Raw genomic sequence first — 112993 nt, 5'->3', positions numbered from 1 at the left:
CACGGGACCGGCGCCGGTGGTGGGCTGCGCGATCACACCGACTGCGCTGGTCGGCGCCAGCGCGGCGGCGCGGATCTATACCGTGGACTGCTCGGGCAAGCCGCTGGTCAATGCCCCGCGCTGGGTGGTCAATGCCGGCTATGACCACACGTTCGACCTGGGCGGCTCGGGCCGGATCATCGCGGCGGCCGACACGCGCATCGAAAGCTCCCGCTATCTGTCGATCGACTATCTCGATCTTGGGCGGCAGGGCAGCTACATGATGTCGAACGCGCGCCTCACCTGGGAAAATGCGCCGGGCTCGCTGGCCATCACCGGCTTCGTCAACAACCTGGAAAACGCGCTGGTCTTTGCCAATTCCACGCAAAGCCCGGGCAAGCCCGGCGTGATCTACAACCAGTTGCGCCCGCCACGCACTTATGGCGTACGTGGTACGCTCAAGTTCTGAACAGGATCAGGGGGCCGGTGCCAGCACCGGCCCCAATATGTAGGCAATGGCCGCGTCGACCGTGGCTTCCTCGCCGGTATCGCATCCGGCCAGGCGCAGGATCAGGTCGCGATTGCCAAAGGTGATCAGCGCCGCGCCGACGAGGTTGAAATAGGCCACCGCCGGCGGCGCGCCCGAAAGGCGGCCGTGCGCGCGCAAGGCCGCGAACAGCGGTTCCAGCAAGCGCCACACCGGGGCGCCGAACGTATCCACCACCCATTGGTGGCGCGGCGAATGCACGGAAAATTCCTGAAGCATCAGCCGCGTGAGCCGCGGATTGCGGGCGAACACGCGCAGCAGGCCGGGCAGGACGCGAGCCGCGGTCTGTTCAGGCCGAGACAGGTCGTCCCCTTCCAGCGCCGCGCGCAGCAGGTCTTCCCCTTCGCGGGCAAAGGCCTCCACCACTTGTTGCCAGAGGGCGGCCTTGGACGGAAAGTAGTAGGCGAGATGGCCTTGCTCCAGCCCGGCGGCAGCAGCGATGGCGCGGGTGCTGGCCGCTTCGAAACCCAGATCGGCAAACACCGTCAGCGCCGCATCGAGCACGGCGCGGCGATTGTCGGCACCATCATAGCGTTGCGGACGGCGCGCCTTGGCCGATTTGGTGGTGGAGACAGTCATGCCAAGCGTCATGCCCGGCGGACCCGACTTGGTCAATTGACAAACTCGATTTTGTCGTGCGACAAACATGGCGCAGAACAATTTCGGGAGATCGGGCCATGGCCCATGCCAGCTATCCATTGACCACCGAGCAACCCTATCCGCGCCGCCAGTGGTGGGCGGCAGCCACCGCTACGGAAGTCAGCCGCAACCTGGTGGCGCGCGACATCCTGGGCGAGCGCGTGCTGCTCTACCGCAAGGAAGACGGCACGGCCGTGGCCGTCTCGGGCATTTGCCCGCACCGGGCGTTTCCCCTGGAAAAGGGGCGTCTGGTGGGCGACAGTGTGCAGTGCGGCTATCACGGCTTCACTTTCGGGCCGGATGGCGCATGCCAGCGCGTACCGAGCCAGAACGGCGTGCCGCAGCATGCCACCCTGCGCCGCTATCCGGTGGTGGAGCGCGGTGGCGTGGTGTGGATCTGGACCGGCGAGGAGAGCGCCGCCGATCCTGCCCTGCTGCCCGACCTTGCGGCGATCGGGCTGGATGCGCCAGGCTGGACAGTGGAAATCCACCCCGTGGCCACGGTGGAAGCGCGCTATACCCTGCTCATCGAAAACCTGCTCGACCTGAGCCATGTGACTTTCATCCACGCGACCACCATTCCCTCGGGCGAAAAGGTGGCGGCTCTACCGGTGACGGTGGAAGCGCGCAGCGGTGGGCTGACCGTGGCGCGCAAGGCCGTGGGCATTCCACCCAATCCCTTGATCAAGGCGCAATTTCCCGATCAGGACGCGCTGGTGGACCAGGAATTCGACGCGCAATACATGGGGCCGTGCCTGATCCGCACCGGCGGCACGATCAGCGACCATGCTAGCGGGAAAGCGCTGGGCACGCAGAACTTCATTCACATGATCACCCCTGCCGCGCCCGGCCGCCTGCACTACTTCGTGGCGACGGCGCGCGATTTCGGGCACGACAACCCGGCGCTGGGCGCGATGAACCTGGCCATGGGCACGCGCATCCAGCCCGAGGACGTGGACGCGATCAGCGCGATCGAGACCGTTCTGCGCGGCGACGCGCCCCTGCCCCGCGAAGTGAGCGCGCGGGTGGACAATGGCGCGCTACAGGTGCGGCGTCTGCTGGAGGCGCAGATCCGCGCCGAGGCACTGGCTGCCTGATGCCCAAGAAAAAGGGGCCGTGTCCTTGCCGGACCGGCCCCTTTTCCCGTCCATCCGATGGGATGATCAGAACACGATGACGCTGCGGATCGACTTGCCGGCGTGCATCAGATCGAACGCGGTGTTGATCTCTTCCAGGCCCATGACGTGGGTGATCATCGGATCGATCTCGATCTTGCCCTGCATGTACCAGTCGACGATCTTGGGCACGTCGGTGCGGCCCTTGGCGCCGCCGAAGGCCGTGCCGCGCCAGTTGCGCCCTGTCACGAGTTGGAACGGACGGGTGGCGATTTCCTTGCCCGCTTCGGCCACGCCGATGATGATGCTGGTGCCCCAGCCACGGTGGCAGGCTTCCAGCGCGGTGCGCATGACTTCGGTGTTGCCGGTGGCGTCGAACGTGTAGTCCGCGCCGCCGTCGGTCATTTCCACCACCTTGGCGACGGTTTCCTCGCGGCTCAGGCCCTTGGAATTGAGGAAGTCGGTCATGCCGAAGCGGCGGCCCCATTCCTCGCGATCGGGGTTGATGTCCACGCCGATGATCTTGCCGGCACCGGCAAGGCGCGCGCCCTGGATCACGTTGAGACCGATGCCGCCCAGGCCGAACACCACGACATTGTCACCCACCTGGACCTTGGCGGTGTTGACCACCGCGCCCACGCCCGTGGTCACGCCGCAGCCGATGTAGCAGCTCGTCTGGAACGGGGCGTCTTCGCGGATCTTGGCCACCGCGATTTCGGGCAGCGCGGTGAAGTTGGAGAACGTGGAGCAGCCCATGTAGTGATAGATCGGCTGGCCCTTGTAGGAAAAACGCGTGGTGCCATCGGGCATCAGGCCCTTGCCCTGGGTGGCGCGGATCGCGGTGCACAGGTTGGTCTTGCCCGAAAGGCACGATTTGCACTGGCGGCATTCGGGGGTGTAAAGCGGGATCACGTGGTCGCCCGGCTTCACGCTGGTAACGCCCGGCCCCACTTCGCGCACGATGCCGGCGCCTTCATGGCCGAGCACCGAGGGGAAGATGCCTTCGCTGTCGAAACCGTCGAGCGTGTAGGCATCGGTGTGGCACACGCCGGTGGCCATGATTTCCACCAGCACCTCGCCCGCCTTGGGGCCTTCGAGATCGAGTTCGACGATCTCAAGCGGTTTCTTGGCCTCAAAGGCCACGGCGGCACGGGTCTTCATGAAGGTGTCCTCCTTATCGATCGCGTTGGCCTACATCATTGCATGGCAGGCACAAAGAGCGCATTTGCGCAAAAGTTTATTGCCTGTGCGGGATAATGCCATGTCGGACTGGACCGGTCTGGAAGAACTTGTCGCCATTGCCGAAAACGGCACTTTCGCGGCGGCGGCGCGCAAGTTGCGCCGCTCCACCTCGCACGTCAGCCGGGCTATCGCGCAGCTTGAGCACCGCACCGGGGCCACGCTGCTCCACCGCACCACGCGGCAGGTCTCGCTGACGGCGGCGGGGCGCGAACTGTCCGAGCGCGGACGGCGGATCATCGACGAGCGCGACGCCGCGCTGGCCGTGGCCAGCGGCGATACCGGGCTGCGCGGATCGTTGCGCATCACCTGCCCCGTGGCGCTGGGGGAATACTTCATCGCGCCGCTGGCGCTGCGCCATGCCATGGCCAACCCCTCGCTCGACGTGACGCTGGATTTCAGCAATCGCGTGGTCGATATCGTTGCCGAAGGGTTCGACGTGGCGATCCGCACAGGCCCGCAGGGAGACCTGCGCCTCGCCGCGCACCGGCTGGGCGGGCGCAACCTGGTGACCTGCGCTGCCCCGGAATATCTCGCGCGGCGCGGGCGCCCGCAGGAGATCGAGGATCTGGATGCGCACGATTGCCTGGTGGGATCGGCCGAGGTCTGGCATTTCCGGCGCAACCGCGCGGAAACGACCTATCAGCCGCAGGGGCGCTGGCGCTGCAACAACGGGCCGGCAGTGACGGCAGCGGCGGTGGCGGGCCTGGGCATCTGCCAGGTGCCCGATTTCTATGCCGCGCAGGCCCTGGCGCAAGGGCGGCTGGAACCGGTGCTGAACCCTTTTCGTGCCACCGAGGAAGCCGTCTGGGCGATGCACCCGCGCCGCCGCCTGGTGCCGCGCAAGGTCACCGATTTCATCGCCTTGCTGGCCGCCGAACTGCCGGTTGCCATGGCGCGGGGCCTCACCCCAGCGGATCATCCCGCCGCGTGTCCTTCAGCATGAGACCCGCGACCAGCGACACGGCGGCAAGCGCGGTGACATACCAATAGAACCCGCTTTCGTGGCCGGCCTGCTTGAACGCCAGGGCGACGTTCTCGGCCGTGCCGCCAAACAGCGCATTGCCCACGCCATAGGCCAGGCCGACGCCCAGCGCGCGCACATGGACGGGGAACAGCTCGGCCTTGAACAGCCCGCTGACCGAGGTGTAGAAACTGTTGATCACCAGGCCCGCCAACACCAGGGCGGCTGCCGCCCACACGCCGGGCGCGCTGGCCAATGCCGTGAAGATCGGCACGGTCAGCGTCATCGACAGCGCGGCGAACACCAGGATGTTGGCGCGCCGCCCGATCCGATCGGACAAGGCGCCCATCATTGGCTGGATCAGCATGAACACGACCAGCACGCCGGTCATCAGCAGGGTGGCATCGGGTTTGGTCATGCCCACTGTAAGCACAAGGTACTTCTGCATGTAGGTGGTGAACGTGTAGAACGAGAGGCTACCCCCGGCCGTGAGCGCCATGACCAGCAGGAACGGCCGCGTGTGGTGGGCGAACAGTTCGCGCAGCGAGCCCGCCTCTGCCCGGCCCTGCGCCGCCTGCCCGGTTTCGTGCATGTGCCGCGAGAGCAGCAGGATCAGCGCTGCCCCGCCTGCGCCGAGGACAAAGCCGATGCGCCAGCCATAGGCCTTCATCGCCGCTTCGCCCAGGCCGTGTTGCAGCGCCAGGATCACCAGCGTGGCCAGCAACTGCCCGCCGATCAGCGTGACATACTGGAACGAAGACCAGAACCCGCGCCGCCCGCGCCCGGCAATCTCGCTGAGATAGGTGGCGGCGGTGCCATATTGGCCGCCGGTGGAAAAGCCCTGGATCATCCGGCCCAGCAGCAGCAGCGCCGGCGCCACCACGCCCACCTGGCGATAAGTGGGAAGCGCCGCGATCAGCAGTGCGCCCAGCCCCATCATCAATACCGAGACGACCATCGCCCGTTGCCGCCCGTGGCGATCGGCAAAGCGGCCGAAATACCAGCCGCCGATGGGCCGCAGCAGGAAGCCCACGGCAAAGATGCCGCTGGTGGCCATGACCTGCACCAGCGCATCGCTTTCCGGGAAGAATTCCGCCGAAAAATAGAGCGAGGTGAAGGCGTAGATGTAGAAATCGTACCACTCGATCAGGTTTCCGGCCGATCCGGCCAGGATCGCGCGCAGGCGCTGCCCGTCGGTGAGCGCCTGCGCCTGGTTGGCAGAGGATGGGTTGGCCATATGCAAGGAATTCCCCGGAAACGTTGGGCAGTGGTATGGCCGCCCAGCCCGCGCCCCGCAACCACATTGCACTTGCGATCTCAGTTGGCGCGGCGCTATGCCCAGCAGCGACAGGCAGCAGCGGGGTATTGCGTGACGGACGGGCCACCACAGTTTCCCCTTGGCATGGTGCAGGATCGGGTGCTGGCGGAATGGGGCCTGCGCGGCGACTGGCGCCCGCTGCGATCGGAGCGGGACCAGACCTGGCATCTCACCACGGGCGATGGACCCGGCGTGATCGTCAAACTGTCTCACCGCGACGAGGCAGTGGGCACGGTGGATTTTCAGATCGGCGCGCTGGGCCATATCGCGCGGGTCGATCCCGCGCTGCCCGTGCCGCGCATGGTGGAGACACGCGGCGGGGCATTGCGCAGCATGATCCGGGGCGAAGACGGCACGGACCATATCCTGCGCCTCCTGACCTATGTGGATGGCGCCATCGCGCAGGACGTGTTTGCCGCCTGCGCCGATCCGGCCGGGCTGCGGCGGGCGATCGGCGGGTTCGTGGCGCGGCTGAGCCTGGCGCTGCGCGGCTTTTTCCACCCGCACGCGGGCAGCAATCGCCACGACTGGGATCTTGCCCGCGTGACGGCGCTGGCCCCTGCCCTGCCCCGCATTGCCGACAACGCCTTGCGCGCGCAATGCGCGCAGGTGCTGGCCGAGGCGGACGCGCGCATCTATCCGGCCCTGGCGCGCACCCGCCACCAGGTGGTCCATCAGGACGCACACATGGGCAACTTGCTGGTCGATCCCGCCGAGCCGACGCGCGTGGTGGGCGTGATCGACTTTGGCGACATGCTGCACGGCCCGCTGCTGGCCGATCTGGCGACGGCGGCCGATTGCTTTCCCGATGCGCAGGCCGATCCCCTGGCGATCCTGGCAGACGTGACGCAAGGCTTTGACGCGGTGTGCCCGCTGGAAGAGGCGGAAATCGACCTGGTGTTCGATCTGTGCTGCCTGCGCCTGGTCAATACCGTGCTGGTCGCGGCAGCGCGCCATGATCCGGCCGACACGGCGCCGGATCTGCACCTGGGCGGCGGGCACAAGCATGGCGCCATGCTGGGCAAGCTGCTGGCCGTGGGGCGCACGGAAGCGACCCGCATGCTGCGCCGTGCCTGCGGCTTTCCGGTGCCAGCGCTCATGCCCGATCCGGCAGCGACCCAGGCGGCACTGATCGCCCAGCGCGAGGCAGCGATGGGCAAAGTCTGGCATTTCTATCAGAGCCCGCTGCACCTGACGCGCGGCGAAGGGGCCTGGCTGATCGGGGCAGATGGCGCGCGCTATCTCGATGCCTACAACAACGTGCCGCAAGTGGGCCATTCGCATCCCGCCGTGGTGCGCGCCATCGCCCGCCAGGCCGCCGCGCTCAACGCCAACACGCGCTATCTGGCCGACAGTACCGGCGCCTATGCGCAAGCCCTGCTGGCGCAGGCGCCGGCGGGGTTCGACGTTTGCGCCTTCGTCAATTCCGGCAGCGAGGCCAACGACCTGGCTGCGCAGATCGCCCGCTTTGCCACCGGGCGGCACGGCGCCGTGGTGATGGAAGGGGCCTATCACGGGATCACGGCGGCCACCGTGGAACTGTCACCGCTGACCAAGGCGCCGCCGCCCCATGTCGCCTGCCTGCCCGCCCCCGATCTCTATCGCGGGTTCGCGCCCGATCCCGCGACCAGTTGGGCCGAAGCCACGGCGCACCTGGCCAGCGCCGGCCATGCCCCGGCCTTCCTGATGGTGGACACGGCGCTGACCAGCAATGGCGTGCCCGACCAGCCGCCCGGCTACATGGCAGGACTGGCCAAGGCGGCCCGCGCGAGCGAAGCCCTGGTGATTGCCGATGAAGTGCAGGCGGGCCTTGGCCGGCTCGGGCAGTTCTGGGGCTTTGCCGTGCAAGGGCTGGAGCATGTGGACCTGATCACCCTGGGCAAGCCGGTGGGCAATGGCCATCCGTTGGGCGTGGTCCTCACCCGCCGCGCGCTGTGGCAGGCGTTTTACGCGCAGTGCGAGGTGTTCAGCACGTTTGGCGGCAACAGCGTGGCCTGTGCCGCCGGGCAGGCGGTGCTCGACGTGATCGCGCGGGAGGACCTGCTGACGCGGGCCAACCGCATCGGCGATCTGCTGCGCGCGCAGTTGCGCGATCTGGCGCAGGCCTTTCCGCTGATCGGTGATGTGCGCGGGCGCGGCATGCTGACCGGGCTGGAATTCACCAGTGATCCTGCCGCACGCACCCCGGCCACCGCGCAGGCCGCGCGCCTGGTGGAGGCGATGCGCGAAAACGGCGTGCTGGTGGGCACGGCCGGCCCACACCGTTCGGCATTCAAGCTGCGGCCTGCGCTCACCTGGACGGAAAGCGAAGTCGCGTTCTTTGTCGAGGCGCTGCGCAAAAGCCTCAAGACCCTGTAGCATCCAGCCGTGAAAGGCCTTTCCTTGCCCAAGCCCCTGCTCATCATCCAGCCCGCCACATCCTATGACGACATGCCCGCCACTTGCGCCGTGCATGGCGACGAACTGGCCTGGTTCGGCGCAGGCTGCGGCGTGGCGCGCGAGGATATCCTGGCGGTCAAAGTCTATCGCGACGAGCCGCTGCCCGATCCGGCAGACGTACGCGCCACGATCATCACTGGGGCGATCGACATGGTGACCGACGGCCACCCATGGATCGAGCGCACCGCCGCCTGGGCGCGCGCGGCCATGGCGCAGGGCGCGCCGATCCTGGGCGTGTGCTTTGGCCACCAGTTGCTGGCCCATGCCCTGGGCGGCACGGTGGCCGACAATCCGCGCGGGGCGATGTTTGGCGGGGTGGACGTGGCCCGCACCGCAGCGGGCGCGGAGGACGCGCTGTTTTCCGCGCTGCCCCCGGTGGCGCGGATGATGGTGTTCCATTTCCAGTCGGTCCTGGCCCTGCCCGAAGGCGCGCAAGTGCTGGCCACCAGCGGGCACGATCCGCACCATGCGGTGCGCTATGCCCCGCGCGCCTGGGGCGTGCAGTTCCATCCCGAATTCGACGCCGCGATCATGGCCGGCAGCTATGACGTCTATGCCGAGGCGATCACCCGCGCCGGCTTTTCGGTGCCCGCGCTGCGCGCCGCCAATGCCGACACGCCCGATGGCCAGACCCTGCTGCGCGCGTTCCTGGCCCAGGCCTAGCCATCGGGCGCGATCAAGACTTTGCACTGGTGGGTGCGGTGGCGCAGGCTTTCAAACACATCCGGCGTCTGCGCCAGCGCGATGGTATCGGTGACCAGAAGGCGCGGTTCGGTTAGGCCGCGATCGAGCGCGTCGAGCGCAGCGGCGTATTCCCCGGTGGTAAAGAACGCGGACGTGACGAGGCGCACTTCCTTGGACAGCATGGCAAAGGTGTTGAGCGTATCGGGCCGGGTGCACAGGCCAAGCAGCACCACCGTGCCGCGATTGCGCAACTGCTCGACGGCTTGCGCGATCAGGCCGGGGACGCCGACGCACTCGAACACCAGATCAGCCGGGCCACCCAGCGCGCGCTGCGCCGTGCCGACTGGATCGTCGGGCGCCACCACGAAATCGTGCGCGCCCATGGCCAGGGCGCGATCGCGTTGCCATTGGGCGATATCCTGCACCACCACCCGGCCCGCCCCATGCTGGCGCGCCCAGAAAGCCACGGCCAGCCCGATCGGCCCGGCGCCGAGCACCAGCACCTTGTCGCCCCGGCGCAGGCCAGACAGGCCGATACCGTGCAAGGCCACGGCCAGCGGCTCGATGATGGCGCCATCGGCCAGGCTCGCGCTGTGCGGCAGGCGGACGCACTGGTTGGGCCGGGTCAGGGCATATTCGGCATAGCCACCGCCCTGGAGGCCGAAAGCGGCGCACCATTGCACTTCGCCCGCGCGGCAGGCCGGGCAGGCCCCGCAACTCTTGAGTGGGCTGACCGCCACGCGATCGCCCACGCGCCAGCCTTCGACGCCCTGCCCCAGCGCGACCACTTCTCCGGCGAATTCATGGCCGAGAATCGAGCCCGCGCCCTGGCCATAGGCGGCATCCTCGGTCATGTGCAGATCAGACCCGCAGATACCGCAGCGGCCCACGCGCACCACCATGTCGCCCGCGCCGGGCGTGGGATCGGGCACGGTTTCCAGCGCCAGGGGCCGGTGCAGCCCCTGCATCACCACGGCGCGCATTACTGGTACTTGCCCAGCATCATGCCGCCGTCGATCACCACGTGACTGCCGGTCATGTAATCGGACGCATCGGAGGCCAGCAGCAGGGCGAGCGGCTTGATCTGCTCGGTTTCGGCCAGTTTGCCCAGCGGCACGATCGCGTCCCAGGCGGCGCGGGCCACCGGGTCTTTCTTGAGCCAGCCGCCGCCGATGTTGGTCACGAAAGGGCCGGGCGCGATGGCGTTCACGCGGATGCGGAATTCGGCCAGTTCCAGGCCCAGCGCACGGACCATGTGCAGCACCCCGGCCTTGGCGGGCATATAGGGCAGGCCCACGATCGGCTCTGTCACCAGCCCAGCGTTGGACGCGGTGCAGATGATCGAGCCGCCGCTGCGGCCATTGGCGCGGCCGGGTTGCTTCATGATCCGCACCGCGTTGGACACGGTGTAGAACACGCCATTGAGATTGACCGCGATCGAGCGATCCCAGCGCGCGGGATCATAAGTATCGACCTGGCCATCGGGATTGCGATGACCGGCAGGATTCCAGAAGCCCGCGCCGGCATCGATCCCGGCGTTGGCAAAGCAGATGTCGAGCCCGCCATAGGCCTGCGCGTGATCGTCGAACGTGGCGGCCACGGCGGTGAAGCTGGATACGTCGCAGTGCGCCGCGCGCGCCTCGTGCCCGGCCTCGCGCAGCAGCGCGGCTTCGCGCTCGGCCCCGGCGTGGTCGACATCGGCGAGAGTGACGGCCGCGCCGCCTTCGGCCATGGCCTGGGCATAGGCGAGGCCGATGCCACTGGCGGCGCCGGTGACAAAGGCACTGCGCCCGGCGATGCTGAAACGATCGAGAATGGCCATGGTGTTCCTCTCCAGGAATGCCGCGCTCAGGCGTCGGCTTCGTTGTCTTGGGGCAGCGCGGCGCCCTGCTCGCGCGCGATCAGGCGTTGCAGCAGGCGGCGCGCGCGGATGCCGCCACCATCGCCGCCCAGCACCAGCGGCTTGAGCGACCAGAAATCCGCCCCGCGCATAAGACGGTGGCTGTCGCGGATGATCGGCATGTCCTCCCGTTCAAAGGCATGTTCCAGCGCGGCCTGCATGGCTTGCGAAAAGGCAGCATCGCCCAGCGCGAAATCGCGCCCGGTGGCCCAGACATAGTGCGTGGTGTCGGGCGTTTCGGGGGTGAAGGCATGAAGCGAGGGCAGCAGGGTGCAAGCGTCTCGCGGCGTGCCCGGCGGCCCTGCGACATAGTCGAAGCGCAGCACGGCCGGCGCATGCCAGGTCACTTCGCCATAGAAATCCTGCGGCTGCCCGACGCGGCCGAGCATCGCGCCGATGCCGTTGGACAGGGTATCGTCCAGGCGGACATATTCGGCGTGGACCGTCTCGCCATCCTGCCAGAAGCGCCGCTCGCCTTCGGTGAAGGCGCGGGCGACAAGGGCCGGATGCACGAAGTTGGCATGGCTGAGATCGAGGATGTTGTCGCTGTAGAGTTCATAGTGTCCTTCGGCCCGCGTGGCGCCGCGCACCACGGCCCAGGCCGGATCGGTGAGCCAGGCAAAGTCCGGGATCAGCGCGGGATCGGCTACCTCGGCCTCTCCCATCCAGATCCACAGCAGACCGTGCCGCTCGACCAGCGGATAGACCGGCAGGCGCGCGGCTGGAAGCTGGCCGCCGGGATGGGGATTGTGAACGCAGGCGCCCTGCGCATCAAAGCGCAGTCCGTGATAAGGGCAGGCCAGGGCGCCCCCCAGCACCCTGCCCTGCCCCAGCGGCGCGAAGCGATGCGGACAGCGCCCGCCCACGGCATGGGCCACCCCCGCCTCGTCGCGAAACAGGGCGACCGGTTCCTCCAGGAAAATCCGGTCCTGCGGGCTCTCGCCAAGGGCGTCGGCCCAGCCCACGACATACCAGCACCGCCGCAGATAAGTGCCGCGTGGCGGGCCGGCCAGAACCGGGATGGCCAGAACCGGATTGGAAAGCACGGGCGCCTGCATCACACGGCTCGGCCGTTCAGAGGTAGAGCTGCTTGTTGATGGGAATGCCGTGCTCGCGGCAATGGCTTTCGTAGTGGTTCATGAACCACCACACGTCGAGCGTTTCCACGTGGTTGCCCTGGGCATCGAAGAACTCGTTGGCGCCCTGCATGTGGAACAGGGCCTTCATGCCCTGGGGATCGTCGGTCACCAGGGTATGCGCGGTGCCGGGGGTCTCGGTGATGAATTCGCCCGGCCGGCACACCCAGTCGTATTCCAGGTAGCGGAACGAGCCTTCCAGCCCGATCGCCCAAACTTTGCCCCGGTGCTTGTGCGTGCCGATCACGCCGGGGCCTTTGATCCACAGGATGTTGACGTAGATGTTCTCGCGCACGTCGAACGCCAGGTGGCGGATGGCGGCGTTGTCGCCGAACGGCACCCACGGGCTTTCCGCCTCCCCGGCGCCGACATAGGTGCCTTCCACCCCGCGCGCGCGGATCAGATCGCCATAGAGTTCGGGAACCTGGACGATTTCATAGGCCGAGGACGGCGGTGCTTTCATCGATGCCATGGCGCGCGCCTTACAGATAGAGCTTGGGATTGATCGCGATGCCGTGCTCGCGGCAGTGCGTTTCGTAGTGGTTGATGAACCACCACACGTCAGTGGTATCGACCAGGTTGGCATCGGCATCGTAGAAGTCGATCGGCCCCTGCATCCAGCCGAACAGCTTGCAGCCCTGCGGATGATCGGTGACCAGGGTGTGGCTTTCGCCCGGCGTTTCTAGGATCAGGCCGCCCGGCGTTGCCACCCAATCGTATTCCAGATAGCGGACCGACCCTTCCAGGCAGACCATGGTGATCGTGCCGCGGTGGAAATGCGTGCCGATCACGCCGGGCCCCTTGACCCACAGGATGTTGGAAAACAGGTTCTGCCGCACATCGAAGGCGAGGTGCTTGATCGCCGCGCCATCGCCGAACGGCACCCAGGGGCTGTCCACGTCGGTGGCGGCATCGATATAGCGGCCGCCGGGGCTGAGGCGCTCGACCAGCGCCTTGTGCGGGAATTTCACGTCGACAATCGCGGCCTTGTCAGACGGCGGGGCGGTCATCACGGTCATGGGGGGATGCTCCGTTCGTTCAGCGGATCAGGGTGTCGACGTAATCGGCGCCGATACCCACAGCGGCATAGTGCGCGCGGGCGGCGGCCATGTAGTCGAACACGTCGTAATGGCCGATGGTGTTGCCGGCCTCGTCCAGCCACATCAGCGGGCCGGACACCACGAAGAACACTTTCATCGGGTCTTCGTGTTCATAGCAGACCAGCGTGTGGCTCTCGCCAGGCGTTTCATAGATGAAGTCACCGGCGGTGGCCGTCCACGAATGTTCGAGATAGGCCCACTTGCCGCTGATCGTGTAGGCCCAGATCGGGTGCGGGTGGTAGTGGCGGTTGACCAGGCCGGCCTGCTTGCTCATCAGCACGTCGGCCCACATGTTCTTGGCCGGGCTGATCCACACGGGCTTGGAAAACACCGTCTCGCTGATCGGCACCCAATAGCGTTCGTCGCCTTCGGCGATCTTGGGCATGTAGACTTCGGGCAAGCCACCGTCGCGGAAGACTTTCTCCACCGGCTTGATGTCTTTCCAGAATTCGGTGTGGGCGGCTTCGGGCATGGGCACTCTCCAAGGGGGGGAGACTTCAAGGGAGGAAACCGGGCGGCGGACAGGCCACCGCCCGGTCGCTTGCATCAGAACTTCACGCCAACGCGGGCATACCATTCGGCCGGGCGGCTGTAGGTGCCGTAGATCTGGCCGCCGGCAAGCTGCGCCTGGCCGGTGGTGAGATAGCGCTCGTTGGTCAGGTTGGTGCCGCCGGCGGTCAGTTCCCAGTTCCCGCCGGGCGCGCGATAGGTGATCGAGCCGTTGAGCACGGTGGTGCTCGGACGATCGAGCAGGAACGTGCCTTCGGTGTCGTTCTTCATCGTGCTGGTGAACGTGACGTCGGCCAGGAACACCAGGCTGCCGTGGCTGCCCAGATCGGCCTGGTAGCGCGGCGAGACGTTGAACTTCCACTTGGGCGTCTTGGGCAGCGTGGCACCGGCAAAGACCCCGGCCTGGAGCGTGGAGGTTGCCACCTGCGCGGGGCCATCGACGCTGGTATACTTGGCGTCGGTATAGCCGAGCGAGCCGGTCACCGTCAGGCCGCGCACCGGGGCGGCCACCACTTCCACTTCAAAGCCCTTGATCCGCGCATCGCCGGCGTTCTGGATGGTGGGCGAGACACCCTGCTGGAAGTTGAGCTGGATGCCCTTGTAATCGGTGAGGAACACCGCGCCGTTGATCTGGAGATGGCGATCGAGCAGTTCCGACTTGATCCCCGCTTCCCAGGTCGTGGCCTTTTCCGGGCCGAAGCCGGGGGCATAGGGCAGCGGGTTGGACAAGCGCGTGGTCCAGCCGCCGGTCTTGTAGCCCTTGGACCAGCTCGCATAGACCATCACGTCCTGGTTGGGATGAAGCTGCACGCCAACCTTGGGCGAGAAGTTCGAGAACGTCTTGTGCTGCACGCCCGCCACGTAATAGCGCAGCGGCTGGCCGGCATTGGGGAAGCCGTTGTCGATCCGGCAGGCATCGCTGATCGGGTTGAGCGAGGCGCAGTTGGGATCACCGAAATAGTTCGCGAGCTTGTAGTTCAGGCCGTTGGCGTCGGACTGGAAGCCTTCAAATTCCTTGCTTTCGTGGGTGTAGCGACCGCCGACGGTGAACGCGAGGAGATCGGACAGGGCATAGTCCACCTGGCCGTAGAACGCATAGTTCTTGGTCGAGAGGTTGTTCGGCCCATCGACCTGGAGCAGCCCTTCGGCGAACGTGACATAGTCGTGCAGGTCGCCGCTTTCGGTGAAGTAATAGGCGCCGAGCACGTACTTCAGCTTCTTTTCCAGCGCGGTGCCGGTGAGTTGCAGTTCCTGGCTGAACTGCTTCTGGTTCATCGAGAAGCTGGTGTGGAGGAAATTGAGCGGGGAGTTGTCGAGGTCCATCCCCACCACCCAGTGCAGCTCGCGATAGGCGGTGATCGACTTGACCGAGGCGGTGTCGGACAGATCGAAGTCCAGCGTCAGCGCCGCGCCGCCCTGCTTCAACTTGTTGAAGTTGTTGCCGTTGGCATAGGACGTATCGATGTTGTTGGTGACAAACCGGTTGTCATAGGGCAGCCGGTTGTTGTCCGGGTTGTTGTCGGCATTGACGCCATAGATCGCGGGCAGATCGAGGATCGAATTGAGACCGCCACGGCGATAGAGGAACGCGGCCGACGGTGGCCCGCCGATGAAGCTGTCGCACGGGCCGCTCACCCCGCCCACGGTCACCGTCGGATTGCCGGCAATCGCGCAGTTGTAGGTGCCGGCAAAGACCGACGGGAACGTGGTGATCACCTTGTTGGCGATCTGCGAGGTATCGGTCTTGCTGTAGTCGCCGGTCAGCGTGGCGCGGAATCCGACGCCGTTGTAGCGCAGCTTGCCGCGCAGGTTCCAGGTATTGTCTCCGCCTTCGGTGCCATAGCCCTGGTTGCCATAGCCGGCCGCCTTGAGCGAAGTGATCGGATCGAACGCATAGTTGCTCGCGCCCGGATAGGGGATGCGGTGCAGATAGCCATCGCGCTTGGTGATCGCAAAGCTGACCGAGGACGACAGCTTGTCGGCCAACGGCATGTCCACCGTGCCCTTGGCGCTGAACAGGCTGTAGCTGCCGGTCATCGCTGAACCGACGAAGCGGAAGGTGTCGCCCGGATCGTGCGTGACGATCGAGATCGCGCCGCCGATGGTGTTGCGGCCAAACAGCGTGCCCTGCGGCCCCTTGAGCACCTCGACACGGTCAACGTCGGGCAGATCCTGGTTGGCGCCGACCGAGCGGGCGAGATAGACGCCGTCGAGATAGATGCCCACGCCCGGGTCGATGTTGAAGGCAAAGTCATTGGCGCCGATGCCGCGGATGTAGGCGGCCAGCACCTGGCTCGATCCCGAGAACGGCGTGCCCGCATCGAGCGTGACGTTGGGCGCGATGTTGGAGAGAGACGAGACGCTGGTCACCGCGCGTTCCTGCAAGGCCGAAGCGGTGAAAGCGCTGATCGCGATCGGCACGTCCTGCACGTTTTCCGCGCGCTTCTGCGCGGTGACGACGATTTCCTGGATGCCCCCGTTGCCGCCCGTCTCCGCGCCACCTTGGGCTGTGGCGTTGGCCTGCGGCGCTTGCTGCGGCGCTTCCTGGGCCAGGGCCGGGCTGGCCAGCGCAATGGCCAGCGCGCCCACCGATACCGGTGCGAACTTCATGGTCTCTCTCCCTTTTTTCGGTGCGGGTTGTCCACAGATGCCCCTGACAATCTGTTCCGCTGTCGATGATGCTAAACCGGGCCGGGCGGTGGCGCTTGCATTGGCGCGCAAGCCGATCAGGACTCTGGCGCAATGCCCGGCGAGAAATCCGCCTGAAAACTCAGGCGCGCGTGCGCCATTCGCGCGGCGCCACGCCAAAACGCTGGCGGAAGCAACGCGCGAAATAAGCGCTGTCGTTGAAGCCCATCTCGAACGCCACTTCGGTGATGCTGGCACCCGGGGTGGCCGCGAGGCGCTCGGCCGCGCGGGCCAGGCGCCTTTCGAGGATGTAGCCGCTGGGCGTGGTGCCCATCATGGCAAAGACGTTCTGGATCGTGCGCACCGAAGCGTGGCAGGCATCGGCCAGCGTCAGGGTGCGCAGCGCCGGATCGCCCAGGTGCGCATCGACCAGCGCCAGTACCTTGTCGCGCAAGGCATGGTCGGTGGCACGCTCTTCCGGCCGGGTAGACCCGCGCATGGCCAATGCGACGAGATCATAGAACACCGCGCTCACGCCCTGCTGCCACTGCCGATCCTGGCCGCTCAGGTCTCCCTGATGCCACAGCGAGCGCAGGAAATCGTGGAACACCCGGCCACCGGGGCTCGCCCCGCACAAGCGGCGGCTGAGCATGTCATCCAGCCCCGGCACGCGCTCGGCCAGCGGCGCGCGCGGGAACTCCACCACCAGCAGTTCGTGCGCGGAAAGATCGAGCGTGTAGGACTGGTGCGGCGAGCCGATCACGAAATCGCCCGCTTCGAGCAGGCTTTCGGCCTGTCCCTGGCGATGCAGGCTGCGGCCCCGGCATTGCAGGTGCAGGATCAGGCGTTCCTCGGGCGCATCGTGACCCTGGCGACCGACAAACGAAGCGGTGGATCGTGGGCGGATCATGGCGAGGTCACCCACGGTCCACGACCACATCTCGCCCACGAAATCGCGGCCGCCGGTCTTCACATACGTGCCGGTGTAGATGCGATCGACCAGGTCGTTCCAATAGGTCAGGCGCTGGTCGGGCGCGACGGCATCGGTGGCGTAGCGTTGCACGGCATTCATCGGCGTGAGCTCCCCCAACGAAAACAACGATCAGGATCAGACGGTCGGCACGATCTCCGGCGAGTGCGCGGCAAGGCTGGCGCGGCCACGGCGGGCCACCACGCTGGGGGCGCTTTCCACCAGGCCGAGCGCCAGCACGCCCGCGACGAGACACAGCACCAGCATCAGCCAGATCGGCGCGGCCAGGCCATAGGCATCGGCCAGGAACCCGGCGAGGAAAGGGCTGAGCACCCCGCCGAGCACTTCGCCGATGCCCATCACCACACCCGTGAGCGTGGCAGTCAGGCGCGGGTCGACGCTTTCGGCCGGGATGGTTGCCATGAACATCGGAAACAGCCCGTTGAGCGCCCAGCCGAAGAAGAAGATGGCGCCCAGCATCCAGGCCGATCCGCCGTAATAGAGCGCGCCGAGCGGCAGGATCGCGCCCAGGAACGAAAAACCGATCATCACCGGGCGCCGGCCGATCGCATCTGACAGGGCCGGCACGGCAAAGCTGCCGATCCCCGCCGAAAGGCCGAGCGTGGCCATCAGCCAGCCCATCGTGCCCGGATCGAAACCGCGCCCCTTGGTGAGGAACAACGGCATGAACGCCCAGCACACCACCAGATAGGACACCAGCAGGATCGCGATCAGCGCGCAGAGCACGACATTGCGATGGCCGAACGCCTCGCGCAGCGTGACTTTGGGCGCGTTGCCCTCGTGCGCGACAGCAGGCGGCTCGCGCAGGGTGAACCAGATCAGCGCGGCAGTGATCACGCCGGGCGCAGCGGCCAGATAGAACCCCTCGCGCCAGCCATAGGCCACCGCTAGCGGCACCAGCAGGATCGGCGCCAGCCCGGAACCCAGCAGGTTGGAACCCAGATTCTGCGCCACCCCCATTGCCAGGCCGCGTCGTTCGGGCGCGACTTCGCCCACGATCATGGCATGGCTGACTGGCATGACCCCGCCTTCGGCCGCGCCCATCAACAGGCGCGCGCCTAGCAGCATCAGGAACGAAGTGGCAAAGCCCGAGACCACCGAGCACAGGCAGAACGCCAGCGTGGCGACGACGACCACGGCCTTTTGCGCGCCCAGCCGGTCTGACACGCGGCCGACGACGAAGCCGGACAAGGCCCAGGTGAGCGAAAGCGCGGACGAGAACAGCCCGACTTGCGTGTTGGTGAGCCCAAGATCGGGCTGCACGAAGGGCATGAGGAAATTGAGCGCGTTGCGATCGAAGAACAGGATGCCGAAGTTGAGGCTGAGCAGCCCGGTAACCCACACCTGATAGCCGCGCCCGGCGCGCGCCGTGTCCACCGCCCCGCTCACAGGAACGGCCTCACAGGATCACTGCCATCCCAATCGCGGGACGCCTGCCACATCGCGGTGAAATGGCGGTCCATGCCTGGCGTGGCGGGGATCAGCTCGACGAAGCCCGGCGCGGCATCGTGCCCGCCTTCGAGATAGGCAACCGATCCGCCCGTCGGCACCGGCGCGCGGAAAGCCAAGGTATAGCCCCGCGCCAGATAGCCCGGCAGCATCGCGTCCACATCCAGACAGGCGATGCCGACATGGTGGAAGCCATGGCCGCGCGCCTCGATGGTCTCGCGATAGACCGATGGGTTGTCGTCCAGTGGCTGGATCAGTTCTATCTGCATGTGCCCGGCAAAGCCCATGGCGATGGCCACGTCCGCCATGGACGGCGTGCCGCGATAGACCTGCCCCTCGGTGAGGAAGTGGGGCAGCAGGAAAAACGGTCCCGCGCCGCAATCGCGGATGAAATGGTCGATCGCGGCGTTGATGTCTCGCACCACGAACGCCGTCTGGCAGATGCCGCCGATGGGCTGTCCATAGCCCAGCGTGGCGGCGGGGCCGATGGCCGGCATGACCTGGTCCAACGCTTGTGTCCTTTCCCTTGCGCGCGCAGGATCGCCGCCGGAAACCGGCGTCGGGCCATACCCCGCGTCATCCTCTTCCCGTTGCGCGCGGGCCGCTGCCGGGCCTCGTCGCGCGTGATGCTAGCGGCCGCAGCCGGTCACACCGTGATCACCACTTTGCCGAACAGGCCGGCCGAGGCCTGGTAGCGCCAGGCGTCCACCGCCTGGTCCATCGCAAAGGTCCGATCTACCACCGGCTTGATGCCATGCTGGTCGACGAAATCGTTGAGCCGCCGCGCCATCCCGGCCGAGCCGACGAAAATGCCGCGCAAGGTAGCGCCCTTGATCATCAGGCCATGCGGGCTGGTATCTCCGCTGCGGGTCAGCACTCCGATCAGGGCGATCTCACCCCCGAAGCCGACCGCCTGGATGCTCTGGGCCAGCGTTCCCGCGCCGCCCACTTCCACAACGTGATCCACCCCGCCCCCGGCCAGTTCGGCCGCGCGCGTGCCCCATTCCGGCGTGGTGCGGTAATTGATCGTGTCCTGCACGCCCAGCGCCCGCACACGCTCCAGCTTCTCGTCGGAGGAAGACGTGGCAATCACCCGTGCGCCGGCTGCCAGCGCAATCTGCGCGGCCAGCAGCGAGACGCCGCCCGTGCCGAGCACGAGCACGGATTGCCCCGGCCCGACCGGGCGCGGCCCTTCCATCAGCGCATTCCACGCGGTGACACCGGCACAGGGCAGGCATGCGGCCTGTTCGAACGACAGGCTTTGCGCGCAGGGCACCACGCCATGTGCGGGCAGGATCACCAAGTCCTGCAACATGCCGGTGGCCGGCGGTGCGCCCAGCGCCGGCCCGGCACCGGGATTGGGCGGCCCATCCTGCCAGTTCTGGAAAAACAGCCCGGCGACCCGGTCCCCCACTGCGTGGCTGGCAACGCCTTCCCCCACCGCAACGATTTCACCCGCGCCGTCTGACAGCGGCACCGTGTCCCGATCCACCGTGCCGCCGAAATAGTGGCCGAGCGGAATGAGCTGGTCACGATAGTTGAGCGAGCAGGCCCGCACCCGGACCGCCACTTCGCCAGGCCCGGGCGCAGGCTGTGGCACCTCCACCAGCGCCATGTCGTCGAGCGATTGCGCGCCCTTGCGGATAAGCCATTGCCGCATACAGCCCTCGATCTCCCCCAGGGCGAGCGCGGCACCTTGTGGCGGGCCGCGTCCTACGCCGTGTTTCGGATCATGACATAGCCGCAGCGCAATTTAATCAGTTAGACTAACAATTTTCACCAGGTGAAACGCTTTGTGGCGTGGGCCCGGCAAACTGGGCCAAAACCGCGCCGGCCGGCGCCCGCCCTTCCGCCGTCAGCGCGGCGCGTTCGATCGCCATCGCGATCTCGCGCGCGGTGTGCTTGAGCGCGCCGAGATGGCGCAGCATGACCGCATCATCGGTGCCGCGCTTGGCCGGCCAGGTGATGTTGATCGAAGCGACCGGCGCACCATCGAGCAGGATCGGCACGGCCATGGAGCGGCGCCCGTCGCGCAGCACGAGCTGTTTGGAGCGGTCGGGCCAGGGGTGCAGCGGTTCGCGCGCCGCATAGCCCCGCGCGCGCGTTTCCGCCAGGATCGCGCGCAGGTCGGCCTCGCTGCCTTCTTGCGGATGGCGCGGGCGCAGGCGGGCGATGATCGCGTCGCGCTCGTCCTCGCGGCAGGCGGCGAGATAGGCGCGGCCCGTGGCGGTGTGGATATACGAGAGTTTCACGCCCACCGGCCCGAGCGTGGCCGAGTCGAGGCGGAACAGCGGGCTGTTGGTCTCGACGATCTCCATGTGATCGAGGCGGGGCATCGCCAGCACCGATGGCCAGGATACCCGCGTCGACAGCGCCTTGAGCCAGGGTGAGGCGACTTCGGCGACATGCTCCAGCGTGAGTGCCTGAGAGCGGGCGCGCGCGTCCACGTGCGGCAGATAGGCTCCATCGGCAAGCCGCTGCCAGATCAGGCCTTTCTGCCCCAATGTCTGCAACATGCGCAGCAAGGTGGCCTTGGGCAAACCCAGCGCCACGTGCATTTCGTGCAGGCTGGCCGCGCGGCGCGCCTGCACTTGCAGCAAGACATCCAGTCCACGCTCCAGCGCGCGGACAGTCTTCACTTTCCGGTCCTGCATCCTGTCCCCCGGCCGCTGCGGCGGCTCGTTATGGTTTCATCTTGTGAAACGGAAGAATGGCGCAGCCGGTGGCAAAGTCAAATCCCTTGGCGCAACATCAGGACCGAGGGAGAGAACCGACCATGACCGAAAGGGAAAGCACGCGGGCGCCCAGCGTCCTGCTGGTGATCACGCAGGATACCAAGGAAGAGGAAGCGCGCTTTGCCCGCGCCGCGCTGGAAGCGGCCGGGGTGCGCGTGGTTCACCTCGATCCCAGCGTGCGGCGCACGGTGGGCGGTGCCGAGATCAGCCCCGAAGACGTGGCGGCGGCGGCGGGCATGACGATCGAGGAGGTGCGCGCGCTGGGCCACGAGGGCAAGTGCCAGGCCGCGATGATCCAGGGCGCGATCGCCGCCGCCCATGCCTGGGACGCGCGCGAGCCGATCTCGGGCATTCTCGCGATCGGCGGCTCGATGGGGTCGGCCCTGGCCGGCGCCCTGATGCAGAGCTTTCCCTATGGCCTGCCCAAGCTGATCGTCTCGACCATGGCCTCGGGCTTCACCAAGCCCTACATGGGGATCAAGGACATCGCGATGATGAACGCGGTGACCGATATCTCGGGCCTCAACACCATCAGCCGCGACGTGTTCGGCAATGCCGCCCGCGCCGTGGCCGGCATGGCCCATGGCTATGACCACAACGCGCCGGCGGAAAAGCCGCTGGTGCTGATCACCACGCTCGGGACGACCGAAGCCTCGGTGCGCCGCGTGCGCCAGGCGCTGGAAAGCGACGGGTGCGAAGTCATGGTGTTCCATTCCTCCGGCGCGGGCGGCCCCACGCTCGACGGGCTGGCCCAGGCCAAGGACGTCGCGCTGGTGCTGGACCTGTCGCAGACGGAAATTCTCGATCACCTGATGGGCGGGCTGGCCGACAGTGGCCCCGATCGCGGCAAGGCGGCGCTGGCGCGCGGCATTCCCACGGTGCTGGCGCCGGGCAATGCCGATTTCATCATCGCCGGCCCGATCGACGTGGCGCGCGCGCAGTTCCCGGGCCGCCGCTATCATGAGCACAATCCGCAGCTTACCGCCGTGCGCACCACGATCGACGACCTGAAACGGCTGGCCGATCACCTCGCGGCCAACGTGGCCGCCGCGCGGGGCCCGGTGCACGTGATCACGCCGCTGCATGGCTTTTCCAGCCACGACAGCCCGCAAGGCCATATCATGGACCGCGCCGTGCCCGCGCCGTTCGCCGACTATCTGCGCCAGGCGATGCCCGCGCATGTGCCGGTGCAGGTGGTCGACGCCCATTTCAACGACCCGGCCTTTTCCGATGCCGTAATCGCCACCGCGCGAGCCTTGCTGGCCGAGCGCACCGCGCGCGCGGCCTGAGCCCGCCCCGAAGGGACCGCCATGATTCCAGACCTTCCACTCACCGCCGAAGACGTGGCCGAGATTGCCGAGATCCTCGCCCAATCCGGCTATCGCGAACTTGACCTGGCCACCCGGCGCTTCCGCCTGCGCGTGGCCCGCGCCGGAGACGGCAGCGCCGAGGGGACAACGCAGGAATGGCAATGGGCCGGTGATGCGCCCGCGGTGGCCGAGGCGGCCGGTGCGGAAGCGGTTGCCGATCCCGACGTGATCGCCAGCCCCCTGCCCGGCACCTTCTACCATGCCCCGCAACCCGGCGCGCCGCCGTTCGTGGCGGTGGGAGACGCAGTGACGGCGGACACCGTGGTGGGCATTGTCGAAACCATGAAACTGATGAACCCGGTCCATGCCGGGCGCGCCGGGACGGTGGCCGCCGTTCTCGCGGCCAATGGTGCCCTGGTGGCCAAGGGCGCACCGCTCGTGCGCCTGTCCTGAAAGCATAGCTCCATGACAATCCAGCGCCTGTTCATCGCCAATCGCGGCGAGATTGCCCTGCGCGTGCTGCGCACCGCCCACAAGATGGGGATCGAAACCGTCCTGGGCGTTTCGGAAGCGGACGCCGCGTCGCTGCCTGCGCGCCTGGCCGGCCGCGCCGTGGTGCTTGGCCCCGGCCCTTCGGCGCAGAGCTATCTGGCCATCGACCGGGTGGTCGCCGCCGCGCACGAGACGGGCTGCGATGCCGTGCATCCCGGCTATGGCTTCCTGTCAGAAAATGCCGCCTTCGCCCGCGCCGTAGCAGCGGCGGGCATGGTCTTCGTCGGCCCGGCGGTGACCACGCTGGAGGGCATGGGCGACAAGCTGGCCGCGCGGGCCCTGGCGCTGGCTGCGGGCCTGCCGGTGCTGCCTGGCGGCGAGGCGGAAACCGCCGCCGCCGTGGCCGAGCGCGTGCGGCAGACCGGCTATCCCCTGTTGCTCAAGGCTGTGGCGGGCGGTGGCGGCAAGGGCATGCGCCGGGTCGACCGCGCGCAAGACCTTGACGCCGCGCTGGCCATGGCCCGCGCCGAAGCGCAGGCCGCGTTCGGCAACCCGGCGGTCTATGTCGAACGCTTCGTGGCGCGCGGGCGCCATGTCGAAGTGCAGATCCTGGGCGATGGGCAGACTGCGCTGCACCTGGGCACGCGCGATTGCTCGATCCAGCGCCGGTTCCAGAAGCTGGTCGAGGAAGCGCCCGCTCCGGCCATGCCGGACGACGCCCGCGCCGCGATCGAGCAGGCCGCCGTGCGCCTGGCGCAGCACATCGGCTATCGCGGCGCGGGCACGGCCGAATTCCTGGTCGATGCCGAGGATTTCTCGTTCTATTTCCTCGAACTCAACGCGCGCATCCAGGTGGAGCACCCGGTCACCGAGGCGATCACCGGGGTCGATCTGGTGGAACAGCAATTGCTGGTGGCGATGGGGCACCCGCTTTCGCTGACCCAGGCCATGGTGCGCCCGCATGGGCACGCCATCGAGGTGCGGATCAATGCCGAAGACCCCGACGCCGATTTCCGCCCCGCGCCCGGCACCGTGCGCCGCGCGGCCTGGCCGGCCGGACCGGGCATTCGCGTGGACAGCCACATTGCCGATGGCGGCGAAGTGCCGCCGTTCTATGATTCGCTGCTGGGCAAGCTGATCGTCCATGGCGCGACGCGCGCCGAAGCGGTGGCGCGCATGGAAGCGGCGCTACGCCACCTGGCGATCGATGGCCTGCCCACCACGGCGCCGCTCCACCGCCGCATCCTTGCCGATCCCCGCTTCATCGCAGGCGGGGTGGACACCGGCTTCCTGGCCGGCCTCAACCCCACGGAGCCCCAGCCATGACCGCGATCCGCCTCGTCGATGTTACCATGCGCGATGGCAACCAGAGCCTGTGGGGCGCCACCGGCCTCCACACCGCCCACATGCTCCAGGCCGCCGCGTTGACCCAGGCCTGCGGCTTTGCCGCGATCGACTTCACCTCGTCGAGCCACATGGCCGTGGCCGTCCGCTATTTCCGCAACAACCCGTGGGAACGCCTGCGCCGCATGGCCGCCGCCATGCCCACCACGCCGTTGCAGTTCATCACCACGGGCCTGCGCTTCATCGCCTGGCAACAGGCCGATCCCGAATTCATGCGCCTGGTCTATCGCACGCTGCAAACCAACGGCGTGGGCCGCTTCGTACTGCTCGATCCGATGCACGAAGTGCCAGCCGTGATCGAGGCGGCGCGGCTGGTGAAACAGGAAGGCGGTGCGCAGGTCATGGCCGCGCTCACCTTCACGCTGTCGGCCATCCACACCGATGGCTTCTATGCCGATTTCGCCCGCGCCCTGGCGCAGTGCCCCGACATAGACCTGTTCTATATCAAGGATCCGGGCGGGCTGCTGTCGGTGGACCGGGTGCGCACCCTGGTGCCGGCGGTCAAGGCGGTGATCGGGGCCAAGCCGCTGGAAATCCACGCCCACACCACCATCGGCCAGGGCATGCTGACCAGCCTGGAAGCGGCGCGGCTGGGCATTTCGGCCATCCATGTCGGCGTTGGCCCCGGTGGCGACGGCTCTTCCCTGCCAGAGGCGAACCGCATGGTCGCCAACCTGGAAGAGGCCGGGCACACGGTGGACATCGACAAGGCGGCGCTGGCGCGGCTCACCGCCTATTGGCAGCGGGTCGCGCGGGCCGAAGGGCTGCCGCCCGGCGCACCGCAGAATTTCGATGCCAGCTTCCTGCGCCACCAGATCGCCGGCGGGGTCATGACCACCACCGCGCGCCAACTTGCCGAACTGGGCCTGGCCGACCGGCTCGACGCGGTGATCGCCGAAACCGGCCAGGTCCGCGCCGAGCTTGGCTATCCGATCATGGTCACGCCGTTTCCGCAGATGGTCATGAGCCAGGCGCTGTTCAACGTGATCGGCACGCGCCGTTATGCGCAAGTGTCGGATCAGGTCATCCGCTATTGCCTGGGCAAGTTCGGCAAGCCAACATCGCCCATCGATCCGGCGGTGCTGGCCACGATCATGGATCGCCCACGCGCCCGCGAGCTGGAGGCCGAGCCGACCTTCCCCGCCCTGGCCGACTTGCGCCGCCAGTTCGGGCATGGCCTGCCCGACGAGGAATTCCTGCTGCGCGCGGTGATGCCAGGCGACCAGGTCGATGCCATGCTCGCTGCCGGCCCCTCGCGCGCCACCTATACGCCCGAAGCGGCGCCGCTGCTTGCCCTGTTCCGCCGGCTGGCCGCGCAGCCCGACGCCCGCGACCTGGTGGTCGAACGCCCGGGCTTTCGCCTTGCCCTTCATGCCGGAGCCAGCCTGTGACGATCATCTCCCCCGACCATGCCGCGCGGCTGCGCGATGCCGCCGGTTTCGTGTTCGACATGGACGGCACGATTGCCCTGGGCGATGCCAAGAGCGGCGGCCACAAGGCCCTGCCCCATGCCGTGGCCCTGCTGGAAACGCTGGAGCGGCGCGGCATCCCCTTCGTGGTTTTCACCAATGGCACGGCCAAGGCACCGGCTGACTATGCTGCCTCGCTGCGCGCCGCCGGGTTTCCCGTCAGCGATGCGCAGATGCTGACCCCGTCTGCCAGCGCGGCCGCCTGGTTCGTTGCGCAAGGCATGCGCCGCGTGCGCGTCCTCGGCAATGCCGGGTGTGCTGCTCCGCTGCGCGCGGCCGGGCTGGAGGTGATCGATCCAACCGCGCCGGCGCAGGACGTGGAAGCGGTCTACACCGGATGGTTTCGCGAGTTCGATTTTGCCGCGCTGGAAGCCGCCTGCGACTCGCTGTGGCACGGCGCGCGGCTGTTCACCGCCAGCAACGTGCCGTTCTTTGCCACCGCCACCGGCCGCGCGATCGGATCGAGCTTTGCCATCAATGCCATGCTCACCGCGATGACCGGCAAGCGCGCCCGCATCCTCGGCAAGCCGTCGCGCGTGGCGCTTGACGTCGCGCGCCAGGTCATGGGCCTGCCCCGCAGCGCTGTGCGGCAGATGGTCGTGGTGGGCGACGATCCGGCCTTGGAAATGCGCATGGCCAATGCCGCCGGCGCGCTCGCCGTGGGGCTGACCACCGGCCTGATGCAATCGACCACCGATCTTCCCGCGCGCGATACCCCGGCTGTGCTGCTCACGGGGCTGGAGCCGGTACTGGCGGCGCTGGGTTAGGCCGCTTTTGGAACGGCCGGCCAACCAGTCACTTGCACTTGCACGCCGGCTTTTTCGTCTTCTGCTTGGTCGTGGCGAATTCCGGCCGCGTCAGCGCACCATCGCCGTTGGCGTCGGCAGCCTTGAACTTGTTGTCGGTGCTGACGGCCCATTCGTCGAAACTGAGCAGGTTGTTGCCGTCGGTGTCCAGCTTGCGGAAATCCTTGGCGCGGGGGGCGAGCATCTCGGCGCGCGTGATGCGGCCGTCGCGGTCCTTGTCGAACCGGTCGAACCGGCGCTGCTCGCGCGTGGCCTCGCTGGCATGGGGCAAGGCCGGGCCTTGCAGGCCATCGCCGTCGGCAGTGGGCAGACCTTCATCCTCACCGGCTTCGGAAGGGACGCCACTGGGCATGGTGGCCACAGCGGGCATGCTCTGCACGGCCGCGTGCCCCTGCCACCAGAACACGCCCGCCGCCACCAGCATCAGCGCACCCAGCGCACCCACCAACGTCCTGTTCATGCCGCCCCCTTGCCGCTTTACGTAATTTTACGTTGCAGCCGGGGCATTCCATAGAGGGAAGCGATACCGATTTGGCAGGATCAACGGCCGATCAGGCCCAACCGCAGTGCACGCAGGAACCGGCCCAGCGGCGTGCCATTCTCGCCGTGCAAGGCCATGCCACGCAACACGGCCAGCGGCCGCATGGCGCGTGGCAGGCGTGGGGCCGGGGCGGCGAGCGGTGCCAGAGCACGCCACTCGCGTGCGGCCCGTTCAACGGTGGGCATATCGGAAACATGGGAAAGCCGCGCCAGGGCGGCCATCACGCCGACGCGGGCTTCATCGAGCGGCGCTGCGCCCTCCTCGCCCACGTGCAGCGCTTCATAGCCATCGACCAGCGCCGACAGCGCGGCGCGCTCGGCATTCCAGGGGCCAAGGGCCGCCAGCAAAGGCTCGCCCTTGGGCCACCGGGTGGCGTCTTCGGCCAGGCGATCACGCCACCAGGCGAGGCGCAACTGGATCATGATCGCATCGCGCCCGTCGCGCGCGGCATCGGCCAGGCGCTGCTCCAGCGCGAAATAGCCGATCCACAGCGGGCGCGTGGCCGCCGGGGCATAGCTTGCCGCCAACCGTTCCAGTGGCGGCAAGCTATCGATCAGATCCTGCATCAAGAACGATCAGCCACCGCGTTTCAGCGGTAGCAGACCTTCTTCACGGCCGCGACGATCTTGCCCGCGTCGATCAACGCAGCCTTTTCGAGATTCGCGGCATAGGGCATCGGCACGTCTTCATTGCACACGCGCAGGACCGGGGCATCGAGGCTGTCGAACCCTTCTTCCATGGCGATGGCAATGATTTCCGACGCGACGGAGCAGATCGGGAAGCCTTCCTCGGCCACAACCATGCGGTTGGTCTTGGCCAGGCTGGCCAGCACGGTTTCCTTGTCGAGCGGGCGCAGCGTGCGCAAGTCGATCACTTCGGCCTCGATGCCTTCCGCGGCAAGCTGCTGCGCGGCATCGAGCGCAAAGCCCACGCCGATCGAGTACGACACGATCGTCACGTCCTTGCCTTCGCGCACCACGCGGGCCTTGCCGATCGGCAGCACGAAATCGTCAAGCTGCGGCACATCGAAGGTGCGGCCATAGACGAGTTCGTTTTCCAGGAAGACCACCGGGTCCTGGCTGCGGATCGCGGCCTTGAGCAGGCCCTTGGCATCGGCGCTGTCATAGGGCGCGATGACCACCAGGCCGGGGACCGAGGCATACCACGGGCCATAGTTCTGGCTGTGCTGAGCGCCGACGCGGGCCGCCGCGCCGTTGGGGCCACGGAACACGATCGGGCAGCGCATCTGGCCGCCGGACATGTAGTTGGTCTTGGCCGCCGAGTTGATGATGTGGTCGATCGCCTGCATGGCGAAGTTGAACGTCATGAACTCGATCACGGGCTTGAGACCGCCCATCGCCGCGCCGGCGCCGATGCCGGCAAAGCCGTATTCGGTGATCGGGGTGTCGATCACGCGCTTGGCACCGAATTCGTCGAGCAGGCCCTGGGTCACCTTGTAGGCTCCCTGGTACTCGGCGACTTCCTCGCCCATCACGAACACGCCGGGGTCGGCGCGCATTTCCTCGGCCATGGCGTCGCGCAGGGCTTCGCGCACGGTGGTGGGGACCATCGTGGTGCCGGCCGGGATTTCCGGATCGGCAGCGGGCTTGGCGTCATGACGCGGCGCGATTGCCGCGACGGCCTGGGCCTTGGGATCGGCAGCCGGTTCGGCGGCGGGAGCGGGCGCCGCTTCGGGCGACGCAGCCGGGGCAGCAGGCTCGTCCTCGCCCTGGAGCGTGGCGATCACGGTGCCGACCTTCACGCCTTCGGTGCCTTCGGTCACCAGCAGTTCGCCGATGGTACCTTCGTCGATGGATTCGAATTCCATCGTCGCCTTGTCGGTTTCGATCTCGGCGAGGATATCGCCGGACTTGACCGTGTCGCCGGGCTTCACCAGCCACTTGGCCAGCGTGCCCTCTTCCATCGTCGGGGAGAGGGCGGGCATCTTCAGTTCAATTGCCATCTCAGTACGTCTCCACCAGCACGTCGGTATAGAGCTCTGCCATGTCCGGCTCGGGCGAGCTTTCGGCAAAGTCGGCGGCCTGGGCCACCTGCTGGCGAATCTTCTTGTCGATGTCCTTGATCGCGTCTTCGCTCACGCCGCGCTTGAGCAGTTCCTGCTTGGCGCCTTCGATCGGATCGTGCTTGTCGCGCATTTCCTGCACTTCTTCACGGCTGCGATACTTGGCCGGGTCAGACATCGAGTGACCGCGATAGCGATAGGTGTTGAGTTCCATCAGCACCGGGCCATTGCCGCCGCGCACATATTCCAGCGCCACTTCGGCCGCCTGGCGCACTTCCAGCACGTCCATGCCGTTGACCGGCATGCCGGGGATGCGGAAGGCGGTGCCGCGACGGTAGAAATGGGTTTCGGCCGAGCCGCGCTTGACCGCCGTGCCCATGGCATAGCCGTTGTTTTCCACCACGAACACGATCGGCAGCTTCCACAGCGCGGCCATGTTGAAGGTTTCGTAGACCTGGCCCTGGTTGGCCGCGCCGTCGCCGAAATAGGCCATGCACACGCCGCCGTCTTCACGGTACTTGTGGGCAAAGGCCAGGCCCGCGCCAAGCGAGACCTGCGCGCCGACGATGCCGTGGCCGCCATAGAACTTGTGCTCGGTCGAGAACATGTGCATCGACCCGCCCTTGCCGCGCGAGATACCCGCACCGCGACCGGTCAGTTCGGCCATGATCACCTTGGGATCGATGCCATAGGCCAGCATGTGGCCATGGTCGCGATAGCCGGTAATGACGCTGTCGTGCCCTTCGTTGAGTGCCGACTGCAAGCCCACCGCCACGGCTTCCTGGCCGATGTAGAGGTGGCAGAAGCCGCCGATCAGGCCCAGGCCATAGAGCTGGCCCGCCTTTTCCTCGAAGCGGCGGATCAGCACCATCTGCTCATAGAACTTGAGCAGTTCAGCGTCCGACGCATCATAGCGCTTGTTGTTCGCGTGCGCCTGCTGAAGGCTGCGCAGGGCGAAAGTGGCGTCATCCTCGACCGGGCTGCTCAGCGCGGCCGACACGTCGGGAACCGACGCGGCCACAGCAGCAGGCTTGGGGGCGGAGGAGCGGGGATTGGCGGCGCGCGGCCTGGCGGACTTGGCCAAGTCTCAATATCCTTATTCTGGCTGCCTCTAGGCTCTGCGGTTTCGCAAAACCGGCTTTCCCATTGGACCATCATCGCGGCTTTCGCAACGCCCAACGCACGGCAAGATGATAATTGATGCGGCGAAAATGGCGCCGCTCCGCGTTTATACTAGTATAACGCGAAAGTGCTGCAACGCGGCATTGCAGTGCACACTTGATCGCAGCCGCACGAAGCCCTGCCCAAGCGCGCCGGCGCGGCATCGTGGCAGGCGACGCGGGACGGCAAATGGCAAAGCGACCGGCCGCCCCAAACGGACGCCGGTTCGCGGCATGATTGCCGCAGTACATGATGATGAAAGGGGGTGGCGCACCCGGAACGATTCGAACGTCCGACCCTCAGATTCGTAGTCTGATGCTCTATCCAGCTGAGCTACGGGTGCCTGCCGATGTCTGCCCGCAAGGGCGCTTCCCGAAGGAAGGAATGGCGCACCCGGAACGATTCGAACGTCCGACCCTCAGATTCGTAGTCTGATGCTCTATCCAGCTGAGCTACGGGTGCCTGCCATGTATGGCCCATCAGGGCCTTTCCCCTGCCCCATGCTCCACGAGAGAGAATGGCGCACCCGGAACGATTCGAACGTCCGACCCTCAGATTCGTAGTCTGATGCTCTATCCAGCTGAGCTACGGGTGCCGGGGAGCCGCGCCTCTATGTCAGACCGGCCAGGTTGGCAAGCACCTTGTTCAGGCCTCAAGCAATTTTTGTGCAGTTATGCACAGTGCAATGTCGAGCGGCGGCATTGTCGCCTCCACTGCCAGCGCACGCAGGCCCGCGCCATCGACCCATTGCAGGGCCGCGCCGGGTTCGGCCACGGGCGTGCCCTGCCAGGCGGCACAGCGATAGAGCAGCAGGACCAGATCGCGCCCCGCCGCCAGCCCTTCGTGGGCACTGCGCACCGCAAAGGTGAGCGGCACGCAGTCGGCCGGATCGACCGCGATCCCCAGCTCCTCCGCCAGTTCACGGACCAGCGCCTCGGCCGGCGTCTCGCCCGGCTCCACCTTGCCGCCGGGAAACTCCCACAGGCCGCCATGGTGCTTGCCCAGGGGCCGTTGCTGAAGCAGCAGGCGCGCCTCGGCGCTTTCCCCGCGCACAAGCGCCCCTGCGACCACGAGGAGCGGCAATGCGGCGCTGGCAGGCACCACGGGCGAGAGAGTGGACGACATCGGTTAATCCTATCGCGAACAGGCTAGGGACAAGACCACGGGGCCTCTGCAACGCTTTCTTAGGCGGCGCTCCGTTATGCGGATCGATGCATAGGTGGATGGGGCCCAACGATGAAGAACTTCTTGCGCAAGATCGCGCGCGAACGCGACGCGGTGACGCTGGTGGAATACGGCCTGCTGGTGGGCGTGCTGGGCCTGTCGATCGTTTTCGGGCTGAATGCGTTTACCAATCAACTCTACCGTCTTTGGCACATTGTCGATGATCACACGACCGCAGCGGCCAATTCCCATTAAGTGCATCTTAGGTTTTCCTGCCTAGAGACGGCCTTGTCCGCAGCGACGCGAAAGACCGATGCGGGCCGGGAAAAAGAAGACCTCTTCAGGAGAAGAATTATGAAGCTGATCCGCGACCTGTTCCGCAACGAAGACGGCGCCACCGCCATCGAATACGGCCTGATCGCCGCTCTGATCGCCGTTGCCGCCATCACCGCCATGGGCGCGCTGGGCAACTCGCTGGGCAACACGTTCAACCTCGTGTCGAACGACATGAACAACGCTTCGGACGGCAAGCTCTAAGAGCGGGCTGCCGCAAGGCGCCGAACCGGAAGGGCGGAAGAAGGCGGGGGCCTTTTTCCGCCCTTTTTCGTGCGCCGGCCCAAGTGGCTCCAGGCGCGAGCAAGAAAAAGGCCGCCGGACGTGCTTGTCCGGCGGCCTTTTTCGCGCAAGGAGAAAACAATCAGGCGCCGATGCGCAGGAACCGTTCGGCGCGCAGGGCGCGCAGGGCATCGGCGTTCTTGCCGGCCAGGTGATCCAGTTCCTCGCCAATCGCCGCCGCCAATGCCGTGCAGGTGGCAGCCGGATCGCGATGAGCGCCGCCGACCGGTTCGGGCACGATGCGGTCGATGACGCCGAGCGCGAGCAGATCCTGCGCCGTCACTTTCATCGCCTCGGCCGCTTCGGGGGCCTTTTCGGCTGTGCGCCAAAGGATCGAGGCGCAGCCTTCGGGCGAGATCACCGAATAGACCGCGTGTTCCAGCATCAGCACGCGCTCGGCGCTGGCCAGGGCCACGGCGCCGCCCGAGCCACCCTCGCCCACGATCGTGGCGACCATCGGCACGCCCAGCGCCAGGCAGGCCTCGGTCGAGCGGGCGATGGCTTCGGCCTGGCCGCGCTCTTCGGCTTCCACGCCGGGAAACGCGCCAGAGGTATCCACCAGCGTCACCACCGGCAGCCCGAATCGGCTGGCCATTTCCATCAGGCGCACCGCCTTGCGATAGCCTTCGGGCTTGCCCATGCCGAAGTTGTGGCGGATGCGGCTTTGCGTGTCGTTGCCCTTTTCGTGGCCGATCAGCATCACACGACGGTTGCCGAGCCGGGCAAAACCGCCGATGATCGCCTGATCCTCGCCGAACAGGCGATCCCCGCCCAGCGGCATAAACCCGGTGAACATCCGCTCCACATAGTCGCGGAAATGCGGCCGCGCGGGATGGCGGGCCACCTGGGTCTTTTGCCACGGCGAAAGCGCACGATAGGTATTGGCCAGAAGCTCGGCCGACTTGGTTTCAAGACGACGGATCTCGGCGGCGATATCCAGTTCCCCGCTGGCGGCGGCGGTATCGCGCAGTTCGGCGATACGGGCTTCCAGGGCGGCGACGGGCTTTTCGAATTCGAGGTACGAAATCATGGCGCCTGCGCTAGGGACACGCGGGCATTTGGTCAATGGGGGCACGTGGCCTGTCAGGCCGATCAGCGATGGCGCAGCGGGTGCTTTTCGTTGACCAACGCCACCAGTCGCGCGGAATCGACGTGCGTGTAGATTTCGGTGGTGGCAATGTCGGCATGGCCGAGCAGCGTCTGCAAGACGCGCAAGTCTGCCCCGCCTTCCAGCAGATGCGTGGCAAAGGCGTGGCGCAGCACGTGGGGGCTGACCTTTTCCGGATCGATCCCGGCGCGCAGGGCCAGATCACGCACAAGCTGGAACAGACGCACGCGCGAGAGGTGCCCGCCGCGCGGACTGGGAAAGAGGTGGCGCGAACCACCGGGGCGCACCGCCAGCCAACGGCGCAGCGCGGCCAGCGCGCGCGTGGAAACCGGCACCAGCCGCTGTTGCCCGCCCTTGCCGGTTATCGCCAGGAACGGCACGTCCCGCGGCAGCGCGGTGAGCGGCAGCGAGACCAGTTCGGTGGCGCGCAGGCCCGAGCCATAGAGCAGTTCCACCAGCGCCAGCAGCCGCACGCCTTCGGGCGTGCCGGCGGCGGCATCGGCCTCGGCCGTTTCCAGGAACCGCGCGATTTCGGCATGATCGAGCAGGCGCGGCAAAGGCCGCCGCGCGCGCGGCCGCACCAGCGCGACGGAAGGATCGTCTTCGCGCAAGCCCTCGTCCTGGGCAAAGGCCATGAACTGGCGCAGCGCCGAAATCTTGCGCGCTTGGCTGGCCGGGGCAAGATCGGCCCAGCTCTGTGCCAGGCCGGTCAGCGCCTGGGCATCGGCTTCCACCAGATTGCCGACAACGCTTTCCGCGCCGGCCAGATCGCGCGCATAGGCGGCCAGCGTATTGGCCGCCGCGCCACGTTCGGCCGCCATCATTTCCAGAAACGCGGTGACGGCCGGAGAGGCAGGGCCAGCGGCACGCTTGCCGCGTGTCACACCCGCGCCACCGCTTCGGCCGCGATCATCCGCGCTTCGCCATCCAGGCCCACGCGGCGCAGCGCCGAAACCATGTGATAGAGATGCACCGCCGTCATCTTGTCCCAGCTTTGCGCCTGCATGCCAAAGCCGGCGAGCAGCGCGACCAGCGCCGGATTGTTCGATTCGGCCGCATCGTCGATGGCGCGGGTCCAGCGCGTCTGGCGGTTCATGTCGACCTTGAGCTTGCCGGCAAAGGCATTGGCGGTGTTGCCGTCGATCCGGCCCAGCCCCATCAGCCCGGCAAGCAGGAACTGCGAGCGCAAGGCGCCACTGCTTTCATCGCCGCTCTGGAACGTATCGAGGGCATCGTTGCCGATGGCCGTGGCCTTGGCCGGCGCGGACAGGGCAATAAGGCCCCAGGGCTCGCTGCCCACGGCGACCACGCCGCTCCAGCGCGCCGCGTTGGCATCGAGCCCGGCAGTCAGCATAGAGGCGATCAGCCCGCCGGCATCCCCGGCCAGATCGGGGCTCGGCACCATGCGCGCGGCGGCATAGGCGGTCAGCACCAGGCGCGAATAGGCGCGATCGGGATCATCGGCATTGCCCCACAGTGTCTTGATCGCGGCCAGACGGTCGCTCGCTTCGGGCGCGGTATAGGCCGTGCGCAACTGGTCGGCCAGCGGGCCCCAGGTCTTGTCCTGATCGGCGCCGTCCTGCGCGTTGATTTCGGCCAACTGGCTGTAGAGATCAACCATCGCCGCGCTCGACAGGATGCCGCGCCCGGCGGCGACATCGGCCGCTGCGCAGCGCGAAGGCAGCGGCAGCATCGGGGCGCGGACGGCCATAACGGCATAGTCGGCCCAGGCCTGCTCGCGCAGCGACTGCGGCGGCTCAATCCCCACGGCAAAGGCCAGGCCGGTGCGCCACGGGGTGAGCTGGTCGACATCCTTCCATTCGATATTGACCGCGCGCCGCGTGGCCGAGGTGGCCCCGGCCAGCTTCTGCGCCAGCAGGATATCGATCTTGTCAGGCCCGCCCCGGCGCAGCAGCCGGTCAAGCTGGGCCATGGCCGGCGGGCCATCGCCGGTAAAGCCGGAGCAGATCGCGCGGGTCAGATCCCAATTCGCGCCCTGACGCCCGGCGGCGGTGAGCGCGGTGATCGGGCACAGCCCCACCGGATCGGCCGTTGCCAGGAATGCGTTCATCGCCGCATCTTCCAGGCCCGGCGTGAAAAAGCCGCTGTCGACCGACTGCACCATGGCGCGCGCGGCATCGGCTTCGCCCATGCGCAGCAGCAGCCCGGCGCGCAGTGCGGCCCAATCGGCGCCGTTCATGCCCACCGGCGTGTCCATGCGGCTGGCCAGCGCCCGGCGCACCAGGATGTGGCCCCAGCGCGACACCATCGGCCCGCGCATGCGGCCCAGCAGCTCCTGCACGAAGGCGCCATTGAGATAGTGCGTGGAAGTGGCCGGAAAACCGCCATCGACCTGGTCGATCACGCCAACCCGCGCCAGGCTGCGCTGCGCGCTGGGCGGAATGTCATACTTGGGCTGCGCCTTGGCGATCAGCGCGTCGAGCGTGGCCGGATCGATCGAATCCAGCGGATCGGCCGGACCGGCGGCGCTGGCGCTGACATCGGCATTGTCATCGAGCGGCAGCGGCTGGATCACTGGAGAGGCCACGGCAGCCGGTGCCGCAGCCGGTTTCGCGGCCGACGCCGCGACCGGGGCAGCCGGTTTGGCGGCGGCCGGCTTGGGCTTGGCCTGAGGCGCCTTGGCAGGCTGGGCCACAGGCTTGTCGAAGCCGGGCGGCAACAGCGATTCCTGGGCGAGCAGGGCACCGGTCATGCCGGCGAGCGCCGCGCAGCCGAGCAAGGCGTGACGCAACCGGACAGGACGAATAAAGCGCGGCATCATGGCTTGCTTCCCAAAGTCGTGGTGGCGGCGGCATTTGGCGCTGCAATCGGCTGTTCGATCCAGTCGGCGCGGCGCGGACCGCCCAGCGCCCAAGCGAGCATGATCAACCCGACAGCAATGGCGGCAACCAGGCCGCCGCCGATCGCCGGCCATGGCAGGTGCCGGAGCGCGTTCTGGCGCAAGCCCTCGCCCGCTCCCTCATTCTTGCCTGTCTGCATCGAACTCTCGGTGTTCACGTTGCCTCGCTGCCACGGCGCTTGCGCTTGGCCCTAGCGCAAGTATAGGCGGCGCGGCAATGGACCACGACAGCGCTCCTCTCTCCATGGCGGAAATAGCCCGCATCGCCCGGCGGCTCGATCGGCCCGTCGTGCTGGTGGGCATGATGGGCGTGGGCAAGACCACGGTGGGCCGCAAGCTGGCCAGCCTGCTGGATGTGCCGTTCATCGATGCCGACGAAGAGATCGAGCGCGCGGCGCAGATGCCGATCCCGGAAATCTTCGCCACGTATGGCGAGCCCTATTTCCGCAGCGGCGAGCGCCGGGTGATCGCCCGCCTGCTTGACGGCGCCACGCCCGCCCGGCGCAAGGTGCTGGCCACCGGCGGCGGCGCTTTCGTCGATGCCGAAACGCGGGCGCTGATTCTCGACAAGGCGGTGTCGGTGTGGCTCGACAGCGATATCGATACTCTGGTCGAGCGTGTAGGCCGCAAGGACAACCGCCCCTTGCTGCGCGGCGGCAACCCGCGCGAGATTCTCGCCCGCCTGCGCGACGAACGGCGCCCGGCCTATCAACAGGCCGCGATCCACATCACCAGCGGCAACCTGCCCCACGGGGTCACGGCCAGCCGCATCCTGAAAGCGATTGACGCATGGCTGTAATCCCCGTCGCCATTGCTGGCGCCCCCTATGACGTGGTGATCGAGGAAGGCGCCCTCGCCCGCGCCGGCGCCCTGTGCCGCCCGTTCCTGCGCAAGGACACCGTGGCCGTGGTGACGGACGAAAACGTCGCCGGCGCCTGGCGCGAGACCGTGGCAGCCAGCTTTGCCGCTCAGGGCATTGCCAGCCACTGGCTGGTGCTGCCCGCCGGGGAAGCGACCAAATCGTGGGAAAACCTCGCCCGCGTGGTCGATTGGCTGCTGCATCTGGAAGTGGAGCGCAAGGACAACATCGTCGCGCTGGGCGGCGGCGTGATCGGCGATCTCACCGGCTTTGCCGCCTCGATGGTCAAGCGTGGCTGCGGCTTCATCCAGATGCCCACGACGCTGCTGGCGCAGGTCGATTCGAGCGTGGGCGGCAAGACCGCGATCAACACGCCCGTGGGCAAGAACCTGGTCGGCGCGTTCCACCAGCCCAGCCTGGTGCTGGCCGATCCGCTCAGCCTCGATACGCTGCCCCTGCGCGATGTGCGCGCCGGCTATGCCGAAGTGGTGAAGTATGGCCTGATCGACGATCCGGAATTCTTCTTCTGGTGCGAAGCCAACGCGCAGTGCCTGCTCGCCGGAGAGGCAGATGCGCGCGAACATGCCATCGCCCGCAGCGTGGCGGCCAAGGCGCGGATCGTCGCGGCGGACGAGAAGGAAACCACCGGCGTTCGCGCGCTGCTCAACCTGGGGCACACCTTCGGCCACGCGCTGGAAGCGCAGTGCGGCTTTTCCGACCGCCTGCTGCATGGCGAAGGCGTGGCGCTGGGCATGATCCTGGCGGCGCGCTATTCCGCGCGCCTCGGCCTGATGCACGGCCAGGACGCCGAGCGTGTCGCTGCTCATATCGCGGCTGTCGGCCTGCCCGCCTCGCTCAAGGCTTTGGACATAGATTGCGATGGGCAGACGCTCAAGAACCACATGCTCCACGACAAAAAGATGGACGCGGGCACCCTGCCCTTCCTGCTGATGCGTGGACTCGGGCAGACGTTCCTGGCCAAGGACGTGGACCTGGCCGACGTGGCCGCGTTCCTCGACGAGGAACTGGCGCGGTAGCGGCCATTTACATTCCAAGATTGATCCTCTTTGCATGTGGTGTGGAGGGAACACCTGGCCGCAGGCGTTTCAAAACGCTGCTTCGGCTGCTCGGATTCTCGGAATTGTTTTTTCCACCTCTTTGTGGGAAAGCGTCCGGGGTGAGCGTAGGGGGTATTGACATGAGGGCCATTGCAGAGTCGGGCCGTCGCAAGCATATTGCTCATCGTTCGTCTAACGCTTTGGGAACCCTTTGGGGGCTAATCAGTCGTCTCGGTCGAGGCGGGCTACGGAGCGTTTCACCCATGAAGAATGTCATCGAGCTCAAGGTTCATATCGCGGAAGACGAAGAGTCCGGCCGCTGGTATGTTGCCGAGTCCGACATTCCTGGCCTGCGGTTGGAAGCAGATGATGCATTGACCCTCATCGAGAGGCTGCGCGAAGCGGCCCCTGAACTGATCGAGATGAACAAGGACGAGATCATTGCAGCTCATCTGGGCGAGCCGGAGGCAGAACCTTGGGCAACACGACGCCCATCGATAAAACCGATCTTCGATACGCCCTTGTCGCTTGCCTGTGCGTGAATGGCTGTGGCCGATTACTACCGTGACATCATTGCCCTGCTACGAGACGCAGGCTGCCATTTTGTCCGGAACGGCAAAGGCGATCATGAAATCTGGTACAGCCCCATTTCAAACAGAAATTTCACCGTCGATAAAAAGGTCAAGGTGCGGCACACCGCCAACGGCACGCTGCAAGATGCCGGTCTCGACAAAGCGTTTTGAAAATACTGAACGTCACTCGTAAAAATCTTCAGGCAGCGGAAGAGCTAGAGCGTTATGACGTTTCAATGAAACGTCATAACGCTCTAAATATTTGTGATCGTGCAATTTTTTACAAAAACCGGTTCTCACTTTTTGTCATCGCACTCTAATGCGGGTGTTGACAAATGCGCACATACAGGCGCGTCAGCGGGATTGGATTGACGCGAGACCGACGCAGCGCACTCACAGCAAGCGGGCGCCGTTGGGCACCGGGCGTTCGGGGCCGGCGAGGACCACGCGGCCCTCTTCGTCGGCAAAGCCGAGCGTCAGCACTTCGGAAATCGCCTTGCCAACCTGACGCGGCGGGAAGTTGACCACGGCGGCGACCTGACGGCCGACCAGTTCCGTGGGATCATAAAGCGCGGCGACCTGGGCGCAGCTCTTCTTGTGGCCCACGCCGGGGCCGAAATCGATCACCAGCTTGATCGAGGGCTTGCGCGCGCCGACCAGTTCCTCAGCCGACAGCACCGTGCCGATGCGGATGTCCACCTTCAGGAAATCGCTGAAGGCAATCGTTTCTTCCGCTTCGCTGGCGGGATCGTGGATCACGTGCATGGGAAGCAATGTGGCCCTGCCGCCCCGCTTGCGCAAGGCGGCAGGGCCAAGCCATCAGTCCTTGTTGGCCTGGGCAAAGGCCGCCGCCGCGCCAAACAGGCCAGGCTGCGGGTGGGTGATCAGCTTCACCGGCATCTGCGCCATGATCTGCTCGAACCGGCCCTTGGCGCGGAAGCGTTCGGCAAAGCCCGAGCGCACCAGGCAATCCTTGATGCGCAGGCCGAGGCCACCGGCCATGACCACCGCCTGCGCGCCGTGGGCCAGCGCAAGGTCGCCCGCCACGCTGCCCAGCGAAAGGCAGAAGCGGTCGATCGCGGCGGCGGCCAGGCTGTCTTCGCCGCTGCTGCCCAGCGTCCAGATCGCCTTGTCATCGCGCGGGATGAACGGCGTGCCTTCGATCAGGGCCAGCGTTTCATAGATATCGACAATACCCGGCCCGGCGACCACGCGCTCCGCCGAGACGCGGCGATGGCGCTTGCGCAGGCGGGCCAGGATCGCGTCCTCGATGCCGTCGAGCGGGGCATAGTCGATATGCCCGCCTTCGGTCGGCTGCACCTGGTACCCGGCCGAATGGCGCCAGAGCTGCGCCACGCCAAGCCCGGTGCCGGGGCCAACCACGCTGAGCACGCCTTCTTCGGGCAAAGGCACGTCCGGCCCGGAAAGGTGGATGAAGTGCTCGGCATCGGCCTGGGCCACGGCATGGGCCACGGCGGCAAAGTCGTTGACCACGACATAGCGATCGGCGCCCAGCTTTTCCGGGATCAGCGCAGGGCGGATGATCCACGGGTTGTTGGTGAACTTGATCACTTCGCCGCCCACCGGCCCGGCGACGGCAATGGCGCACGCCGGCGGCACGGAGCCGCCGTTCTGGCGCTCGAATTCCTTCCACGCCAGTTGGAAGCTGGCGTGTTCGGCCGTCTTGAGCGTGACCGCTTCGCCCAGATGGGTAACCCGGCCGCCTTCCACGGTGGCCAGGGCAAAGCGCGCGTGTGTTCCGCCGATATCGACGGCTACGAGTTCCATGATGTTCCTCTCCCCCAAGTGCCGAGGCGTTACAGGCCTGCCGCAGCCAGCATCGCCGATCCGCCGCGTTCGGCCGGATCGGAATGGTGGCGCATCAGGGCAAACAGTTCGCGGCCAACGCCCATGGCTTCGGCCGGGGCGACCACGTCTTCGCGCGCGGCCCATTCCTCGGCATCGACCAGGGCAACCAGCTCGCCGGTCTGCGCGCAGACGCGCACGATGTCACCATCGCGCAGCTTGGCCAGCGGCCCGCCCAGCTTGGCTTCAGGCGAAACGTGGATGGCGGCCGGCACTTTGCCCGAGGCTCCCGACATGCGCCCGTCGGTGACCAAGGCGACGCGGAAACCGCGATCCTGGAGCACGCCGAGCGGCGGGGTCAGCTTGTGCAGTTCGGGCATGCCGTTGGCGGCCGGGCCCTGGAACCGCACCACGACGATCACGTCGCGTTCCAGTTCACCCGCCTTGAACGCCTTGAGCACGTCGTTCTGGTCGGCAAAGACGCGCGCGGGCGCCTCGATCGTCCAGCGCGAGGGATCGACCGCACTGACCTTGATCGTGCCCCGGCCGAGGTTGCCCTGAAGCAGGCGCAGGCCGCCTTCGGACTGGAACGGCGCGGTTACGGGGCGCAGCATGCTGTCATCGCCGCTCTTTACCGGCGCGGGGTTCCAGGTCAGCGTATCGCCGTCCATCACCGGCTCCTGCGCGCCTTCGGCCAGCGAGGCGCCATAAACGGTACGGATGTCGGCATGGGCCAGCCCGTTGTCGAGCAGTTCGCGGATGACATAGGGCATGCCGCCGGCGGCGTGGAAATAGTTCACGTCACCCGCGCCGTTGGGATAGACGCTGGCGATCAGCGGCACCACGCGCGAAAGCTCGTCCATGTCGTCCCAGTCGATCTGCACGCCCGCCGCGCGCGCCATCGCCGGCAGGTGGATCACGTGGTTGGTCGAACCACCCGTGGCGAGCAGGCCGACGATCGCGTTGACGATGGCCTTTTCATCCACGCAGTGGCCGAGCGGGCGATAGTCGTCGCCGTTCCAGCTGATCTGCGCGGCGCGGTGCACGGCGGCGCGGGTCAGTTCCTGGCGCAGCTTGGTGCCGGGCAGAACGAAGCTGGAGCCGGGCATGTGCAGGCCCATCATTTCCATCATCATCTGGTTGGAATTGGCCGTGCCATAGAACGTGCAGGTGCCCGCCGAGTGATAGCTGGCGCTTTCGGATTCGAGCAGTTCCGCGCGCCCCACCTTGCCTTCGGCATAGAGTTGGCGGATGCGCACCTTTTCCTTGTTGGCCAGGCCCGTGGGCATCGGGCCCGACGGCACCAGGATCGTGGGCAGATGGCCAAAGCGCAGGCCGCCGATGATCAGGCCCGGCACGATCTTGTCGCAAATCCCCAGAAACAGCGCGGATTCAAACATGCCGTGCGACAGGCCCACGGCCGTGCTCATGGCAATGGTGTCGCGGCTGAACAGCGACAGTTCCATCGAATCCTGGCCCTGCGTCACGCCGTCGCACATCGCCGGAACGCCACCGGCGACTTGCGCCGTGGCGCCCACTTCGCGGGCGAAGACCTTGATCTGTTCCGGATAGCGGCCATAGGGCTGGTGCGCCGAAAGCATGTCGTTGAACGCGGTGATGATGCCGATGTTCAGCGCCTTGCCATCGCGCAGCGCGGGCTTGTCGTCACCGGCGGCGGCAAAGCCGTGCGCCAGGTTGCCGCAGGTCAGCTTTGGCCGGTTGACGCCGGCTTCGCGCGCGCGGTCGATCAGGTCGAGATAGGCGGCGCGGGTGTCGCGGCTGCGCGCGATGATACGGTCGGTGACCTTGGCCACGGTGGGATGAAGGGCCATCATTCGCTCCAGTAGATGGTAACCGGCGGGCCATCGGCGCCGCGCAGGAAATCGGAAACAGGGTAATCGGCGTTGCCGGCCAGCACGTCTTCGATCAGCGCCTTCTTTGACGCGCCGGTGACGACGAGGATCACTTCCTTGGTGGCCTTGAGCGCGCGCGCCGTCAGGGTCAGGCGATCGAATGGCGCCTCGGGCGGCAGCGGGATCGGCGTGGTGGCGATCACCGTGGCGCCGGGGCGGACCAGCGCCTGCATCGTGGGAAACAGCGAGGCGACGTGGCCATCCTCGCCCATGCCCAGCCACACCAGATCGAACGGCGCCACGGGTGCGCCTTCTTCCAGGCGCTCGAATTTGGCACCGCTGTCACCCAACGCCGCGAACAGCTTGCCAAAGTTGCTGGCGGGGTGATCGTCGGGCACGCGGCGGTCGTCGGTCAGCGCCAGCGTGGCGCCCCTCCAGTCGAGGCCGCGATCCTTGAGCAGGGCAAAGACCTTGAGCGGGGTGGAACCGCCGGTCATGGCCAGGCGCTTTTCGCCCGGCTTGGCCAGTTCGGCCGCAATGCGATCGGCCACGGCGGCCGCATCGCCGGGCGTGGCCCAGCGCACGCGGGGGGTATTGGCCTCAGTCATTCCAGCTTCTCCCGTCGCGTTCGGTCAGGGCGATGGCGGCATTCGGCCCCCAGCTACCGGCGGCATAGGGCTTGCACTCCATGTCCTCGCTCTTCCACACGGCGCGGATCGCATCGACCCAGCGCCACTGCGCTTCCACTTCGTCGCGGCGCACGAACAGCGTCTGCTCGCCCTCGATCAGGTCGAGCAGCAGGCGTTCATAGGCGATACGGCGGCGCGCCTTGGCAAAGGCCTGGGTCAGCGACAGGTCGAGGTTCACTTCGCGCAGCACCACGCCGCCGCGATCGAGGCCCGGCTCCTTGGCCATGACCTGAAGCCGCACGTACTCCTCGGGCTGGAGACGGATGACCATGCGGTTGGCCTGCAACTTGCCGCCGCGTTCGGAAAAGATGTTGTGCGGCACCTGCTTGAACTGCACGACGATTTCGGAGCGACGCTCCGCCAGGCGCTTGCCGGTGCGCAGGTAGAACGGCACGCCCTGCCAGCGCCAGTTGTCGACATGGGCCTTGATCGCCACGAAGGTCTCGGTGTCGGACGGTTCGCCCAGGTCTTCCTGGTAGCCAGCCACGCCGCCGCCCTTCACCGCCCCGGCGCGATACTGGCCGCGCACCATTTCCTCGGCCTTGACCGTGCGCAGCGCGCGCAAGACCTTGACCTTCTCGTCGCGGATCGAGGTCGCGTCGAAATCGCGGGGCGGCTCCATCGCGATCAGCGCGAGCAACTGGAGCATGTGGTTCTGCACCATGTCGCGCAGGGCGCCGGTATCGTCGTAGAATCCCTTGCGCCCTTCCAGGCCCACGGTTTCGCTGACGGTGATCTGCACGTGGTCGATATTGCCTGCGTTCCACTGCGGCTCGAACATCATGTTGGCAAAGCGCAGCGCCATCAGGTTCTGCACGGTTTCCTTGCCCAGATAATGGTCGATGCGGAATATCTGGTCCTCGGCAAAGCCGGCCGCCACGGCGTCGTTGATCCGGCGGCTGGAGGCCAGATCGTTGCCCAGCGGCTTTTCCAGGCCGATGCGCACGTTCTCGTGCGCCAGGCCGGCGCGGCGCAGGCCTTCGATGGTCGGCTCGAACAGCGCCGGCGCAGTCGAGAGGAAGATCGACAGGCCGCAGCTCGTATCGCCCAGTTTCTTGGCGAGATCGGCAAAGCCGTCGATGTTGGAGGCATCGAGCGTCTGGTATTCCAGCCGCGCGAGGAAGCTGGCCAGCTTGGTTTCATCCTTGCGGTCGGCGGGCAGGAACTCGTCGAGCGCGGCATGGGCGAATTCGCGGAAATCCTCGTCCTGATGCTCGGACCGGGCGGTGCCGACGATGCGCAGGCCGGGATCGATCAGGCCGTCTTCATGCAGGGCATAAAGCGAGGGCAACAGCATCCGGCGGGAAAGGTCGCCGGTAGCGCCAAAAAGCAAAAGCGCAGAACAACTGCTGTCGGCCATCGGCGGATCTCCTTGTCTTTCGCAGCGCCCGTGCCCTGCCATCATGCAAGACAACGTGCGAGCCGTTTGGATGGGTCCCTGAAACGGGCCCTGTCGATGCATGCCCTAGTCGCTCATGCGCGCCGATGCACGTTGCATAAGTATGCAAGCGCAAGGGCGGCTGCAAAGCATCTTTCCGTCGCAGGGCATGGTAGCGCGCGCAATTTCCGGCGCCACACCGCTTCTCGCCATTTTCGTGATAATTCGATTGCAAAGAGGTTGACCATGCTGGCATCTCGCTTTCAAGGACAGGTGCGTTTGTGCGCTTTCAAGGGAGAAATGATGCCTGCTGCCTCGCCCAACGGTGCCCCTCTGATCGGTGCGATCGAGGCAGGCGGAACCAAGTTCATCGCTGCGCTGGCCACCCCGGAGGGTGAGATCCTGGCGCGCACGCGCATCCCCACGCAAACGCCCGAAACCTGCTTCCCGGCGCTGGCGGCTTTCTTTGCAGAAGCGCAGCAGGAGCATGGCCCGGTCGCCGCCTTCGGCGTCGCCAGCTTCGGCCCGATCGATATCGACCCCGCCTCGCCCGCCTATGGCACGTTCACCACCACGCCCAAGCCGGGCTGGCAGGGCGCCCGCTTCCACGATGTGCTGGGCCAGTTCGGCGCGCCGATCGTGGTCGATACCGACGTCAACGGCGCTTGCCTTGGCGAATGGATGAAAGGCGCCGGGCAAGGCTGCCGCACGCTGGCCTATACCACCATCGGCACGGGCGTGGGTACCGGCGTGGTCAGCAACGGCCGCTCGCTGATGGGCATTTCCCACTTTGAAAGCGGCCATATCCTGCCGCCGCATGATCGCGTGGCCGATCCTTTCGCCGGGTCGTGCCCCTATCATGGCGATTGCCTGGAAGGTCTGGCGTCTGGCCCGGCCATCGAAAAGCGCTGGGGCAAGAGCCTGGACCAGCTTGCCGGCGATCAGACTGCGATCGACCTGATCGGCGGCTATATCGCGCACCTCGCCGCCACCCTGGTGCTGCTGCACATGCCCGATCGCCTGATCTTCGGCGGCGGGGTGATGAAGGCGCCCGGCCTGGTGGAATCGGTCCGTCGGCAGACTGAGGCCAAGCTCAATGGCTATGTCAGCCATCCGCGCCTCGACAAGGGCCTGGAAACCTACATCGTCACGCCCGGCCTGGGCGATGATGCCGGCATCACCGGGGCGATCGCGCTGGGTTGCCAGGCGCTGGACGTGTCGCTGCCCGGCTGACGCAGCGCCGCACGCAAGACAAAAAAAACCCGGCAAGGTCAGCAACCTTGCCGGGTTTTTTGCGACCCGATCGGAAGGGCATGGCCGGGATTGGCCCCGACCATGCCCATGCCGTCAGAACTTGTAGCGCACCGAGGCGGTCATCGTCCGGCCCAGCATGGCGCTGTTGTCGAAGATCGCCTGGTTGGCGGCCAGGCCACCGGTGCCGGCTGCCACGGCGATCGAGCCGTTGTTGGCGCGATAGCCCAGCGTGTTGAACAGGTTGTTGACGTTGAAGCTCACTTCCAGCTTGTCGGCCGGACGCACCTTGACGAAGCCGTTCACGAACGTGCGGCCCGGCGCGGTGTAGCCGCCGGAAACCAGGAAGTTGGACTGACCGCTGGCCGAGAAGCCGAGCGCGGCAACGCCGGCATCATAAGTTGGCGAAACCAGCCAGGTCCACTTCGGCATGGCCACCGGGGTGGTGTCGGTGCCGACGTTCTTGGCATGGGTATAGACCACATAGCCATCGAGCGAGAAATTGCCCGCCGACAGCCCGGCCGAGGCTTCCACGCCATAGGAGTGGTAGACCGCGTCGATGAACGGGCTTTCCCCACGCGAAGGCGCGGTGAAGTCGTAATTGCTTTCCTTCACCTGCGCCCGATACAGCGTCACTTCGGCGTGATAGCGGCCGCCCGCCACGTTGCCGCGCTGCTTGAGGCCCAGTTCCTGCTGGCTGACATAGTTGACCGAGAGGTGGTCGCCACCGGCGGTCAGCTTGCCATCGGCGGTGAAGTTGTTGTTGTTGTAGAGCAGACGGTCGGCGTTGAAGCGGCCACCACGGCTGACGCGGACAAACACGCTGGTGTCGTTGCTCACTTCATAAAGCGCGCCGAACGACCAGCTTGCGTAGCTCTTGGTGTAGTTGAGCACGTTGGCCGGCGTGGAGCTGGTGTTGTAGGCCGGGATCGAGGCCGAACCGAGCGCGTCGGTCACGGTCACGTTGGCGACCTGCTCGGGCGCATAGGCCACGCCCGAGGCCTTGACGCTGTCATAGCGCACGCTGGCGTCAAGGTTGAGGCGACCGAGCTGGCCTTCCAACTGCCCATAGAGCGCGTCGTCGGTATAGCTGACGTCATACGAACGCCCGCCGCAGCAACCGCCCCACTGGTTGTTGAAACCGGTCAGGCCGTTGGCAGTAAGCTGGTTGCCCGATGCATCGAACAGGTCGAGCGGCACCGGGTTGCTCGAACCGTTGAGAGTCTGGGTGACGTTGTTGATGCGCCAGTCCATCGCGATCGTCTGGCGCATGTGGAACCAGCCAGCATTGGCCTTGATCTTGGCGCCATCGCCCACGTCGAACTTGCCGCTGAACGTCAGGTCGTTCACCAGGCTGCCGACATCCTTCATGTCGACATAGGCCTGCGCGCTGTTGCTGACGAAACGGCCGTTGTAGACTTGGCCCGCATTGGGACCGGCGGCATAGCGCAGCGTGCCGTCGCCGGCGATCGAAGCGGTGGTGGCTTCGCCGGTCCACTGGTTGGCGAACGTGCCGCTCATCGAGGTCCAGCGGGCCTTGTCGGTCACGGTGAAGGCGGGGGTGAATTCATAGTGGAATTCGCCACCCAGCGCGGTGGCGACCGGGTGAATGCCTTCCATCGCCACGGTGCGCACGTTGCCGTTGGCATCGAGGATCTGGAACGTCTGGTTGTAGATGCCGGTCGAGGCATACTTGCGCGCGTCGACGCCGTCGAACGTGCTGTAACCGGTGATCTTGTTGCCCGAGAGCGTCACCAGGCTGGGCATCGACGTGAAGGTCGGCTCCTTGTCGTCCAACCGCTTGAAGTTGAAGCGGATGTAGCCCTTGCCGTCGTCAAAGTCCTTGGTGATGTTGCCCTTGATCTGATAGCCGCTCTGCGCCTTGTACGGCAGGTGCGTGGGGCCGTTGCCGTCGATGGCATAGCCACCGAGGTGGAAGCGCACGCTGTCCGACAGGTGGCCGCCGTAATCGAAATCGACGCGCGTTTCGCGATAGTTGAGCGCCTGGCTCAGGCCGATTTCGCCGCCGTCACGCTCGCCGGTCTTGGACACATAGTTGATCACCGCGCCCGGCGCCTGGCTCGAGAAGGTGGAGGCCGAACCACCGCGCACCGCTTCCACGCGGTTCACGCTGTTGTCGAACCGCACCCAGTAGTCGTTGTTGCCGAACTGGATATCGCCGAACAGGGTGACCGGCAGGCCATCTTCCTGAAGGCCGACATATTCCGAACCGCCGGTCGAAACCGGGATGCCGCGCACGCCGATGTTGGCGTTGCCGCCGGGGCCGGCGGTGTCCTGCACGTTGAGGCCGGGGATCGTGCGCAGCACTTCGGCCTGCGAACGCGGGGTGAAGTTGGTCACGGCTTCCTGGTTGATCTGCGAAACCGAGATCGACGAAAGCTGGGCGGACTTGCCACCGGCAGCGGCGGTCACCACGATCGGGGCGACATCGGCGGCGTCATCGGCGGGGGCGGCGGCCGGTTGGGCATCCTGCGCCAGGGCGGGCGTGGCGATCATCGCACCGGCAAGGGCGGCAGCGGACGCGCACGACAGAAAAGCGGACGGCTTCATCAGGTACTCTCCCATGAACACGTTCCCGCATGCGGAGCGGGAATCGATGGATTGTGTGATACGCACGACTACAATCGTTTGCAATGCGGATTTGCGCTATCTGCAATGGATTGCATCAGCGCCTGTCACTTTGCCTCGGGCTGTGGCAGACTTGCATCACCTGGCGACCGAGCCCACCCGGCCGCCCACCTTGCGGAAAAGTGTCCGCCACCTTGCTTTCAAGGTTCCCCAAGTTAAAAGCGTGACCATGACCGAAACGTCCAACGACAAGACCGCAAGAGAGGGAAGCAAACCCCGGATCCGCAACATTGCGGAACTGGCGCGCATGGCCGGCGTTTCGGCGGGCACGGTATCGCGCGCGCTCGCGGGCAAGAGCCTGGTCAACGCCGAAACGCGCGAACGCATCCAGGCCATCGCCCGCGAACACGGCTTTCGCCCCAACCAGATGGCGCGGCGGCTGCGCACCCAGCGCACCGGCGTGATCGGCGTGGTCATCCCGCTCGGCCACGAGCGGCGCCAGCACATCTCCGACCCATTCTTCATGACCCTGTTCGGCCACCTGGCGGACGCGCTCACCGAAAGCGGGCACGATCTGATGCTCTCGCGCGTGATTCCGGGCGATGACGAATGGCTCGATCGCATCGTCGATTCCGGCATGCTCGATGGCGCCCTGGTCATCGGCCAGTCCAACCAGATGGACGCGATCGAGCGCGTCGCTGAGCGCTACCTGCCGATGGTGGTGTGGGGCAGCCACCGCGCTGGCCAGATCCATTGCACGGTGGGCACCGACAACCGCCTCGGTGGCCGCCTCGCGGCGCAGCGCCTGCTGGACCAGGGCAAGCGCAGGCTAGTGTTCTTCGGCGATACCGGGGCTCCGGAAATCGCCGACCGCCTGGCCGGCGCGCAGGAAGCCGTCGCCGCCTGCCCCGGCGCAGCGGAGATCGTCGCCTGCTCCACCCACCTCTCGAACGAGGAAATTCCCGAGCAAGTGGCCGGGCACCTTAATGCCCTCGGCCAGCAACTCGATGGCATCGTCTGCGCGTCAGACGTGATCGCCATGACCACGCTGCGCCTGCTGCACGAACGCGGCGTGCGCGTGCCGCAGGATGTGGCGGTCACCGGGTTCGACGATGTGCCGATCGCCACACAGACCGTCCCGCGCCTCACCACCGTGCGGCAGGACATTGCCGGCGGCGCCCGCGCGATGGTCGATCTGCTCACCCAGCGCATCGCCGGGGTGGAAACCGCCTCCACGATCATGGCGCCGGAACTGGTGGTGCGCGAAAGCGCCTGATCAGAAGAACCAAGTGCTTTGCGGAGAGCGAGGGGGCATTGCCCCCCGCTCTCCCTCGGCCTCAACCGGCAACCGTGACGCGGTCGCCGTCGAACGCCAGGCTGAACACCGGCGCCGGCGTGCCGCCGAACTGGGCACGCAGCAGCTCGGGGTGATCGGCCAGCTTGCGCCCGTTCATGCCCCAATAGTCGATGAAGCTCCAAACGGTGCGTTCGCCCGTCACCCACCAGCTATAAGTCTGGCCCGGCTCTCCCGCCGGATTGGGAGCCACCAGCGCACTGCCGTTGATCGGGCGCCAGGGCCCGGTCAGGCTTTCGGCCACCATGCCGTAAAGCCCGTTCGGCCCGGCCACTGCGCCCGGCGCAAAGGTATGGCGCTGGGTGGACCAGAACAGGTAATAGCGGCCGTCGCGCCACACCACGCAGGGGCGCTCCATTTCGTTGTTCGTGCCGATCGCCTCGACCAGCGGATCTTCCAGCACCCAGCCCGCGTCGGTCAGCGTGGCGAGGCCCACCAGGCCATTGTGCGGATTGTCGCTCCACGCCGCGCTGGCGGTGAACACCACATGGGCCTTCCCCGTGGCCGGATCGCGGAACCAGGCCGGATCGCGGAAGCCCTTGATCGAGCCCGGCGCCGGGTTGGTGATTTCCTGCCGATCGGCGATGTAGCGCACGCCATCGGCAGCCACGATCTCGACAGGTTCCTGCCACTGTCCGGGACCATCGGCATCGAGCGTGCCGGGCACGGCGAACAGGCGCTGTTCATAGGAGAACGCGCCACCGCGCCGGCCGGCCACGGTGTAGAACAGCGTGACGGACACGCCATCATCCATCACCACGGCACACCCGGCCCATTCGCGCGTGCCGGGATTGAGCCCGTCGGGCAAGGCATTGCCATGATCGCGCCAGCCATCCTCGCCATGCGACAACAGGCGGATGCGCGCCACGTCATGCCGCTGCACCGGATCGGGGAAACACGGCGCGCTGAGGAAAAACCACCAGGTCCGCCCGGCGTGAACCGCGGTGCGGCCATCTTCGTGCGCCAGCGGCCAGCAGTCCCACAAGTCCAGCCCCGGCATGATGGGCGCAACATCGGCGGCGGTCACCAGCGGAATCTCGGGCAGCGGGTCATAGCCCTGCGGCTCCCAGCGGCTCGGCGGACGGCTGACCGGCTCAGCAATCGTTTGCGCAACGGCGGGTGAAGAGAGGTTATCGGCGGACATGCGACCTCGTGCAGGTTGGCGCGTCAGGCGCGCAAGGCGGGGTGGAACAGGCGGTGGGGGGTGGGCCGGATCATCTATCCGGCCTCGACATGAAAGATCGCCACGGTCTGGGCATTCATCGGCGGCAGCGGCAGGCCGGCCTCGGCCAGCCAACCGCCGGAAACGATCAGCGGCGTGGCCCCCATGGCCTGATGCAGCGCAGTGGTTGGCGCGGCATGGCCATCCGCTCCGCCGGCAAGGCGCAGCAGGCGCACGGTGCAAGAACCTTGGCCAGCCAGATGCGGCAGGCGCAGCGGCTGCGGGCGACGATCCTGCGCGGGATCGCGGCGGATCACGAACAGCAGGTGATTTTCGGGCGTTCCCTGCGCCTGCCACACCAGGCCGTCGGGCGCCTCGCCCAGCCAAACCTGGCCGCCATGCAGCCGATCGCGCCACTGGCGATGGAATGCGATCCATCCGGCCAGATCCTCGCGTTCGGCCGGGGTGAGCGTGCGCGGATCCATCTCCACGCCAAAGTGCCCCGGCATCGCCACGGCGGCGCGGAACGGCAGCGCCTGCGCCCGGCCGGTGGCATGCGCCGGGCTGGCGCCGACATGGCTGCCCATCATTTCGGGCGGCAGGAAGGCCAGGAAACCGCGCTGGATGCTCACCCGGCTGACCGCGTCGATATTGTCGCTGGTCCAATAGCGGTGCACGAAGGGCGCCATCCCGGCGTCGCTGCGCCCGCCGCCCCCGGCGCAAGCCTCGATCTCCACGCCCGGATGGGCCGCGCGCAGGCGGGCGAGCAGGTCATAAAGCCCGCGCACCTGTGCCGCGCCGCCAGCCGGGGCCAGGTCGCGATTGTGGTCCCACTTCAGGTAGCCGATCGGAACTTCGCGCAGCAGGCGGTCGAGACAGGCAAACAGGTAATCGCGCACAGCCGCCTGCGACAGGTCGAGCACCAACTGGTGGCGCGCGGTGGGGCGGTCCCGGCCCGGTGTCGCCAGCGCCCAATCGGGATGCGCGCGATAGAGATCGCTATCCGGGTTGATCATTTCCGGTTCGACCCACAGGCCGAATTCCATGCCCATGGCGGTGATCTTGCGGGCCAGCGGCGCCAGGCCATGCGGATACTTGGCGGGATCGGGCGTCCAGTCCCCCAACCCGGCGGTGTCGTCGTTACGGCCCACAAACCAGCCATCGTCGAGCACGAAGCGCTCGATACCGATCTGTGCCGCCGCCTCGGCCAAGGCCAGGATGCGCGCTTCGTCGTGATCGAAGTAGCAGGCTTCCCAGGAATTGAGATGCACCTTGCGGATGGGCATGGCCCCACCCGGCCAGCGCACCATGGCGCGCACGGCGGCGTGGAACACGCGCGTCGCGCCATTGCGCCCCGTGCTGGAAAAGGCCGCGATCGCTTCGGGCGCGGCCCAGCTCTCGCCTGGCGACAGGGTGACTTCGCCGGGTTGCAGGTGCGCCCCGGCCATCAGGGTGAAGAACCCCTCGTCGTCGCGCTCCACGCGGATCAGGCTGTCGCCTGACCAGCACAGTTGCAGCGCGTGAACGCGGCCCTGCGCATGGCCGGCGCCCTCGCCCAGCACGAACACGCCCGGCGGACCGCCGTGCCCGGCCAGCCCGCGCCGCCCTTCGCGCAGCCAGGCATGGGCCGGCATCGGCTCGTTCTGCTCGACCAGTTCGGCATTGTGCCGCCCGCGCCACGACACCAGCCGCGCCGCGTCTGCCGGCAGGGGCAAGGCGGCACTGGCCAGCCAATCGAGCGAGACCGCCGCCGGGCCGTTGTTGGTCAGCGTCGCGCCGATGCGGAAGCCGCCCTGCCCGTCTGCCAGGATGGTCTGCACCAGGCGCAGACCGCGCAGCCCGTCTTCCAGGCGGATCATCACGCCATCGCCGGTGCGCGCCCAGTCGCAATCGGTCCATGACACATCGAGCGCCGCGCCCGTCGCATCGCGCAGCGCCAGCGCCGCCGGGCCGAACCAGCCCAGCCCGCCGACCGGCGCGGTGTCGAACGGCACATCCTGATCGAACGAAAACGAGGCAGGCCCGCGCGCCTGCGCCAGCGGCGGCAAGCCGGCCAGGTCCGCCGCCGCGCCCCAATGGCGCCAGGCCGGCGCGCGGCCGGCGCGCGGCTCCAGCACGATCATCGCGCCGCCGCTTGCCAGGTCGAGCATGCCGTTGCTCATCGCGGTCATGCCCCGGCCGCCGCTTCGGCCAGGCGCAGGGCCTGCGGCCGCCCTTCGCGCACCCACAGCACCGACAGCGCCGCCGCGATCAGCAGCCCCCCGCACAGCGACAGCATGTTGCCCGGATCGCTGTGCAGCACATGGGCATAGACTCCCAGGCCCAGCTTGATGAAGCCCAGGTCCAGCTCGCTCATCACCACCGCGAACAGCAGCATGGGAATCACGATCATCATGTTGAAAATGCCCATGTAGACCCCGGTGCGGGCGGGCGGGATGGAATTGGTGAGAATGGCATAGGGATTGCCCATGATGCTGCCCCAGGCCAGGCCCACGCCAACCGCCGGCACAAACAGCAGCGCCTTGTCCGCAATGTGCGGCAGGGCCAGCATGCCCAGGCCCCCGGCCATCAGGCACAGCGCGTGCAGCGGCCCCGGCCCGATGCGCCGCACCAGCGGCACCATGGCAAAGGCGGTTACGAACGAAATGCCGTTATAGAATGCGGCCATCTCGCCATTGGTCAGCACCGCGCTGTGAAACGCGGAACTGTGCGCATCGGCGGTGTGATAGACCGTGCGCGCGATCGAATAGGTCACGTAGAGCCAATAGCCGGACATCGCCGACCACTGGAACAGGCTCATCAGCCCCAGCTTGCGCATGGCCACCGGCATCGTGCGGATGGCATCGGCAATCTCGGCCAGCGCAGCGCCAAAACCCTTGGGCGCGGCCTCGATATGCGCGCGCTCCTGCGCGGTGAGCGGCAGTTCGGGCACGCGCCACACCGACCACAGGATCGTGGCGAGCGAAAGCACCGCGCCCAGCGTGAACACCACGCGCACCGTATAGGGAATGCCATGGGCATCGACCCAATCCTGGTTCATGCCCACGCCAACGAGGATCGACGGGGTCAGGAACGCCAGCATCTGCGCAAGCCCGGTGAACGCGCTCTGCGACAGGAAGCCGGTCTGCCGCTGGTTGGGATTCAGCCGATCCGAGACATAGGCGCGGTATGGTTCCATGGTGATGTTGTTGCCCGCATCGAGCAGCCATAGCAGCGACGCGGCCATCAGCACCGAGGATGACAGCGGCATCAGGAACAGCCCCAGCGCGCACAGCACCGCACCAACCAGGAAGTAAGGGGTGCGTCGGCCCCAGCGGCCGGCGGTGCGATCGGAAAGCGCCCCGATCAACGGCTGCACCAGCAGCCCGGTGATCGGCCCGGCCAGGCTGAGCAGCGGCAATTGCGCCTCGTTCGCCCCCAGATAGCTGTAGATCGGCCCCATGTTGCCCTGCTGCAAGCCAAAGCTGAATTGCAGGCCAAGGAACCCGAGATTCATTTCGAGAATGCGCGCGAGCGAGAGATGCGGCCGCACCGGACCCGGGCCAACGGCCCCTGCCTGATCCTGGCTCGGCCCGATTTCGGCCGGGTTGCGGGCAATTTCCATCACGCTCTCCCAACGGGCTTCATCGGCCCTTCCTTGCGCACCATGGCACAGAGTGCGGGACGTTACAACAATCGATTGCATTCACCGGTGGTACATCTTTGGCAGGAAAGACCCGCGAACCGCAAGAAAAAGAAATTTCCCGCGAAGGGTTTTCCGGACGGCCCCGTTTAGCGGGTGTCCCTCATCCCTCCCCTCCCACTGATGGACCCTGACGAATGGCCCTTGCACACTCCGAACTCCGCCCCAACCCGACCACCAATCATCCCGGTGCCCTGCGCTTTGCCCGCAACGATGCGATGATCGCCGCTCCCGCCAACGGGTATGAACAGGCCCCGCGCCGCACCCACGATGCGCGCATCGCCGTGCTCGACGAAGACCAGCAGACCCGCGACATGCTGCGCGAATACCTGGAAGGCCAGGGCATGCACGTGATCGCAGTCGCGAACGGCACCGAACTGCGCCAGCTTGTCGCCCAGGAGCCGATCGATGCCGTGATCCTCGATGTGATGGCCCGTGGCGAAGATTCGCTCGGCCTGCTGCGCGAAATGGCCGAACAGCCCGGCACGCCGCCGGTCATGCTGCTCTCGGCCGTGGCCAGCGACATCGACCGCATCGTCGGCCTGGAACTGGGTGCCGACGATTACTTGGCCAAGCCGTTCAACCCGCGCGAGTTGCTGGCCCGCCTGCGCGTCGTGCTGCGCCGTGGCCATGCCGCCAGCGCGCGCGCTGCCGCCACCCCGGTGCTGACTTTCGCCGGGTGGGTGCTCGATCCCACGTTCTACGTGGTGCGCGATGCCGCTGGCCGTGACGTCGATCTGACCAGCGGCGAATTCAAGCTGCTGCACGCGCTGGCCGCCCACGCCGGCCAGGTCGTCAGCCGTGAAGCCCTGCTGCGCCTGGTGCACGGCGATGAAGCCGAAGCGTTCGACCGCGCCATCGACGTGGCCGTATCGCGCCTGCGCGCCAAGCTCGTGCGCCATGGTGGCGGCGCGCTGATCCGCACCGTGCGCGGCGAAGGCTATCTTTTCGCGGCCCGCATCTGATTGCCACGCATTTGATTGCCACGCACCCAGGCGCTTCCCTCAGCGCCGCGGTGCGGTCCGGGCGTGGAAATCGGGCGGCTTGTTCGCGATCCACCCCAAAAACCGGTTCAGGGCTGCGTCCTGCGACAACGCAGCCCGATCCCACCCGATCCGTGCCAGCCTGGCATTGTCGAAACAGGCGTGGATCGTGCGATGACAGATGGGGTGCAACGGCACCACATCGCGTCCGCCCCGGCTTTTCGGCACCGGATGGTGCCATTCCCGCTTGCGCCCCAGCGGCCGGCCGCACAGCCAGCAGGCCGGCTCGGCGCCATCGTCGCGCGGCATGCCTGCATCGCCCTTCTTTGCTATCCGCGCTGCCATAGTGCCTGACCATGACGCGATGCCATGGCAGCGGCAAGGCCCTCGCCGCGCTGCGTGGAACTGCGATGCTGCCATGCACCATGCTTTTACGTCCGTTTGCGCGGTTTTAGGAAATCCTGAAGGTTTCCCCCTTATTCACTACGTGCACAAAGCCGTTCCTGCCGCCGGGCAGGCGATGGCGGCTGGGAACGAGTTGACAGGAAAAGACGCATGAGCGCTTTTGGCCGGAAAACAGGTTTGGGTGGAGCCGCCCCCGCGCGCCCCTCGTTCGGCGTGGCGCGTCCCATGAAGGCGGGCGAGATGGCGGCGGCCGTGCCTTCCGGCATTCCCGAACCGAGCCCGCTGCCCGGCGCCAACGACGACATGGGCGGAAAGCACGCCGATGCGATGAGCCGCCTGGCCGAGCGCGTCAACGGCGTCGTCGATGGCACCTATCAGGCCGAAGGTTTCGAAGCCTCGGTCCACAAGATCAAGGAACAGGTGCTGCCGCGCCTGCTCGAACGAGTCGATCCCGAAGCCGCCGCCACGCTGACCAAGGATGAACTGTCGGAGGAATTCCGCCCGATCATCATGGAAGTGCTGGCCGAACTGAAAGTCACGCTGAACCGGCGCGAGCAATTCGCGCTGGAAAAGGTGCTGATCGACGAACTGCTCGGCTTTGGCCCGCTGGAAGAGCTGCTCAACGATCCCGACGTGTCGGACATCATGGTCAACGGGCCGGAGCAGACTTACATCGAAAAGAAGGGCAAGCTGCAACTCGCCCCGATCCGTTTCCGCGACGAAAGCCACCTGTTCCAGATCGCCCAGCGCATCGTCAACCAGGTCGGCCGCCGCGTTGACCAGACCACGCCGCTGGCCGACGCGCGCCTCAAGGACGGCAGCCGCGTCAATGTGATCGTGCCGCCGCTATCCTTGCGCGGCACCGCGATCTCGATCCGCAAATTCTCCGAGAAGCCGATCACGCTCGACATGCTGCGCGATTTCGGCTCGATGAGCGACAAGATGTGCACCGCGCTGAAAATCGCCGGCGCGTGCCGCATGAACATCGTCATTTCGGGCGGCACCGGCTCGGGCAAGACGACGATGCTCAACGCCCTGTCAAAGATGATCGATCCGGGCGAGCGCGTGCTCACAATCGAAGACGCGGCCGAACTGCGCCTGCAACAGCCGCATTGGCTGCCGCTCGAAACCCGCCCGCCCAACCTGGAAGGCCAGGGTGCGATCACCATCGGCGATCTCGTCAAGAACGCGCTGCGCATGCGGCCCGACCGCATCATCCTGGGGGAAATCCGTGGCGCGGAATGCTTCGACCTGCTCGCCGCGATGAACACCGGCCACGATGGCTCGATGTGCACGCTTCACGCCAACAGCCCGCGCGAATGCCTGGGCCGTATGGAAAACATGATCCTGATGGGTGACATCAAGATTCCCAAGGAAGCGATCAGCCGCCAGATTGCCGAAAGCGTCGACCTGATCGTGCAGGTCAAGCGCCTGCGCGACGGTTCGCGCCGCACCACCAACATCACCGAAGTGATCGGGATGGAAGGCGATGTGATCGTGACGCAGGAACTGTTCAAATTCGAATACCTGGACGAGACCGACGACGGCAAGATCATCGGAGAGTTCCGCCCTTCGGGCCTGCGCCCCTATACCCTGGAAAAGGCCCGCCAGTTCGGCTTCGACCAGGCCTTCCTCGAAGCCTGCCTCTAAGCGCCCGTTTTTAAAATGCGCCAAGGCGCATTTTCGTTGCAGCACCGGCCCGCTCCCCCACCCGACCTCCCGACGATAGTACCCTATGGGAGTTCGGGTGGGGGCGCGGGCCGGTGCCGCAAATCCGGCAAAGCCGGATTTCCAAACAGCCTCTAACTCCCAAGGGCAGTGCGCACGGCGCCGCCCAGCAGCACGCAGGCCAGGAAAAAGCACAGCACATAGATCATCGTCCAGGGCATGCAGCCCACGCGATCGAGATCGTTGCGCTTGGTCCGGCGGCGCTCGGCGAACAACGCCCATAGCGCCACGGCCAGCAGGACGCCGCCCACCGCCGCCATGGCGTGCCACGGCCCGTCAAACAGGTCTTGCCAATCGATGGTCATCGCCGCCCCATGGCGGCCTGCCGGTGGGGATGCAAGGGCTTGCGCATGGACTGCCCGCCGCCTAGGGGCGCGGGCCATGCCGTCGCACGAACGCCCTTTCCTTGCCCTCGGGCTGCGCCTGGCGGCGATGGTCATGCTCTCGCTGATGCTGGTGCTGGTCAAGCTGACCGGCGAGCGCGGCATGCCGCTGCCCGAAACGATGTTCTGGCGCCAGACGCTGCCCGCAGTGATGCTGCTGGGCTGGCTGGGTGCGCGCGGGGAACTGCGCCGCTTGCGCACCGCCCGCCCCTGGGTCCATTTCCGCCGCGCGATGATCGGCACGGCCGGCATGTTCCTCACCCTGGGTGTGGTGCAGATCCTGCCCCTGGCAGAGGCCACCGTGCTGGGCTTTACCGCGCCGGTCTTTGCGGTGATCCTGTCCGCGCTGGTGCTCAAGGAAAAGGTTGGCCCATGGCGCTGGCTGGCGGTCGCCATCGGCCTGCTCGGCATCCTTGTCATCGCCGGGCCCAGCGAAGGCAAGCTGCCCGCGCTGGGCGTGGCGGTGGGCGTGGGGGCGGCGTTCATGGTTGCGCTGGTTTCGATCCAGTTGCGCGATCTGGGGCGGACCGAAGAGCCACTCACCGTGGTGTTCTACTTTTCGGCGATGAGCGCGCCACTGCTCGCACTGTTCCTGTTCCACACCGGCGTCCATCACGATGCGCTGGGCTGGCTGATGCTGGGCGGTATCGGCGTGCTGGGTCTCGCCGCGCAATTGCTGATGACCGCCGCCTTGCGCTTTGGCCGGGTATCGAGCGTGATCGTGATGGACTATTCGCAGTTCGGCTGGGCCACGCTGTGGGGCTGGATCGTGTTCGACCACCTGCCTCCCGCCACCACCTGGATCGGCGCGCCGATCGTGATCGCCGCCGGCCTGATCATCGCGTGGCGCGAGCATGTGCTCGCCCGTACCCGTGCCACCGGCCCGGTGATTGCCTGAAAGGGCGCGGAACCGGCGCCGTGGAACCGGCCCTGTGATCGCGCGTTCTGTGCGCGTTCGGGAAGGCGACGGAACGCCTTTCGTCCCACAAGGAAGGGAGCCAATTCCATGATGCGCAAGATCATCGTCGCCGCGGCCATGGGCGGCCTGCTGCTCGGCACCGCTGCCTGCAACACCGTCAAAGGCGCTGGCAAGGACATCCAGTCCGCCGGCCAAGCTGGTTCGGACGCCATCAACGGCAAGTAATCCGCGCGATCGGATTTTGTATGCAAAAGGCGCCGCAAGATCAGCATCTTGCGGCGCCTTTTTACATTCTCATGCCAGGTTTTCAGGCGCCCTGCTCGGTCCACACCAGGCGCGGCTTGCGCGCGGCGCGGGTTTCGTCCACGCGGCGGCGCGGGGCAAAGTGTGGCGCGCTCTTGAGCGCCGGATCGCCCGCCCGGGCGCGTTCGCCCAGGCTTTCCATCGCCGTGATGAACTGGTCGAGGTCCGCCTTGCTTTCGGTTTCCGTCGGTTCGACTAGCATGGCGCCGTGCACCACCAGCGGGAAGTAGACCGTCATCGGGTGATAGCCCTCGTCGATCAGCCCCTTGGCCAGGTCCAGCGTGGCAAAGCCTTCGGCAAAGCCATCATCGCTGAACAGCGCTTCGTGCATGCACGGGCCGGCCGCGCCGAACGGCGCGTGGAGCACGTGCTCAAGCCGGCGCAGCACATAATTGGCGTTGAGCACGGCGTCGCCCGAGGCTTGCGCCAGGCCATCGGCGCCGTGACTCAGGATATAGGCGAGCGCGCGGCTGAACATGCCCATCTGGCCATGGAACGCGCACATGCGGCCAAAGGCCTGGGGCGCGTCGGTGTCGCCATCGGCTTCCTCGACCAGACGCAGGGCACCATCGGCGCCCGGCTTCACGAACGGCAGCGGCGCGAACGGGGCCAGAGCCTCGGACAGGACCACAGGCCCTGCACCGGGGCCGCCCCCGCCATGCGGCGTGGAAAACGTCTTGTGCAGGTTGATGTGCATGGCATCCACGCCAAGGTCGCCCGGACGCACCCGCCCGACGATGGCGTTGAAGTTGGCACCGTCGCAATAGACATAGCCGCCCGCCGCATGAACGGCATCGGCAATGGTCTTCAGGTCACGCTCGAAGAGGCCGCAGGTGTTGGGATTGGTGATCATCACCCCGGCCACATGCGGGCCAAGCTTGCCGATCAGGGCAGCGGTATCGACGCGGCCATCGTCGGTCGCGGGGATCGCCTCCACCTTGAACCCGGCAAAGGCGGCCGTCGCCGGGTTGGTGCCGTGGGCGCTCTCGGGCACCAGGATCACGTCGCGGGTATCGCCGCGCGCATCGAGGGCAGCGCGGATCGCCAGCAGGCCGCACAGCTCGCCATGGGCGCCGGCCTTGGGCGTCATCGCTACGGCGGCCATGCCGGTCAGCTTGACCAGCCAGTCGGCAAGCTGGTCGATCACCTTGAGCGCGCCCTGCACCGTGGCGGTGGGTTGCAGCGGATGCACGTCGGCAAAGCCTGGCATGCGCGCAACCTTTTCGTCCAGGCGCGGGTTGTGCTTCATCGTGCAGCTTCCCAGCGGGAACAGCCCGAGATCGATCGCATAGTTCTGGCGCGACAGGCGGGTGTAGTGGCGCACCGCTTCCGGCTCGCTCAGGCCGGGCAGGTCGACCGGTGCGCTGCGCAGCGCCAAGCCGGCCAGCGGCGATCCGGGCACGTCGTCGAAATCGACGCCGCAATGGTCCATCCGGCCGACTTCAAACAGCAGCGGTTCTTCCAGATGGAGCGCGCGATTGCCGGTCACGGTTTCGGGCGCTTCGAGCGCGGCGGAAATGCGCTCGCCCATCTCTGGGCGCCAGCCGGCAGGGTTCAAAACAGTCATGCCAATGCCTCCGCAAGCGCCGCCGCCAGGGCCGCGATGTCTTCCTCGCTCGTCAGTTCGCTGGTGGCCACCAGCAGCGCGTTCGCCAGGCCCGGCTCGCCGGGAACCAGGCGCGACAGCGCCACCCCGCCCAGCACCCGCTTGGCCGCCAGCGCATCCACCACCTCGGCTGCCGGGCGCGGCAACGTGACGGCGAATTCGTTGACATAGCTCTGGTTCACCAGCGCCACGCCGGGCACGGCCGCCAGCGCCTGCGCCGCCTGCACCGCGCGCAGGTGGCTGGCTTGGGCCATGCGGGCCAGGCCTTCGCCGCCCAACAAGCTCAGGTGAATGCTGAACGCCAGGGCACAAAGCCCGGAATTCGTGCAGATATTGCTGGTCGCCTTTTCGCGGCGAATGTGCTGCTCGCGCGTCGAGAGTGTCAGCACGAAGGCGCGCTTGCCATCGGCGTCCACCGTCTCGCCACAGAGGCGGCCAGGCATCTGCCGCACATACTTCTCGCGGCAGCCGAACAGGCCGAGGTAGGGGCCACCGAACTGGAGGCCGACGCCCAGCGACTGGCCTTCGCCCACCACGATATCCGCGCCCAGCGTGCCGGGGCTTTCGATCAGACCCAGCGCCACCGGCTCGGTCACCACGGCGATCAGCAACGCGCCCTTGGCTTGCGCGGCGGTGCTGATGCGGCGCAGATCGGGAATGCGGCCCAGAACATCGGGATACTGCACCAGCACGCAACTGGTTTCCGCGTCGATCGCGGCGATCAGCGCGTCGTCATCGGCCTGCGCGGTCAATTCCGGCTTGGCGGTGACCAGCGTATCGCCGGTAAAGCGCGCCATGGTCTGCGCCGTGCCCACGTAATGCGGGTGCAGCCCGCCCGAAAGCACCGCCTTGCTGCGGCGCGTGATGCGCCCGGCCATGGCAATGGCTTCCCAGCACGCAGTCGAACCGTCGTAGAGCGAGGCATTGGCCACGTCTGTGCCGAACAGGCGCGCCACCTGGGTCTGGAATTCAAACAGCACCTGCAAGGTGCCCTGCGCGATTTCCGGCTGATAGGGTGTGTAGGCCGTCAGGAACTCGCCGCGCTGGATCAGGTGATCGACCGTGGCGGGAACGTGGTGGCGATAGGCACCGGCGCCCAGGAAGAACGGCACCTGGCCGGCCGTGAGGCTTTCGGCCGAAAGCCGCGCCATGTGCCGTTCCACCGCCATTTCGCTGGCATGGCCAGGCAGCCCGGCGATCGGCCCGGCAAGCCGCGCCTCGGCCGGTACATCGACGAACAGCGCGTCGACATCGGGTACCCCGATCGTGGCGAGCATCTCGCCGCGATCGTGGTCGCTCAAGGGAAGATAGCGCATCGTGTCAAAGCCCCGCGACATAGGCGGCATAGGCCGCCTCGTCCATCAGGCCGTCGAGTTGGCCGGCGTCGGACAGGGTCATCTTCCACAGCCAGCCCTCGCCTTCGGGAGCGGAGTTGACCAGTTCCGGCGCGTCTTCCAGCGCCGGGTTCACCTCGGTGACGGCACCCGAAACCGGGGCATAGACGTCAGACGCGGCCTTCACCGAGTCGACGACCGAGGCGCTGTCGCCCTTGCCCAGGCTGGCGCCCACGGCGGGCAGTTCGACAAACGTGATGTCGCCCAACTGGCTCTGCGCATAGTCGGTGATCCCGACCGTGGCAGTGTCGCCCTCAACCGCGATCCATTCGTGGTCGGCAGTGAAATAGCGGGTCATCAGGCGGCTCCTTTGCGCACGTAACGGTGGGGATGGAAGGGAAGCGAAGTCACGGTGGCGGCAAGCGTCTTGCCGCGCACGGAAAGGGTCAGCGAGGTGCCCGGCACGGCCAGCGCCGTCTCCACAAACGCCATGGCGATCGGCCGCTCCAGGCTGGGGGCGAACCCGCCAGAGGTCACGGTGCCCACGGTGCGGCCATCGGCCAGCACTTCGGCGCCTTCGCGGGCGGCCATGCGGCCTTCGATCAGCAGGCCCACGCGGCGGCGCGCGGTGCCTTCGGCAAAGGCCCGGGCCAGGCGAGCGGCACCGGGATAGCCGGCATCGGCCACGCGGCGGCGGGCGGGAATGGCAAAGCCGAGGTCGGCTTCCACCGGATCGATATCGGGCGAAAGATCATGACCATAGAGCGGCAGCCCCGCCTCCAGCCGCAGCGAATCCCGCGCGCCTAGGCCGATCGGCTTGACCGCCGGTTGCGCCAGCAGCGCATCGGCGAGCGCCGCCACGTGATCGCGGTGGACCGAAATCTCGAAGCCATCCTCGCCGGTGTAGCCCGAACGGCTGACGCCCAGCGCCACGCCGTTCCACACGAAGGGCGCCGCTTCCATGAACACGAGGGCATCGAGCGTGCGGGTGGCATCGCCCGCCGGCACCAGGCCCAGCGCGCCCAGCGCCACGGCCGCTTCCGGCCCCTGCAAGGCCAGCAAGGCATGGTCTTCCAGATGGGCCAGCGCCACGCCCTCGGGCAGGCGCGCCGCGATATGGGCGATGTCGGCATGCTTGGTGGCGCCGTTGACCACGACGTAGAAATCATCACCGCGGTTCGTGACGATCAGATCGTCGAGAACGCCGCCATCGTCGGCCAGCAGCAGTGAATAGCGCTGCTTGCCCGGCTTGAGCGTGGTGAAGGCACCCGGCAGCAGGCTTTCCAGCGCCTGGGCCACATTGTCGCCGCGCAGCACCAGTTGGCCCATGTGTGACACATCGAACAGCCCGGCGTGGGCGCGCGTCCACTGGTGTTCGGCCATGATGCCCTCGTACTGCACGGGCATGTGATAGCCGGCGAATTCCACCATGCGGCCGCCGCGTTCGCGGTGCCAGGCGTCGAGCGGCAGAGTCAGGATAGGCGGCTTTGCGCCCGCATCGCGGACGAGATCGTATGTGTCACTCACAAGTTTCAACTCCGCACAGAGGTGCACCCAACGGTGCCCCCTCTGTCACGGAAACCTGAGAGCTTTCCCCCAGCGCCCTCTCCTGTGGCGCGTCACGGGGTTACCCCTTCGGCGGCTCCGCTCCTCTGTGGGAGTGGCAGCACTTTCCAGAGTGTCGCTATAGACCCCGTGCGGTCCTTTGGCCTGAGAGATTCCGGGGCGGTTGCTCCTTCGGCGTCCCTGCTGTTTCACATATGCGAATCAGCAGGAAACTCTCCCGCGCGGGTCAGCGACAGGCTTGCCCTTTCGCCCATCGCCCCGGCCCAAGTCAACTGCCTGGATCAGCAAGCCCCTGCGCAGCCTTGTGGATTTCGCGATAGTGGTGGACGAAATGCCCGGTGGATCGGGCACTTGCCAGGTCGGCGATGGCGCGACCGACGGTGCTTGCAGGGATCGAGCGATAGCGGGCGAGCGATCCGGCCAGCGCCCAGTCCAGCAGCGGCGCCACGGCCATGCCCAGCCGTTCGGCCGGGCGCGGCGGGCCGCTTCGTGCCCCGCGCAGCAGCCCGGGGCGCATCACGTCGAGCCGGGCAAAGCCGAGCGCCGCGACGTCCCGCTCAACCTCGCCCTTGGTGGCCAGGTAAAAGGACCGCGCTGCGGGATCGGCCCCGACCGATGACACCAGAATGGCATGGGCCACCCCGGCCTGCCGCGCCGCCTGCGCGCATTGCAGGGTCAGCCCGTGGTCGACCGCGCGAAACGCCGCGCGATCGCCGCCCACCGTGGCAATCGTCGTGCCCAGCGCCAGCACGATCACGCCAGGTCGCGCCGCCGCGACGGCATCGGCCCATTGCGCCGGATCGATCACCAGTTGCTCCATCCGCGCCCCTTGCGGCAAAGGCGCCGCCCGGCGGCCCAGGGCAACCAGGCGCAGGGCTGGGCGATCAACCGCAGCGCGCAAAACGGCCTGCCCCACCAGCCCACTCGCGCCCACCACCAGGACGCGAACCGGGTCAGACATTGCGCAATCCTTCAGGTACTTGCCCGACGATCTTCGCGTAATTGTCGATGGCATAGCGATCGGTCATGCCAGCGATGAAATCGGCAATCGTCCGGCTGCGCGCCGGCTCTTCCGCCGGCAGCCGGGCCTGCCACGTCGCAGGCATCAGCGCCGCGTCGGTGCGATAGGCGGCAAACAGCGTCTCGACCACATGGCGCGCGCGATCGGCCGCAGCCACTTGCTCGGGGTGGAGATAGAGCCGGGCATACATGAACTGCTTGAGCGTGCGCTCCTCGCGCCGCACGGCTTCGGAAAAGCCGCAAAGCGCGCGCCCTGCCCCCCGCACATCGGCGGCGCTGTCCACCCCGCTTTCGCCAAGGCGCCGTTGCGTTTCCCCGATCACGTCGTTGACCATGCGCCCGATCTGCCCGCGCACCAGTTCGCGCAGCAGCCGCTCGCGCGGGGCGCCGGGATAGCGCGCCTCGATCGCATACCACTGTTCAGCCAGGAACGGCAGCTCGAGCAGGTCATCCAGCGTCAGGAAACCGCCGCGCAGGCCATCGTCGATATCGTGGTTGTCATAGGCGATATCGTCGGAAATCGCGGCGATCTGCGCCTCGATCGAAGCATGGCTGGCCAGATCGAGCGGAAAGGCTGCGTCGAGTTCAGCCAGCGCCCAGGTCGGCTGCTTCACCGGCCCGTTGTGCTTGGCCAGCCCTTCCAGCATTTCCCACGTCAGGTTGAGGCCGTCGTGCTCCACATAGGGGCTTTCCAGCCGCATCAGCACGCGCAAGGTATTGGCGTTGTGGTCAAACCCGCCGCAATCGGCCAGCGCGGCTTCCAGCGCATCCTCTCCGGCATGGCCGAACGGCGGGTGGCCGATATCGTGCGCCAGGCACAGCGCCTCGGTCAGGTCTTCGTCGGCGCCCAGCGCGCGGGCAATGACGCGGCCGATCTGCGCCACTTCCAGGCTGTGCGTCAACCGCACGCGATAGTGATCGCCATCGGGGGCGATGAACACCTGGGTCTTGTGGCGCAGGCGGCGGAACGCGATCGAATGGATGATCCGGTCGCGGTCGCGCTGGAATTCGCTGCGCGGCCCGCGCACGCCGCCCTGCTCCGGCGCGAACTCCCGCCCACGCGACATGGCCGGATCGCAAGCCCAGGGCGCGCGCGGCACGATCACGCTGCGCTCTGCTCCCCGCCCAGGATCCAGTCCACCGCCGCTTCGGCATGGATGCGCGTGCCGTCATAGATCGGCAGCACGTTGGCATCGACATCGATCACCATGTCGAGCTCGGTACAACCGAGCACCACCGCTTGCGCGCCGGCCTGGCCCATCGTGGTGAGCAGAGTCTTGAAGGTGCGCTCGGCCGAGCGCGTGGCGCGGCCCTGCATCAGTTCTTCGTAGATGATGCGGTCGATCTCGTCCACGTTGTCCATCACCGGCGGCAGCAGGGTAACGCCATGCGCCACCAGCCGCTTGCGGTAAAAGCTTTCGACCATGACATTGCGCGAGCCGATCAGGGCGGCCGTCTTGACGCCCGCCGCCTGCATCCGCGCGCCCACGGCATCGGCTATATGGATCACCGGCACGGCCACGGAGGCAGCGACCTGATCATAGACCTTGTGCATCGAATTGGCACCGATGACGATCGCGCTCGCCCCGGCCTGCTCCAGCCGCGTGGCGCTCTGCACCAGCACCTGGGCCGCGTGGTTCCATTCCTCGGGCGTGGAAAGCCGCGCCAAGCCGGCGAAATCGAGGCTTTCGATCAACAGCGGCGCGCTCGACAAAGTGCTTGTCCGCGCCTGAACCAGCTTGTTGATATGTTCGTAATAGGTGCGGGTCGAAACCCAGCTCATGCCGCCGATAAGGCCGATCTTGCGCAAACCCTGTTCTCCTGCCGGTCAGTCCCGTTCCGGTTCCCCAGCCTTAGGCAAGGCGTGTCCGCAGGTCCAGCGGGCGCAGCGGGCAATCCGCCGCGCGCCCGCGCACGGCTCACCGCTTTTCGGGGGCCAGACCCAGCGCGCAGAGCGCCGCCGCGCTGGTCGTTACCTGTACAAGTTGCGGATCGTCCAGCCGCTTCACCGTCCACACATAGTCGGCCAGGCTGCGCTTGGGCGCCTGCAACGCTTCCAGCCGGCGCAACTGGCCGATGGAGAGACGGTCGGTCATCCGCTCGGCCATGCAGGCGGCATTGGCGCGGTCGATGCCGGCGTTGACCAGGGCGCTGCGCACGCGGCTTTCAGCCAGCTTGGATACACAGGCGGAAGAAGACAGGGCCAGCGCGATCAAGACCAGGCGCGTGGGGGCAAGAATGGCAAAAGGCTTCATGCCCCGCCTTCTCGCCCCGGCGCACGCGGTCTGTCAACGTCAGTGCTGCAACGCCTTGACGATCTCCTCGACCATCTTCTTGGCATCGGCCAGCAGCATCATCGTCTGGTCCATGTAGAACACGTCGTTGTCGACGCCGGAATAGCCGACCCCGCCCATCGAGCGCTTGACGAAGAAAATCGTCTTGGCCTTGTCGACGTCGAACACCGGCATGCCATAGATCGGGCTGGACTTGTCGGTCTTGGCGGCCGGGTTGACCACGTCGTTGGCGCCGATCACGAAAGCCACATCGGCCTGCGCGAAATCGCCCTGGATGTCTTCCAGTTCAAAGACTTCATCGTACGGCACGTTGGCTTCGGCAAGCAGCACGTTCATGTGCCCCGGCATGCGCCCGGCCACGGGGTGGATCGCATACTTCACGTTGACGCCATTGGCCTTGAGCACGTCGGCCATCTCGCGCAGCACGTGCTGCGCCTGGCTCACGGCCATGCCATAGCCGGGGATGATGATGACGTTTTCGGCTTCCTTCATCAGGAACGCGGCGTCTTCGGCCGAGCCGCGCTTCCACGGGCGCTGCTCCTTGGCCGCGCCGCCGCTCGCCGTTGCCTCGGCGCCGAAACCGCCGGCGATCACCGACAGGAACGAGCGGTTCATTGCCTTGCACATGATGTACGACAGGATCGCCCCCGAAGAGCCGACCAGCGCGCCAGTGACGATCATCGCGGTGTTGTGCAGCGTGAAGCCCATCGCCGCCGCGGCCCAGCCGGAATAGCTGTTGAGCATCGAGACCACCACCGGCATGTCTGCCCCCCCGATGGGGATGATCAGCAGGAAGCCGATCGCAAACGACAGCACGGTGATCGTGGCAATGACCCAGGCGCTTTCATCTTGCGTGAACCATGCGACCAGCCCGAGGATGGCGATCAGCGTGCCCAGGTTGAGCACGTGCCTGCCCGGCAACAGGATCGCCGCGCCGCTCATCTTGCCGGCGAGCTTGAGGAAAGCGATGATCGAACCGGAAAAGGTGATCGCGCCGATGGCAATGCCCAGGCCCATTTCGATGCGGCTCTGCGGCTCGATCTCGTTGACAAATCCCACCGGCGCGCCGCCATTTCCAATCACGGCCTCCAGCAAATTTTCCACCGGAACTTGATGGAGAATGCCGAACGCACCGGGATTGGCATAAGCCGCCAGCCCCACCAGCACCGCTGCCAGACCGACCAGCGAGTGGAACGCCGCCACCAATTGCGGCATCGCCGTCATCTGGATGCGCCGGGCGATGACGAAGCCGATGCCACCGCCGATGGCAATGGCCACGGCGATTTCCGGCAGGCTGGCGATCGAATGAGTGACCAGCGTGGTCGCAACGGCAATGGTCATGCCGATCATGCCATAGCGGTTGCCCGCCCGGCTCGTGCCCGGCGAAGACAGCCCGCGCAGCGCCATGATGAACAGCACACCGGCAACCAGATAGGCCAGGCCCACCCAGGGAGAAGAGGTGACATGTTCCATCACTTCTTCTCCTTCTTCTTGTACATCGCCAGCATGCGCTGCGTCACGGCAAAGCCACCGAAGATGTTGACCGAAGCCAGCACCACCGCGCCCAGCCCCAGGAACTTGGCCAAAGGCGAACCCGCCGCCGCCGACGCAACCAGCGCACCGACGATGATCACCGAAGAAATGGCATTGGTCACCGCCATCAACGGCGTGTGCAGGGCCGGCGTGACCGACCAGACCACGTAATACCCGACAAAGCAGGCAAGCACGAAAATGCTCAGGATCGATATGAAGTCCATCAGCTTTCCTCCCCGGAACGGGGAGGGGGACCGTCCGCAGGACGGTGGAGGGGACTGGCCGCGCGCGCGACGATCGCTTCTGCCGTTCCCACGGCATCGGCCAGCACGCGCCTTGCAGAAACCCTCAACACCCTGAACCCGTTCTCATTCATGAAGCGCCGGCTTGTTTCATCGTGGGCAGCGCGATCGCTGTTGTCATGTGCCATGCCGTCCACCTCGACCACGAGACGGTGGGACAGGCAGCAGAAATCGGCCACATAGGGTCCGATCGGATGCTGCCGGCGGAACTTCAGGCCTTCCGGCCGTTGGCGCAGTTGCCGCCAGAGCAAGCGCTCGGGCACACTCATCGTGCGGCGCAGTTTTCGTGCGAGGATGACTTCGCGGCGTGCTGCGGGCCGCGAGTCCCCTCCACCGCCCTGCGGGCGGTCCCCCTCCCCGTGCCGGGGAGGAAACGCCCTCAACCCTTCAGCCTTTCGTGCACCACCTGGCCGCCTTGGGTCAGGCGGATGGCATTGCCGATTTCCTCGTCCAGGACCGGGCGGCCCTGCTCCTTGTCCCAGAACGCCGAGAGGAAATTGAACAGGTTGCGCGAAAACAGCGCCGAAGCATCGGCGGGCAATAGCGCCGGCGTGTTGGCATAGCCGACGATCTTCACGCCGTGGCGCTCCACCACCTGATCGGGCAGGCTGCCTTCCACATTGCCACCCTGCGCCACGGCCAGGTCATAGATCACCGAGCCGGGACGCATCGTGGCAATCTGGGCGTCGGTGATCAGGCGTGGCGCCGCCCGGCCGGGAATCAGCGCGGTGGTGATCACGATATCCTGCTTGGCGATGTGGCTGGATACCAGCTCGGCCTGGGCCTTCTGGTATTCCGGGCTCATTTCGGTGGCATAGCCCCCGGCACCTTCGCCCTCGATCCCCGCCACGTTTTCCACGAAGATCGGCTTGGCGCCCAGCGACTGGATCTGCTCCTTGGTGGCAGAGCGGACGTCGGTGGCCGAAACCTGCGCGCCCAGGCGCCGCGCCGTGGCGATCGCCTGCAAGCCGGCCACGCCCACCCCCATCACGAAGACCTTGGCCGCGCTCACCGTGCCGGCCGCCGTCATCATCATCGGAAAGGCCCGGCCATAGAGGTTGGCCGCCACCAGCACCGCCTTGTATCCGGCAAGGTTGGCCTGCGAGGAAAGGATGTCCATCGATTGCGCACGGGTGATGCGCGGCATGAATTCCATGGCCAGCGCTTCCAGCCCGGCGGCGGCATAGGCATCGACCCGGCCACGCTGTCCAAACGGATCGAGTGAGGCGACCACCCAGGCCCCCGATGCGGCACTGGCCAGTAAGGCCGGATCCGGCCCCTGCACGCCCAGCACGATCTGCGCCCCGGCCGCGACATCGGCACTGGCAATTACCGCCCCCGCCGCGTGATAATCCTCGTCGGAAATGCCGGCGCCCTTCCCCGCGCCGCTTTCCACCACCAGTCTGGCCCCCAGGCCGGCCAGCTTGCGCACCGTTTCCGGTGTCGCCGCCACCCGGCTCTCTCCCATCGCGCGTTCGGCAAGAACCGCGATCGTTATGTCTTGTGACATTCTTTACTGGATGATCAGGACCACGAACGCGACGATCAACGCGATCACCGGCACGGCAACCTTGATCAAGGACAGAAAGCCTTCGTAGGTTTCGCGCGCAGCCTTCATATCATTGGCAGACGTCATGCTCTCTCTTCCCTCGTTATTATCCTTGGAGGCACCTTATCCATCCGTCCGGCAGCCCTCAAGGGCGATTGAACAGCCTGATTGTTTAATCAGGTTTTTACCAGAAAAGACTAAACCCTAGGTGTTTCAACCACGGGAATGCCATGGCCGACGCCGACGACCGCCTGCTGATGCTGATCGATGATGAGCCTGCCCAATGCCGGCTGATCACGGCGCTGGCCGCGCGCGAAGGCTGGCGCACGATCGTGGCGCGCGATTCCGAAACGGCGATTGCCATGCTGGGCACCCGCCAGGGCATGCAATTGGGCGCGATCATTCTGGATCAATGGGTTCCGGGTGACGATGCCTGCGCCCTGATCGCCGAGCTCAAGGCCCGCCGCCCCGCGCTGCCGATCCTGATGCTCACCACCAGCGCCTCGCCGCTGCTGGCGGTGGAAGCCATGCGCGCGGGCGCGACCGACTACCTGATCAAGCCGGTCGCGCCCGACCGCCTGCTCCACGCCCTGCGCAGCGCGACCACGCGCGAAGCACCGGCCGCCGAACTGCAACCGCTTACCGAAAAGATCGGCACGACGCTGGATTTCGATTCGATGATCGGCGCGGCCCCCGCCTTTCGCGCCGCGCTGGCGGTGGCGGCCAAGGCTGCGCGCACCCAGCAAACCGTGCTGATCGAGGGCGAAAGCGGCACCGGCAAGGAAATGCTGGTTCGTGCCATGCACGCCGCCAGCCCGCGCGCCAAGGCGCCGCTGCGCATCATCAACGCCGGCGGCATTCCCGCCAACCAGATCGAAAGCGTGCTGTTCGGCCACGAAAAGGGCGCGTTTCCCGGCGCGTTCGATCGTCACATCGGCGCGCTTCAGCATGCCGACGGCGGCACCCTGGTGATCGACGAGGTCGATCGCCTGCCCACCCATGTCCAGGAACGCCTGGCGCAATTCCTGGATCGCGGAGACGTGCAGCCGATCGGCGCGCGCCATTCGTTCCGCATCGATGTGCGGCTGCTGGCATGCAGCAATGCGCCCTTGCGCGATCTTGCCGATGCCGGGCTCTATCATGCGCCCCTGGTCGAGGCCCTGGCCGTGGTCCACGTCCATCTGCCCGCATTGCGCCAGCGGGCGGGCGACATTGCCGCCCTGGCCCGCTATTTCCTCGCGCGCATCGGCGAGCAGCCCGGCCTGCGCCCGTTGGGCATCACCGACGGCGCGCTGGCGCTGCTCAAGGCCTATGACTGGCCGGGCAACGTGCGGCAATTGCAGGCCACGCTGTTTCGCGCCGCCGTGTTCTGCGATGCCGAAACGCTCACGGCGCAGGACTTTCCCAACCTTTCCACGATGGTGGGAGAAACCCCGCGCAGTCCTGCCCCTATCAGCGACGGCGCGGGCGTGATGCTGTTCACGCCGGATGGCAACCTGCGTCCACTCGAAGAGATCGAAGCCGACGTCATTCGCCTGGCGATCGGCCACTATCGCGGCCGCATGACCGAAGTGGCCCGGCGCCTGGGCATCGGCCGCTCCACGCTCTATCGCAAGCTTTCCGAACTGGGCATCGACAACGCGGCTTGAACTGTTGTGCGGGACAGGGGCTTCGACAAGCTCAGCCCGAACGGTGCTGAGAAAACTGTTCTTCCGATCCGTTCGCCCTGAGCTTGTCGAAGGGCGCTGAAATTCTGGCGCCGTGCTTGGCGCCCTTCGACAAGCTCAGGGCGAACGGAAGTGGCCAAGGTATTCAAACGAATTCAATAGCAACAGCCGTTCGGGCTGAGCTTGTCGAAGCCCGCCTGCCCCAGCCCGGCAACCCTCACACCAGCTGCGAAAAATCGGTCAGCGCGGCATCGCGCAGCCCGCGCCACACGCGCAGGGCCTGCACGGTATCGGCCACGTCGTGGACCCGCACCATCTGGCAGCCTGCCTCCAGCGCCTTGATCGCCAGTGTCACCGATCCGCCCAGGCGCTGGTGCGCGGGCGCCTCGTTGGACAAGGCGCCGATCATGCGCTTGCGGCTGGCAGCAAACAGGATCGGCTGGCCCAGTGCATGAAACAGCGGCAAGGCGTTGATCAGCGCCAGGTTGTCGGCCAGCGTCTTGCCAAAGCCGATGCCGGGATCGAGCAGGATCTTGTCGCTCGCGATCCCCGCCGCCAGCGCGGCATCGCGGCGGGCGCGCAGATCGTCGAACACGTCGAGCACGACGTCCCGGTAATGCCCATCGGCGTGAAGGTCGTCCGCCCCGCCCGGCGCATGCATCAGCACCACCGGCGCGCCGCTCGCCGCCACGATTTCCAGGCTGCGCGGATCATGGCGCAGGGCCGAGACATCGTTGACGATATGGGCGCCCGCCGCCAGGGCCGCGGCAATCACGCTGGAGCGGCGACTGTCGATGGAAATCGCCGCGCCCGTTGCAGCCAGGCGTTCGATCACCGGCACCACGCGCTTGATTTCATCCCCTTCCCACACGGCGGCGGCATTGGGCCGGGTGGATTCCCCGCCCACGTCGATCACCGCCGCGCCCGCCGCCAGCATCGCGGCGACATGGTCGAGCGCGGCCTCGGGCTTGTCGAGGAACTGCCCGCCATCGGAAAAGCTGTCGGGCGTGACGTTGAGAATGCCCATGACCAGTGGCTGGTCGAGGCGCAGCACGCGCTCGCCACAGCCGATCGGGGCATGGTTCTTGCGCAGATTGGTCCATTGCGCGCTGGCTTCGGCGGCCAGCGCATCGGGCAAGGCGGCAATCGCGGCCGGAACATCGCTGGCGCCAAAGACCTGGCGGGAGACGATCCTGCCATCCTGGCGCACCAGCAAGGCGAAGCGGCTGGCGCAGGCCAGGCCACCGGCGAGGCGCACGGCGGCGCCATCATCGGCCTGCGGACTTTCGGTGAGCGCGATGGGGCGCAGGTAGACCGTCTCGTTCATGCAAAAGCCTTCGCCCCAGCTACCACACAGTCGTCACCCCGGACTTGATCCGGGGTCCCGCTTTTCTGGAAAGTTAGCGCAAGGCGTCCAAAAGAAGCTGGACCCCGGGTCAAGCCCGGGGTGACGAGAAGGAAAGCGACAAATAGCCTGATCAGTCTTCCACGGCCAGCAAGTAGCGCTGGCGCAGCACGTCGATCGGCTTCATCTCGCCCTTGTCCATGAAATGCCAGAACGTCCAGCCGTTGCACGACGCGGCGTTCTGCACCTTGGTGCCCATGCCATGGATCGATCCGCTGTCTTCGCCCACGGCCACGCTGCCATCGGCGCGCACCACGGCCTGCCAGCGGCGCTTCTTGTCCGCCAGGATCGTGCCCGGTGCCAGCCAGCCGCTTTCCACGAGCGAGCCGAACGGCACCTTGGGCGCGGCGCGCTTGGACTGCATGGTCTTGAGCGCGCTTTCATCGAGCGGCAGGGCCAGGTCGATGCGCTCCTGCGCCACTTCGATATAGTCGTCCTCGCGCTCGCAGCCGATCCAGTTGCGGCCCAGCCGCTTGGCCACCGCGCCGGTGGTGCCGGTGCCGAAGAACGGATCGAGCACCACGTCACCCTTGTTGGTGGTCGACAGGATCACGCGATAGAGCAGCGATTCCGGCTTTTGCGTCGGGTGCGCCTTGGTGCCGTTGCGCTTGAGCCGCTCCTTGCCCGAACAGATCGGCAGCACCCAGTCAGAGCGCATCTGCAACTCGTCGTTGAGCGTCTTCATCGCGCGATAGTTGAACGTGTACTTGGCCTTTTCGCTCTTGGCCGCCCAGATCAGGGTTTCATGGGCATTGGTAAACCGCGTGCCCTTGAAATTGGGCATCGGGTTGGTCTTGCGCCAGATGATGTCGTTGAGGATCCAGAAGCCCATGTCCTGGAGCATCGTGCCGAGGCGGAAGATGTTGTGATAGCTGCCGATCACCCAGATCGAGCCATTGGGCTTGAGCAGGCGATAGGCTTCGCTCAGCCATTCGCGGGTGAAGCGGTCATAGACGGCAAAGCTGTCGAACTGGTCCCAATGGTCGGTCACGGCATCGACATGGCTGCCATCGGGGCGCGCCAGATCGCCGCCCAGTTGCAGGTTGTAGGGCGGATCGGCAAAGATCATGTCGATCGAGCCGGTGGGCAGCGAGCGCATCATTTCGATGCAGTCGCCCTTCAGGATGCGGTTCACGGGCAGCGCGGGCGCCTGAACCTTGGCGGCCGTCTTGGCCCGCAAGGCGCGGGTGCGCGTTTTCACTGCCGTAACCATGATCATTCCTTCCAGTGTCGTTCGTTGACCTGGAATCTGAATCATCGCGACTCGCAGGTCAAGGCGCGACTCGCGGATTTGCGGCGAGTCGCAGCGTGATCGAAAGCGGAACGGAACGAGTCCGACACCCATATCTTGAGTCTGCGCAGGGCCTGCGACTCAAGATATGGTGCACGCAACTGTGGAAAATTTATTTGCAGGGCTTGTCGCGAGTCGCACTCAGATCAGCAGCAATTGCGCCACCGGGGCAAAGCTGCGCCGATGCAGCGGCGTGGGCCCGTGTTCGCGCAGCGCGGCCAGGTGCTGCGCCGTGCCATAGCCCGCGTTCCGCTCCCAGCCATAGTGCGGATAGCGTTCTGCCGCCGCGCGCATCAGCCGGTCGCGATGTTCCTTGGCAATGATCGAGGCGGCCGAGATGCACGGCTCGATCGCATCGCCGCCCACGATCGCGCGCGCCGGCCAGCACCAGTCGGTGTGGCGCCCCTGCGGCGTCAGGTTGCCGTCCACGCGCACTTCACCCACCGCGCCATCGAGCTGCGCGACCAGGCCCTGCACCGCCAGGGTCATGGCCAGCATCGTCGCGCCGAAGATGTTGAGCCGGTCGATCTCTTCCGGCTCCACCACGCCCACGGCCCAGCGGCACTGCGCCTTGATCTGCTCTTCCAGCACGGCGCGGCGCTTGGCCGAGAGCTTCTTGGAATCCGCGAGGCCCTCTGGCGGGCGCCGCCCGAGCAGGACTGCGCCAGCCACCACCGGCCCGGCCAGTGGCCCGCGCCCGGCTTCGTCCACGCCGATCACATGCCCGGAAACACGAGCGATTTTGGTGGCACGTCGGCGGGTTTCAGGCATTGTTCCGGTCATGAAGAAAACGATCCTCTCGGCTCTATCGCCGCTCGCGTTCCTCGCCGCAAGCTGCGGCTCGCAGGCCCAGCCCGAACCGGCCGGGGAACAGGCCAAGGAGCAAGCCGGCGCGGTCGAGCAGCGCGACGGCTTCGCCATCACCGATCTGGCCCGCTTCGATAGTCCCTGGGCGCTGGCGTTCCTGCCCGGCCGCCCCGATGTTCTGGTGACCGAGCGCACCGGCGCGCTCAAGCTGTGGCGCCCGGGCGGCAAGGCCGTGGTGGTGGCCGGCACGCCCAAAGTGGATGCCGGCGGCCAGGGTGGACTTGGCGATGTGGCGGTGGCGCCCGATTTCGCGCGCAGCGGCCTGGTCTACCTCACCTGGGCCGAGGCTGGCCCTGGCGACACGCGCGGCGCTGCGCTCGGCCGCGCGCGGCTGGTGCTGGACAAGGGCGCACCGCGATTGGAAAACCTCACCGTCATCTGGCGCCAGGTGCCCAAGGTTTCCGGGCGCGGCCATTTCGGCCACCGCATCGCCTTTGCTCCCGATGGCCAGAGCCTGTTCCTCTCATCGGGCGAGCGACAGAAGTTCACCCCGGCGCAGGACATGGGCACCAACCTGGGCAAGATCCTGCACCTGACGCTCGATGGGCAGCCGGCACCGGGCAATCCCTTCGCCGCGCAGGGTGGCCTCGCCGCGCAAGTGTGGACGCTGGGCCATCGCAATCCGCTGGGCCTGCAATTCGATGCGCAGGGGCGGCTGTGGGATCTGGAGCACGGGCCGGCCGGCGGCGACGAATTGAACCTGCTCGAACCCGGCAAGAACTATGGCTGGCCGCTGGTTTCCGATGGCGACAACTATGACGGCACGCCGATCCCGCGCAACGCCACCCGCCCCGATCTGGCCGCTCCGGCGATCAGTTGGAACCCGGTGATCGCGCCGGGTGACTTCGTGTTCTATTCGGGCAAGGCCTTCCCGCAATGGCGCGGCCAGGCGCTCATCGCGGCGCTGGGCGCGGCCGGGATCGTGCGCGTGGGGATCGAGAGTGGACCAGGTGGGCGCCCGGTGGGCAAGGAACTGGAACGCATCGACCTGGGCACGCGCATTCGCGAGATTCGCGAAGCGGGCGATGGTACGCTATGGATTCTGGAAGACGGCGAAAACGCCCGGCTGAGGAGGCTTGCCCCGCGCTGATTTTACGGGCAGTCGGCGCGGCCATGCTCTCGAGGATGACGGATGCCCTTTGATCCCTCGCGTGTCGACTGCTGGATCTTCGATCTGGACAACACGCTCTACCCCGCCGAAACCTGCCTGTTCGATCAGATCGACGTGCGGATGGGGGCCTACATCGCCGATCTGCTGGGCTGCGACCATGCCGAGGCGCGGCGCGTGCAGAAGATGTATTTCCACGATCATGGCACCACGCTGGCCGGGCTGATGCACTTCCACGGCGTCGATCCCTATGAATTCCTGGGCTATGTCCACGATGTCGACATGGCCCCCCTGGCCCGCGCACCGCGCCTGGAAGAACGGCTGATGCGCCTGCCGGGCCGCCGCCTGGTGTTCACCAACGGCGATGCCGCGTATGCCACGCGCGTGCTCGATGCCTTGGGCATCACCCATTGCTTCGAGGGGCTGTGGGATATCCACGCGATGGAATACAAGCCCAAGCCAGAGCCTTCGGCCTATCGCGGCTTTGTTTCCGCCTTTGGCGTCGATCCGGCCCGCAGCGTGTTCTTCGAGGATTCGGCCCGCAACCTCACCCCGGCCAAGGCCATGGGCATGCAGACGGTTTGGCTCGATTTCGGCACCGACTGGGGCGCCCGCGCCAAGGACGAGGGCGCGATCGACGAGACCATCGACGATCTGGCTGCCTGGCTCGATGCGCTTGCCGATGGCGGCCACCTTCGCTAGGCGCGCTGCCAAACAGAGATACACCGTATCACCCAGGAGACACACGCATGACCGCACAGCTTGAAGCCGCCATCGAAGCCGCCTGGGAAAACCGCGCAGCGGTGACGCCGGCCAGCGACGACGTGCGCGCGGTGGTGGAACAGGCGCTGGCGCTGCTCGATGCCGGCCAGGCCCGCGTTGCCGAAAAGGTCGACGGGGAATGGCGCGTCAACCAGTGGCTGAAGAAGGCCGTGCTGCTCTCGTTCCGTCTCAACGACAACGCCGTCGTCGATGGCGGCAGCGCCGGCGCGCCCGCGTTCGACAAGGTGCCGAGCAAGTTTGCCGGGTGGGACGATGCCGCCTTCCGCGCCGCCGGTTTCCGTGTGGTGCCGGGCGCCGTGGCGCGCGCTGGCGCCCATATCGCCAAGAACGTCGTACTGATGCCCAGCTTCGTCAACATCGGCGCTTTCGTGGATGAAGGCACCATGGTCGATACCTGGGCCACCGTCGGTTCGTGCGCGCAGATCGGCAAGAACGTGCACATCTCGGGCGGCGTCGGCATTGGCGGCGTGCTCGAACCGCTCCAGGCCGGCCCGGTGATCATCGAAGACGGCGCGTTCATCGGCGCCCGTTCGGAAGTGGCCGAAGGCGTGATCGTGGGCGAAGGCGCGGTGCTGTCGATGGGCGTGTACCTCGGCGCCAGCACCAAGATCGTCGATCGCGCCACCGGCGAAGTGCATATCGGCCGCGTGCCGCCTTATGCCGTGGTCGTGCCCGGTGCCCTGCCCGGCAAGCCGCTGCCCGATGGCACGCCCGGCCCGTCGCTCTATTGCGCCGTGATCGTCAAGACCGCGGACGCGCAGACCCGCAGCAAGACGGGCATCAACGACCTGCTGCGCGACTGACCCGGAACCACGCGGCCTCTCCGCGCGTAGAATCGGGCGAACGGGGCGCGCTTCGGGCGCGCTCCACCCGATCAGACGTAGGAGAGCGTCGTCATGCAGAACGACCATACCCACGGGCAATCGCCCCCGGCTCGTCTCACCACCGACGAAGCTCGTGCCGCCACCGGCCTCAATGTGGTGCGCTGGGTGCTGTTGATCAGCCTGGTACTGGCCATCCTCGCCCTCTCGGCGATCTGGATCACCGGCGCGCTGACCAGCCCGCAGCCCGATCACAACGGCGTCGTCAGCGGCCAGGCGACCCCGGTTCCATGAGCCTGCGTGGCGTTGATGCGGGGGCGGCGTGATGCCCAGCGGCTGGAAACTTCACCCCGACAGCCGCGACCGCCTGCTGGCGCTGTTTCCACCGCGCTATGCCCGTACCGTGGCCAGCCACGTGACCCGTACCGTAGAGGCAAGGCCGGGTGATCCCCTGCCGCCTGCCATCCATCACGCCCGCGTCGTCGGTCACATCGACGATCCCATGGGCGTGGAAGCACTGGTGGTCGCGCTCGATGGCTCGACCGCGCGCCCAGACGGTGGCACCTGGCACATCACCTGGTCGCTGGCCGAGGACCGGGCCGCGCGCGACAGCAATGCCGCCTTGGCACAAGGCGCGTGGAAACCCCGCGACGGCGGGCGCATCGACCTTATCCCTGCCGTGTGGTGATGCGCCGAGGCTGGCGTATCCGCCTCCAACCTGTCATGGCCGGCCCGGGATCCATCGGGAACGGACAGGACGGGACATGAGCGACGACGAATACGTCTACGACGAAGACAGCGGCGAATGGATGACGGCAGCCGAGCAGGCCAGCCGCCGCGCCGCAGAAAATGCCATCGAAGTGCGAGATGCCGTGGGCAACGTGCTTCAGGACGGGGACCAGGTCACGCTGATTAAGGATCTCGACGTCAAAGGCGCGGGCCAGACGCTCAAGCGCGGCACGCTGATCAAGTCGATCCGCCTGACCGGCGACGCGCAGGAGATCGACTGCAAGTTCGACGGCATCAAGGGCCTCGTGCTGCGCGCGGAATTCGTGCGCAAGCGCTGATCCGGAACGCGCCGGGCAGCAGGGCGTTGGTCGGGAAATCCCGACAATTGGAGACGCCCCAATGCCCACCAGCACTGCATCCGCCCGCTACGAAGGCCTCGGCAAGCCCGGCAAGGGATCGATCAGCACCGCTTCGGGCGTGCTGCACGATCAGCCCTATGGCTTTGGCACGCGGTTCGAGGGCAAGCCCGGCACCAACCCGGAAGAGTTGATCGCAGCGGCGCATGCGGCCTGCTTTACCATGGCGACCAGCTTTGCCCTGGCCAAGGCCGGCCATGCCGACGGCACGCTCGACACCACCGCCAAGGTGACGCTGGAGGCCGATGGCGATGGCTTCAAGGTCACCCGCAGCGCACTTGCGCTCAAGGCAAACGTCCCCGGTATCACCGAATCGGACCTTGCCCGGATTGCCGACGAAGCCAAGGCCAATTGCCCGATTTCGCGTTTGCTGAACTGCGAAGTCACGCTGGAGCGTACGCTCGAATCTTGAGGATTTGCGCGGTTTTTCACGCTTTCGTATGCGCCCGATGGTGGTTGTCACCATCGGGCGCAATGCTGCCTGCTTGAAATAGAACGCATTTTCGAAAGAGCTTCGCTCACGGTTGCGCGTTTTGCAACCAAGGCCGCAACCAAAGCAATTGCTCGCAAGCGCAGCATGGGCGAAACGCTCTGCAACAAGAACACAACAGACGGGTGTCCGAAGGCAATCTCACCTTTTTCATCAGGGGAAATTGCCATGCTTCGTTCTTTCATTTCGACCGCTGCCGCCGCTCTCGTTCTCGCCGCTCCGGCGGTTGCTTCGGCGCAAGCGCAGGCCGACAGCTTCGCCTACAAGGGCGTGAGCTACTCCTACACCACCGAAACCAAGGGCGAAGAAAAGATCGTCCGTGGCACCGCCTATGCCGGCAAGGTGCCGTTCGAACTGCACATCCGCAAGAAGTCGGTGGAAGGCACCTTCAACGATCGTCCGGTCAGCTTCACGCTGAACGACGTGAAGAAGCTCGGCATCAACGTCGAAGCCGCCAAGTAATTTTCGGTTTCGGGCCAGGGACGCATCCCCGGCCGCACCCGCAAAACCTTAAGGCCCCTCCGCGCTGTGCGAAGGGGCCTTTTTGGTTTTGGCTATAAGGGACGCCTCAGCGGCAGCGCACGTTGTTGCTGTCGATAGCCGCGCCGGCGGCTGCACCGCCGATGGCCCCGATGATCGCGCCCAGCGGGCGGGAATCCCCGTTGGCGATCACCGAGCCGAGCAGCGCGCCAGACACGCCGCCCACGATCAAGCCGGTCGAGCCATCGGAACGACGGCAGTAATAGCGCCCGTCGCCGCCGCGATAGACCCGCTCGTCCATGCTCAGCCGATGTTCGCCATAGCGCGGATCTTCGCGGTAATAGCGATCGGCGTAATAGCCGCCGTACGACGGATCGGGCCGATTGTAGTCATAGTTGCCATAGCGGCGGTAATAACCATCGTCGCGATAGGCCCAACCGCCTTCGACGCCGCCATAGCCGCCGCGATGGCGGTGATAGCCGTTGTCATAGCCGGGGCGGCCGCCATAGGCGTAATCGTCGGTGCAGGCGGCAGTCAGGCCCGAGGCGGCCAGTGCCAATGCCAGCAAAGCCTTCTTCATGGCTTCGTCTCCATCGAGAGGGGTGGCGCGCTCCCGATCGGCAGCGCGCCATTCCAGATGGACAGGCAATGATCGGGAACCCTTGCGGTTCCTGGCCTGGTTCGCGATCCCCGCGCTATTCCGCTGCCGGCAGATAGAGCTCGCTGCCCGCCTCACGATACTTCTCGCTCATCGCCAGCATTCCCGCCTCGGCCTCCTCCGCCGCCAGGAACGTGTCAGCCGCTTGATTTTGCTTGGAAGCAAATTCGCGCACTTCCTGCGTGATCTTCATCGAACAGAACTTGGGCCCGCACATCGAGCAGAAGTGCGCGGTCTTGGCGCCTTCAGCCGGCAAAGTCTGGTCGTGATATTGCTCGGCGGTTTCGGGATCGAGGCTGAGGTTGAACTGGTCGCGCCAGCGGAACTCGAACCGCGCGCGGCTGAGCGCATCGTCGCGCAGCTTGGCGGCCGGATGGCCCTTGGCCAGGTCTGCGGCATGGGCAGCCAGCTTGTAGGTGACCACCCCGACTTTCACGTCGTCGCGATCCGGCAGGCCCAGATGCTCCTTGGGCGTGACGTAACACAGCATCGCCGTGCCGAACCAGCCGATCATCGCCGCGCCGATGCCGCTGGTGATATGGTCATAGCCCGGCGCAATGTCGGTGACGAGCGGCCCGAGCGTGTAGAACGGCGCCTCGCCACAGGCGACGAGCTGTTTGTCCATGTTTTCCTTGACCTTGTGCATCGGCACATGGCCCGGGCCCTCGATCATCACCTGCACGTCCTGCGCCCAGGCGCGCTTGGTCAGTTCGCCCAGCGTGTAAAGCTCGGCAAACTGGGCCTCGTCGTTGGCATCGGCCACGCTGCCGGGGCGCAGGCCATCGCCCAGCGAATAGGCGATGTCATAGGCCTTCATGATCTCGGTGATCTCGTCGAAATGCTCGTAGAGGAAGCTTTCGCGGTGGTGCGCCAGGCACCACTTGGCCATGATCGAGCCGCCCCGGCTGACGATGCCGGTCACGCGCTTGGCCGTGAGCGGGATATAGGGCAGGCGCACCCCGGCGTGGATGGTGAAATAGTCCACGCCCTGCTCGGCCTGCTCGATCAGCGTGTCGCGGAAGATGTCCCAGGTCAGGTCCTCGGCAATGCCGCCCACCTTTTCGAGCGCCTGGTAGATCGGCACCGTGCCGATCGGCACCGGGCTGTTGCGCAGGATCCATTCGCGCGTGTCGTGGATGTTGCGCCCGGTGGAAAGGTCCATCACCGTGTCCGCGCCCCAGCGGATCGACCAGACCATCTTGTCCACTTCGTTGGCCACGTCCGAAGCGACCGCCGAATTGCCGATGTTGGCGTTGATCTTGACCAGGAAATTGCGCCCGATCGCCATCGGTTCGCTTTCCGGGTGGTTGATGTTGCTGGGGATGATCGCCCGCCCACGCGCCACTTCGTCGCGCACGAATTCGGCGGTGACATAGTCGGGAATGCTGGCGCCCCAATCCTGCCCGTCGCGCGCCAGGGCTTCCTTCAACTGCTTGCGCCCCAGGTTCTCGCGGATGGCGACATATTCCATTTCGGGCGTGATCACGCCCTGCCGCGCATAGTGCATCTGGGTGACATTGGCGCCGGCCTTGGCGCGCAGCGGCGCGGGATTGACGTTGGGGAATGCGGGCACCCCGCCCGACCGGTCCGGCCCTTTCAGGCCATTGTCCTCGGGCTTCACTTCGCGCGCGGCATAGCTTTCCACGTCACCGCGTCCCACGATCCAGTCGTGGCGCAGGCGCGGCAGCCCGGCACGAATATCGATCGCCACTTTGGGATCGGTGTAGGGGCCGGAGGTGTCGTAGACGCGCAGCGGCGGTTCGCCACTGCCCGGCTCCAGCGCGATTTCGCGCATCGCCACAGTCAGGCCGGGAAAGCGCGGCGATTCCACATGAATCTTGCGGCTGCCGCGGATCGGGCCGGTGGTGACGCCAATTTCGAGGGGGGAATTGAGATCGGCCATACACGAGGTTCCTTTCGTGTGGACGAACGAAAGGCTTGTGGCACGCAACGGCAGTCGCTTGGCCGGCCCTCCCTCCGCCCGTGCTAACGGGTTCAGGTTCAACGGGTCGGGCTGCGTGACCAGCCCCTCTCAGCCTTGGATCAACCTGGCAACGCGGCTGCGCTGCCCGGCCACTGGCTCCCCGGGGTAGCGCCTTTCTACGGCCAAGCGCGCAGGCCTGCAAGCCCGCCTGCTAGCCCGCCTTGGATCGCCCGCCTCTGGTGGGCTGCTGACACAACCCTGCAACAACCACGAGATTTATTGAAAATGATTATCACTTTCCTTGACTCGTGATAACCGTTCGCATTAGCGGGCCTGCAACGGATCGCAGTTCAGGAAGGATGACAACCATGGCCCCCTCGCACTTTCGCCGCGCAGCGCTCGCCTATGGCGTCTCGCTCGCCGTGCTCGCCGGGGCACCGGCGCGGGCCGAAAGCGCCGACAGCAGCGACAATGCGAGCGAAGCCGAAGCCGGCAACGGCAGGAGCATCGTGGTCAATGGCGAACGTGGCCAGACCGTCGCCAGCGGCGCCACCGGCCTTGCCCTCTCCCTGATGGATACGCCGCAGTCGGTCAGCGTGGTCGATCGCAAGTTCCTCGACGATTTCGCGCTCGACGAGACCAACCAGTTGCTGCGCTACGTCACCGGGGTCAACGTGGACCAGGTCGAAACCGAGCGGACCTATTACAACGCGCGCGGCTTCGACATCGTAGACGCCATGATCGACGGCATCAGCCTGCCCAACATCTGGGGGCCGACGATCGGCGCGCAGGATTCGGTGATGTGCGACAATGTCGAAGTGGTGCGCGGCGCCAATGCCCTGCTCAGCGGGGCGGGCAATCCCTCGGGCACGATCAACTACCACCGCCGCCATCCCACCGGGCAGCGCCACATGTCGGCCGAGCTGTCCTATGGCTCGTGGAACAAGAAGCGCGCCGAAGTGGACCTGGACCTGCCGCTGACCGCCGATGGCAAGTGGGCCGTGCGGGTAACGGGCGCGGCGCAGGATGGCGGATCGTACTTGCGCAGCTACCACCACAAGCGCACTGCCGTTTCCAGCGTGCTCGACGGGGAAATCACTCCCAATCTCCATCTCTCGGCCGGCTACATGCGGCAGGATGGCAATTCCACCGGCGTGATGTGGGGCGCCCTGCCCTTGCAGGACAGCAAGGGCAACCAGTTGGAATACGATACCAGCGCATCGACGACGATGGACTGGACTTATTGGAAGACGCGGGACGAGACCGCCTATGGCCAGTTGACCTGGGATTTCGCGCCGGGATGGAGCGCGCGCGCGCACGTCACCCGCAAATACCATACCGAGGATGCGCGGCTGTTCTATGTCTATGGCACGCCCACGCAAAACAGCCAGAGCGGCGCGTGGGGCGGCCTCTATGGCTATCCCGGCTATTATGCCCCGGTGGCCAAGGGCTGGATCTACGATGGCACCGTGCAGGGCGCCTATCGCCTGTTCGGCCATGACCAGCAATTGACCCTGGGCGTCCAGCGCACGGTGGGCACCTATCTCTATTACGGCCGCCCGGCCGATCCCGCCTCTCCCGCCTGGGGTGAACTGTCCGGCCTTCCCGGCACGTGGACCGGAACGGAAGTGGCGCTGCCCACGTTTGGCGCGTTGGTCCAGCAGGAGCATACCGAAGATCGCCAATGGCGCCTGCGCGGTGCCAGCGACGTGGCCCTGACCGACCACCTCAGCGTGCTGCTCGGCGCCAGCTACCTGGTGGAGAAGACGCGCGGCATCAGCTTTGGCGTCAGCACCGACAAGAACGAAAAGGCGCTCAGCCCCTTCGTCGGTCTCACGTTCAAGGCCCTGCCGGGGCTGAACCTCTATGCCAGCTATTCCAGCATCTTTGCCCCTCAGGCCAATCTCGACATGGATCGCAAGCCGCTCGGCGCCGCCAAGGGCAAGAGCTACGAAGCCGGCATCAAGGCACAGACGCCGGGCGGCGGACTGTTCGGATCGGTCGCCTGGTTCCGCGCCGAGCAAAGCAACCTTGCCGACGCGGGCAGCTATGACACCGCCACCGGCCAGACACTCTACAACGGCATCCGCGCGGTCAGCCGCGGGGTGGAGGCCGAAGTGGGCGGCAAGCTGACCTCCACGCTCACCATCCAGGCAGGCGCGACCCATCTCAAGATGGATGATGGCGCCGGCAACCAGGTGCGCAGCTATGTGCCGCGCAACACCGCCAATCTCACGCTGCGCTGGAATCCGGTGGCACCGCTGCAACTGGGCGCGGCGGTCAAGTGGCAGGACACGATCTGGTCGGGCACGGTGCGCCAGGGCGATTATGCCACCCTGCAACTCCAGGCCGGCTATGAACTGAACGATCACGTTCAATTCAATCTCAACGTCGCCAATGCGACCAACCATTCCTACCTGACCAGCCTCTATTGGACGCAGGCCTATTACGCGGCGCCGCGCAATGTCACCGGCTCCGTGCGCGTGACGTTCTGATCGCCATGACGCTGCCTGGCCGTCCGTTCTGGGTGATCGTCCATCGCTGGGCCGGATTGACGCTGGCCCTGTTCCTGGCGCTAGCTGGCCTGACCGGCTCGTTGCTGCCATGGTTCGACGAGCTGGATGCAGCCACGGCCCCGGCCATGCAGAACGCTGCGCCGCCCCGGCCGGGCCAGGCGCCGCTGGACCCGCTGGCGGTGCGCGCGGCCTTGCTGGCGCGTCACCCTGCGGCGCGGGTGGATTTCGTCTACCTCACCCGCGAGGACGGCCGCGCCGACCGGCTCTATGCCACGTGGATCGACCCGCAGACCGGATTGGAGCGCGCCGACCGGCCCGATTGGGACGATGTCTTCATCAATCCCTGGACGGGGGAGGAACAGGGCCATCGCCGCTATGGCGCCATCCGCCAGGGCGTGAAGAACCTCATGCCGTTCCTCTACCAGCTCCATTTCTCGCTCGCGCTCGGCCCCTGGGGCCTGTTCGCCATGGGCCTGGCCGCGCTGGTCTGGACACTCGATTGCTTCGTCGGTTTCTATCTGACCCTGCCGCCCGGGGCACTGGGCAAGGCGGGTTTCCTGCGGCGCTGGCGGCCAAGCTGGAAGCTGCGCTATCCCAGCACGGGCTACAAGCTGACGTTCGACCTGCACCGCGCCGGCGGGCTATGGCTCTGGCCGATCCTGCTGGTGTTCGCGCTTTCGAGCGTCTCGTTCAACCTGCCGCAAGTCTATCGCCCGGCGCTCGCATTGCTCGGCGGCCAGGATAGCGAGGCCATGCTGGAGGCGGCCGCCCTGCCCCGCCCGCGCTGGACTCCGGCGCTCGATTTCCCCGCTGCGGCCCGGCGCGGTGCCGAACTCGCAGCGCAGGAAGCCACCCGACGCGGTCTCGCGCTGCCCGGCGATGGGCGTGCCTGGCTGTGGTATGTCCCCAGCGCCGGGCTCTATGTCTATGGCGTCAAGTCGTCGGCCGACGTGGCCCGCGACGGCGGCGGCACGCGCATCGCGTTTGATGGAAACAGCGGCGCGCTGCGCAGCGTGACGCTGCCCACCGGCGCACGGGCGGCCGATACCCTGACCACCTGGATCGTGGCGCTGCACATGGCGCAGGTTGGCGGGATCGCCTGGCGCATCGCGGTCACGCTGATCGGCCTTGGCACCACGGTGCTGTCGGTCACCGGCGTGCTGATCTGGCTGCGCAAGCGTTCGGCCCGCGCCGGTCGCCGGCTCAAGGCAAGCACGCGCGCCGTTCCGGTCTGATTTCCACGGCTCATCGCGGAAATCGGCGGGGCATTTGCAGCAGGGCCTTTGGGGCGGTTGCATGGGCGCGCGGGGTGGCCTAACGCCATGGCGATGAGCATACGCCATGCCGACATCGCGATCCTGGGCGGGGGCCTTGCCGGGGGATTGATCGCGCTTGCCCTGCGCAAGGCTCGCCCCGAATGCCGCCTGCTGCTGGTCGAACAGGACCAGGTGCTGGGCGGCAATCACGTATGGTCCTTCTTCGGCTCCGATGTGGGCAAGGCCGGGCGCGAACTGCTCGCGCCGATGGTCGAAGGCGCATGGTCGGGCTATTCGGTGCGCTTTCCGCGCTATAGCCGCGATCTGGCGACCAGCTACTATTCGATGACGTCGTCCCGTTTCGACGAAGCGCTCCGTGCCGCCCTGCCCGAGGATGCGATCCTCACCGGCGCGCGGGTGCTCGCCGCCGGTACCGGTGCGGTGACCCTGGCCGATGGCACGCGGATCGAGGCGAGCGCGGTGATCGACGCGCGCGGCATCCGCCTTCAGGGCCACCTGTCCGGCGGCTGGCAGAAATTCCTGGGCCAGCGCGTCAGGCTGGCGCAGCCGCACGGGCTGACCAAGCCGATCGTGATGGATGCCACCGTTGAGCAGGTGGACGGCTATCGCTTCGTCTATTGCCTGCCCTTCGGCGCGGACGAGATCTTCATCGAAGACACCTATTATTCCGACAGCACGACGATCGATCACCCGGCGCTGGCGGCGCGCATCGCCGCCTATGCGCAAAGCCAGGGCTGGACCATCGCCGAAGTGCTGCACGAAGAGCAGGGCGTGCTGCCGGTGGTTTCGGCCGGGGACTGGGACGGGTTCTGGCGCTCTTCGGGCGGGCAGATCGCCCGTGCCGGCACCCGCGCCGGGCTGTTTCACCCGGTCACCAGCTATTCGGTGCCCGAGGCGGTGCGCTTTGCCCTGGCCGTGGCGCAGCAAGCGGACCTGAGCCACGCCGCCCTTGCTGATTTCAGCGAGCGCTGGGCCAAGCGGCACTGGCAGCGCACCGGGTTTGCCCGTCTGCTTTCGGCCATGCTGTTCCAGGCGGCCGAGCCGCTGGCGCGCTATCGCATGATGGAACATTTCTACCGGCTGGATACGCGGCTGGTCGAACGCTTTTACGCCGGGCGCAGCACATTGCTGGACCGCGCCCGGATTTTCGTGGGTCGCCCCCCGGTTCCGGTGTCGCGGGCGCTCGCGGTTCTGGCCGGATCGGGCGCGCGCCCACGGCCACTCACTCTGGCAGGGATGCGCAAACAATGAAGCGAGCATGCGTGATCGGCGCCGGTTTCGGGGGCCTGGCTCTGGCGATCCGGCTTCAGGCCGGCGGGGTGCAGACCACTCTGATCGAAGCGCGCGACAAGCCCGGCGGCCGCGCCTATCACTGGCAACGCGACGGCTTCACGTTCGACGCCGGGCCAACCGTGGTGACCGACCCGGCCTGCCTGGAGGAACTCTGGGGCCTGACCGCGCACAAGCTGTCCGACGATGTCGAGCTGATGCCGGTCATGCCGTTCTACCGGCTCAACTGGGCCGATGGCACCAACTTCGACTATTCCAACGACGAAGCCTCGCTGCGCGCCGAGATCGCCAAGCTCTCCCCGCGCGACGTGGCCGGCTATGAGGAATTCCTGCTCTATTCGGCCGGCGTGTTCGAAGAAGGCTATGTCAAGCTGGGCGCGGTGCCGTTCCTCGATTTTGCCAGCATGATCAAGGCCGCGCCCGCGCTTGCCAAGTATCAGGCGTGGCGCTCGGTCTATTCGATGGTGTCCAAGTTCATCGAAAGCGAGAAGCTGCGCGAGGCGTTCAGCTTCCACACCCTGCTGGTCGGCGGCAATCCGATGAACACCAGCGCGATCTATGCCCTGATCCACAAGCTGGAAAAGGACGGCGGCGTGTGGTGGGCCAAGGGCGGCACCAACCGCCTGATCGCCGGCATGGTGACGCAGTTCCAGCGGATCGGCGGCGAAGTGCGCATGGGCGATCCCGTGGTGCGGATCGAGACGCTAGGCAACCGCGTGACGGGCGTCCACACCGCCAGCGGCTGGCACGGCAATTTCGATGCCGTCGCGTCGAACGGCGATATCATGCACACCTATCGCGATCTGCTGGGCGACAGCGCCACCGGCAAGAAGCGTTCGCGCGCGCTCAAGCGCAAGAAGTTCTCGCCCAGCCTGTTCGTCGTCCATTTCGGCATCGAGGGCACCTGGCCGGGCATTCCCCACCACATGATCCTGTTCGGCCCGCGCTACAAGGGGCTGCTGGATGACATCTACCAGCACGGCGTGCTGCCGCAGGATTTTTCGATCTACCTGCACCATCCCACCGTCACCGATCCCTCGGTCGCGCCCGAAGGCATGAGCACGTTCTATGCGCTGGTGCCCGTGGCCAACATGGGCAAGCTGCCGGTGGACTGGGCGGAAGTCGGCCCGGTGCTGGAAAAGCGCATCCTTGATGAAGTGGGCCGCCGCTTGATCCCGGACATTCACAGCCGCATCGTGACCAAGTTCCACTATGCACCCACCGATTTCGCGGCAGACCTTTCCGCCTACCAGGGCGCGGCGTTCAGCCTGGAGCCACTCCTCACCCAAAGCGCGTGGTTCCGCGCGCACAACCGCGATGACGACATTGCCAACTTCTACCTTGTCGGCGCCGGTACGCACCCCGGCGCGGGCATCCCCGGCGTGGTCGGCAGCGCCAAGGCCACGGCCAAGCTGATGCTGGAGGACCTGGCATGAAGCGGATCGCGGTCTATTGCGGATCGGCCAGCCCGGCCGACTGCCGCTATATTGCGCTGGCCGCCGAGGTGGGGCGGCAACTGGCCGAACGCGGCATCGGCGTGGTCTATGGCGGCGGGCGACTGGGCCTGATGGGCGCGGTTGCCGATGGCGCGCTGGCCGCAGGGGGCGAAGTGATCGGGGTGATCCCGCAGGCGCTGGTCAGCGCCGAAGTGGCGCACCAGGGACTGACCCGGCTGGAGGTGGTGCCCGGCATGCATGCACGCAAGCAGGCCTTCGTCGATCTGGCCGATGGCTTCCTGACCCTGCCCGGCGGCGTCGGCACGATGGACGAGCTGTGGGAAGCGATCAGTTGGGCGCAACTTGGCTATCACGCCAAGCCCGTCGGCGTGCTCAACGCCTATGGCTTTTACGATCACCTGCTGGCGTTCAACCGCCACATGATCGAGGTCGGCTTCATCCGTCCGGCCCATGCCGGGATCATGGTTGCCGAGCATGAGCTGGACCTGCTGCTTGCCCGCATGGCTGCGCACGAGCCGCATCAGCCGATCATTGCGATGCAGGCCTCGGACCTTTAGAGCCTGATCCCATGACCCATGCCGTTGCCGATCGCGCCGCGCTGGTGGCTGCCGCGCGCGACACGATCCGGCGCGGATCGAAAAGCTTTGCCGCCGCCTCCACCCTGTTCGACCGCACCACGCGCGAACGGGTCTGGCTGCTCTATGCTTGGTGCCGCGCCTGCGACGATATCGTCGATGCGCAGGACATGGGCGGCGCCCTGGGCGACCAGTCCGGCGCGGCGGAGCGGCTGGCGCTGGTACGGACTCTGACGGCGCAGGCCATGGCGGGCGAACCCACCGGCAATGCGGCGTTCGACGCGTTGGGCCTGGTGGCGCGCGAAACCGGGCTCACCATGGCCATGGCCGAGGCCGTGATCGACGGCTTTGCCCTGGATGCAGCCGATTGGCAGCCGCGCACCGAGGCGGACCTGATGCGCTATTGCTGGCATGTGGCGGGCGCGGTGGGCGTGATGATGGCCGTGGTCATGGGCGTGGCGCCCGATGATGACGACACGCTGGATCGTGCCGCCGATCTGGGCCTGGCGTTCCAGCTTGCCAACATCGCGCGCGACCTGGCCGAGGATGACGCCGCCGGGCGCTGCTACCTGCCGGCCGAATGGCTTGCGGAAGCCGACCTGCCGCCGGGCGAGCAGTTGAAGCCGCAACACCGCGAGACGCTGGCGGGCCTGGCCCAACGGATGTGCGCCATGGCCCAGGCGCACGAATGCTCCGCGCGGATCGGCGCCGGGCGCCTGCAACCGCGCCAGCGCTGGGCGATCCTGGCAGCAGCAGGCATCTATGGCGACATCGCCCGCAAGGTGGCCGCGCGCGGGCCGCGTGCCTGGCACAGCCGCACCGTGGTTTCGGGCAAGGCCAAGCTGGCGTGGATCGCGCGCTCCGCCTGGCAGGCACTGCGCCCGGTGCCCGCCACCTGCCACCAAGGAGCCTTGGCGCGGCGGCACACCCGCCAGAGCCTGATCGCGCTCGCGCAGGCACGTCCGCTGGGCTGATAAAAGCCTTCTGCCGTTCGTCGATCGGGGGATGACGGCGCGGCGGCCCTGGTGCATGCTGCCGGCTATGGAGCGTTCCCCCCTGATCCTGCGCATTCGCTGGCCGGTGCGGCTGTGGCACTGGATCAACGCGCTGACCGTGTTCATCATGCTGATGAGCGGGATGATGATCTTCAACGCCCACCCCCGCCTCTATTGGGGCAAGTTTGGCGCCAATTTCGATCATGCCTGGCTGGAAATCGGCAACCACGGCGCGCATGGATACCTTGCGCTGGGCGGGCAGGAATGGCCGACCACCGGGGTGCTGGGCTTTGCCCAGGGCATCGCGCTGGCCTTTCCCCCGCTGGTGACGCTGCCTTCGCACTACAATCTGGCGCTGGCGCGCGGCTGGCATTTCCTCGGCGCCTGGACGCTCGTTGCCAGCTTGGTGTGCTTTCTGCTTTATGCGCTGCTTTCCGGGCACTTGCGCCGCGATCTTGGCCTCTCGCGCGAAGAGCGGCGCCCGCGCGCGCTGCTGCACGACATTGGCCAGCACTTGCGCCTGCGCCTGCCGCGCGGAGAGGCAGCACGGCATTACAACCCCTTGCAGAAGCTGGCCTATCTTTCCGTCCTGCTGGCCGTCCTGCCGCTGTTGATTGCCACGGGCCTCGCCATGTCGCCCACCATGAACGCCGCGCTGCCCTGGCTGCTGGATGGGCTCGGTGGGCGCCAGTCGGCGCGGTCGATCCACTTCCTCTGCGCCCTGGCCATGGCGCTGTTCATCGCGGTGCACCTGGCCATGGTGGTGCTGGCCGGGCCGCTGAACGAACTGCGCGCGATGAGCACCGGATGGTATCGCCTGCCGCCGGAGCGCAAGCCATGACCGGCTTCTCGCGCCGCGCCCTGCTCGCCGGATCGGGCGGCCTGCTGCTGTCGGGCTGCGATCGGCTGACGACCTCGCCCACCGCCAAGTCGTTGCTGTCGCTGGGTGAAAAGGCCAGCCGCAGCGCGCAACGGCTCGTCACGGGCCAGGCCCTCGCGCCGGAATTTTCGGCGGTCGACATTTCCCCGGTGTTCCGCGTCAATGGCAACACCCGGCCTACGGCCAGCGCCTACCTCGCACATGTGGAGCGGGGCTTTGCCGATTGGCGGCTCGCCATCGACGGGCTGGTGGCGCGACCGCTGGCGCTCAGCCTGGCGCACTTGCGCGCGCTGCCGCAACGCACGCAGATCACCCGCCACGATTGCGTGGAAGGATGGAGCGCGATCGCGCAGTGGACCGGGGTTCCGCTCGCTGCCCTGCTCCATGGTGCCGGCGCCCTGCCCCAGGCGCGCTACGCCGTGTTCCATTGCGCCGACGACTTTTCCGGCACGCCCTATTACGAATCGATCGATCTGGCCGAAGCGCTGCACCCGCAGACGATCCTGGCCCACACCATGAACGGCCAGCCGCTCAGCGTTGGCCACGGCGCCCCGCTGCGCCTGCGCGTGGAACGGCAGCTTGGCTACAAGCAGGCCAAATACGTGATGCGCGTGGAACTGGTTGCCAGCCTGGACCGCCTTTACGGCGGCAAGGGCGGCTATTGGGAAGACCACTCCGGCTATCAGTGGTGGGCGGGGATTTAGGCCGCGACCACCCGCGTTTCGATCAGGCTGTTGGCGCACTCCGCGATCGTCTGCTCCACCGGGCGCGTGGCCCAGCCCAGGCGGGTGCGCGCGTGGCCGGCGTCGGTATCGCGCACATTGCCCAGTTCGCCGGTAACCTGGCGCACCATCGGGCTGACCAGGCCCATGGCGTGGACCATCCAGTCCGGCAGGTTGCGCATCGGCACGCGGCGGGCCTGGTTGCCCAGTTCCTGCCGCAGGATGCGCGCCACGTCGATCATCTTGAGGAACGGGCCGGAGGCGATGAAGCGCTCGCCATCGATGCCCGGCTCGGTCAGCGCGCGCAGATGCAAAGCCGCCACGTCGCGCACGTCCACAACGCCAAAGCCGAGGTCGGGACAGCCCGGCACACTGCCCGCAAGCAATTGGCGGACCAGTTCGATCGAGGCGGAGTAATCTCGCCCCCACACCGGGCCGAGCACGACCGAAGGATTGACCGAAACGAATTCCATCCCCTGCCCGTGCTGCGCCATCCATTCGCGCGCGGCGCGCTCGGCCACAGTCTTGGACTTGGCATAGGCCTGCACGCCCGGCCCGTCGATGTCGGTCCAGTCCGCCTCGGTAAAGCGACGGATGCCCTTGCCGTGGCCATAGACGATCGCGGCCACCGACGAGGTCTGCACGAAGCGCGTGACGCCTGCTGCCTTGGCGAACCGCAGCGCGCGCAGCACGCCTTCGCGCGCCGGCACGACCAGTTCGTCCTCATGGCGCGGGGCATTGACGCTGAGCGGCGAGGCCACGTGGCAGACGTGCGTGCAGCCATCCATCGCCGCGCGCCAGCCAGCGTCCTTGAGCAGATCGACCTGGAAAAACCGCAGCGAGGCGTAGCTGCCCCCCAGTTGTGTGCGCAATTGGGCTTCGCGGGCGAGGTCGCGAACCGTGGTGTTCACGGTCCACCCCTCGTCCAGCAGCGCGCGGATGATATATCCCGCGATATAGCCAGAACCGCCCGTGACCAGCACGGTGCCGCCGACCTTGTCCATGATTCCGCCCCCAAATGCCCGTCAATACGCAGGATATCGCAGCCTGCGCACAGTTCAACGGGCAAGTGTGGTTAACGCATCAGAACCAGTTCTTCGGCCATGGACGGATGCAACGCGACCGTGGCATCGAAATCGGCCTTGGTCAGCCCGGCTTTCACCGCAATCGCCGCCGCCTGGAGCACTTCCGGCGCCTCAGGCCCGATCAGGTGGACGCCCAGCACTTTGTCGGTCTGCGCATCGACCACCAGCTTGTAGAGCCCGCGCTCCGGCCGGTGGCCGAAGATGTTCTTCATCGGGCGGAAATCCGACGTGAAGATCTTGACGTTACTGCCCAGCTTCTCGCGCGCCTGCGCTTCGGTCAGGCCCACGCTCGCCAGCGGCGGCTGCGAGAACACCGCGCTCGGGATGCAGTCATAGGACACGCGCGTGTCCTTGCCGCCAAACACGCGGTCGGCAAACGCATGGCCTTCGCGGATCGCCACCGGGGTAAGCTGCACGCGGTTGGTCACGTCACCCACGGCAAAGATGCTCGGGCACGTGGTCTGGCCGAGTTCGTCGACCACGATCTCGCCATGCGCGCCCAGCTCGATGCCGGCGTTTTCCAGGCCCAGCCCGTCGGTCTTGGGGCGGCGGCCGGTGGCAACCAGCACGGCATCGGCGGGCAGCGGATCGGGCTGGCCCTTCATGTGGACCATCAGGCATCCCTCCTCGTGCTGCTCCACGCGCTCGATGCCGCAGTTGAACTTGTATTCGATGCCGCGCGCCATGGTGATTTGCAGCAGACGATCGCGCAGCGACGCATCATAGCTGCGCAGGATCGTCTCGCTGCGGTTGACCACGGTGACATGGCTGCCCAGTGCGTTGAAGATACCGGCGAATTCCAGCGCGATATAGCCGGCTCCGGCAATCACCACGCGGCGCGGCAGGCTTTCGAGATGGAAGACCTCGTTGGAGGTGATGCAGTGCTCGCTCCCCTCGAATTCCGGCATCACCGGCCAGGCGCCGACGGCCACGAGAATGTGCTTCGCGGTGATCTCGCGCCCGCTGGCCAGGCGCACGCTGTTCGGCCCGGTGATCGTGGCGCGGTCGAGGAAGTGCTCCACCTTGTTGGAATTCAGCGTATTGGTGTAGGCGGCGTTGAGCCGGTCGACATCCTTGGCCACGGCATCGCGCAGCGTCGGCCAATCGAACGTCATCTTCTCCACGGTCCAGCCGTAGTTGGCGGCATCCTGCAATTCTTCGGCGAAATGCGATCCGTAGACCAGCAGCTTCTTGGGCACGCAGCCACGGATCACGCAGGTGCCGCCCACGCGATATTCCTCGGCCACGGCCACCCGCGCGCCATAGCCGGCGGCGATGCGGCTGGCGCGCACCCCGCCCGAACCGGCCCCGATCACGAACAGGTCATAGTCGTAAGCGGGGTCGGTCATGGCTGGATCTCTTCTCGCTGAAACGGAAACTGGCGCCGGATATGGCAACGATGGCCATCCGGCGCCAGTCCCTCAACCGACGATTATTTGATAAGTGCAGCTAACGTTCAGGCCACGCCGATTCCCGCTTCGGCAAGCAGCGCCTCGGTGCTGGGATCGAAGCCTTCGCCGCCGCCGGCATCGATCTTCTTGGCGATCGCCTTGCCCAGCTCCACGCCGAACTGGTCGAACGGGTTGATGCCCAGCAGCATGGCCGAAACGAACACGCGGTGTTCGTGGAAGGCGATCAGCGCGCCCAGCGTCGCCGCATTGAGGTCATCGCACAGGATCGTGGCCGAAGGACGGTTGCCCGGATAGGCACGCGCGCCATCCTCGCTCGCCTGGCCAGCCATCAGCGCGGCGCCTTGCGCAAAGCAGTTCGACAGCAGGATCTTGTGGTGCACCGGATCGAGATCGTGGCCCGGCACCTTCACCGCCAGGAAATCCACCGGGATCAGGTGCGTACCCTGGTGCAGCAACTGGAACACGGCGTGCTGGGCATCGGTGCCCACCCCGCCCCAGGTGATCGGTGCGCTCGGGCGCGTCAGCGGCGAACCATCGGCCAGCACGCGCTTGCCGTTCGATTCCATTTCGAGCTGCTGGAGATAGTCGGGCAGCAGGGCCAGGCGCTCGTCATAGGCGAACACCGCGCGGGTCTGGCAGCCCATCGCCTGGGTATAGAGCAGATCGGCAAAGGCGGCGCGTACCACCACGTTGTCGGCCAGCGGCGCGTCGCGGAAATGCTCGTCGATGGCCTTGGCACCGGCCAGGAACTCGGCAAACGCCTCGTTGCCCAGCGCCAGCGCCACCGGGAAGCCGATCGAGGACCACAGCGAATAGCGCCCGCCCACGGTTTCCGAGAACGGCAGGATGCGGGTTTCATCGACGCCCCATTCCACCGCCTTTTCCGGCGCGGCGGTCAGCGCCACGACGCGGCCATAGGGATCGGCCACGCCGCCTTCCCGCAGCCATTCCAGCGCGCTGTGAGCGTTCGTCATGGTTTCGGTGGTGGTGAAAGTCTTGGACGCGACGGCGATCAGCGTGGTGGCCGGATCGCACTGCTTCATCGCCGCTTCCAGCGCGCAGCCATCGATGTTGGAGACCACGTGCACGGCCACCTTGGCTTCTTCGCGGGCCAGCGCGTCGATCGCCAGCGCGGGGCCGAGCGCGGAACCGCCGATGCCGATGTGGATCAGGCTCTTGACCTCGCCCAGCACGCCTTCGTGGATGGCATCGACCAGCAGGGCCATGCGCGCATGCAGGGCCTGTGCTTCTTCCACGCTGGCTTCGGCGCCAACGCCGCGCTGCGCGGTGTGTTCGGCGGCGCGGCCTTCGGTGTTGTTGATCTTGGCGCCCGACAGCAGCTCTTCCCGCTTGCCCACGAAATTGGCGGCATCGGCCAACTGGCCCAGGATCGTCTCCACGGCTGCGGAAAGATGGGTCTTGGACCAGTCAAAGCGAATCGGCCCGCCCGGCAGATCGAGCGTCGTGGCATAGCGCGCGAGACGCGCCGGATCGGCGAACAGCGTTGCGAGCGTGGGCACTTCCAGCGTCTCCAGCGCATGCCACAGCGTGGCCTGATCCTGTGCAGCCATTGTCTAAATCCTTTTTCGCGGTTGCGGAACGGCCCTCTCATGCCCGCTTGCGCACAATCTTCCAAGCGGGCGCGTGGCTCGACGAACGGATCGTGCAAACGTATTTGCCCCGCGCTATGGCGGGTGCATTCCTGCTTGACGGATGCCTTTGCCCTCCACATGACCCAGCCGATGAACGAAACGCCCGAACCCGCCAACCCAACGGCGGCCACGCCTGCCCCGGCGACGCCCCCGCCCCCGGCGAAAAAGCAGAAGAAGGAAGACAGCTTCCCGGTATTCCTGGTGAAGCTGGTGCTGATCGTGGCGATCTTCCGCAGCTTCTTCTTCTCGCCGTTCAACATCCCGTCGGAATCGATGCTGCCCCGGCTGGAAAACGGCGATTACCTGCTCGCGGCCAAGTGGCCCTATGGCTTTTCCAAGTATTCGCTGCCGTTCAGCCTGCCGCTGCTGCCCAAGCGCATTTTCGCCAGCCAGCCCAATCGCGGCGACGTGGTGATCTTCAAGGCACCCCCGGGCAACGATGTGGATTACATCAAGCGCGTGATCGGCGTGCCGGGCGATACCGTGCAGATGATCGGCGGCGTGCTGCATCTGAACGGCAAGGCCGTGCCCAAGGTCAAGATCGCCGATTTCGTGATCCGGGTTTCGGCGAACACCGAATGCATCTCGCCCGATTTCGCGGTGACCGAGGCCGACGGCACGCAGACCTGCCACTATCCGCAGTTCCAGGAAACCCTGCCCGGCGGCAAGACCTACAACGTGCTCGACCTGGGCTATCGCCCGCAGGACGATACGCCGCCAGTGGTCGTGCCCGAAGGCAAGCTGTTCCTGATGGGCGACAACCGCGACAATTCGATGGACAGCCGTTTCCCGGCCATCGAAGGTGGCGGCATTGGCCTGGTTCCGCAGGACAACCTGGTCGGCCGCGCGACCATTGTGATGTGGTCCACCGACGGCTCGGCCAACTGGTTCCTGCCTTGGACCTGGTTCACCGCGCTGCGCTGGAATCGGATCGGGGGCATGTTCTGAGCACGCCCCTCTCCCCCGAAACCGCCGCTTTCCTGGCGGATCTGACCCTGGCGCCGGTGCAACAGCCGGCGCTTTGGCATGAAGCCCTCACGCACGGCTCGCTGGGCGAGGCGCGCGATTACCAGCGCCTGGAATTCCTGGGCGATCGCGTGCTGGGCCTGGCCGTGGCCGAATGGCTGCACGAAGCCAGCGATGCCGCCGAAGGCAAGCTGTCGCAGCGCCTCAACGCGCTGGTCAGCCGCGAAACCTGCGCCGACGTGGCCCGCGCTCTGGGCGTGCCCGCGCATATCCGCCTCGGCAAGCAGGCGCGCGACGATGGCGGCGCCGACAGCGACAACATCCTGGGCGATGTGATGGAAGCGCTGATCGGCGCGCTGTTCATCGAGCGCGGCTTTACCGCCGCGCGCGATTTCGTGCGCCGCTGCTGGGACAAGCCGATGCGCACCGGCGCGGGCCAGCGCAAGCACCCCAAGGCCGCCTTGCAGGAATGGGCCGCCGGCAATCGCCGCAAGCCGCCGGTCTACACGCTGGTCAGCCGCGACGGCCCCGACCATGCCGCGATCTTCACCGTGGCGGTGGAAGTGAAAGGCGTGGGCCAGGCCCAGGCCCGTGGATCGAGCAAGCAGGAAGCCGAAACCGCCGCCGCGCGCGACTTCCTCAAGGAATTTGCCTGAACAGCCGATCATCCGGCCAATCCCTGGCCACCCAACCCTGACGCGCCGCGCGATCAGGATCATTCCCATTTGAAGCACCGGCGCTTGCCGCCGGGCGCGATGAGGTTCATCTTCGTTTTCATGATCGATACCGTTACCACCCCCGCCGATTCCGGCGCAGAGCAGTCTTGCGGCCTGGTCGCCGTGATCGGCGCCCCCAACGCGGGCAAATCCACCCTGGTCAATGCGCTGGTCGGCCAGAAGGTGGCGATCGTTTCGGCCAAGGCGCAGACCACCCGCGCGCGGTTGATGGGCATTGCCCTGGAAGGCCCAGCGCAGATCATCCTGGCCGATACGCCCGGTCTGTTCGAGCCCAAGCGCCGGCTCGACCGCGCGATGGTCAACGCTGCCTGGGAAGGCGCGAGCGAGGCCGATGCCATCCTGCTGGTGGTCGATGCCCGCAAGAAGAAGCGCGAATATCTCGAACCGATCCTCGCTTCCCTCGCCGGGCGCCCCGAACGCAAGTTCCTGGTGCTCAACAAGGTGGACGCCACCCCCAAGGAACCGCTGCTGGTCATGGCCGAGGAGCTGAGCGCGCAGGGCCAGTTCGACGAAGTGTTCTTCGTCTCGGCGCTGACCAGCGACGGCGTGCCCGAACTCAAGACGCGCCTGGCCGCGCTGATGCCGCCCGGACCGTGGCACTATCCCGAAGACCAGGTGTCCGACGCCTCGGAGCGGTTGTTGGCGGCGGAAATCACCCGCGAGCAGCTCTATCGCCAGCTTCACGACGAACTGCCCTATGACAGCGCCGTGCGCCCCGAAAGCTATCAGTATCGCAAGGATGGCTCGGTCGAGATCCACCAGCAGATCGTGATCGCGCGCGACAGCCAGCGCGGCATCGTGCTGGGCAAGGGTGGCGCCAAGCTCAAGGCGATCGGCGAAGCGGCGCGAAAAGAGCTTGCCAACCTGCTGGGCGCGAAGGTTCATCTCTTCCTGCACGTTAAGGTGGAAGAGAACTGGGCCGATAGCCGCGAAATCTACGAGGAAATCGGTCTCGACTGGGTAAAGTGATGGCACCGGGCGCGCCATCGGGGCTGTTGCGCAGCCGGAAAGGACGTTGATCGGGGCATGACCGCGCTGGACCAGACATCGCCGGGCACACCTGGCCTGGCCCTGCTGGCCCCTGGCCGCGACGCCTTTATCACAGCTTTGCGCTGACCGCGATCGGACCGCCGCCCATGCGCAACTTTGCCTTGTTCCTGCTGGTCGCGCTGGTGCTTCGCGCGCCTTGGCTGGGCGATCCGCTGTTTCACGCTGACGAGCAGTTCTACCTGCTGATGGGCGACAGGCTGTGGCACGGGGTCATCCCCTATGTCGACCTGTGGGATCGCAAGCCGCTGGGTCTGTTCCTGATCTATGGCGCCGCCAGCGCATTCCCCGGCAATGCCGTCATCGCCTATCAATTGATGGCAATGGCTGCGGCGGCGGCCACGGCGGTGGTCATCGCGCGCTGCGCCCGGCTGCTATCCGGGCCACGCGGGGCGATGTTCGCGGGTCTGGCCTATCTTATCTACCTGATGGCGTTCAATTGCGGCATGGGCCAGGCGCCGGTGTTCTATGACCTGCCGATGATGCTGGCCGGATGGCTGGTGATCGGCGCGCTGGCCAGGACCGCCACTGTGCCGCCGCGTGACACCGGCCTGCTGCGCCGGGGCTGTCTGGCCATGGCGCTGGTGGGCATGGCCTTGCAGATCAAGACGAGCGTGGTGATCGAGGGGTGCGGCTTTGGCCTGATGCTGGTGTGGGCGGGGTGGCGCGAAGGCTGGCGCTGGCCGCGCCTGGCCGCCAGTGCAGCGCTGTGGATCGCCCTCGCCCTGCTCCCGACCGCGATCGTCTTTGCCGCCTATGCCGCGCAGGGGCAGGCGCAGGCCTTCCTGGTGGCCAATGTCCTGTCGATCGTTGGCCGGGGGCAGGATCTGGGCGAGGCGACGTTCCGTCTGGCCAAGGTTCTGGTGGCGCTGATTCCGTTCTATGTTGCGCTGTGGATCGGCTGGCGGCGCGCGGCGCTGTGCCCGCAGGGCATGCTGGCGCGGCGCGGCGTCCTGCTGTGGCTGGGCATGGCCGTGATCGGCTTTCTGGCCCCCGGCACGTGGTACGATCATTATGTCGCGCCCGCGCTCATGCCGCTGGCCATCCTCGCCGCCCCGGCGCTGGACGGTCGATGCCGGGTAACCGGCTGGCTGCGCCGCGGCCTTTTCGTGGTCGGCCTGGGCGCAGGCCTGGGCGCCACCACCGTGCAGGCACACAAGTTCGGCACCACGTCCGATCTCGATGACGCGGCCGCAGCCATCCGCCCGCATATCGACGCCAACCATTGCCTCTATGTTTACGAGGGCGACAGCGCGCTCTATCGGGCCACACAATCGTGCCTGCCCACGCGCTTCGCCTTTCCCGCCCACCTTTCCACGCGGTTTGAAGAACATGCGCTGGGCATCGATCCAGCCGCCGAAGTGGCGCGGATCATGGCCAGTCGCCCGGGCGCGGTGGTGATCGATGAATCCGCGCATCCCTATGCCCCGAACCTGCGCACGCGCGCGGTCGTCTTGCAGGCGCTGGCCAGCCATTATCGCCGCATCGCCACGCTGACCCTGGGAACGCGCTCGTTCGGGCTGTTCGCCTCGCGCTGATTCGCGGCTGCTGCGGCTTTTCCCGCGCAGGCCTGGCGCGTGACCGTCGCCGCGTCTCTTTTCTGGCACAATCGCAATACACCTGCGACAATACTGATATAAATGCATCGAAATCACCGCGTAGCGATATATAGCGTTAATAATATACGCTGGCCTTGCCGCACCAATTCCGACCATTTAGCCTTGATAAATACGGCTGAAAACTTCGGAAATGAACATGCTCAAGATTACCGCGCGGACGATCGCATCGTCTTCAACACGATACCATCTTGATCATCGCAATGGATCATCTGCCTACCTGGAGAATTTTCGGCTGTTCCTCGAGTATTTCAGCTTGGCGTTGATGTTTCGCCTGCTGCTGCTCGGCAATCCGCTGGTCCACGTCGACGAGGAGTTCTATCTTCTGGTGGCCGATCGCTGGGCGCATGGCGCGCTGCCGTTCGTTGACATCTGGGACCGCAAGCCGCTTGGCCTGTTCCTGCTCTATCGCCTGTTCCACAGCCTGCCGGGCGATCCGGTGCTCACCTATCAGCTTTGCGGCATTGCCAGCACGGCGGCGGCCGCGCTCGTCGTGCGTGCGCTGGCGCTGGAACTGGCGCCGGCGCGCGGCGCATGGCTGGCCGGGCTGGTCTACATCTGCGCCATGCCCGCGTTCAACTGCGCGCTGGGCCAGTCGCCGGTGTTCTACAACCCGCTGGTAGCCCTGGCGGCGCTGCTGCTGCTGCGCGCCTGGCAGCGGGCGGATGCAGCCAACCTGCTGCGCGAGGGCAGCGCGATCATGCTGCTGATCGGCCTCGCGCTCCAGATCAAGTATGCGGCGGTGTTCGAGGGGCTGGCCATGGGCCTGATGCTGCTCGCCCTGGGCCGCCGGGTGGGTTGGCCCCTGCCCCGGCTGGCTGGCGCGGCCGCCTTGTGGTGCGGCCTGGCGCTGTCCCCGACGCTGGCGGCGCTGGCGGCCTATGCCGCGATCGACCAGACCCATGCGTTTCTGTTTGCCAATTTCACCTCGGTGCTGGAGCGCCTGCCCGATGGCGCGCCAAGCTGGCGCCGGCTGGCCAAGCTTTCGGCGGGGCTTTCGCCATTCGTGCTGTGCATCGCGCTCGATCCCCTGCGCGCGGCACGGCGGGTCGATCCCGTGCAAACCTTGTCCCGGCGCGTGCTCGGCCTGTGGGGAGGCGCGGCGGTCGCCGGTTTCCTGGTCTTCGGCACGTGGTATGATCACTACGCCGGGCCGCTCGTTGCGCCGCTCGCGGTGCTGTCCGCCCCGGCGCTGGCTTCGGCGGTGCGTGGCGGGCAACCGTGGCAGACGCGCTGGAGCGGGCGCTTCCTGCTGGCCGCGAGCGCGATCGGCGGCCTCGTCGTGATGGCAGGCGCCGTGCAGAACCACGGCACGGCCGAGGAATACCACCACGCCACCGCCATGGTGCGCCACGCCGCGCGCGGCGGCTGCTATTTCCAGTTCGACGGCGCCCCGGCGCTCTATCGCGGGGTGGATGCCTGCATTCCCACGCGCTTTGCTTTCCCCAACCATCTCGACACCTGGACCGAAGGCCCGGCGATCGGGGCCGATCCCGTGGCGGAAGTGCAGCGGATCATGGCCAGCCGCCCCGCTGTGGTGCAGGTTTCGCAAAGCGCGCCGGAAGACCTCTACCTGCCCAACCGCGCCACGCGCGCAGTGCTGATGCAGGCACTGGCGCGCGACTATGCGCGATTTGGCGAAGTGGTGCTGGGGAACGAACGCTACGCGCTCTATCGTCCGCGCTGAACCGTGGCAGGGCGGGTCATTCACCCGCCCTGCCACGCTGTCATTCCGCTGCGGCTTTCTTGCGCGCCGGGGCCTTTTTGGCGGCAGGCGCTTTCTTTTCGGCCGGTTCCTTCTTGGCGGCAGCCTTCTTCGGCGCCGCAGCCTTCTTGGCCGGAGCCTTCTTCTTGCCCTTGGCCGGGCCTTTGGCGGCGCGCTCGTCGATCAGTGCCACGGCTTCGGCCGCCGTCAGCGTTTCGGGCTGCTTGTCGCGCGGCAGCGTCGCATTGGTCGTGCCGTCGGTCACATAGGGGCCATAGCGGCCCGACATCAGCTTGATTTCGCCGCCGGACGTGGGATGCGGCCCGAACGTCTTGAGCGGCTCGGCCGCTGCCCGCGAACCACGCGCGCCGGCGCCGCTGGCCGCTTCGGCCAGGCGCACCACCGCAGCGTTCATGCCGGTGTCGAACACTTCGGCGGTGGACTTGAGCCGGGCATACTTGCCGTCATGCGCCAGATAGGGGCCATAGCGGCCGATCGAGGCGGTGATCGGCTTGCCGCTTTCCGGGTGCACGCCCACCTCGCGCGGCAGGTTGAGCAGCTTGAGCGCCCATTCCAGGTCCAGTTCGGGAATATCCTTGGGAATGGAGGCGCGCTTGGCCTCCTTGCCTTCGCCAAGCTGGATGTAGGGGCCGAACCGCCCGGAGCGGCGCGTGACTTCCAGGCCGGTTTCCGGATCCTTGCCCAGCGGCGCATCCTCGCCCTCGCCGCCCTCGGCCCCGCCGGGCTGGGCGAACTTGCGGGTGAACTTGCACTCGGGATAGTTCGAGCAGGCAACGAACGCGCCATAGCGGCCGCCGCGCAGCGCCAGGCGGCCATTGCCGCACTTGGGGCATTCGCGCGGATCGTGCCCGTCGGCGCGCGGCGGGAAGAGGTAGTCTTCCAGGAAGACGTCCAGCTCGGCCGTGACCTCGCTGGGCTTCTTCTCCATCACCTCGTCGGACTTGGGTTTGAAATCGCGCCAGAATTCGGCCAGCACCTGCTTCCACGCGGCCCGGCCACCGGAAACATCGTCCAGCTCGTCTTCCATGCCGGCGGTAAATTCATAGGCGACATAGCGATCGAAGAACCGTTCGAGGAAGGCGGTCAGCATGCGCCCGCTTTCCTCGGCAAAGAAACGGTTCTTCTCGATCCGCACATAGTTGCGGTCTTTCAGCACCTGCAACGTGGCGGCATACGTGGAAGGCCGGCCGATGCCCAGTTCCTCCAGACGCTTGACCAGGCTGGCTTCGGAATAGCGCGGCGGCGGCTGGGTGAAGTGCTGCGTGGCATCGACGCCGTGCTTCTTGGGGCAATCGCCCTTGTTCATGATCGGCAGCAGGTTGCTGTCATCATCATCGGCATCGGGCTTCTGGTCGCGCCCCTCTTCATAGACCGCGAGGAAGCCGGGGAACTTGACCACCTGGCCGGTGGCGCGCAGCTCGTGCTTGCCGGTGCCTTCGCGCAGGGTAACTGTCGTGCGCTCAATCGCCGCCGAGGCCATCTGGCTCGCCAGCGCGCGCTTCCAGATCAGGTTGTAGAGCCGCGCCTCGTCGCCGCTGCCGTGAGTGTCGCGGGTGAAGTCGGTGGGGCGGATCGCCTCGTGCGCTTCCTGCGCGTTCTTGGCCTTGGTTTCATAGATGCGCGGCTTTTCGGGCAGGAAATGCCCGTTGTAGCGATCGGAAATCGCCCGCCGCGCGGCATCAATGGCGCTCGGGTCCATCTGCACGCCATCGGTCCGCATGTAGGTGATCGCGCCCGCTTCATAGAGCGTCTGCGCCACGCGCATGGTGTGGCTGGCCGAAAAGCCCAGCTTGCGCGCGGCTTCCTGTTGCAGGGTGGACGTGGTGAACGGCGGCGAGGGATTGCGCCGCGTGGGCCGCACGTCCACGTCTTCCACACGGAAATTGGCCGCTTCCACCGCCGCCTTGGCAGCCATGGCGCTGCCTTCGTCGCCCAGCGACAGGCGATCCAGCTTGGCCCCGTCGAACTTGACCAGCCGCGCCACGAACGGTGTGCCGTCATGCTCCATCCGCGCGGCGACAGACCAGTATTCCTGCGCCTTGAACGTCTCGATCTCGCGCTCGCGCTCCACGATCAGGCGCAGCGCGACAGACTGGACGCGCCCGGCCGACTTGGCGCCGGGCAGCTTGCGCCACAGCACCGGCGACAGCGTGAAGCCGAACAGATAGTCCAGCGCGCGGCGCGCCAGATAGGCGTCGATCAGATCCTGGTCGAGATCGCGCGGCGCTTTCATCGCCGAAGTCACCGCCGGCTTGGTGATGGCGTTGAACGTCACGCGCGACACCGCCTTGGGCAGCGCGCGGCGCTTGGCCAGAAGCTCGCGCACGTGCCACGAAATCGCCTCGCCCTCGCGATCAGGGTCGGTCGCCAGGATCAGGCCATCGGCCTCCTTGGCGGCATCGGTGATCGCCTTCACGCGCGACTGCTTGTCGCCGTACAGCTCCCAATCCATGGCAAAGTCTTCGTCCGGGCGGACGGAGCCATCCTTCACCGGCAGGTCGCGGATATGGCCGTAGGAGGCCAGGACCTTGTAGCCGGGGCCAAGGTACTTCTCGATGGTCTTGGCCTTGGCCGGGGATTCTACGATGACAAGCTGCATGGCGACTGGCGGAACGTCCTTACGTGTACACGTGCGTACGAGGGTGGAGGCGGTTGGACTGTGGCGTCAAGACCCCGAATTTCAGCGCGGGTTCATGAGCGTAGATCAGGCGAGCGATACGCGCCCCCCGGCATGGCGGATCAGGCGACCGGCCAGTTCCAGTTCGATCAGTGCCAATTGCACCGATCCGGCCGGCGCGCCGCTGAGGCGTACGATCTCGTCCACCGCCACCGGCGCCGTGCCCAGCAGCGAGACGATATCGGCAGGCTCGTCGCTATCCGGCACACTGTCGAACGCGGGCGCCGGCGCGGGTTCGTGAAAGGTGGAGCGCGGCGTGCCGGTAAAGCTTTCGAGCAGTTCGATCACGTCGGCCGGGCCTTGCACCAGGATCGCGCCGTCGCGGATCAACTGGTTGCAGCCCTGGCTGCGCGTATCGAGCGGGGAGCCGGGGATGGCCATGATTTCCCGCCCCGCCTCGGCCGCCAGGCGCGCGGTGATCAGCGAGCCGGACTTGGGCGCGGCTTCCACCACCACGGTGCCGGCGCACAGGCCGGCGATGATCCGGTTGCGGCGGGGGAAATGGCGCGCCTGTGGCTCCGTGCCCGGCGGCATTTCGGCAAGCAGCACGCCTTCTGCCACGATCCGGGCTTGGAGCGCAGCGTTCTCGGGCGGGTAGATGCTGTCGAGCCCACCGGCGATCACGCCGATCGTGCCGCCACCTGCCGCCGCCGCGCCGGGCAACAGCGCGCCGGTGTGCGCGGCGGCATCCACCCCACGCGCCAGGCCGGACACCACGGCAAAGCCCGCGCCCGCCAGTGCCGCGCCAAATTCCCGCGCCAGGCGCATCGCCCCGGCCGAAGCGTTGCGCGCGCCGACCAGCGCCACCGCCGGCCGGGCCAGCAGCGCCGCATCGCCCAGCATCGTCAGGATTGGCGGCGGGGTGTCGGTCTGCCCCAGCAAGGCGGGATAGTGCGGGGAATCGTGGAACAGATAGCGGCCACCGAGCGCGCGCACTTTCGCAGCCTCTGCCGCAATGCGCGATGCCTCTGCCGGGCGATAGGGCGCACCGCCCCGCGCAGCGAGGCCTGGCAGTGCCTCGATCGCGGCGCCGGCATGGCCGAAACGGCGCAGCAACTGGTAATAGGACACCGGCCCAACATTGGGCGAACGCAGCAGCCGCAGGCGGGCCAGCGCCTCGTCGGACGAAAGCGGCGGCGCCGCGGTTTCGCCCGCATCCGCCATCAGGCAGCGCCCTTCTTGCCGATCCGGGGCTCGGTGCCCGCCAGCAGGCGGGCAATGTTGGCGCGGTGGAGAACGATCACCAGCGCCGCGATCACCGCCAGCACCAGAGCATAATCGCTGCGGCCGATCGCCAGCGCGGCCAGCGGCGCAGCGACAACTGCAGACATCCCGCCGACCGACGAAATGCGCAGCAGCGCCAGCATGCCCAGCCAGACCACGGCATAGGCAAGCCCGATCGGCCAGGCGAGCCCAAGCGCCACGCCCATGGTCGTGGCCACGCCCTTGCCGCCCTTGAACCGCAGCCACAGCGGAAAACAGTGCCCGATCACGGCAGCGAGCGCGACCAGCCCTTCACTGCCCGGCGCAAAGGCGCGGGCCAGCCACACCGCCACGCTGCCTTTCAGCAGATCGAGCAGCAGGGTGCCCGCCGCCAGGCCCTTGCGCCCGGTGCGCAGCACGTTGGTGGCGCCGATGTTGCCCGATCCGATCGCGCGCAGGTCGCCGGCGCCGGTCAGGCGAGTGAGGATCAGCCCGAACGGAATCGAGCCAAGCAGATAGCCAAGAATGCAGGCCGGAAGAACGAGGTCGTGGGTCACGCCGCTGCTCCTAGCCGCGATTGCGCACAACCGGAAGGTGGCAAGCTCTCCCTTTTTGCCACCACTATCGCTAGAACCGCCGCGATGACCGTTCCCGCCTCTTCTCCCGCTCCTGGTTTTCCGCCGGCCGACGCGCCGATCCTGCTGTTCGATTCCGGCGTGGGCGGCCTGTCCGTTCTGGCCAAGCTGCGCCAAGCCCTGCCCCAGGCGCCGGTGATCTATGTGGCCGACAACGCCGGCCTGCCCTATGGCACCAAGACGGAGGCGCAGATCGCGGCGCGGGTTTCGGGGCTGCTCGGCCGGCTGACCGAGCGGCTGCGCCCGCGCCTGGTGTGCATTGCCTGCAACACCGCGTCCACCATTGCCCTCGCCTCGGTGCGCGAAGTGCTGGAAGTGCCGATCGTCGGCACCGTGCCGGCGATCAAGCCCGCCGCCGCGATGACGCGCAGCGGCGTGATCGGCCTGCTCGGGACCCAGGCGACGATCCGCCAGGCCTATGTCGATCGCCTGGAAGCCGAATTCGCCGCCGACAAGCGCCTGCTGCGCCATGGCGCGCCCGAACTGGTGGCGGCGGCCGAAGCCGTGCTGCGCGGCCAAGCGGTCGATCCGGCGGTGTTCGCACAGGCCGCGCAGGCGTTGCGCGACCAGCCGGGCGGCGCGGCGATCGATACGGTGGTCCTGGCCTGCACCCACTTCCCCCTGATCGAGCGCGAGCTGGGCACGGCATTCGGCGCGGGCGTGCGCTTCATCGACGGATCGGACGGCATCGCCCGGCGCATCGCCTTTCTCACCCAGGGCCAGCAATTTGCCCGCACCGCGCCCGATCTGGCGCTGTTCACGCAGGCAGACGAAGCGGTGGATGCCCTGCGCCCGGCCCTCGCGCAGCACGGCCTGGAGCGCATCGGGAAAGCCTGATCCGGCTGGGGCATTTTGCCGCATTGACCCAAAGTGCAATCCCTTCGATCACACAAACCGCAAAAGTCACTTGGCAAGGCTTTGTCGCGGGGAGTAGAAGCGCCCCAGCACTCGCGGCAAAGCCTTTTGGGAGAGAGGCAGCGAGGGCGCGCAACGATGATGCGACAAGAACCGGTCCAGCCATTCACTGCGGGGTGGGTTTTGTTGCGATAAGACAAAGACACGGCCACCCGGCCCTGCTTCACCGCGAAGCGATCCGGGCCCAGCCGGTCCGCTTGCAGGAACGAAGGAGCAGCAAGCAGTGAACTACGACCAGATTTTTGATGCTGCCATCGATCGCCTGCATTCCGAAGGTCGTTATCGCGTTTTCATCGACATCCTGCGCAACAAGGGCGCCTATCCCAACGCGCGCTGCTTTGCCGGCCACAACGGCCCCAAGCCGATCACGGTGTGGTGCTCCAACGATTATCTCGCCATGGGCCAGCATCCCAAGGTGATCGCCGCCATGGAAGAAGCGCTGCACGATGTCGGCGCCGGCTCTGGCGGCACCCGCAACATCGGCGGCAACACGCACTACCACGTCGATCTGGAAGCCGAACTGGCCGACCTTCACGGCAAGGATGGCGCGCTGCTGTTCACCTCGGGCTATGTCTCCAACGACGCCACGCTCTCCACGCTCGCCAGGATCCTGCCCGGCTGTGTGATCTTTTCCGACGAGCTGAACCATGCCAGCATGATTGCCGGGATCCGCAATTCCGGCGCCGAAAAGCGCGTGTTCCGTCACAACGACCTGGAACACCTGGAAGAGCTGCTGGCGCAGACCGACCCGGCCCTGCCCAAGCTGATCGCGTTTGAAAGCGTCTATTCGATGGATGGCGACGTGGCCCCGATCCACGCCATCTGCGACCTGGCGGAAAAGTACAACGCCCTCACCTATATCGACGAAGTTCACGCCGTTGGCATGTATGGCCCGCGCGGCGGCGGCATCACCGATCGTGACGAGGCGGCCCACCGCATCGACATCATCGAGGGCACACTCGGCAAGGCGTTCGGCGTGATGGGCGGCTATATCGCGGCCGACAGCCGGATCATCGACGTGATCCGCTCCTATGCGCCGGGCTTCATCTTCACCACTTCGCTCTCGCCCGTGCTGGTCGCCGGGGTGCTCGCCTCGGTGCGCCATCTCAAGGCCTCGAGCGTGGAACGCGATGCACAGCAAGCCGCCGCCGCCACGCTCAAGCGCCTGTTCCGCGAAGCGGGCCTGCCGGTGATGGACAGCACCACGCATATCGTGCCGCTGATGGTGGGCGATCCGGTGCGCGCCAAGAAGGTGTCGGACATCCTGCTCGCCGAATATGGCGTCTATGTGCAGCCGATCAATTTCCCGACCGTGCCGCGCGGCACCGAACGCCTGCGCTTCACCCCTGGCCCGGCGCATACCGACGCGATGATGCAGGAGCTGACCCAGGCTCTGGTGGAAATCTGGGAACGCCTCGACCTGGAAATGAACCAGCGCCAGGCTGCCTGATCCCCTTCACCCAACAACAAGAAAGCCCCCGGACAGCAATCCGGGGGCTTTCTTGTTGTTGGGGCCAAAAAGCCCCCTCCTCTTCAGAGGAGGGGGTTGGGGGGTGGTGGAAGCCAAGCACTACCCCAGCCGCCCCACCCCGAAACATCAGAACCGATCCGCGTTCATCACCTTGGTCCAGGCCGCGCCGAAATCGCGCACGAACTGTTCCTTGGCATCGTCCATGGCATAGGCTTCGGCCACGGCACGCAGTTCGGAGTTGGAGCCGAAGATCAGGTCCACCGTGGTCGCGCTCCAGCGCGGCTTGCCGGTCGCCCGATCCGCGCCTTCATAGAGACCCGGCGCCTTGTCGGACTTCTTCCACACCGTGCCCATGTCGAGCAGGTTGACGAAGAAATCGTTGCTCAGCGTGCCGGGCCGCGCGGTGAACACGCCATTGGCCGAATGGCCGGTATTGGCATCGAGCGCGCGCATCCCGCCCACCAGCACGGTCAGCTCGGGCACACTCAGGCCCAGCATGTCGGCCTTGTCCACCATGGCCTCGGCCGGGCCCTGCCAGTTGGCCGGTGCATCGTAATAGTTGCGGAACGGATCGGCCACGGGTTCGAGCACGGCAAAGCTGGCCGGATCGGTCTGCGCCTGCGTCGCATCGACGCGGCCGGGCGTGAACGGCAGGTCCAGCGTGACGCCGCCCTTGGCCGCCGCCTGCTCTACCGCCGCATTGCCACCCAGCACGATCAGGTCGGCCAGGCTCACTTTCTTGCCGCCCGGCGCGCTCTTGTTGAAGCTCGCCTGGATCGCGGTCAGCTTGGCCAGCACGCCACCGAGTTCGGCCGGATCGTTGACCGCCCAGCCTTTTTCCGGGTTCAAGCGAATGCGCGCGCCATTGGCGCCGCCACGCATGTCGGTGCTGCGGAACGTGCTGGCCGAGGCCCAGGCGGCGCGGATCAGTTCACGCTGGCCAAGCCCACTCGCCAGGATCTGCGCCTTGAGATTGGCAACGTCACCCGCGTCGATCATCGCATAGTCGGCCTTGGGCAGCGGATCCTGCCACAGGAAGCTTTGCGCCGGCACGTCCGGCCCGATGTAGCGCGCCTTTGGCCCCATGTCGCGGTGGGTCAGCTTGAACCAGGCGCGGGCAAAGGCATCGGCAAAGGCCTGCGGATCCTTGCGGAACTTGAGCGCGATGGCGCGGAACGCAGGGTCTTCCTTCACCGCGATGTCGGTGGTGAACATCATCGGCGCGTGCGTCACGCCGGGCAGATGGGCATCGGGCACGATCTGCACATCGGCCGCGTTCTTGGGGGTCCACTGCTTGGCGCCGGCCGGGCTGGTGGTCAGCACCCAATCGAACTGGAAGAGGTTGTCGAGATACTGCGTGGTGAACGCGATCGGGTTGGCCGACCAGGCGCCTTCCAGGCCGCTGGTCACGGTGTCCTCAGCATTGCCCTTGCCGCAGGTGTTCTTCCAACCCAGCCCCTGGTCTTCCACCGCGCCGGCGGCGGGTTCGTGACCCACGCACTCGGCCGGTTTGTGCGCGCCGTGCGCCTTGCCGAACGTGTGGCCGCCGGCAATCAGCGCCACGGTCTCTTCATCGTTCATCGCCATGCGGCCAAAGGCGCGGCGGATGTCGGCCGCAGCGGCGATCGGATCGGAATTGCCGCCCGGCCCTTCCGGGTTCACGTAGATCAGCCCCATCTGCACCGCCGCCAACGGTCCCTTGAGCTGGCCATTGGCGCCGATGCGGCTGTTTGCGCCGTCGAGCCACTTCTTCTCGCTGCCCCAGAACACCATGTCCGGCTCCCAGGCGTCCACGCGGCCACCGGCAAAGCCCAGCGTCTTGAAGCCCATCTGCTCCAGCGCGACATTGCCGGTCAGCACCATCAGGTCGCCCCAGGAAATCTTGCGGCCATACTTCTGCTTGATCGGCCAGAGCAGGCGGCGCGCCTTGTCGAGATTGGCGTTGTCGGGCCAGGAATTCTGCGGATCGAAGCGCTGCTCGCCGCCCGCCGAACCGCCGCGCCCATCGACCGTGCGATAAGTGCCGGCGCTGTGCCAGGCCATGCGGATGAAGAACGGGCCATAATTGCCATAGTCGGCCGGCCACCACGGCTGCGAGGTGGTCAGCACTTTGGCGATATCGGCCTTCACGGCGGCCAGATCGAGCGTCTTGAACGCCGCCGCATAGTCGAAATCGGCGCCATAGGGATTCGATTTGGGATCGTTCTGGCGCAGCGGTGCCAGGTCGAGCCGCGTCGGCCACCAGTCCTTGTTGGTCGTCGCCGCATCGCTGGCCACAGCGGCAGCGGCAGCCGGAGCCGCTTCGGCATGGGCTACCCCCATGGACCAAGGGGCAATCAAGGCCAGGGCCAGAGCGCCCAGCGGACGGTTGGCCAATTTAACATGATGGCGCATGGCTAAAATCTCCTGCAAATGGATCAGACAAAGTAATGTGCTGCCGAAAGCGCACGCGCTCGCAGCATGAATTGTTTCCGCATTATGTCAGACAGGCAAAGCGAAGAGCCTTCTCCGACAAGATGCCGGCAAGGCCATTGGTTTCGGCAATTTCGTAAATTTCAGTTCAGTTCGTTTTCGACGCTGCCGTGACGCACTCCCTTCACACCATGTTCAGGGAGCTTTTTTAGCAAATGATGAGATATCGGAAACGCATTTATCCGGTCACAAAGATTGCCGGAATCGATCATGCCAAAAGCGCCGGGAACCAAGCCCGTGAATGTGCGTTGCAGCGCGCGAGCGGTGCCGTCTGTTGCGAACTCTTGCCAATAAATTGCACCAAAGTGCAGGGTGTAACCTGGCCGCAACACCCTGGCAAACCATTGATCAGATTGGCGCAAAATGGTTGCATTGCGATACTCTCCAAGCAAACCTGGTCACACTTGCAACAACCGGGGGCTTTATGGCCGATCATTCCATTTCGCGTCGCCGCTGGCGCGTGTGACGTGCTCCCCTGATTGTTACCGGTCAGAGGTAGAGTCTCGCTCCTTCATGATGATTGT

General features: G+C 66.6%; 108 protein-coding genes, 3 tRNA genes and 2 riboswitches (1 of these 113 cut by a window edge). Of the genes, 46 read left to right on the top strand and 65 right to left on the bottom strand.

Annotation, left to right across the window (positions count from 1 at the left end; all coding sequences use genetic code 11):
- Positions 1 to 448 carry the final stretch of a TonB-dependent receptor gene (locus IE191_RS00555; RefSeq protein WP_229814997.1) on the top strand. It extends 1871 nt beyond the left edge of the window, so the window shows 448 of its 2319 coding nt (coding positions 1872-2319); the start codon falls outside the window, past its left edge; the stop codon is at positions 446 to 448.
- A 6-nt stretch (positions 449 to 454) separates the two neighbouring features.
- Here IE191_RS00555 and IE191_RS00550 read toward each other — a convergent pair whose 3' ends face one another.
- Positions 455 to 1105, bottom strand: coding sequence for a TetR/AcrR family transcriptional regulator (locus IE191_RS00550; RefSeq protein WP_191322401.1), 651 nt, complete (start codon positions 1103 to 1105; stop codon positions 455 to 457).
- Positions 1106 to 1203: 98 nt separating this feature from the next.
- Between IE191_RS00550 and IE191_RS00545 the strand changes: the two genes are divergently transcribed.
- The gene (locus tag IE191_RS00545) at positions 1204 to 2262 is read left to right on the top strand and encodes a Rieske 2Fe-2S domain-containing protein (RefSeq protein WP_191322400.1); all 1059 of its coding nucleotides are present in this window, start codon (positions 1204 to 1206) and stop codon (positions 2260 to 2262) included.
- 66 nt (positions 2263 to 2328) lie between these two features.
- Here the strand turns inward: IE191_RS00545 and IE191_RS00540 are convergent, their stop codons facing one another.
- Positions 2329 to 3441: an S-(hydroxymethyl)glutathione dehydrogenase/class III alcohol dehydrogenase gene (locus tag IE191_RS00540; RefSeq protein ID WP_191322399.1), complete on the bottom strand. Its 1113-nt coding sequence runs from the start codon at positions 3439 to 3441 to the stop codon at positions 2329 to 2331.
- A gap of 100 nt (positions 3442 to 3541) precedes the next feature.
- Between IE191_RS00540 and IE191_RS00535 the strand changes: the two genes are divergently transcribed.
- Positions 3542 to 4465, top strand: a complete 924-nt coding sequence (locus tag IE191_RS00535) for a LysR family transcriptional regulator (protein WP_191322398.1) — start codon at positions 3542 to 3544, stop codon at positions 4463 to 4465.
- On the opposite strand, the gene IE191_RS00530 is transcribed toward IE191_RS00535, so the two are convergent.
- A complete protein-coding gene (locus tag IE191_RS00530) occupies positions 4425 to 5720 on the bottom strand; it encodes an MFS transporter (protein ID WP_191322397.1) in 1296 nt (431 codons plus the stop codon). The two genes, IE191_RS00535 and IE191_RS00530, sit on opposite strands and share 41 nt — an antisense overlap.
- A gap of 165 nt (positions 5721 to 5885) precedes the next feature.
- On the opposite strand from IE191_RS00530, the gene IE191_RS00525 reads away from it, so the two are divergent.
- The gene (locus IE191_RS00525) at positions 5886 to 8159 is read left to right on the top strand and encodes an aminotransferase class III-fold pyridoxal phosphate-dependent enzyme (RefSeq protein ID WP_191322396.1); all 2274 of its coding nucleotides are present in this window, start codon (positions 5886 to 5888) and stop codon (positions 8157 to 8159) included.
- A 9-nt stretch (positions 8160 to 8168) separates the two neighbouring features.
- On the top strand, positions 8169 to 8903 hold the full coding sequence (locus IE191_RS00520; RefSeq protein ID WP_191322395.1) for a glutamine amidotransferase: 735 nt from the start codon (positions 8169 to 8171) through the stop codon (positions 8901 to 8903).
- On the opposite strand, the gene IE191_RS00515 is transcribed toward IE191_RS00520, so the two are convergent.
- The 12 genes from IE191_RS00515 to IE191_RS00460 form a co-directional block, all read right to left on the bottom strand.
- Positions 8900 to 9907, bottom strand: coding sequence for an alcohol dehydrogenase catalytic domain-containing protein (locus tag IE191_RS00515; RefSeq protein ID WP_191322394.1), 1008 nt, complete (start codon positions 9905 to 9907; stop codon positions 8900 to 8902). The two genes, IE191_RS00520 and IE191_RS00515, sit on opposite strands and share 4 nt — an antisense overlap.
- Positions 9907 to 10746 (bottom strand): SDR family NAD(P)-dependent oxidoreductase, encoded by an 840-nt coding sequence (locus IE191_RS00510; RefSeq protein WP_191322393.1) that lies wholly within the window; start codon positions 10744 to 10746, stop codon positions 9907 to 9909. The genes IE191_RS00515 and IE191_RS00510 overlap by 1 nt, the downstream gene beginning before the upstream one ends.
- Positions 10747 to 10772: 26 nt before the next feature.
- Positions 10773 to 11882, bottom strand: coding sequence for a Rieske 2Fe-2S domain-containing protein (locus tag IE191_RS00505; RefSeq protein ID WP_191322392.1), 1110 nt, complete (start codon positions 11880 to 11882; stop codon positions 10773 to 10775).
- 16 nt (positions 11883 to 11898) lie between these two features.
- Positions 11899 to 12432: a 2,4'-dihydroxyacetophenone dioxygenase family protein gene (locus IE191_RS00500; RefSeq protein WP_191322391.1), complete on the bottom strand. Its 534-nt coding sequence runs from the start codon at positions 12430 to 12432 to the stop codon at positions 11899 to 11901.
- Between the two features lie 10 nt (positions 12433 to 12442).
- Positions 12443 to 12979 (bottom strand): 2,4'-dihydroxyacetophenone dioxygenase family protein, encoded by a 537-nt coding sequence (locus IE191_RS00495; protein ID WP_191322390.1) that lies wholly within the window; start codon positions 12977 to 12979, stop codon positions 12443 to 12445.
- 19 nt (positions 12980 to 12998) lie between these two features.
- Positions 12999 to 13532, bottom strand: coding sequence for a 2,4'-dihydroxyacetophenone dioxygenase family protein (locus tag IE191_RS00490; protein WP_191322389.1), 534 nt, complete (start codon positions 13530 to 13532; stop codon positions 12999 to 13001).
- Between the two features lie 74 nt (positions 13533 to 13606).
- Positions 13607 to 16180, bottom strand: a complete 2574-nt coding sequence (locus IE191_RS00485) for a TonB-dependent receptor (RefSeq protein ID WP_191322388.1) — start codon at positions 16178 to 16180, stop codon at positions 13607 to 13609.
- Positions 16181 to 16340: 160 nt separating this feature from the next.
- Positions 16341 to 17270 (bottom strand): helix-turn-helix domain-containing protein, encoded by a 930-nt coding sequence (locus tag IE191_RS00480; protein ID WP_191322387.1) that lies wholly within the window; start codon positions 17268 to 17270, stop codon positions 16341 to 16343.
- Between the two features lie 36 nt (positions 17271 to 17306).
- A complete protein-coding gene (locus IE191_RS00475; protein ID WP_191322386.1) occupies positions 17307 to 18578 on the bottom strand; it encodes an MFS transporter in 1272 nt (423 codons plus the stop codon).
- Positions 18575 to 19147, bottom strand: a complete 573-nt coding sequence (locus tag IE191_RS00470) for a VOC family protein (RefSeq protein ID WP_229814996.1) — start codon at positions 19145 to 19147, stop codon at positions 18575 to 18577. Before IE191_RS00470 ends, IE191_RS00475 begins: the two co-directional genes overlap by 4 nt.
- 137 nt (positions 19148 to 19284) lie before the next feature.
- On the bottom strand, positions 19285 to 20298 hold the full coding sequence (locus IE191_RS00465; RefSeq protein ID WP_191322385.1) for a zinc-dependent alcohol dehydrogenase family protein: 1014 nt from the start codon (positions 20296 to 20298) through the stop codon (positions 19285 to 19287).
- Positions 20299 to 20404: 106 nt separating this feature from the next.
- Positions 20405 to 21277, bottom strand: coding sequence for an IclR family transcriptional regulator domain-containing protein (locus IE191_RS00460; protein WP_229814995.1), 873 nt, complete (start codon positions 21275 to 21277; stop codon positions 20405 to 20407).
- A 137-nt stretch (positions 21278 to 21414) separates the two neighbouring features.
- On the opposite strand from IE191_RS00460, the gene IE191_RS00455 reads away from it, so the two are divergent.
- Genes IE191_RS00455 through IE191_RS00435 form a run of 5 tightly spaced genes read left to right on the top strand, consistent with a single transcriptional unit; the run spans position 21415 to position 26815 of the window.
- Positions 21415 to 22662, top strand: coding sequence for a Tm-1-like ATP-binding domain-containing protein (locus IE191_RS00455; RefSeq protein ID WP_191322383.1), 1248 nt, complete (start codon positions 21415 to 21417; stop codon positions 22660 to 22662).
- A 21-nt stretch (positions 22663 to 22683) separates the two neighbouring features.
- The gene (locus IE191_RS00450; protein ID WP_191322382.1) at positions 22684 to 23136 is read left to right on the top strand and encodes an acetyl-CoA carboxylase biotin carboxyl carrier protein; all 453 of its coding nucleotides are present in this window, start codon (positions 22684 to 22686) and stop codon (positions 23134 to 23136) included.
- A 12-nt stretch (positions 23137 to 23148) separates the two neighbouring features.
- Complete coding sequence (locus IE191_RS00445; protein ID WP_191322381.1) at positions 23149 to 24501, top strand: acetyl-CoA carboxylase biotin carboxylase subunit; 1353 nt, start codon at positions 23149 to 23151, stop codon at positions 24499 to 24501.
- The gene (locus IE191_RS00440) at positions 24498 to 25970 is read left to right on the top strand and encodes a biotin carboxyl carrier protein (RefSeq protein ID WP_191322380.1); all 1473 of its coding nucleotides are present in this window, start codon (positions 24498 to 24500) and stop codon (positions 25968 to 25970) included. The genes IE191_RS00445 and IE191_RS00440 overlap by 4 nt, the downstream gene beginning before the upstream one ends.
- The gene (locus IE191_RS00435; RefSeq protein ID WP_229814994.1) at positions 25967 to 26815 is read left to right on the top strand and encodes an HAD-IIA family hydrolase; all 849 of its coding nucleotides are present in this window, start codon (positions 25967 to 25969) and stop codon (positions 26813 to 26815) included. Before IE191_RS00440 ends, IE191_RS00435 begins: the two co-directional genes overlap by 4 nt.
- A gap of 28 nt (positions 26816 to 26843) precedes the next feature.
- On the opposite strand, the gene IE191_RS00430 is transcribed toward IE191_RS00435, so the two are convergent.
- From IE191_RS00430 to IE191_RS00395, 8 genes are all read right to left on the bottom strand, one after another.
- Positions 26844 to 27314, bottom strand: a complete 471-nt coding sequence (locus IE191_RS00430) for an EF-hand domain-containing protein (protein ID WP_191322379.1) — start codon at positions 27312 to 27314, stop codon at positions 26844 to 26846.
- 80 nt (positions 27315 to 27394) lie between these two features.
- Complete coding sequence (locus IE191_RS00425; protein ID WP_191322378.1) at positions 27395 to 27961, bottom strand: hypothetical protein; 567 nt, start codon at positions 27959 to 27961, stop codon at positions 27395 to 27397.
- A 23-nt stretch (positions 27962 to 27984) separates the two neighbouring features.
- A complete protein-coding gene (locus IE191_RS00420; protein ID WP_191322377.1) occupies positions 27985 to 29358 on the bottom strand; it encodes a pyruvate dehydrogenase complex E1 component subunit beta in 1374 nt (457 codons plus the stop codon).
- Between the two features lies 1 nt (position 29359).
- A complete protein-coding gene (pdhA, locus tag IE191_RS00415; RefSeq protein ID WP_373299211.1) occupies positions 29360 to 30439 on the bottom strand; it encodes a pyruvate dehydrogenase (acetyl-transferring) E1 component subunit alpha in 1080 nt (359 codons plus the stop codon).
- Positions 30440 to 30845: 406 nt separating this feature from the next.
- Positions 30846 to 30922, bottom strand: a tRNA-Arg gene (locus IE191_RS00410).
- A gap of 42 nt (positions 30923 to 30964) precedes the next feature.
- A tRNA-Arg gene (locus IE191_RS00405) sits at positions 30965 to 31041 on the bottom strand.
- A gap of 56 nt (positions 31042 to 31097) precedes the next feature.
- A tRNA-Arg gene (locus IE191_RS00400) sits at positions 31098 to 31174 on the bottom strand.
- A gap of 50 nt (positions 31175 to 31224) precedes the next feature.
- Positions 31225 to 31704 carry a (deoxy)nucleoside triphosphate pyrophosphohydrolase gene (locus tag IE191_RS00395; protein WP_191322375.1) on the bottom strand — a complete coding sequence of 160 codons (480 nt, stop codon included), beginning with the start codon at positions 31702 to 31704 and terminating at the stop codon, positions 31225 to 31227.
- A gap of 111 nt (positions 31705 to 31815) precedes the next feature.
- Between IE191_RS00395 and IE191_RS00390 the strand changes: the two genes are divergently transcribed.
- Together IE191_RS00390 and IE191_RS00385 are read left to right on the top strand one after the other, a co-directional pair.
- Positions 31816 to 31998, top strand: a complete 183-nt coding sequence (locus IE191_RS00390) for a Flp family type IVb pilin (protein WP_191322374.1) — start codon at positions 31816 to 31818, stop codon at positions 31996 to 31998.
- 99 nt (positions 31999 to 32097) lie between these two features.
- Positions 32098 to 32280, top strand: coding sequence for a Flp family type IVb pilin (locus tag IE191_RS00385; protein ID WP_191322373.1), 183 nt, complete (start codon positions 32098 to 32100; stop codon positions 32278 to 32280).
- Positions 32281 to 32440: 160 nt separating this feature from the next.
- Here the strand turns inward: IE191_RS00385 and IE191_RS00380 are convergent, their stop codons facing one another.
- The 4 genes from IE191_RS00380 to IE191_RS00365 all read right to left on the bottom strand — a co-directional run bounded on the left by IE191_RS00380 (position 32441) and on the right by IE191_RS00365 (position 36430).
- Positions 32441 to 33388: an acetyl-CoA carboxylase carboxyltransferase subunit alpha gene (locus IE191_RS00380; protein ID WP_191322372.1), complete on the bottom strand. Its 948-nt coding sequence runs from the start codon at positions 33386 to 33388 to the stop codon at positions 32441 to 32443.
- Positions 33389 to 33450: 62 nt separating this feature from the next.
- Entirely contained in the window at positions 33451 to 34350 is a 900-nt protein-coding gene (locus tag IE191_RS00375) for a tyrosine recombinase (RefSeq protein WP_268249405.1), read from the bottom strand.
- Positions 34347 to 36248 carry a hypothetical protein gene (locus tag IE191_RS00370; RefSeq protein ID WP_229814993.1) on the bottom strand — a complete coding sequence of 634 codons (1902 nt, stop codon included), beginning with the start codon at positions 36246 to 36248 and terminating at the stop codon, positions 34347 to 34349. The genes IE191_RS00375 and IE191_RS00370 overlap by 4 nt, the downstream gene beginning before the upstream one ends.
- Positions 36245 to 36430, bottom strand: a complete 186-nt coding sequence (locus tag IE191_RS00365) for a hypothetical protein (RefSeq protein ID WP_191322371.1) — start codon at positions 36428 to 36430, stop codon at positions 36245 to 36247. Before IE191_RS00365 ends, IE191_RS00370 begins: the two co-directional genes overlap by 4 nt.
- A gap of 113 nt (positions 36431 to 36543) precedes the next feature.
- Between IE191_RS00365 and IE191_RS00360 the strand changes: the two genes are divergently transcribed.
- From IE191_RS00360 to IE191_RS00345, 4 genes are all read left to right on the top strand, one after another.
- Positions 36544 to 37125: a shikimate kinase gene (locus IE191_RS00360; protein ID WP_191322370.1), complete on the top strand. Its 582-nt coding sequence runs from the start codon at positions 36544 to 36546 to the stop codon at positions 37123 to 37125.
- Entirely contained in the window at positions 37116 to 38222 is a 1107-nt protein-coding gene (gene aroB / locus IE191_RS00355; RefSeq protein ID WP_191322369.1) for a 3-dehydroquinate synthase, read from the top strand. Before IE191_RS00360 ends, aroB begins: the two co-directional genes overlap by 10 nt.
- 284 nt (positions 38223 to 38506) lie before the next feature.
- Positions 38507 to 38785, top strand: a complete 279-nt coding sequence (locus IE191_RS00350; RefSeq protein ID WP_191322368.1) for a DUF1902 domain-containing protein — start codon at positions 38507 to 38509, stop codon at positions 38783 to 38785.
- Positions 38786 to 38986, top strand: coding sequence for a type II toxin-antitoxin system HicA family toxin (locus IE191_RS00345; RefSeq protein ID WP_229814992.1), 201 nt, complete (start codon positions 38786 to 38788; stop codon positions 38984 to 38986). It abuts the gene before it with no gap.
- A 222-nt stretch (positions 38987 to 39208) separates the two neighbouring features.
- Here the strand turns inward: IE191_RS00345 and IE191_RS00340 are convergent, their stop codons facing one another.
- From IE191_RS00340 to zwf, 5 genes are read right to left on the bottom strand one after another with little or no spacing between them, the layout of a single operon-like run.
- Positions 39209 to 39580: a tRNA-binding protein gene (locus IE191_RS00340; protein WP_191322367.1), complete on the bottom strand. Its 372-nt coding sequence runs from the start codon at positions 39578 to 39580 to the stop codon at positions 39209 to 39211.
- 54 nt (positions 39581 to 39634) lie between these two features.
- Positions 39635 to 40603: a glucokinase gene (locus tag IE191_RS00335; protein WP_191322366.1), complete on the bottom strand. Its 969-nt coding sequence runs from the start codon at positions 40601 to 40603 to the stop codon at positions 39635 to 39637.
- A gap of 29 nt (positions 40604 to 40632) precedes the next feature.
- Positions 40633 to 42456, bottom strand: a complete 1824-nt coding sequence (gene edd / locus IE191_RS00330) for a phosphogluconate dehydratase (RefSeq protein WP_191322365.1) — start codon at positions 42454 to 42456, stop codon at positions 40633 to 40635.
- Positions 42453 to 43082 carry a 6-phosphogluconolactonase gene (locus IE191_RS00325; RefSeq protein ID WP_191322364.1) on the bottom strand — a complete coding sequence of 210 codons (630 nt, stop codon included), beginning with the start codon at positions 43080 to 43082 and terminating at the stop codon, positions 42453 to 42455. Before IE191_RS00325 ends, edd begins: the two co-directional genes overlap by 4 nt.
- Complete coding sequence (gene zwf, locus IE191_RS00320; protein WP_191322363.1) at positions 43075 to 44523, bottom strand: glucose-6-phosphate dehydrogenase; 1449 nt, start codon at positions 44521 to 44523, stop codon at positions 43075 to 43077. Before zwf ends, IE191_RS00325 begins: the two co-directional genes overlap by 8 nt.
- Before the next feature lie 318 nt (positions 44524 to 44841).
- On the opposite strand from zwf, the gene IE191_RS00315 reads away from it, so the two are divergent.
- Positions 44842 to 45774 carry an ROK family protein gene (locus tag IE191_RS00315; RefSeq protein WP_229814991.1) on the top strand — a complete coding sequence of 311 codons (933 nt, stop codon included), beginning with the start codon at positions 44842 to 44844 and terminating at the stop codon, positions 45772 to 45774.
- Positions 45775 to 45888: 114 nt separating this feature from the next.
- Here the strand turns inward: IE191_RS00315 and IE191_RS00310 are convergent, their stop codons facing one another.
- The gene (locus IE191_RS00310; RefSeq protein WP_191322362.1) at positions 45889 to 48363 is read right to left on the bottom strand and encodes a TonB-dependent receptor domain-containing protein; all 2475 of its coding nucleotides are present in this window, start codon (positions 48361 to 48363) and stop codon (positions 45889 to 45891) included.
- Between the two features lie 247 nt (positions 48364 to 48610).
- Here IE191_RS00310 and IE191_RS00305 point away from each other — a divergent pair, with 247 nt between their 5' ends.
- Positions 48611 to 49657: a LacI family DNA-binding transcriptional regulator gene (locus tag IE191_RS00305; RefSeq protein WP_191322361.1), complete on the top strand. Its 1047-nt coding sequence runs from the start codon at positions 48611 to 48613 to the stop codon at positions 49655 to 49657.
- A 61-nt stretch (positions 49658 to 49718) separates the two neighbouring features.
- Here the strand turns inward: IE191_RS00305 and IE191_RS00300 are convergent, their stop codons facing one another.
- The 3 genes from IE191_RS00300 to IE191_RS00290 all read right to left on the bottom strand — a co-directional run bounded on the left by IE191_RS00300 (position 49719) and on the right by IE191_RS00290 (position 54393).
- Complete coding sequence (locus IE191_RS00300) at positions 49719 to 50879, bottom strand: glycoside hydrolase family 68 protein (RefSeq protein WP_191322360.1); 1161 nt, start codon at positions 50877 to 50879, stop codon at positions 49719 to 49721.
- 74 nt (positions 50880 to 50953) lie between these two features.
- Positions 50954 to 53068, bottom strand: a complete 2115-nt coding sequence (locus tag IE191_RS00295; RefSeq protein WP_229814990.1) for an alpha-galactosidase — start codon at positions 53066 to 53068, stop codon at positions 50954 to 50956.
- Positions 53065 to 54393, bottom strand: a complete 1329-nt coding sequence (locus IE191_RS00290) for an MFS transporter (protein WP_191322658.1) — start codon at positions 54391 to 54393, stop codon at positions 53065 to 53067. Before IE191_RS00290 ends, IE191_RS00295 begins: the two co-directional genes overlap by 4 nt.
- Positions 54394 to 54716: 323 nt before the next feature.
- Here IE191_RS00290 and IE191_RS00285 point away from each other — a divergent pair, with 323 nt between their 5' ends.
- Positions 54717 to 55544, top strand: a complete 828-nt coding sequence (locus IE191_RS00285; RefSeq protein ID WP_229814989.1) for a winged helix-turn-helix domain-containing protein — start codon at positions 54717 to 54719, stop codon at positions 55542 to 55544.
- Between the two features lie 39 nt (positions 55545 to 55583).
- On the opposite strand, the gene IE191_RS00280 is transcribed toward IE191_RS00285, so the two are convergent.
- Positions 55584 to 55871 (bottom strand): HNH endonuclease, encoded by a 288-nt coding sequence (locus IE191_RS00280; protein WP_191322359.1) that lies wholly within the window; start codon positions 55869 to 55871, stop codon positions 55584 to 55586.
- Positions 55872 to 56117: 246 nt separating this feature from the next.
- Between IE191_RS00280 and IE191_RS00275 the strand changes: the two genes are divergently transcribed.
- Positions 56118 to 57617: a TadA family conjugal transfer-associated ATPase gene (locus tag IE191_RS00275; RefSeq protein WP_191322358.1), complete on the top strand. Its 1500-nt coding sequence runs from the start codon at positions 56118 to 56120 to the stop codon at positions 57615 to 57617.
- 152 nt (positions 57618 to 57769) lie between these two features.
- Here IE191_RS00275 and IE191_RS00270 read toward each other — a convergent pair whose 3' ends face one another.
- Positions 57770 to 58000, bottom strand: coding sequence for a hypothetical protein (locus IE191_RS00270; RefSeq protein ID WP_191322357.1), 231 nt, complete (start codon positions 57998 to 58000; stop codon positions 57770 to 57772).
- Between the two features lie 76 nt (positions 58001 to 58076).
- Here IE191_RS00270 and IE191_RS00265 point away from each other — a divergent pair, with 76 nt between their 5' ends.
- Both IE191_RS00265 and IE191_RS00260 read left to right on the top strand, forming a co-directional pair.
- Positions 58077 to 58976 carry a DMT family transporter gene (locus tag IE191_RS00265; protein ID WP_191322356.1) on the top strand — a complete coding sequence of 300 codons (900 nt, stop codon included), beginning with the start codon at positions 58077 to 58079 and terminating at the stop codon, positions 58974 to 58976.
- Positions 58977 to 59084: 108 nt separating this feature from the next.
- Positions 59085 to 59222, top strand: coding sequence for an entericidin A/B family lipoprotein (locus tag IE191_RS00260; RefSeq protein WP_022676376.1), 138 nt, complete (start codon positions 59085 to 59087; stop codon positions 59220 to 59222).
- Between the two features lie 82 nt (positions 59223 to 59304).
- Here the strand turns inward: IE191_RS00260 and gcvPB are convergent, their stop codons facing one another.
- The 13 genes from gcvPB to IE191_RS00195 all read right to left on the bottom strand — a co-directional run bounded on the left by gcvPB (position 59305) and on the right by IE191_RS00195 (position 70591).
- Positions 59305 to 60867 carry an aminomethyl-transferring glycine dehydrogenase subunit GcvPB gene (gcvPB, locus tag IE191_RS00255; RefSeq protein WP_191322355.1) on the bottom strand — a complete coding sequence of 521 codons (1563 nt, stop codon included), beginning with the start codon at positions 60865 to 60867 and terminating at the stop codon, positions 59305 to 59307.
- Positions 60864 to 62222: an aminomethyl-transferring glycine dehydrogenase subunit GcvPA gene (gene gcvPA, locus IE191_RS00250; RefSeq protein ID WP_191322354.1), complete on the bottom strand. Its 1359-nt coding sequence runs from the start codon at positions 62220 to 62222 to the stop codon at positions 60864 to 60866. The genes gcvPB and gcvPA overlap by 4 nt, the downstream gene beginning before the upstream one ends.
- A 4-nt stretch (positions 62223 to 62226) precedes the next feature.
- Positions 62227 to 62598 (bottom strand): glycine cleavage system protein GcvH, encoded by a 372-nt coding sequence (gene gcvH / locus IE191_RS00245; protein WP_191322353.1) that lies wholly within the window; start codon positions 62596 to 62598, stop codon positions 62227 to 62229.
- Positions 62598 to 63767 (bottom strand): glycine cleavage system aminomethyltransferase GcvT, encoded by a 1170-nt coding sequence (gene gcvT, locus IE191_RS00240; RefSeq protein WP_191322352.1) that lies wholly within the window; start codon positions 63765 to 63767, stop codon positions 62598 to 62600. The genes gcvH and gcvT overlap by 1 nt, the downstream gene beginning before the upstream one ends.
- Positions 63768 to 63799: 32 nt before the next feature.
- A riboswitch (glycine riboswitch) is annotated at positions 63800 to 63927 on the bottom strand.
- 1 nt (position 63928) lies between these two features.
- Positions 63929 to 64036: riboswitch (glycine riboswitch) on the bottom strand.
- Between the two features lie 38 nt (positions 64037 to 64074).
- Complete coding sequence (locus IE191_RS00235) at positions 64075 to 64767, bottom strand: NAD(P)H-binding protein (RefSeq protein ID WP_191322351.1); 693 nt, start codon at positions 64765 to 64767, stop codon at positions 64075 to 64077.
- Positions 64760 to 65929 (bottom strand): deoxyguanosinetriphosphate triphosphohydrolase, encoded by a 1170-nt coding sequence (locus IE191_RS00230; protein ID WP_191322656.1) that lies wholly within the window; start codon positions 65927 to 65929, stop codon positions 64760 to 64762. Before IE191_RS00230 ends, IE191_RS00235 begins: the two co-directional genes overlap by 8 nt.
- Positions 65929 to 66636, bottom strand: coding sequence for an aspartate/glutamate racemase family protein (locus IE191_RS00225; protein WP_191322350.1), 708 nt, complete (start codon positions 66634 to 66636; stop codon positions 65929 to 65931). Before IE191_RS00225 ends, IE191_RS00230 begins: the two co-directional genes overlap by 1 nt.
- A 109-nt stretch (positions 66637 to 66745) precedes the next feature.
- Positions 66746 to 67081: a hypothetical protein gene (locus IE191_RS00220; RefSeq protein WP_191322349.1), complete on the bottom strand. Its 336-nt coding sequence runs from the start codon at positions 67079 to 67081 to the stop codon at positions 66746 to 66748.
- A 39-nt stretch (positions 67082 to 67120) separates the two neighbouring features.
- Positions 67121 to 68593, bottom strand: coding sequence for an NAD(P)(+) transhydrogenase (Re/Si-specific) subunit beta (locus IE191_RS00215; protein ID WP_191322348.1), 1473 nt, complete (start codon positions 68591 to 68593; stop codon positions 67121 to 67123).
- Positions 68593 to 68877 carry a proton-translocating transhydrogenase family protein gene (locus IE191_RS00210; RefSeq protein ID WP_110761118.1) on the bottom strand — a complete coding sequence of 95 codons (285 nt, stop codon included), beginning with the start codon at positions 68875 to 68877 and terminating at the stop codon, positions 68593 to 68595. Before IE191_RS00210 ends, IE191_RS00215 begins: the two co-directional genes overlap by 1 nt.
- Entirely contained in the window at positions 68877 to 69251 is a 375-nt protein-coding gene (locus IE191_RS20955) for an endonuclease domain-containing protein (RefSeq protein ID WP_268249408.1), read from the bottom strand. Before IE191_RS20955 ends, IE191_RS00210 begins: the two co-directional genes overlap by 1 nt.
- Positions 69252 to 69334: 83 nt before the next feature.
- Positions 69335 to 70465 (bottom strand): NAD(P) transhydrogenase subunit alpha, encoded by a 1131-nt coding sequence (locus tag IE191_RS00200; RefSeq protein ID WP_229814987.1) that lies wholly within the window; start codon positions 70463 to 70465, stop codon positions 69335 to 69337.
- A 3-nt stretch (positions 70466 to 70468) separates the two neighbouring features.
- A complete protein-coding gene (locus IE191_RS00195) occupies positions 70469 to 70591 on the bottom strand; it encodes an aa3-type cytochrome c oxidase subunit IV (RefSeq protein WP_191322347.1) in 123 nt (40 codons plus the stop codon).
- A gap of 143 nt (positions 70592 to 70734) precedes the next feature.
- On the opposite strand from IE191_RS00195, the gene IE191_RS00190 reads away from it, so the two are divergent.
- A complete protein-coding gene (locus tag IE191_RS00190) occupies positions 70735 to 72153 on the top strand; it encodes a sigma-54-dependent transcriptional regulator (protein ID WP_191322346.1) in 1419 nt (472 codons plus the stop codon).
- Between the two features lie 235 nt (positions 72154 to 72388).
- On the opposite strand, the gene folP is transcribed toward IE191_RS00190, so the two are convergent.
- The 3 genes from folP to rnhB all read right to left on the bottom strand — a co-directional run bounded on the left by folP (position 72389) and on the right by rnhB (position 75638).
- On the bottom strand, positions 72389 to 73498 hold the full coding sequence (gene folP / locus IE191_RS00185) for a dihydropteroate synthase (RefSeq protein WP_191322345.1): 1110 nt from the start codon (positions 73496 to 73498) through the stop codon (positions 72389 to 72391).
- A gap of 151 nt (positions 73499 to 73649) precedes the next feature.
- Positions 73650 to 74789, bottom strand: a complete 1140-nt coding sequence (locus IE191_RS00180; RefSeq protein ID WP_191322344.1) for a site-specific DNA-methyltransferase — start codon at positions 74787 to 74789, stop codon at positions 73650 to 73652.
- 219 nt (positions 74790 to 75008) lie between these two features.
- Positions 75009 to 75638: a ribonuclease HII gene (gene rnhB, locus IE191_RS00175; protein WP_191322653.1), complete on the bottom strand. Its 630-nt coding sequence runs from the start codon at positions 75636 to 75638 to the stop codon at positions 75009 to 75011.
- A gap of 10 nt (positions 75639 to 75648) precedes the next feature.
- Here rnhB and IE191_RS00170 point away from each other — a divergent pair, with 10 nt between their 5' ends.
- From IE191_RS00170 to IE191_RS00140, 7 genes are all read left to right on the top strand, one after another.
- Positions 75649 to 76824, top strand: a complete 1176-nt coding sequence (locus tag IE191_RS00170; RefSeq protein WP_191322343.1) for a PQQ-dependent sugar dehydrogenase — start codon at positions 75649 to 75651, stop codon at positions 76822 to 76824.
- A gap of 42 nt (positions 76825 to 76866) precedes the next feature.
- The gene (locus IE191_RS00165) at positions 76867 to 77544 is read left to right on the top strand and encodes a pyrimidine 5'-nucleotidase (protein WP_191322342.1); all 678 of its coding nucleotides are present in this window, start codon (positions 76867 to 76869) and stop codon (positions 77542 to 77544) included.
- Between the two features lie 47 nt (positions 77545 to 77591).
- Positions 77592 to 78428 (top strand): 2,3,4,5-tetrahydropyridine-2,6-dicarboxylate N-succinyltransferase, encoded by an 837-nt coding sequence (dapD, locus tag IE191_RS00160; RefSeq protein ID WP_191322341.1) that lies wholly within the window; start codon positions 77592 to 77594, stop codon positions 78426 to 78428.
- A 93-nt stretch (positions 78429 to 78521) separates the two neighbouring features.
- Positions 78522 to 78740: a hypothetical protein gene (locus IE191_RS00155; protein ID WP_191322340.1), complete on the top strand. Its 219-nt coding sequence runs from the start codon at positions 78522 to 78524 to the stop codon at positions 78738 to 78740.
- Positions 78741 to 78771: 31 nt separating this feature from the next.
- Complete coding sequence (locus tag IE191_RS00150) at positions 78772 to 79134, top strand: hypothetical protein (protein WP_191322652.1); 363 nt, start codon at positions 78772 to 78774, stop codon at positions 79132 to 79134.
- A gap of 76 nt (positions 79135 to 79210) precedes the next feature.
- Positions 79211 to 79513 (top strand): alkylphosphonate utilization protein, encoded by a 303-nt coding sequence (locus IE191_RS00145; RefSeq protein ID WP_191322339.1) that lies wholly within the window; start codon positions 79211 to 79213, stop codon positions 79511 to 79513.
- Between the two features lie 61 nt (positions 79514 to 79574).
- Positions 79575 to 80003, top strand: coding sequence for an OsmC family protein (locus IE191_RS00140; RefSeq protein WP_191322338.1), 429 nt, complete (start codon positions 79575 to 79577; stop codon positions 80001 to 80003).
- A gap of 47 nt (positions 80004 to 80050) precedes the next feature.
- Here the strand turns inward: IE191_RS00140 and IE191_RS00135 are convergent, their stop codons facing one another.
- The gene (locus IE191_RS00135) at positions 80051 to 80251 is read right to left on the bottom strand and encodes a hypothetical protein (RefSeq protein ID WP_191322337.1); all 201 of its coding nucleotides are present in this window, start codon (positions 80249 to 80251) and stop codon (positions 80051 to 80053) included.
- On the opposite strand from IE191_RS00135, the gene IE191_RS00130 reads away from it, so the two are divergent.
- The gene (locus IE191_RS00130; RefSeq protein ID WP_191322336.1) at positions 80250 to 80543 is read left to right on the top strand and encodes a hypothetical protein; all 294 of its coding nucleotides are present in this window, start codon (positions 80250 to 80252) and stop codon (positions 80541 to 80543) included. The genes IE191_RS00135 and IE191_RS00130 overlap by 2 nt on opposite strands.
- 106 nt (positions 80544 to 80649) lie before the next feature.
- Here the strand turns inward: IE191_RS00130 and IE191_RS00125 are convergent, their stop codons facing one another.
- Together IE191_RS00125 and thiC are read right to left on the bottom strand one after the other, a co-directional pair.
- Positions 80650 to 81141: a glycine zipper 2TM domain-containing protein gene (locus IE191_RS00125; protein WP_191322335.1), complete on the bottom strand. Its 492-nt coding sequence runs from the start codon at positions 81139 to 81141 to the stop codon at positions 80650 to 80652.
- Between the two features lie 115 nt (positions 81142 to 81256).
- The gene (gene thiC, locus IE191_RS00120) at positions 81257 to 83122 is read right to left on the bottom strand and encodes a phosphomethylpyrimidine synthase ThiC (RefSeq protein ID WP_191322334.1); all 1866 of its coding nucleotides are present in this window, start codon (positions 83120 to 83122) and stop codon (positions 81257 to 81259) included.
- 389 nt (positions 83123 to 83511) lie between these two features.
- Between thiC and IE191_RS00115 the strand changes: the two genes are divergently transcribed.
- The 8 genes from IE191_RS00115 (at position 83512) to IE191_RS00080 (ending at position 92837) form a co-directional block, all read left to right on the top strand.
- Positions 83512 to 85638 carry a TonB-dependent siderophore receptor gene (locus tag IE191_RS00115; RefSeq protein WP_191322333.1) on the top strand — a complete coding sequence of 709 codons (2127 nt, stop codon included), beginning with the start codon at positions 83512 to 83514 and terminating at the stop codon, positions 85636 to 85638.
- Positions 85639 to 85643: 5 nt separating this feature from the next.
- On the top strand, positions 85644 to 86894 hold the full coding sequence (locus IE191_RS00110; protein WP_191322332.1) for a PepSY-associated TM helix domain-containing protein: 1251 nt from the start codon (positions 85644 to 85646) through the stop codon (positions 86892 to 86894).
- Between the two features lie 93 nt (positions 86895 to 86987).
- Positions 86988 to 88187, top strand: coding sequence for a lycopene beta-cyclase CrtY (gene crtY / locus IE191_RS00105; protein ID WP_191322331.1), 1200 nt, complete (start codon positions 86988 to 86990; stop codon positions 88185 to 88187).
- On the top strand, positions 88184 to 89662 hold the full coding sequence (locus IE191_RS00100) for a phytoene desaturase (RefSeq protein WP_191322330.1): 1479 nt from the start codon (positions 88184 to 88186) through the stop codon (positions 89660 to 89662). The genes crtY and IE191_RS00100 overlap by 4 nt, the downstream gene beginning before the upstream one ends.
- On the top strand, positions 89659 to 90240 hold the full coding sequence (locus IE191_RS00095) for an LOG family protein (RefSeq protein WP_191322329.1): 582 nt from the start codon (positions 89659 to 89661) through the stop codon (positions 90238 to 90240). Before IE191_RS00100 ends, IE191_RS00095 begins: the two co-directional genes overlap by 4 nt.
- Positions 90241 to 90251: 11 nt before the next feature.
- The gene (locus tag IE191_RS00090) at positions 90252 to 91232 is read left to right on the top strand and encodes a phytoene/squalene synthase family protein (RefSeq protein WP_191322328.1); all 981 of its coding nucleotides are present in this window, start codon (positions 90252 to 90254) and stop codon (positions 91230 to 91232) included.
- A 67-nt stretch (positions 91233 to 91299) separates the two neighbouring features.
- The gene (locus IE191_RS00085; RefSeq protein ID WP_229814986.1) at positions 91300 to 92094 is read left to right on the top strand and encodes a cytochrome b/b6 domain-containing protein; all 795 of its coding nucleotides are present in this window, start codon (positions 91300 to 91302) and stop codon (positions 92092 to 92094) included.
- Positions 92091 to 92837 (top strand): molybdopterin-binding protein, encoded by a 747-nt coding sequence (locus tag IE191_RS00080; protein WP_191322326.1) that lies wholly within the window; start codon positions 92091 to 92093, stop codon positions 92835 to 92837. The genes IE191_RS00085 and IE191_RS00080 overlap by 4 nt, the downstream gene beginning before the upstream one ends.
- Here the strand turns inward: IE191_RS00080 and IE191_RS00075 are convergent.
- The 3 genes from IE191_RS00075 to pgi form a co-directional block, all read right to left on the bottom strand.
- Positions 92834 to 93859 carry an NAD-dependent epimerase/dehydratase family protein gene (locus IE191_RS00075; protein WP_191322325.1) on the bottom strand — a complete coding sequence of 342 codons (1026 nt, stop codon included), beginning with the start codon at positions 93857 to 93859 and terminating at the stop codon, positions 92834 to 92836. The genes IE191_RS00080 and IE191_RS00075 overlap by 4 nt on opposite strands.
- Positions 93860 to 93930: 71 nt before the next feature.
- The gene (gene gorA / locus IE191_RS00070; RefSeq protein WP_191322324.1) at positions 93931 to 95289 is read right to left on the bottom strand and encodes a glutathione-disulfide reductase; all 1359 of its coding nucleotides are present in this window, start codon (positions 95287 to 95289) and stop codon (positions 93931 to 93933) included.
- Between the two features lie 107 nt (positions 95290 to 95396).
- Entirely contained in the window at positions 95397 to 96923 is a 1527-nt protein-coding gene (pgi, locus tag IE191_RS00065) for a glucose-6-phosphate isomerase (protein ID WP_191322323.1), read from the bottom strand.
- 159 nt (positions 96924 to 97082) lie between these two features.
- On the opposite strand from pgi, the gene lepB reads away from it, so the two are divergent.
- The 5 genes from lepB to IE191_RS00040 all read left to right on the top strand — a co-directional run bounded on the left by lepB (position 97083) and on the right by IE191_RS00040 (position 103057).
- Entirely contained in the window at positions 97083 to 97952 is an 870-nt protein-coding gene (gene lepB / locus IE191_RS00060; protein WP_229814985.1) for a signal peptidase I, read from the top strand.
- Positions 97925 to 98626: a ribonuclease III gene (gene rnc / locus IE191_RS00055; RefSeq protein ID WP_191322650.1), complete on the top strand. Its 702-nt coding sequence runs from the start codon at positions 97925 to 97927 to the stop codon at positions 98624 to 98626. Before lepB ends, rnc begins: the two co-directional genes overlap by 28 nt.
- Before the next feature lie 120 nt (positions 98627 to 98746).
- Entirely contained in the window at positions 98747 to 99676 is a 930-nt protein-coding gene (gene era, locus IE191_RS00050) for a GTPase Era (protein WP_191322322.1), read from the top strand.
- Between the two features lie 167 nt (positions 99677 to 99843).
- Positions 99844 to 101292 (top strand): hypothetical protein, encoded by a 1449-nt coding sequence (locus IE191_RS00045; protein ID WP_191322321.1) that lies wholly within the window; start codon positions 99844 to 99846, stop codon positions 101290 to 101292.
- Positions 101293 to 101635: 343 nt separating this feature from the next.
- Positions 101636 to 103057, top strand: a complete 1422-nt coding sequence (locus tag IE191_RS00040; RefSeq protein WP_229815035.1) for a glycosyltransferase family 39 protein — start codon at positions 101636 to 101638, stop codon at positions 103055 to 103057.
- 40 nt (positions 103058 to 103097) lie between these two features.
- Here IE191_RS00040 and topA read toward each other — a convergent pair whose 3' ends face one another.
- The 3 genes from topA to plsY form a co-directional block, all read right to left on the bottom strand.
- A complete protein-coding gene (gene topA, locus IE191_RS00035; protein ID WP_191322319.1) occupies positions 103098 to 105695 on the bottom strand; it encodes a type I DNA topoisomerase in 2598 nt (865 codons plus the stop codon).
- Positions 105696 to 105800: 105 nt separating this feature from the next.
- Positions 105801 to 106937, bottom strand: coding sequence for a DNA-processing protein DprA (dprA, locus tag IE191_RS00030; RefSeq protein WP_191322318.1), 1137 nt, complete (start codon positions 106935 to 106937; stop codon positions 105801 to 105803).
- Positions 106937 to 107533: a glycerol-3-phosphate 1-O-acyltransferase PlsY gene (gene plsY / locus IE191_RS00025; protein ID WP_229814984.1), complete on the bottom strand. Its 597-nt coding sequence runs from the start codon at positions 107531 to 107533 to the stop codon at positions 106937 to 106939. Before plsY ends, dprA begins: the two co-directional genes overlap by 1 nt.
- Before the next feature lie 84 nt (positions 107534 to 107617).
- Between plsY and murI the strand changes: the two genes are divergently transcribed.
- Positions 107618 to 108448: a glutamate racemase gene (gene murI / locus IE191_RS00020; RefSeq protein WP_191322317.1), complete on the top strand. Its 831-nt coding sequence runs from the start codon at positions 107618 to 107620 to the stop codon at positions 108446 to 108448.
- 301 nt (positions 108449 to 108749) lie between these two features.
- The gene (gene hemA / locus IE191_RS00015) at positions 108750 to 109976 is read left to right on the top strand and encodes a 5-aminolevulinate synthase (RefSeq protein ID WP_191322316.1); all 1227 of its coding nucleotides are present in this window, start codon (positions 108750 to 108752) and stop codon (positions 109974 to 109976) included.
- A 147-nt stretch (positions 109977 to 110123) separates the two neighbouring features.
- Here the strand turns inward: hemA and katG are convergent, their stop codons facing one another.
- Both katG and IE191_RS00005 read right to left on the bottom strand, forming a co-directional pair.
- Positions 110124 to 112391: a catalase/peroxidase HPI gene (katG, locus tag IE191_RS00010; protein WP_308432860.1), complete on the bottom strand. Its 2268-nt coding sequence runs from the start codon at positions 112389 to 112391 to the stop codon at positions 110124 to 110126.
- Positions 112392 to 112552: 161 nt separating this feature from the next.
- A complete protein-coding gene (locus tag IE191_RS00005; protein WP_191322315.1) occupies positions 112553 to 112861 on the bottom strand; it encodes a hypothetical protein in 309 nt (102 codons plus the stop codon).
- Between the last annotated feature and the right edge of the window lie 132 nt (positions 112862 to 112993).

It is taken from the genome of Novosphingobium pokkalii (assembly GCF_014652855.1).
Classification (GTDB): Bacteria; Pseudomonadota; Alphaproteobacteria; order Sphingomonadales; family Sphingomonadaceae; genus Novosphingobium; species Novosphingobium pokkalii.
The sequence above is the reverse complement of the archived record's forward strand: the minus strand, read 5'-3'. Positions and strand labels throughout refer to the sequence as shown.

Bases quoted from the DNA above. Each gene is read 5' to 3' on its own strand.
- topA (WP_191322319.1), bottom strand. From the start codon at position 105,695: ATGCAGCTTGTCATCGTAGAATCCCCGGCCAAGGCCAAGACCATCGAG.
- IE191_RS00340 (WP_191322367.1), bottom strand. From the start codon at position 39,580: ATGCACGTGATCCACGATCCCGCCAGCGAAGCGGAAGAAACGATTGCC.
- dapD (WP_191322341.1), top strand. From the start codon at position 77,592: ATGACCGCACAGCTTGAAGCCGCCATCGAAGCCGCCTGGGAAAACCGC.
- IE191_RS00495 (WP_191322390.1), bottom strand. From the start codon at position 12,979: ATGACCGTGATGACCGCCCCGCCGTCTGACAAGGCCGCGATTGTCGAC.
- pgi (WP_191322323.1), bottom strand. From the start codon at position 96,923: ATGGCTGCACAGGATCAGGCCACGCTGTGGCATGCGCTGGAGACGCTG.
- era (WP_191322322.1), top strand. From the start codon at position 98,747: ATGATCGATACCGTTACCACCCCCGCCGATTCCGGCGCAGAGCAGTCT.
- IE191_RS00080 (WP_191322326.1), top strand. From the start codon at position 92,091: ATGACCGGCTTCTCGCGCCGCGCCCTGCTCGCCGGATCGGGCGGCCTG.
- IE191_RS00385 (WP_191322373.1), top strand. From the start codon at position 32,098: ATGAAGCTGATCCGCGACCTGTTCCGCAACGAAGACGGCGCCACCGCC.
- IE191_RS00280 (WP_191322359.1), bottom strand. From the start codon at position 55,871: ATGCCGCGCGACGATGGCGCCGAGCCGGCCTGCTGGCTGTGCGGCCGG.
- gcvPB (WP_191322355.1), bottom strand. From the start codon at position 60,867: ATGACTGTTTTGAACCCTGCCGGCTGGCGCCCAGAGATGGGCGAGCGC.
- IE191_RS00090 (WP_191322328.1), top strand. From the start codon at position 90,252: ATGACCCATGCCGTTGCCGATCGCGCCGCGCTGGTGGCTGCCGCGCGC.
- IE191_RS00430 (WP_191322379.1), bottom strand. From the start codon at position 27,314: ATGAACAGGACGTTGGTGGGTGCGCTGGGTGCGCTGATGCTGGTGGCG.
- IE191_RS00395 (WP_191322375.1), bottom strand. From the start codon at position 31,704: ATGTCGTCCACTCTCTCGCCCGTGGTGCCTGCCAGCGCCGCATTGCCG.
- folP (WP_191322345.1), bottom strand. From the start codon at position 73,498: ATGAACGAGACGGTCTACCTGCGCCCCATCGCGCTCACCGAAAGTCCG.
- IE191_RS00190 (WP_191322346.1), top strand. From the start codon at position 70,735: ATGGCCGACGCCGACGACCGCCTGCTGATGCTGATCGATGATGAGCCT.
- IE191_RS00550 (WP_191322401.1), bottom strand. From the start codon at position 1,105: ATGACTGTCTCCACCACCAAATCGGCCAAGGCGCGCCGTCCGCAACGC.
- dprA (WP_191322318.1), bottom strand. From the start codon at position 106,937: ATGGCGGATGCGGGCGAAACCGCGGCGCCGCCGCTTTCGTCCGACGAG.
- IE191_RS00535 (WP_191322398.1), top strand. From the start codon at position 3,542: ATGTCGGACTGGACCGGTCTGGAAGAACTTGTCGCCATTGCCGAAAAC.
- IE191_RS00085 (WP_229814986.1), top strand. From the start codon at position 91,300: ATGGAGCGTTCCCCCCTGATCCTGCGCATTCGCTGGCCGGTGCGGCTG.
- IE191_RS00260 (WP_022676376.1), top strand. From the start codon at position 59,085: ATGATGCGCAAGATCATCGTCGCCGCGGCCATGGGCGGCCTGCTGCTC.
- gcvPA (WP_191322354.1), bottom strand. From the start codon at position 62,222: ATGCGCTATCTTCCCTTGAGCGACCACGATCGCGGCGAGATGCTCGCC.
- IE191_RS00210 (WP_110761118.1), bottom strand. From the start codon at position 68,877: ATGGACTTCATATCGATCCTGAGCATTTTCGTGCTTGCCTGCTTTGTC.
- thiC (WP_191322334.1), bottom strand. From the start codon at position 83,122: ATGGCCGATCTCAATTCCCCCCTCGAAATTGGCGTCACCACCGGCCCG.
- IE191_RS00220 (WP_191322349.1), bottom strand. From the start codon at position 67,081: ATGAAGCCTTTTGCCATTCTTGCCCCCACGCGCCTGGTCTTGATCGCG.
- lepB (WP_229814985.1), top strand. From the start codon at position 97,083: ATGACCCAGCCGATGAACGAAACGCCCGAACCCGCCAACCCAACGGCG.
- IE191_RS00360 (WP_191322370.1), top strand. From the start codon at position 36,544: ATGGACCACGACAGCGCTCCTCTCTCCATGGCGGAAATAGCCCGCATC.
- IE191_RS00290 (WP_191322658.1), bottom strand. From the start codon at position 54,393: ATGAATCTCGGGTTCCTTGGCCTGCAATTCAGCTTTGGCTTGCAGCAG.
- IE191_RS00195 (WP_191322347.1), bottom strand. From the start codon at position 70,591: ATGACGTCTGCCAATGATATGAAGGCTGCGCGCGAAACCTACGAAGGC.
- IE191_RS00235 (WP_191322351.1), bottom strand. From the start codon at position 64,767: ATGTCTGACCCGGTTCGCGTCCTGGTGGTGGGCGCGAGTGGGCTGGTG.
- IE191_RS00450 (WP_191322382.1), top strand. From the start codon at position 22,684: ATGATTCCAGACCTTCCACTCACCGCCGAAGACGTGGCCGAGATTGCC.
- IE191_RS00075 (WP_191322325.1), bottom strand. From the start codon at position 93,859: ATGGACAAGGTCGGCGGCACCGTGCTGGTCACGGGCGGTTCTGGCTAT.
- IE191_RS00335 (WP_191322366.1), bottom strand. From the start codon at position 40,603: ATGGAACTCGTAGCCGTCGATATCGGCGGAACACACGCGCGCTTTGCC.
- gorA (WP_191322324.1), bottom strand. From the start codon at position 95,289: ATGACCGACCCCGCTTACGACTATGACCTGTTCGTGATCGGGGCCGGT.
- IE191_RS00310 (WP_191322362.1), bottom strand. From the start codon at position 48,363: ATGAAGCCGTCCGCTTTTCTGTCGTGCGCGTCCGCTGCCGCCCTTGCC.
- IE191_RS00455 (WP_191322383.1), top strand. From the start codon at position 21,415: ATGACCGAAAGGGAAAGCACGCGGGCGCCCAGCGTCCTGCTGGTGATC.
- IE191_RS00370 (WP_229814993.1), bottom strand. From the start codon at position 36,248: ATGATGCCGCGCTTTATTCGTCCTGTCCGGTTGCGTCACGCCTTGCTC.
- IE191_RS00315 (WP_229814991.1), top strand. From the start codon at position 44,842: ATGATGCCTGCTGCCTCGCCCAACGGTGCCCCTCTGATCGGTGCGATC.
- IE191_RS00155 (WP_191322340.1), top strand. From the start codon at position 78,522: ATGCAGAACGACCATACCCACGGGCAATCGCCCCCGGCTCGTCTCACC.
- IE191_RS00505 (WP_191322392.1), bottom strand. From the start codon at position 11,882: ATGCAGGCGCCCGTGCTTTCCAATCCGGTTCTGGCCATCCCGGTTCTG.
- rnhB (WP_191322653.1), bottom strand. From the start codon at position 75,638: ATGCCTGAAACCCGCCGACGTGCCACCAAAATCGCTCGTGTTTCCGGG.
- IE191_RS00265 (WP_191322356.1), top strand. From the start codon at position 58,077: ATGCCGTCGCACGAACGCCCTTTCCTTGCCCTCGGGCTGCGCCTGGCG.
- IE191_RS00130 (WP_191322336.1), top strand. From the start codon at position 80,250: ATGCTTCGTTCTTTCATTTCGACCGCTGCCGCCGCTCTCGTTCTCGCC.
- IE191_RS00145 (WP_191322339.1), top strand. From the start codon at position 79,211: ATGAGCGACGACGAATACGTCTACGACGAAGACAGCGGCGAATGGATG.
- IE191_RS00485 (WP_191322388.1), bottom strand. From the start codon at position 16,180: ATGAAGTTCGCACCGGTATCGGTGGGCGCGCTGGCCATTGCGCTGGCC.
- IE191_RS00150 (WP_191322652.1), top strand. From the start codon at position 78,772: ATGCCCAGCGGCTGGAAACTTCACCCCGACAGCCGCGACCGCCTGCTG.
- IE191_RS00515 (WP_191322394.1), bottom strand. From the start codon at position 9,907: ATGCGCGCCGTGGTGATGCAGGGGCTGCACCGGCCCCTGGCGCTGGAA.
- IE191_RS00215 (WP_191322348.1), bottom strand. From the start codon at position 68,593: ATGGAACATGTCACCTCTTCTCCCTGGGTGGGCCTGGCCTATCTGGTT.
- IE191_RS00275 (WP_191322358.1), top strand. From the start codon at position 56,118: ATGAGCGCTTTTGGCCGGAAAACAGGTTTGGGTGGAGCCGCCCCCGCG.
- IE191_RS00390 (WP_191322374.1), top strand. From the start codon at position 31,816: ATGAAGAACTTCTTGCGCAAGATCGCGCGCGAACGCGACGCGGTGACG.
- IE191_RS00480 (WP_191322387.1), bottom strand. From the start codon at position 17,270: ATGAATGCCGTGCAACGCTACGCCACCGATGCCGTCGCGCCCGACCAG.
- IE191_RS00295 (WP_229814990.1), bottom strand. From the start codon at position 53,068: ATGACCGCGATGAGCAACGGCATGCTCGACCTGGCAAGCGGCGGCGCG.
- IE191_RS00115 (WP_191322333.1), top strand. From the start codon at position 83,512: ATGGCCCCCTCGCACTTTCGCCGCGCAGCGCTCGCCTATGGCGTCTCG.
- IE191_RS00490 (WP_191322389.1), bottom strand. From the start codon at position 13,532: ATGCCCGAAGCCGCCCACACCGAATTCTGGAAAGACATCAAGCCGGTG.
- IE191_RS00500 (WP_191322391.1), bottom strand. From the start codon at position 12,432: ATGGCATCGATGAAAGCACCGCCGTCCTCGGCCTATGAAATCGTCCAG.
- IE191_RS00350 (WP_191322368.1), top strand. From the start codon at position 38,507: ATGAAGAATGTCATCGAGCTCAAGGTTCATATCGCGGAAGACGAAGAG.
- gcvH (WP_191322353.1), bottom strand. From the start codon at position 62,598: ATGACCCGCTATTTCACTGCCGACCACGAATGGATCGCGGTTGAGGGC.
- IE191_RS00420 (WP_191322377.1), bottom strand. From the start codon at position 29,358: ATGGCAATTGAACTGAAGATGCCCGCCCTCTCCCCGACGATGGAAGAG.
- IE191_RS00170 (WP_191322343.1), top strand. From the start codon at position 75,649: ATGAAGAAAACGATCCTCTCGGCTCTATCGCCGCTCGCGTTCCTCGCC.
- IE191_RS00140 (WP_191322338.1), top strand. From the start codon at position 79,575: ATGCCCACCAGCACTGCATCCGCCCGCTACGAAGGCCTCGGCAAGCCC.
- IE191_RS00270 (WP_191322357.1), bottom strand. From the start codon at position 58,000: ATGACCATCGATTGGCAAGACCTGTTTGACGGGCCGTGGCACGCCATG.
- katG (WP_308432860.1), bottom strand. From the start codon at position 112,391: ATGCGCCATCATGTTAAATTGGCCAACCGTCCGCTGGGCGCTCTGGCC.
- IE191_RS00135 (WP_191322337.1), bottom strand. From the start codon at position 80,251: ATGGCAATTTCCCCTGATGAAAAAGGTGAGATTGCCTTCGGACACCCG.
- IE191_RS00545 (WP_191322400.1), top strand. From the start codon at position 1,204: ATGGCCCATGCCAGCTATCCATTGACCACCGAGCAACCCTATCCGCGC.
- IE191_RS00300 (WP_191322360.1), bottom strand. From the start codon at position 50,879: ATGTCCGCCGATAACCTCTCTTCACCCGCCGTTGCGCAAACGATTGCT.
- IE191_RS00180 (WP_191322344.1), bottom strand. From the start codon at position 74,789: ATGGTTACGGCAGTGAAAACGCGCACCCGCGCCTTGCGGGCCAAGACG.
- IE191_RS00345 (WP_229814992.1), top strand. From the start codon at position 38,786: ATGGCTGTGGCCGATTACTACCGTGACATCATTGCCCTGCTACGAGAC.
- IE191_RS00540 (WP_191322399.1), bottom strand. From the start codon at position 3,441: ATGAAGACCCGTGCCGCCGTGGCCTTTGAGGCCAAGAAACCGCTTGAG.
- aroB (WP_191322369.1), top strand. From the start codon at position 37,116: ATGGCTGTAATCCCCGTCGCCATTGCTGGCGCCCCCTATGACGTGGTG.
- IE191_RS00380 (WP_191322372.1), bottom strand. From the start codon at position 33,388: ATGATTTCGTACCTCGAATTCGAAAAGCCCGTCGCCGCCCTGGAAGCC.
- IE191_RS00200 (WP_229814987.1), bottom strand. From the start codon at position 70,465: ATGTCACAAGACATAACGATCGCGGTTCTTGCCGAACGCGCGATGGGA.
- IE191_RS00285 (WP_229814989.1), top strand. From the start codon at position 54,717: ATGGCCCTTGCACACTCCGAACTCCGCCCCAACCCGACCACCAATCAT.
- IE191_RS00100 (WP_191322330.1), top strand. From the start codon at position 88,184: ATGAAGCGAGCATGCGTGATCGGCGCCGGTTTCGGGGGCCTGGCTCTG.
- IE191_RS00165 (WP_191322342.1), top strand. From the start codon at position 76,867: ATGCCCTTTGATCCCTCGCGTGTCGACTGCTGGATCTTCGATCTGGAC.
- IE191_RS00110 (WP_191322332.1), top strand. From the start codon at position 85,644: ATGACGCTGCCTGGCCGTCCGTTCTGGGTGATCGTCCATCGCTGGGCC.
- IE191_RS00305 (WP_191322361.1), top strand. From the start codon at position 48,611: ATGACCGAAACGTCCAACGACAAGACCGCAAGAGAGGGAAGCAAACCC.
- murI (WP_191322317.1), top strand. From the start codon at position 107,618: ATGACCGTTCCCGCCTCTTCTCCCGCTCCTGGTTTTCCGCCGGCCGAC.
- crtY (WP_191322331.1), top strand. From the start codon at position 86,988: ATGAGCATACGCCATGCCGACATCGCGATCCTGGGCGGGGGCCTTGCC.
- edd (WP_191322365.1), bottom strand. From the start codon at position 42,456: ATGATGGCCCTTCATCCCACCGTGGCCAAGGTCACCGACCGTATCATC.
- IE191_RS00440 (WP_191322380.1), top strand. From the start codon at position 24,498: ATGACCGCGATCCGCCTCGTCGATGTTACCATGCGCGATGGCAACCAG.
- zwf (WP_191322363.1), bottom strand. From the start codon at position 44,523: ATGGCCGACAGCAGTTGTTCTGCGCTTTTGCTTTTTGGCGCTACCGGC.
- IE191_RS00465 (WP_191322385.1), bottom strand. From the start codon at position 20,298: ATGCGGCAATGGCTTATCCGCAAGGGCGCGCAATCGCTCGACGACATG.
- IE191_RS00325 (WP_191322364.1), bottom strand. From the start codon at position 43,082: ATGACTGAGGCCAATACCCCCCGCGTGCGCTGGGCCACGCCCGGCGAT.
- IE191_RS00125 (WP_191322335.1), bottom strand. From the start codon at position 81,141: ATGAAGAAGGCTTTGCTGGCATTGGCACTGGCCGCCTCGGGCCTGACT.
- IE191_RS00445 (WP_191322381.1), top strand. From the start codon at position 23,149: ATGACAATCCAGCGCCTGTTCATCGCCAATCGCGGCGAGATTGCCCTG.
- IE191_RS00095 (WP_191322329.1), top strand. From the start codon at position 89,659: ATGAAGCGGATCGCGGTCTATTGCGGATCGGCCAGCCCGGCCGACTGC.
- IE191_RS00045 (WP_191322321.1), top strand. From the start codon at position 99,844: ATGCGCAACTTTGCCTTGTTCCTGCTGGTCGCGCTGGTGCTTCGCGCG.
- IE191_RS00425 (WP_191322378.1), bottom strand. From the start codon at position 27,961: ATGCAGGATCTGATCGATAGCTTGCCGCCACTGGAACGGTTGGCGGCA.
- IE191_RS00510 (WP_191322393.1), bottom strand. From the start codon at position 10,746: ATGGCCATTCTCGATCGTTTCAGCATCGCCGGGCGCAGTGCCTTTGTC.
- IE191_RS00525 (WP_191322396.1), top strand. From the start codon at position 5,886: ATGGTGCAGGATCGGGTGCTGGCGGAATGGGGCCTGCGCGGCGACTGG.
- IE191_RS00530 (WP_191322397.1), bottom strand. From the start codon at position 5,720: ATGGCCAACCCATCCTCTGCCAACCAGGCGCAGGCGCTCACCGACGGG.
- IE191_RS00040 (WP_229815035.1), top strand. From the start codon at position 101,636: ATGTTTCGCCTGCTGCTGCTCGGCAATCCGCTGGTCCACGTCGACGAG.